Source organism: Thiobacillus denitrificans ATCC 25259, assembly GCF_000012745.1.
Taxonomy (GTDB): Bacteria; Pseudomonadota; Gammaproteobacteria; order Burkholderiales; family Thiobacillaceae; genus Thiobacillus; species Thiobacillus denitrificans_B.
The window spans coordinates 2,645,073-2,757,193 of sequence record NC_007404.1; the positions used below are offsets into that span (position 1 = coordinate 2,645,073).

A 112,121-nucleotide genomic window follows, 5' to 3' on the forward strand; every position below is an offset into this window, starting at 1 on the left:
CGCTCGCAGCGGGGATCAACAACATGGCCGAGGCCTTGCAGCGGAACCGCAGCGAACTCGAGAAGCGGGTGCGCGAGGCGACCGCGAGCCTGACGGCGAAAAAGATCATGGCGGAGCGCGCGAATCACGCGAAGTCGCGCTTCTTCGCCGCGGCGAGCCACGATCTGCGCCAGCCGCTGCACGCGCTGTCGCTGTTCGTCGCCGCGCTGAAGGCGCGCAATGAACAGGCCGAGACGCAGACGCTCATCGACAACATCGAGGCATCGACGGCGGCGATGGAGTTGCTGTTCAACGCGCTGCTCGACATTTCCCGGCTCGACGCCGGCGCCATCGAGGCGCACCCGGTGCACTTCCCGCTCTGCAAGATGCTCGTCGATCTGGAACAACAGTTCGGCGCCGTCGCCGCGGAAAAACAGCTGCGGCTGCGCTTCCGCCCCTGCGACGCCACGGTGTACAGCGATCCGCTGCTGGTCGAGCGCATCCTCGCCAACCTGATCGCGAACGCGATCCGCTACACCGACGACGGCGGTGTGCTGGTCGGCTGTCGGCGCCGCGGCCGGACCCTGCGCATCAGCGTGGTCGACACCGGCCGCGGCATTCCGCCCGACCAGCAGGAGAGCGTCTTCCAGGAATTCGTCCAGTTGCACAATCCGGCGCGCGACCGCAGCAAAGGCCTTGGGCTCGGGCTCGCCATCGTCTCCCGCCTCGGCCGCCTGCTGGGGCATCGCGTCGATCTTCGCTCCGTGCCCGCGCACGGCTCGGTATTCAGCATCGACGTCCCGCTCGGCGACGCCGCGCTCGTCCGCGCGCATCCGCCGGCGACCGCCCCGGCGCAAACGCCGGCGGATGCGCTGGTCGTGCTCGTCGACGACGAGAGTGCGATCCTGCGCGGCATGGCGGAGTTGTTCGACAACTGGGGCATCGACCTGGTCACCGCCCACAGCGCCGACGAGGCGGAACAGTGGCTGGCGACGGTCGAACGCGTGCCCGACGTTATCGTCTCCGACTACCGCCTGCCGGACGACGACGGGATCGCTGTCATCGCCCGCCTGCGGCAGAAATTCGCGCGCGAGATCCCGGCCATCGTGGTCACCGGAGACACCGCGCCGGACACGATCCTGCGCATCAACAGCGCCGGCTTTCCGCTCCTTCACAAGCCGCTGCGCCCGGCCAAACTGCGCGCACTGCTCACGCATCTGATCCGGCAGTCACGCGCCGCCGCCGTGGGATAATCCGCGCGCCCTAGCCCCTAGCCCCTAGCCCCTAGCCCCTAGCCCCCAAGATCATGCACATCCACATCCTCGGCATCTGCGGCACCTTCATGGGTGGAATCGCCGCGATCGCGCGCAACGCCGGCCACACCGTCACCGGCTGCGACGCCAACGTCTATCCGCCGATGTCCGACCAGCTGCGCGCGCTCGGCATCGAACTGACCGAAGGCTGGGACGCCGGACAGGTCCGACTCGAGCCCGACGCCTTCGTCGTCGGCAACGTCGTCACGCGCGGCAATCCCTTGATGGAAGCCATACTCGAGCGCGGCCTGCCCTACACCTCTGGCCCGCAGTGGCTCGCCGACAACGTGCTGCGCGACAAGTGGGTGCTCGCCGTCGCCGGCACCCACGGCAAGACGACCACCTCGGCGATGCTGGCCTGGATCCTCGAGGACGCGCGCCTCCATCCGGGCTTCCTCGTCGGCGGCATCCCGCAGAATTTCGGCCTGTCGGCGCGGCTCACCGACAGCCCCTTCTTCGTCATCGAGGCCGACGAATACGACACCGCCTTCTTCGACAAACGCTCCAAGTTCGTCCACTACCGCCCGCGCACGGCGATCCTCAACAACCTCGAGTTCGATCACGCCGACATCTTCCCCGACATCCAGGCGATCGAAACCCAGTTTCACCACCTCGTGCGCACGATTCCCGGCAACGGCCTCATCGTCGCCAACGGCCGCGAAGCCGCGCTCGATCGCGTGCTCGAGCGCGGCCTGTGGACGCCGGTCGAACGCTTCGGCAGCATCGGCGGCTGGACCGCAGGCGAGGCCGATGCGAGCGGCAGCTTCGACGTCCACTTCAACAGCGCGCTGCAAGGCCGCGTCCGCTGGGAGCTGATCGGCGAGCACAACCGCATGAACGCGCTCGCGGCCATCGCCGCCGCGCGTCACGCCGGCGTGCCGGCGGCCGCCGCCATCGATGCACTCAGCCGCTTCGAGAACGTCAAGCGGCGCATGGAAATCCGCGGTGCCGTACACGGGATCACGGTCTACGACGACTTCGCCCACCATCCCACCGCGATCACCACTACGGTCCAGGGCCTGCGCGCCAAGGTCGGCAACGCGCGCATCCTCGCCGTGCTCGAACCGCGCTCCAACACCATGAAGCTTGGCGTCATGAAGGACGCGCTCCCCGCCAGCCTCGCCGGTGCGGACGAGGTGTACTGCTACGGCGCCAACCTCGGCTGGGATGCCGCCGAGGCGCTCGCGCCGCTCGGCGAGAAGGCCCGCGTCTTCGACAACCTCGACAAGCTCGTCGCGCAACTCGTCGCTGACGGACGGCCCGGCGACCATGTGCTGATGATGAGTAACGGGGGCTTCGGCGGCATTCACGCGAAGCTCCTGGATGCGCTGCATCATCACTATCACGAGGAGATCGTGCTGACGCCGATGCATCGGTATGGGGGGTATGCGTGAGGGAAGGCTGTCACCGCTAGGCGCGTCGGGGCGGAGCAACCGCCAGGGATTAGGGGCGAAGCAGGGCCGAGTAGTTAGCGCTTTCGCAGGACTGTTGACCGTTGGCCGGGGGTAGCCCGGCAGCTAGTCACTTTCTTTTGTCTCGCCAAAAGAAAGTAACCAAAGAAAATGCGACCCCGCCAGTCCCGAATTCCCGAAAACCGAGGCTGCAGGGTGGGCGGCAAAGAACTCGCCCCGCTTTGATTTGTATTTCGAAAGTGGGCGGGGCTCAAACACCTTTGCCGCTGATCCACCCGGCAGCCTCGATTTTCGGCGGGTCTGGAGGGGGCAAAGGTCGAAACCTGGCCGGCGACGAACGGGTCGTTTGTGCGTGGGCGAGGAGCCAAGCGCACGACGGCGAGCCAGCCGCAAAACTGGTTTTGACTTTTCTCCCCTTACAGCCCCGCCGAAGAGCAAGTGCGTCGGGCGGATCAGCGGCGAAGGTGTCTGAGCCCCGCTCACAAAAATCAAATTAATAACAGCAAAGCGGGGCGAGTTCTTTGCCGCCCGCCCGGCGCGCTTGAGCTTCGGGGTTTCGGGGATGTCGGGGTCGCCTTCTTTTGGTTACTTTTCTTGGCGATACAAGAAAAGTAACTTGCCGCCGGGCAACCCCGGCCAACGGTCAGCAGTCCTGCCAACACGCCCTCTACAACCCACAGTCCCTTCGACACCCCTCAGCGCGAACGCTGCGAAAGTCAGTGCGCCCCGCCAATCTGGCTGTTTCGTCGCGATACGCCCCCCCCATGACGGCGCACCCCCGATTTCTGTAATCCCCTCCCCCCCGGTAAAATCCGCGAATGATCGCCTATCTCCACGGCTTCAATTCCTCCCCGGCATCCGGCAAAGCCCGCCTGCTCGGCGAGCACATGGCGAGCCTCGGGCGCGAGGCGGACTATTACTGCCCCGCCCTGCCCAACAGCCCGCGCGAAGCCGTCGCCTTCGTCGAGGCGGACCTCGCGCAACGGCATCCGCAGTCCATCACGCTTGTCGGCAGCTCGCTCGGCGGCTTCTACGCGACGTATCTCGCCGAGCGCCACGGCTGGAAGGCGGTGCTGGTCAACCCTGCCGTGCATGCCCACCTGCTGTTGCGCGACGCGCTCGGGCCGCAGGAGAACTGGCATACCGGCGAGACCTGGGAACTCACCGAGGCGCACCTGGCCGAACTCGCGGCACTCGACGTCCCGGCGATTTCGCGCCCGGAGCGCTATCTGCTGCTGGCGCAAACCGGTGACGAGGTACTCGACTACCGGGAGGCCGTCGCCTACTACGCCGGCGCCCGCCAGATCGTCGAGACGGGCGGCGATCACGGCTTCGTCGGATTCGAGCGCCACTTCCAAACGATTCTGGATTTCTGATGCACGTCATTTTCGAAGAAGACGGCCATTTCAAGGCCGGCTCCATCCTGTCCGAAACCGAGGCGACCGCGCAGGTCGAGTCGGCTTCGGGCAAGCGCAGCAAGGTCAAGGCCGCGGCGATCCTGCTGCGTTTTACCGCGCCGGCGCCGGAGGACGTGATGAGCGCCGCGGAAAAGCTCGGCGAGGAACTCGACGCCGACTTCCTGTGGGAAGCGGCCGGGAGCGAGGAGTTCGGCTTCGAGCAACTGGCCGGGGAGTACTACGGACACGCGCCCAGCCCGGCGGAATCGGTCGCGCTATTGCAGAAGCTGCACGCCTCGCCGATCTATTTCCACAAGAAGGGCAAGGGTCGCTACCGTCCGGCGCCACCGGAGACGCTCGCCGCGGCCAAGGCCGGCCTCGAGAAGAAGCGTATCGCGGCCGAACGCCAAGCCTATCTCGCCCATGAACTCGCGGCCTTCCGCCTGCCACCCGAATACGCGTCGCTGATTCCGCGCATCCTGATCGCGCCGGACAAGAACACGCTCGAATACAAGGCGCTCGAGGACGCCGCCGCCGCGACCGGACTGTCGCCGCTAAGGCTCGTCGAGCGGTGCGGCGCGATCCCTTCGACGCTCGATTTCCATTTGATGAGCTTCCTGCTCGAATATTTTCCGCGTGGCACGGGCTTTGCGCCCGTGACGGAGCCGCTCGACCCGCCCGAGTTGCCGTCGAGCCCCGTGCGAGCATTCTCGATGGACGACGAGGCGACGACCGAGATCGACGACGCCTTGAGCGTCGCGTGGCACGACGACGGCAGCGTGCGCGTGGGCATCCACATCGCGGCGCCAGCGCTCGGCATCGCCCCCGGTTCCGAACTCGACCGCGTCGCGCGCGAGCGTTTGTCGACCGTGTATTTTCCGGGCGACAAGATCACGATGCTGCCCGAGACCCTGATCCATCACTACACGCTCGGCGAAGCGCACGACTGCCCGGCGCTGTCGCTATACGTCGACGTCGCCGCCGACCTGCGCGTGCTCGGCACCGAAACGCGACTCGAGATGGTGCACATCGCCGACAACCTGCGCCACGAAACGCTGGAAATCGAATTCAACGCGGAGACCCTGCGCAACCCGGCGGTCGCGGACTACCCCTATCGCCGCGAACTCGAATGGCTGCACGACTTCGCCGCCGTTCTCGAAGCCGGCCGCGGCAAGACCGACACGGTCGAGCGCGTCGACTACAGTTTCAAGCTCGACGGCGACCGCATCAGCATCGCGCCGCGCAAACGCGGCAGCCCGATCGACAAGGTCGTTTCCGAACTCATGATCTTTGCCAACGCGCACTGGGGTGGCTGGCTCGCGGAAAAACGCGTTCCCGGCATCTATCGCGCACAGGCCAACGGCAAGACGCGGATGACGACCGCGCCCGACCCGCACGTCGGCCTCGGCGTCGACCAGTACGCGTGGTCGACGTCGCCGTTGCGGCGCTATGTCGATCTCGTCAATCAGCGCCAACTCATCAGCCTTGTCCGCGACGAGGACCCGGTTTACCCGCCGCGCAGCGAGGCGCTGTTTTCAGTGGTGCGCGAATTCGAGCTCGCCTACGACGCCTACAACGATTTCCAGCGCCGCCTCGAGCGCTACTGGATGTTGCGCTGGCTGATCCAGGAAAACGTCGACGAAATCGTCGCCAGCGTGATCCGCGAGGATCTCGTGCGCTTCGACGCCCTGCCGATGGTGACCCGCGCGCCCTCGGTCGCGGGGCTCGCGCCCGGAACCCGCGTCCGCCTGGCGATCTCCAACATCGACCTGCTCGACATCAGCTTCCACGCCGAATATCTCGAGACCGTGCCTGACAGCACGGCCGCCGTTCCGTAGAATCGACGAACCCACTTTCGCGCACCATGGCGTCCATTCAACCCGTCTCTCTTGCCGAACCGTCCAAACAGGGAACGCGCATGGCGCTGGCCCTGCTCGCGTCGGCCGCAGTGCACGGCATGGCGCTTTCGACGCAATTCGTGCAGATCAATCCGAAGCTGTTCGAGGACCCGAACCTTCCGATGGAAGTCGTGCTGGTCAACGCGCGCAGCACCGATGCCCCGCTCAAGCCTGACGCGCTGGCACAGGTGAATCTCGCGGGGGGCGGCAATACGGACGAAGATCGCCGCCTGAAGAGTCCCCTGCCCGCCAGCCCAAAAACACAGCGCGGCGGCGAAGAGGCGGCGCTGCAGGCCCGGGTCAGAGAACTCGAGCAGCAGGCAAGAAATCTACTGACGCAACTGCAGCCCGACGCCGCGCCGCAAGATGCGCAGACCCAGCCTGCGCCACCGGCGCCGACGGTCGATGCGAGCCAGCTCAACCTGCAGGCGCGCGAGATGGCGCAGCTGCAGGCGCGCATTTCGCAGCAATGGGATGAATACCAGAAGCGCCCGAAGCGCGCCTTCGTCGGCGCGAACGTCAAGGAATACGCGTTCGCGCGCTACGTCGAGGACTGGGTCGCGAAGGTCGAGCGCGTCGGCAACCTGAACTATCCCGAAGCGGCTCGCCGCCAAGGGATCTACGGCAGCCTCAAGCTGACGGTATCGATCTATGCCAACGGCAAGATCGAAAAAATCGAGGTCGACCGCTCGTCGGGCTCGAAGGTCCTCGATGCAGCGGCAGTCAGGATCGTCGAACTCGCCGCGCCCTATGCGCCGTTCCCGGCGGACATGCAGAAGAAAGCCGACATCCTGTCGATCACCCGCACCTGGACCTTCACCCGCTCGGACCAGCTCGTCGGCACCGAGTAAGCGCCCTCAAGCTTTCCCCGCCTGCCGGCCGCGGATTCACGCGCTTTATCACGTGATAAAATCTTTGATTGTTCGAATATTTTTCTCTACTTCTGGAGTTCCGTCATGCACACCGGCACCACCCTTACCCAGTTCATCATTGAAGAGCAACGTCGCACCGCGGGTGCGACCGGCGACTTCACCTCGCTGCTTAACGACGTCGTCACCGCGTGCAAGGCGATTTCGAACGCCGTCAACAAGGGCGCGCTGCTGGGCGTGATGGGCGCACTCGAATCCGAGAACGTGCAGGGCGAGACGCAGAAGAAACTCGACGTGATCACCAACGACATCATGATCCGCTCGAACGAGTGGGCCGGCCACCTGGCCGGCATGGCGTCCGAGGAAATGGACGACGTCTACGCCATCCCCGGCCAGTACCCGCTCGGCAAGTATCTGCTGGTGTTCGACCCGCTCGACGGATCAAGCAACGTCGACGTCAACATCTCGGTCGGCACGATCTTCTCGATCCTCAAGGCTCCGGTCGCCGGCCGCGCCGCGAAGGCTGAGGACTTCCTGCAGGCCGGCACCAAGCAGGTCTGCGCCGGCTACGCGATCTACGGTTCGTCGACCATGCTGGTCCTGACCTTCGGCCACGGCACCAACGGCTTCACGCTCGACCGCGACGTCGGCGAGTTCGTGCTGACCCATCCCGCCATGAAAATCCCGACCGAAACCAAGGAATTCGCGATCAACGCGTCGAACATGCGTTTCTGGGAAAAGCCCGTGCAGCGCTACGTCGACGAATGCCTCGCCGGCAAGACCGGTCCGCGCGGCAAGGACTTCAACATGCGCTGGGTCGCGTCGATGGTCGCCGAAGTGCACCGCATCCTGACCCGCGGCGGCATCTTCATGTACCCCAAGGACACCAAGGACCCGTCCAAGGCCGGCAAGCTGCGCCTGATGTACGAAGCGAATCCGATGGCGTTCATCGTCGAGCAGGCCGGCGGCGCGGCGACGACCGGCTACCAGCGCATCCTCGACATCGCCCCGGAAGGCCTGCACCAGCGCGTGCCGGTGATCCTCGGCTCGAAGACCGAAGTCGACACGGTGACGGGCTACCACCACGAAAAGGCGGCGTAAGGCGGCCGCCGAAGCCGAGCAAAAGCCGGGCTGTGCGCCCGGCTTTTTTTTGCGTCAGGCCGCTACCACGCCGGCGCGCATCAGGCGCGTGCAGGCATCGGGATCGAGCGGGCGGCTGAGCAGATAGCCCTGACCCTCGTCGCACTGGTTGGCCCGCAGATAGTCGAGCTGGGCCTCGGTTTCGACACCCTCGGCGACGACGGTGAGGCCCAGGCTGCGCGCCAGGGCAATGATCGTGCGCACGATCGCGGTGTCGTTCTCGTCCGCCGGAATGTCCTGGATGAACGAGCGGTCGATCTTCAGACAGTGGATCGGGAAGGTCTTGAGGTAGCTGAGCGACGAGTAGCCGGTTCCGAAATCGTCGATCGCGATGCGTATGCCGAGCTGCTCGAGTCTGGCGAGAACCTCGGCCGCCGACGCCAGATTGTCCATGAGCAAGGATTCGGTGAGTTCGAGTTCGAGATCGCCCGGGGCGAGGCCGGCGTCCTCGAGCGCGGCCGCGATCTGCTCGGCGAGGTCCTTCTGCCGGAACTGTCGCGTCGACAGGTTCACGGCGATATTGCCGGCCTCGAGCCCGAGGTCTTTCCACGCGCGCAACTGCAGGCAGGCGTTGCGTAGCACCCATTGGCCGATCGGCACGATGAGGCCGGTCTGCTCGGCAATCGGAATGAACTCCTGCGGGCCGACCATGCCGAGCTTCGGCGACTGCCAGCGCAGCAGCGCCTCCCAGCCGGTGAGCCGCCCGCTGCCGATTTCCCGCTTGGGCTGATAGGCGAGCGACAGCTCGTTGCGGTCGAGCGCGTTCTTGAGGTGGGCCTCGATCGCGACGCGGCGTTCGACCACCTCGGCGAGATCGCGGCTGAAGACGACGAGGCCGTTGCGGCCACCGACCTTGGCGCGATGGAGCGCGAGGTCGGCATAGCGCATGAGCACGCTCCCCGATTCGCCGTCGGCCGGATAGGTGACGATGCCGACGCTCGCGCTGATCGCGAGGCGATCGGTGCCGATGTCGAACTCCTGCTCCATGGCACGCAGCAGGCCCTCGCCTGCTCCCCTGGCATGCTCGACTTCGGCGTTGTCGAGCAGGATCACGAATTCGTCGCCGCTGAACCGGGCAAGGAAGCCGGCGTCGCCGAGGCGCTCACGGATGCGCGCGGCGGCAGCGACCAGCAGCATATCGCCCTGCTCATGGCCGAGCGTGTCGTTGACGTTCTGCAGATGGTCGAGGTCGAGCAGTAACACCGCGCAGGAAGTCCCGTCGCGGCGCGCGCGCTCGAGCGAGAGATTGAGCTGTTCGTTGAACGCCGTGCGGTTGGGCAGCCCGGTCAGGTCGTCGTGGGTGAGCATGTTGCGCATGCGGCGGAACGGCCGGCTCACCGCCTCGGCGTAGATCGCGCGGTACAGAAAATAGTAGGCGAACACCTTGTAGCAATGGCCGATGAAATTCGCGGTGCTGCTGACCTCGACGTAGAGCGTGAAGAACAGTTCGCTCGCCGCCAGCAGCAGCAGGGCCAGAATCAGGCTATCGGCGTCGCAACCCCTGAGCCGTCCGCGACGCAGGTGGGCGAGCGCCGCGGCGGACAGGTAAAGGCCGATCGCCAGCCACTGCGTGCCGACCTTCAGGCGCGTGAGCCCGACGCCCTCCACGTACATCGCCGGCACGATGTCGGGAGTGTAGAGAACGAGCAGCGCCAGCGCAGCCAGGGGCAATATGACCGCGACCCATGCGTAGCGGCGGACGCCCGAGCGTGCGGCTTGCGTCTCCGGCAGCAGCACATAGGCGAGCAGTCCGATGCCGCCCACGATGCGCGCCGCCAGCGCGAAAACGAGGGATTTATGCTGAGTGTTGGGGCTCAGCATGTCCGACATCCCGGGGGAGGATAGGAAATGCAGGACGTCGAACATCGCGACCGCGAGGAACGCGCAGCCGAGTGCCATGGCGCGGGTCGACCGCTCGGCCTGCTGCACCCCGTGCCCGGTGAAGAAGATGAGCGCGGCAACCACGACCGCGAAGACCTCCATCAGGGAATGAACGGCGAGAAAGTCGGCCGGCGAGACCGCCAATTGATTCACCCGGCTTGCCTGCCACAGCAATAGCAGCAGGCTCAGCGCCAATAATCCGACGCCGGCGCGGCGGTGTAAGTCTTTACCTGGCAATTGCATCAAGCGGAGCGTCCTCTCTTGTCGGCGGGAGGGTTGCAAACAAACCATAGGGCGTTGCGCGGATCCGCGCGTTGGCAGCCGATCGTCGCTGGACGAGACAAACCCGCGCGACCGGACTGCACCAGAGTGACCTTACGGCAAGACCTGCGGAGCACTTGAATCCGCCCGCCCCGGCCGGCGCCTGCAGGGGGTCGCTATAGTGAACGAAGCGGGACGAAAGGAGTGTTTGCTCGATTGAGGCGGATTACAATGGGGGCGCATCATGGAAAACGTCAACCTTACCAATCACTTCCTGATCGCCATGCCGGGCATGGTCGATCCCAATTTCAACGGGACGCTGACCTACATCTGCGATCACAGCGACCAGGGAGCGCTCGGCGTGGTGGTCAACCGCCCGATTGACCTCGACCTGTCGACGCTGTTCGAGCAGATCGGGCTCTCGCTGCCCGAAGGCCTGCACGGCGAGATCGTGTACTTCGGCGGCCCGGTCCAGACCGAACGCGGCTTCGTCCTGCACACCCCCCCGCTCACCTTCAGCTCCACGCTCACGGTCAACGACGCCGTCAGCCTGACGACGTCGAAGGATGTGCTCGAAGCGGTGAGCCAAGGCGCGGGGCCGGAGAAATTCATCGTCTCGCTCGGCTATGCGGGCTGGTCGGCGGGGCAACTGGAAGATGAACTCAAACAGAACGCCTGGTTGTCGGTCGCGGCCGACCCGCAGGTGATTTTCGACCTGGCCCCCGAAGAACGCCTGCCCGCGGCGATGAAGCTCCTCGGCATCGACTTCGCGAGCCTCTCGGACGAAGCCGGACACGCTTGAGCGATGCACAGACCCACGGCACGGTGCTGGCCTTCGACCTCGGTTTGAAGCGCACCGGCGTCGCCTCGGGCGAACTCGCGATCGGGATCGCGCACCCGCTGACCGTCATTCAGGCGGAGTCGACCGACGCGCGCATGGCGGCGATCGAGAAGCTCGCCGCCGAATGGCAGCCGGCCCTCTTCGTGCTGGGCCTGCCGACGCGCGCCGACGGCAGCGAAAACGAAATGACGCGGGTCGCCCGCAACTTCGCGCGCAGATTAGAATCTCGCTTCGAGCGACCGGTTTTTCTGATCGACGAGCGTCTCACGAGTGCGACCGCCGAATCGGAACTCCACGCCCGGGGCATCCACGGCAAGAAAAACAAGGCGCTGACCGACGCGGTCGCCGCACAACTCATCCTGCAGGGTTTTTTTGATGCACGCCTCACTGCCTGACGCCAACACGCTGATCGCGCGGCTCGCCGAAAGCATCGCCCCGACGTTCGCGCCCGAGACCGTGATCGTCGGCATCCACAGCGGCGGCGTCTGGGTCGCCGAGCGGCTCCACGCGCTGCTGAAGTGCGCGTCGCCCGTCGGCGCGCTCGACATTTCGTTTTACCGCGACGACTTTTCGCGCATCGGCCTGCATCCGCAGGTGAAACCGTCGAACCTGCCGTTCGACCTCGAGAACCGCGTCATCCTGCTCGTCGACGACGTCCTGCACACCGGGCGCACCGTACGTGCGGCGATGAACGAGCTGTTCGATTACGGCCGCCCCGCGTCGATTCGGCTCGCCGTGCTCGTCGATCGCGGCGGACGCGAGCTGCCGATCCGCCCGGATTTCGCCGCGCTCACACTCGAGGTCCCGCCTCACCAGAACATCAATCTCTCACGCCTCGACGACGGCCACCTCACGCTCAGCCTCGCATGAATCCACAACTGACGCCGGACGGCAGGCTGCGCCACCTGCTGACGCTCGACGGCCTGCCGCGCGCGACCCTGACGCACATCCTCGACACCGCCGAATCCTTCATGGACGTCGGCGAGCGCGAGGTGAAGAAAGTGCCGCTGTTGCGCGGCAAGTCGATTTTCAACCTGTTCTTCGAGCCGTCGACGCGCACGCGCACGACTTTCGAGATCGCAGCGAAGCGTCTGTCGGCCGACGTCGTGAACCTGAATATCGCGACCTCGAGCCAGACCAAGGGCGAGGCGATCCTCGACACCGTCGACAACCTCTCGGCGATGCACGCCGACATGTTCATCGTGCGCCATTCGCAATCCGGCGCCGCGCATTTCATCGCGCGCCACGTCGCCCCGCACATCTCGGTCGTCAACGCGGGCGACGGCCGCCACGCCCACCCGACGCAGGGCCTCCTGGACATGTTCACGATCCGGCGTTTCAAGGGCGAATTCCATAACCTGACCGTCGCCATCGTCGGCGACGTGCTGCATTCGCGCGTCGCACGCTCGCAGATCCACGCACTGACCACACTCGGCGTGCCGGAGGTGCGCGTGATCGGGCCCAAGACCCTGCTCCCTACCGGCGTCGAGCAGCTCGGCGTCAAGGTGTTCCACGACATGGCAGCCGGGCTCGCCGGCTGCGACGTCGTGATCATGCTGCGCCTGCAGAACGAACGCATGAAGGGCGCGCGGCTGCCGTCGGCGCAGGAATACTTCAAATTCTTCGGGCTGACCCCGGAAAAACTCGCGCTCGCCAAGCCGGACGCGATCGTCATGCACCCCGGCCCGATGAACCGCGGCGTCGAAATCGCGTCCGAGGTCGCAGACGGCCCGCAGTCGGTGATCCTGCCGCAGGTAACCTACGGCATCGCGGTACGCATGGCGGTCATGGCGCTGCTCGCCGGGGGAGCCTCGACTTGAAGCGGGCACTGCCCGCGCCGAACCGCGCGCTGCCGACATCACGCAGCCGCCTTTGACCCAAACGCCCATGAAGATACATATCAAGAACGGCCGCGTCATCGACCCGGCGAGCGGTCGCGACGAAATCGCCGATCTGTTCATCGCCGCGGGCAGGATCGTCACGAGCGACGCCCCGACCTTCCATGCCAACCGGACGATCGATGCGAGCGGACTCGTCGTCTGCCCAGGTCTCGTCGACCTCTCGGTGCGCCTGCGCGAACCGGGCTTCGAGTACAAGGCGACGCTCGAATCGGAAATGCTTGCGGCCGCGGCCGGCGGCGTCACCTCGCTCGCCTGTCCGCCCGACACCGACCCACCGCTCGACGAACCGGGCCTCGTCGAAATGCTCAAATTCCGCGCGAAGAACCTGCCCGGTCCGCGGGTCTATCCGGTCGGCGCGCTGACGCAGAAGCTCGAAGGCAAGATGCTCACCGAAATGGCCGAGCTGACCGAGGCCGGATGCCGCGCCTTCACCCAGGCCGACGCGCCCCTGACCGACACGCTGGTGCTACTGCGCGCAATGGAATACGCGGCGACCTTCGGCTTCCGGTTGTGGTTGCGGGCGCAGGACGTCACGCTCGCACGCGGCGGTATCGCCCACGATGGCGCCATCGCCTCGCGCCTCGGCCTGCCGGGGATTCCGGCGCTCGCAGAGACCGTCGCCCTCGCGACCATCCTGCAGCTGATGCGCGAGACCGGCGCCCGCGTCCACCTCGCGCGCCTGTCGACCCGCGAGGGAATCGCGATGGTGCAGGCCGCGAAGGCGCAAGGTCTCGCGGTGACCTGCGACGTCGCCACGACCCACGTGCACCTGTCCGAGAACGACCTGGTCGGCTTCGACTCGCACCTGCATCTCGTGCCGCCGCTCAGGAGCTTGCGCGACCGCGACGCGATTCGCGAGGCACTGCGCGACGGCGCGGTCGACGCGCTGTGCTCCGACCACACCCCGGTCGACGAGGACGAAAAGCAGGTGCCGTTCGGCGAATCATCGCCCGGCGCCTCGGGCGTCGAGCTGCTCTTGCCGCTGACCTTGAAATGGGCGCGCGAGATGAACGTGCCGCTGCCGCGCGCACTCGCGCTGATCACGTGTGAGCCCGCGCGGATTCTCGACATCCCGGCGGGTGAACTCGCCGCGGGTGCCAACGCCGACGTCTGCATTTTCGACGCGCAGGCGGAATGGGTCGTGACCTCGAAAAGTCTTGCGAGCCAGGGCGACAACACGCCCTTCCTCAACCACCCGATGCAAGGGCGCGTGCGCTATACCCTGATCGACGGACATATCGATTTTGAGTCGGCGCGCTGAGGTCTTCGCCGGCACCGCGCCCGCCCTCCCGCGCCGCCTGCCGTTCGCGCAACTGCTGATCCCGCTTATCGCCGGCGTGGCGGCAGTCGCGGGTTTTGCGCCCTTCGGCCTGTGGCCGCTGCCGATCCTCAGCCTCGCCGTGCTCTTCGTCATGCTCGAACGCGCGCCCTCGCTGCGCGCGGGCTTGGCGCTGGGCTTCGCATGGGGACTCGGTTTTTTCCTCACCGGCGTGAGCTGGGTCTACGTCAGCCTCTCCGTCTACGGCGGTATGCCGGCATGGCTCGCGGGTCTGGCAACGTTCCTGTTCTGCGGGTTTCTCGCGCTCTTTCCGGCGGCGGTCGGTGGTTTGCACGCGCGCCTTCGGGGGCATCAACGCACGCCGCTTGCACCCGTCGTGCGCCTCCTGGTCCTGCTCCCGATGCTGTGGGGCGCGAGCGAATGGGTGCGCGGCTGGATTTTCACCGGCTTCCCTTGGCTGGTCGTCGGCTATTCCCAAGTTCCCGCGAGTCCGCTCGCCGGCTACGCGCCGCTCACCGGCGTGTACGGCGTGTCATTCGTGCTGGCGTCGCTTGCCGCACTGCTGACCTGGCTGCTCACGCCGGGGCGAAGGCTGGCGGCGCGCGCATGGGCGCTGGGGGCGATCGCGGTGGCGCTGTTTGGCGGGCAGCTTTTACGCGGCGTCGCGTGGACGACGCCGGACGGCGGGCCGACTTCGGTCGCGCTGCTGCAAGGCAACGTCCCCCAGGCGATGAAATGGCAGCCCGAGCGCACGCTTCCCACGCTCGAAACCTATCTGCGGATGGCGGCGGCCTCCCCGGCACGTCTGATCGTGCTGCCCGAGACCGCGCTGCCGCTGTTCGAATCCGATCTGCCCGAGCGCTACCGCGAGCGGCTCGCCGAGCTCGGCAGGGCCAATGGCGGCGACGTGCTCGCCGGCCTGCCGACCGGCTCCTACGAGCACGGCTACTACAACAGCGTGATCAGCCTCGGCAGCGCGCCCGGGCAGCGCTACCACAAGATTCACCTGGTGCCGTTCGGCGAATACATTCCGCTCAGGGCACTGTGGGGCTGGGTCGTCGAGGTGCTGCACATTCCGCTGTCGGATTTCTCGCGCGGCGGGGTCGAGCAGCGCCCGCTCGCGATCGGCGGCCAGCGCGTCGCGGCAGACATCTGCTATGAGGACGCTTTCGGCGAGGAAATCATCCGCCAGCTGCCGGAAGCGAGCGTGCTCGTGAACGTGAGCAACCTCGCCTGGTTCGGCGACTCGTTCGCGCCGTGGCAGCACGTGCAGATGTCGCAGATGCGGGCGCTCGAGAGCGGACGCATGATGCTGCGCGCGACCAATACCGGGGTCACGGCGATCATCGATGCACGCGGAAACCTGCTCGCCAGCCTGCCCCTGTTCACGGCCGGCAGCCTGACCGGCGAAATCCAGGGCTATGCGGGGAGCACACCGTATGTGCGCTGGGGCAACGCGCCGGTGCTCGCGCTATGGGGCGTGATCGGGGTCGGGCTCCTCGCCCTTCGATTCAGGCGCTCGCCCTGACGCGGGTCGCGTTGCGGCCGCCGCGCTTGGCTTCGAGCAAGGCCGCGTCGGCGCGCGCGAGCGCCTCATTCTCGCCCCCGTCATCACGGCTGTATTCGGAAAGTCCCCCGCTCCATGAGAGTTTCTGCGTCACGCCCGGTATCAGTTCGACGCTTTCGGGCATGTTCGCGCGCAGGCGCTCGGCCAGCTCGCGGGCGCGGTCGAGCGGCGTGTAGGGAAAGATCACGCAGAACTCGTCGCCGCCGAGGCGCGCGATGAAGTCGCTGTTGCGCAGGCAGGACTTCAGCGCGTTGCCGAACTTGATGATGAGCTGGTCGCCGGCCTCGTGACCGAAGGTGTCGTTGACCTGCTTGAAATTGTCGATGTCGAGGATCAGAAGGCTGTGCGTCCAGCCGTCCTTCAGCGTCGCGAACAGCTCCTTCTGCTTCTCGTCGAAGCTGCGCCGGTTGTTGACCTGCGACAAATGGTCGAGCCGGGCCTGCGACGACACCTCCTTCTGCCGTCCCAGCATCACCCTGCCGAGCTTCAGCATGGTCTCGAGCGGCATCTGGAATTCGCCGAGGCTCGCCTGGTAATCGCCGCGCAGGCGTTGCTGTCGAAGGTCGTTGGTGAACTTGACGAGGATCCGCAGGTTGTCGACGACGCGATTGCGGATCGCGAGCGTCGTCGCGACGACCAGCACGGCAACGGCGAGGCTCGCGACGAGCCAGCCGAGCACGTAGGGCATGACGTTCTCGACGATCGGCGTCTGCGGACGCCACACCGCGATCAGCCAGGGCGTACCGGCGAGCGCGATCAGCGTCGGCCGGGCGTTGAGCTTGATCGCCTGGTTGCCCCGGCGCATCAATACCGCCGTCGCGCCGCCGCCCTGGTTCTGCTGCAGTTCCGCGTAGGCCGCGGCGTCTGGCAGCGGCAGCGTATCGAACAAGGCCTGCAGTTGGGGAACGCTCTGCTCGACGATCACAAAGCCCAGGCGCTTGTCGTTCGCGTCCCTGACCTCGTGCGAAAGCGAGAGATTGAACGTCGCTGTGGCCATCGCGCCCTTGCCCGCGGTGGCGAGCAAACGCCGGGTTTCGCCGGGCAGGAAGCCCGGCAGCAGCTGACGCTGACCGTCGGTGACGAACAGCACGGTGGCGTTCGGGTTCAGGGCATGGAGGTTGGCGGCTTGCGTCTGGCAGACCTCGGCCGCAAGCGCGGTGAAGCAGGCGAGCGTCTGCGGATGCGCGGCGATGCTGGCCGCGCTGCGCTGCATGGCGTCGGCGAGAAACTCGATCTGCGCCGCCATGACCGGCTTGCCGAGCTCCTCGGACGTCGAATGCTCGGGTTCGCGCAGCTGATAAAGCGCGAACGTCGCCGCGCCCGTCAGCAGCACCAAGGCTGCGGCAAGCATGAGGCCGAACCGCAATATGGACGTCTGAAGCATCTGGGCGCGCGCGCTCGCTCTTATGGTTATCGTCTCCGCAATGGCAGGCCCTCCGCTTTCGTCCCGCGGAAGCCCTGCCGACTCGCCCCTCCCTGCAGCAAGGTTCGTGCCCCGATTCGATCCCCTCGATCGGGCAGCCTTGGATGCTGCTACTGGCGGCCGGTACTGCCGAATCCCCCTTCGCCCCGCGCGGTCGTTTCGAAGGCCTCGACGATATTGAAGCGAGCCTGCACCACGGGGACGATGACGAGCTGCGCCAGGCGCTCGAGCGGCACCAGTTCAAAGGACTGCTCGCTGCGGTTCCACGCCGAAACCATGAGTTGGCCCTGATAGTCCGAATCGATGAGCCCGACCAGGTTGCCGAGCACGATCCCGTGCTTGTGGCCGAGTCCCGAGCGCGGCAGGATCAGCGCCGCGTAGCCGGGGTCGGCGAGATGGATCGCCATGCCCGTCGGAACGAGCCGGGTTTCCCCCGGGGCGAGCGTGATCGGCGCGTCGATGCACGCGCGCAGGTCGAGGCCGGCGGCGCCCGGGGTCGCGTAATGCGGAAGCTGGTCGCGCAGGCGGGCGTCGAGAATCTTCACATCCATCTTCATTTTTGTCGGGATTTCGTCAGTTGAGGTGACTTGCGATATGGCGGATGAGCGCGCGCGCCTGCTCGAGTTTGTCGGCGCGGGGAAGCCGGTGCGCGCCGTCGTCGTCGAAAAGCACGAGTTCTGCCGCGTCCGCCCCGAGCGTGTCGGGCGCGAGGTTGCCGACCAGCAGCGGCAGCTTTTTCTGCCGGCGCTTGGCCTCGGCGTGCTCGGCGAGGCGTTCGGTCTCGGCGGCGAAACCGACACAAAACGGCGCATCCGGACGGGCAGCGACTTCGGCCAGGATGTCGGGGTTGGCGACGAGCGTGAGCGTGAGGCCGCCCCCGGATTTCTTGATCTTCTGCGGCGCCGCGGCCTCGACCCGGTAGTCGGCGACGGCCGCGACGGCGATGAAGACGTTGGCGGGAAGTTCGCGCAGCACGGCCTCGCGCATCTCGGTGGCACTTTGCACGTCGACGCGGCGTACGCCGGCCGGCGTCGTCAGGCAGGTCGGTCCCGAGACCAGACAGACCTCGGCGCCGGCCTCGTGTGCCGCGCGCGCGAGCGCGTAACCCATCTTGCCCGAACTGCGGTTGGTCAGTCCGCGTACCGGGTCGATCGCCTCGTAGGTCGGCCCGCCCGTGATGAGCACGCGGCGACCGGCGAGAACTCCGGTAGTGAAGAGCGGCGACAGGCCGGCGACGATGTCCACCGGTTCGAGCATGCGCCCCGGTCCGGTTTCGCCGCAGGCCTGCTCGCCGGCCTCGGGGCCGAGCAGGCAGACGCCGTCCGCGCGCAGTTGGTCGAGGTTGCGCCGGGTCGGCGCGGCAGCCCACATTTCGCGGTTCATCGCGGGCGCGACGGCAAGGCGGCAGGCGCGCGCGAGACACAGCGTCGACAGCAGGTCGTCGGCCCGACCGTGCGCGAGCTTGGCGAGGAAATCGGCAGAAGCCGGCGCGACCAGCACGAGATCGGCGTCGCGCGAGAGGTGAATGTGGGCCATGCCATCGCCCGCCGCGTCCCACATGGCGGTCAGCACCGGCTTGCCGGAGAGGGCCTGGAAGGTCAGCGGGGTGACGAAGCGCTGGGCGGCGTCGGTCATCACCACCTTTACGTCGGCACCCGCCTTGACGAGCAGCCGGCACAATTCCGCAGCCTTGTAGGCGGCGATCCCGCCCGTCACCCCGAGAACGATTTTTTTGTCTGCTAGCGACACGGCTCGATTCCCAGCGCGCTTTCCATGAAAATGCTCGCATTCTACGGGAGGGGGCAAGGGGATGGCGATTCGCGACTGGCCGGAGGACGCGCGTCCGCGCGAGAAGCTCCTGAAACAGGGCGCGGCGGCGCTGACCGATGCGGAACTGGTCGCGGTATTCCTGCGCACCGGGGTCGCCGGCAAGAGCGCGGTCGATCTCGGACGGGATCTGATCGAGCGTTTCGGAGGTCTCGGCGCGCTGTGCCGCGCCGACCGGGTCGCGGCCTGCCGGGCGCCCGGCGTCGGTGAGGCGAAATACGCCCTGCTCCAGGCCGTGATGGAAATGGCCCGCCGCACGCTGGCCGAGGACATGCAGGCCGGCGACGCCCTGTCATCCCCCGCGGCCGTGCGCGACTACCTGCGGCTGATCCTGCGCGACAAGGAATACGAGGTCTTCTGCTGCGTGTTTCTCAACGCGCAAAATCGCGTGATCGCGGTCGAGGAACTGTTTCGCGGCACGCTCACGCAGACCAGCGTCTATCCGCGGGAAATCGTCAAACGCGCGCTCGCGCACAACGCCGCGGCGATGATTCTCGCGCACAACCACCCGAGCGGGGTCAACGAGCCGAGTCAGGCCGACCGCTCGCTGACCCGTCGGCTCGCCGAGGCCCTGGCGCTCGTCGACATCCGCGTGCTCGACCATTTCATCATCGCCGGCGCCTCGGCGCTCTCGTTCGCCGAGGCCGGTCATCTCTGAGCCGGGCGGCTTGCCCGCGCGTTGGGAACTGTGGTATAAATCGCGGTTCTCGGGTTGACCCTCTGCGTTAACCCCACCGGTTAACCCTCAATTTCTGGAGCAGCAACATGGCTCGCGTATGTGTCGTCACGGGCAAGAAGCCCATGGTCGGGAACAACGTTTCCCACGCCAACAACAAAACCAAGCGTCGTTTCCTGCCCAACCTGCAATACCGCCGGTTCTGGGTCGAGAGCGAGAACCGCTGGGTTCGTCTGCGTCTGTCCAATGCCGCCTTGCGCACCATCGACAAGAACGGCATCGAGTCCGTCCTGGCCGATCTGCGCGCCCGCGGCGAAGCTGTCTAAGGAGAACCGGCAATGGCTAAAGGCGGACGCGAAAAGATCAAGCTGGAGTCCACTGCGGGCACCGGCCACTTCTACACCACGACCAAGAACAAGAAGACCATGCCCGAGAAGATGGAGATCAGCAAATTCGATCCCAAGGCTCGCAAGCATGTGATGTACAAGGAAACGAAGCTGAAATAAGACTGCGCCAGAAGCCGCGCAGTCCGGCTTCGTCAGAATAAAACCCGCCGCTGGCGGGTTTTATTTTTGCATTGTCCCGCGTAGCGCCGCGGCGAAGCCGCCCTCACGCGGCGGACGGCTCCCCTTCCAAGCGGCCCGGACCCGGGAGCACACTGCCCGCCTCGCGTCGGAGGCGGTCCGCGATGCACGCCGCGCCCCGGTTTCAGAACTTCCCGCTGTAGACCACGTCGAGGCTCCGCCCGGGTGCCGGAATCTCCTGCCCGGATACGCCTTCGGTCAGGTGTTCGTGGTAAGCCTTGTCGGCGAGGTTGCGCATCGCCACGCGCACGCTGTGCTTGCCGCGCCGCCAGGTCGCGCCGACGTCGACGGTGGCGAAGCCGGCGGTCGGGTCCTCGCTGCCGCGGGCGAATACGGTGGCCACGCGGTCCTGCCGGCGCACCAGCCGCAGCGTGGTATCGAGCGTCCACTCGGGCGCGACTCGCCCTTCCCAGCCCAGGTCGAGCTCGTCGGCCGGCATCTGGAACAAGGGCTCGTCCAGATCCTCGTTGGTTCCCCGCACCATCGAGAGACCGGCGCTGAGCCAGTGGCCGTCGACGAGCTGCCAGCGGCCCTCGGCTTCGAGGCCCTCGAGCGTGACCTGGCCTAGGTTCACCGTGCGCTTGCACGCCGTGGCGTTCGCGGGACCGCAGATCGCGACGGCCTCCGCCGTGCCCGAGATGTCGAGGCCGGTGATGTAATCATCGATGCGGGTACGGTAGACCGCCATGCGGTAGTCGAAGCGCGTCGTGGCACCCTTCAGGCCGAGTTCGATCTGGGTGGCGGTTTCAGGTTCGATCTGCGGATTGCCGACGTAGAAGAAGCCGTCCCCGCGCGGCGAGGACTCGAAGCGCTCACGCATCTCGCCGGCGCGTGCCCCGCGTGACAGGTTCGCGTAGGGCCTCAGGAGCGGCGCGACCTCGTAGATCGCCGCGAGCGACCCCGACCACATGCCGTCCCGGCGCGCGAGGTTCTGCGTGACCGGCGGACTGCCGACCGAATCGGCCTCGCCTTCGACCGTATCGTGGCGCAGACCCCCGAGCACGCCGAGCTTGCCGAAACGCATGTCGTCCTGCACATAGAGGCCGAGCGCCTCGATGCGGCCGTTCGTGAACGGGTCGCTGCGTCCGAGCGGATTGGCCGGATTGGTCGCCGGGGCCGGCAGCAGCCGCTCGGGTGAAGCGCTCGTGCGCCAGGCGTTGGCGCCGAAGGACACCAGATGCAGCGGATGCGCGAGCCAGTCGGCGCGCGCGTCGATACCGTCGGTGACGAAGGCGACCCGCGTCTCGGCGATGTCGCGGGCGAGAGGGCCGTCGGCGTACGAAAAGATCTCGCGCTTGACCTCCTGCCGGTAGGCCCGCAGGTCGACGTTCACCGGCGTCTCGCCAGATCCCTTGCGGCGATAGCCGACTTCGGCGAGCACGCGTTCCTGCCTCGGCGAATGCACGGTCGTGCTCTGTACCAGCGGGTGCGGATGCGGCTTGGTGGAACCGGGGTACCAGACGTCTTCGTCGGTGTGCTGCTGCAGCGAGACGCGCAATTCGTTCGCGGCGTCGACCCGGAAGCGGTACTGGCCGATGAAGCTGTCCGAATCGTAGCCGGTGCGCGCCACGCGACCGTCCGGCGCGTCGTAGTCGCCGATGCGCGAGAGCGAAGCGCCGAGCATCAGCGCCTGGTCCGCGCCCGCCTCATTCATGACCCCCGTCGCGCGCAGGCCACGGCTCGCGCTGTTCCAGGCGAGGGCGGTGTCGAAGCCGACGCCGGGCGCGAAATGCGCGTCGGGCAGGCGCACGTTGATCGCGCCGCCGAGCGCGCCGCTGCCGTAAAGCACGGAAGCCGGTCCTCTCACCGCCTCGACCGACTCGGCCAGCGGCAGGCTCATGAACGAGGCAATCGCACCGGCCGGCTGGGCCGCGTTGACGCGGATGCCGTCGACGAGCAGCACGACGCTCTCCTTTTTCAACCCGCGGATGACCGGATTCTGGCCCTGCGCACTGTCGCCGGATACCGCGAGTCCAGGTTCGCCGCGCAGCGCGTCGCCCACGTTGCCGGCGGCGCGCTGCTGCAGATCGTCGCGCGACAACGCGAAAGTTGCGGCCGGGGTTTCCATGTCGTCGGCGGCGTACCCCTTGGCCGTCACGCTAAGCGCCGGCAGCGTATCGGCGGCAAGCACGGGAGTGGGTGAGGCGGCCATGCCGAGGCAGGCCAGTGCGACCGGATGCAGTTTCATGAGGATCTCCAGATAGCGGATGGCTAGCTGGCTGCGCGCTGGCTTGCCCGGGTTCGATAAAAAGTGGGCGCTCTAGCGGATGACGAACATCCACTTGGCCAGGATCACGATCGCGATCATGTGAACGAACACGGAAAGGTGTGTGTACTTGAAGCGGGCCGAGGTCATGTTCCCGCAGACCGCGTGCTTCATCGCCAGCACGAAATGCAGCAGCACGCTCGTGGCGAGCAGGATCTTCAGCGTCAGCAGCGTCCCGAACGACGAGGCGAAGGGAGCCGCAAGGGCGGCGCCGTAGATGTGGCTCGCCATCGCGATGCCGGTAAGGAAAAGCAGGCCGACGAACCAGGGCATGACGCGACGCCCGCGTTTGTGGATGCCTTCCTCGACGAGCGCCATGTACTGCGCCGGGAGATGGCTGCGAATACTCTCGAGGATGAGCACTTCAAAGGCGACGATGCCGATGAAGATGGCCGCGGAGAAGAGATGGATCGTGACGAGAGTGCCGTGCAGCATGGAAGTTCCTTGGGTGCGATTAAGAACAATTCGCATTCATGATAAGATCGCGGCCACCCAAGCCCCAATGACAATTGTCAATTCGCCATGGCGTCGCCCGCGTCCCCTCTTTCGCTCCTGCACGATGCGCCGCTCTTCGCAGGCGTCGACGCCGGCCATCTCGCCACGCTGGCCCAGGCTGCGCGTTCGCGGGACGCGCGGGCCGGCCAGCTGCTCTTCGCCGAAGGCGACGAGGCCCGCGCGTTCTACCTCGTCGCGCAAGGCGAGGTCCACCTCTACCGGTTCTCGCCGCAGGGGGAGGAAAAGGTGTTCCAGATGCTCGGGGACGGCGACCTGCTGGCCGAAGCCGCAATGTTTCTCAGCCCCGCGGTCTATCCGATGACGGCGCGCGCCGTACGCGACAGCACGCTGTTCGCCGTGCCGCGGCAGGCATTGTTGTCGTTGTGCGCGGCCTCGCCGCCCTTGATGCTGACGCTCCTGTCCGCCCTGGCGAGACGCCTATACCAGGCGATGAACCGCATCGACCATCTCACCCTCAACAACGCCGGCCAGCGGCTCGTCGCCTATTTGCTTGATTTGCGGCGGCAACAGCATGGCAACTGGATCAGCATTCCGGTGAATTTCGCCGTCCTGGCGGCCCAACTCGGCATGACGCCCGAAACTCTGTCGCGTCTACTGCAGAAATTTCGCCAGGACGGACTCCTGAGCGGCAAGGGGCGCACGCTGGTCCTGCTCGACGCCGACATGTTGTGTGAAAAGGTGGCGCTGCCCCGACAAGCCATGCGGCCACCCTCCCACATCGGAGGCAATCCTTCGATGACCGGGTGCTGCAATCTCGCAGGCAAGCGGTGAAGCGTAGCGAGGGTTGGCCGCGCGCGGCTGGCACGGACGCCCATTCGCCAGCGAACACGGGATAGCGGCCAAGCATCGTCCGTGTTCGGCGCGCCGGCCGGCGCAGAAATGTTGTTTTTAGACGGCCCCGCCGGTCGATGCGCTGACCTCGGAGCTCAGGATCACGGGCGGCGTGAGGGCTGCGCGCAGCGGCGCGGCGGCGAGGATGCGCACCCCATACGGTTCAAGCGTAACAGCGCAGGCGGACCGAAAAATCCCGCAAGGACTGGATGCCGCTCTCCTCGGCGCGCTTGCACCAGGCCTGCAGCTGCTCGAGCAGTTGCTCGCGGCTCGCGGTCGAGCGGCCCCAGATCGCGGCCAGCTCCTGGCGCATGCGGTAGACGGTCTGCAGGCGCTCGCTCCGGCCGAGAAGCGTGTCGAGCGCGGCCCTGTCGTCCGCCGCGAGCTCGGCGGGCTCCTTGTGCAGCCAGCGGCGGAAGCTGTCGAAGTTCCAGTTTTGCGGCAGGTTCGCGCCGGCCCTGAGCTTGGCGATTTCGGCCGCGCTCTCGGCGCGTACGCTCTTCACGAAGCGGCTCATGACGTCGTAGCGATGGGTGATGATCGCCTGCAGGGTGTCGAGATCGCAGAGCGGCTTGGGCGCCTGCCATTTGACCGTCGGCGCGACCTTGCGCACCGTGGCGAGCCCCGCGTACGACATCAGCTTGATATAGAGCCAGCCGATGTCGAACTCGTACCATTTGTTCGACAGCCGCGCCGAGGTGCCGTAGGCGTGGTGATTGTTGTGCAATTCCTCGCCGCCGATCAGGATGCCCCACGGCAGGATGTTCGTGCTCGCGTCCTCGCAGGCGAAGTTGCGGTAGCCCCAGTAATGGCCGACGCCGTTGATGATGCCGGCGGCGGTGATCGGGATCCACGCCATCTGTACGGCCCAGATCGTCAGGCCGATCGGCCCGAACAAGGCGAGGTCGATCGCCATCATGAGGAAAATGCCCTTGGCCGAGTGGCGGCTGTAGACGTTGCGCTCGACCCAGTCGTCGGGCGTGCCGTGGCTGTATTTCTCGAGCGTCTCGGCGACTTTGGCCTCGGCCCGGTAAAGCTCCGAGCCTTCCCAGAACACTTTCTTCAGGCCGCGCGTCTGCGGGCTGTGCGGGTCCTCGGGGGTCTCGCACTTGGCGTGGTGCTTGCGATGGATCGAGACCCACTCGCGGGTGACCATGCCCGACGTCAGCCACAGCCAGAAGCGGAAGAAATGGCTGACCACGGGATGCAGGTCGACCGAACGGTGCGCCTGCGAACGGTGCAGATAGATGGTGACGGCGGCGATGGTGACGTGGGTCAGACCCAGGGTCACCAGCACGAGCCCCCACCAGGGAAGATCCAACAAACCTGACTGCATGCTTCGGGGTTCCTAAAAAAACAGATAATTATATCTGATATTGGACAATAAACTCACGAACGCCGGGGTTATTTGCTGCCCGCCTCGGGCCTTGCCCTCTCGAGGGCGACGCCGCCGGCGCGGAACCTGCGCCAGATCGCCCAATTCAGGGCGGAGCGCAGGTTGTCCGGACCTTCACTAGGATCGTGGACCCACACCGCCAGTTCCAGCACGATGCCATTATCGGCAAATTCCTTGAGAAATACGCGCGGGACGTAGCGCGCGTCGTCGACGAGCACGCGGTTTTGCTCGCGCGCGGCTTCGAGCAGCAGGGTTTCGGCCTTTTCCAGGTCGGTGCCGCAGGGCACCGGGATCGGCAGGGTGACCTGCAGCGCGGCCGGCTTGGAAAGCGGATGGGTCACCACCGTGTGCGTGATCAGCATCTCGTTCGGCACATTGCTCTCGGTGCCGTCGAGCGAGCGCAGCAGCGTATAGCGCGTATTGATCTCGCGCACTTCGCCGTGCTTGTTGTCGACGGTGACGAGGTCGCCGATGCGGACCGAACGGTCGAGCAGGATGATGAAGCCCGACACGTAGTTGCTCGCGACCTTCTGCAGCCCGAAGCCGATGCCGACGCCGAGCGCGCCGCCGAACACCGAGAGCACGGTCAGGTCGATGCCCACCGCGGGCAGTGCGACGAGCACGGCCAGCACCAGCAGCAGCGTACGCACGGCCTTGGCGAGCGCGATGCGCAAGGAGAGATTCATCTGCGCGACGCCCATCAGGCGGCTTTCGATCAGGCGCGCCAGCGAGAGCGCGACGACGAGCGCCACGCCGATCACGCCCGCCGCTTCGAGCAGCAGCCAGAGCGAGAAGCGGTGCGTGCCCGACTGGAACGACAAGGCCTCCATCGCCGCGTGGATGCGCGGCAGGATGCCGGTGATGTGGAGTGCGAACGCGCCCCATATCAGCCAGCTCGCCGAGCGCTCCCAGAATTCGCGCAGCCCCGGCGGCGGCACGATGTAGCGAAGCGCGTAGACGACCAGGCGCACGGCGACGAGCGCGAGCACGAGCGGCACCGCGAGGTCGAGCAGATGCGTGTCGGGCAGCCACAGCGCCGCGGTTTCCCGCCCCAGCAGCAGTGCGAGCAGCATGAGCAGCGCGGCACCGACCTGGCGGCCGGCCTCGGGCGCGGGCCACGCGCTGACGCGGGCGAAGTAGCGCCTGGACAGCCGTTTCGCGCCCCATACCGCGAGCGCGCACAGCGCCAGCACCCCGATCTGCCACAGCACGACCGGCCCCCAGCCGTCGCTGGCGATGCGCGTCAGCAGGCTGTCGACGGGGACGGGCTTGGCCAAGGTCAGAAATTCAGCGTGAACTGGGCGGACACGATGTCGACCGCGCTGTCGTATTCGCCGTCGAGCGTCGTCGTCGACGGCTGCAGACCCGGGTCGTTGACGAACAGGTGCGCGTAGCCGAAGTCGAGTGCGCTGCGCTTCGACACGCGGTACTGGCCGCCGAGCGCGACCCAGGTGCGCGCGCCGTCCGGGATGCGCGGGGTGCGATAGCGGTCCGACACCGGCGCTTCATCGTAGGCGATGCCGCCGCGCAGACTCCATTTTTCGTTCGCGTGCCAGGTTGCGCCGAGCGAATAGCGCAGGCTGTCGCTCCAGTTTTCGATCGTCGTGCTGTCGACTGTGCCGCGGATCGGCAGGTCGTCGAAATCGCTCCAGCCCGTCCAGCTCACGTCGGCCAACAGGTCCCACTGCGGGGAGAGCGTGTGGAAAAGACTCAGCGACGCGCTGTCCGGCAGCGTGACCTCCGCGGTCACCGGGCCATTGAGGGGGTTCACAACGGGGTCGGAAGTGCTCGACGTGCCCTCGAGCGTGTAGTCGACTTCGGAACGGTAGGACACGCCGATGCGCGTCGCAGGCGTCGCCTGCCAGAGCGCGCCGAGGTTGTAGCCCCAGCCGTAATCGTCGCCCTTGATCTTGAGCAACGGAGCCGGGAAAGGGGGTGGCCCAAGCGGCTGTCGGTGGGTCAGCGTCGCTTCGATCCACTGGATATTAAGCCCAGCGCCCACCGAAAACGTCTCGCTGAGCTTGTAGGCGACGGACGGATTCAGGTTGATCGTCTTGAGCTCCGACTCAATCGCCTGATAACGGCCGATCCACTCGGGTTCGTATTCGGTCTTGAGGCCGAAGGGGCTGTTGAGGCCGAGGCCCAGATGCAGGTCCGGCGTCAGGCGCATCGCGACATAGGCATTCGGGACGAAGGCCCAGTCCCCGGCGTCGCCGCCCTGCCCGCCCGTGACGCCGGCGCTGCTCGTCCCCGAGAACTCGGCGCGGGGCTTGATCAGATGCCCGGCGACGACGATCTGCCGGTCGGGCAGCCGGGTCATGCCGGCCGGGTTGAAATAGATCGTGCTGGCATCGCTCGCCGCGGCCGCCTGGCCCGCGTAGGCGTTGCCGAGCCCGCTCGCGTTCTGTTCGATCAGCGCGTAGCCGGCCGCGTGGGCCGCGCCGCCGGCCGCCGCAAGCGCAAGGCTTGCGGCGAGCCGCTTGAAGCAAAGTGACATGAAGTTCTCCTGGGTTTTTGTAGTCATCAACGTGCGAAATTCGCGTACATGGCCTCGACGGCTGCTCGATAGCGGTCGAGCACCTGCGCACGCCGGACCTTGAGGGTCGGCGTCAGCAGGCCGTCTTCGACGGTCCACGGTCGCAGGTCCGGGTGCAGCCGACGGATCTGCGCGTAGCCGGGGAAATGCCGCAGGTGGTGCGCGACGCGGTGCGTCAGGGCGCGCGTGACCTTGGGGTCGCGCAGGGTCGCGGGCTGGGCCGGATCGAGATGCAGGCTCGCCGCGAAGGCCTCCCAGTGCGCCTCGTTCAGCACGGTGAGCGCCGCGAGGTAGGGGCGCCCCTCGCCCACGACCATCACCTGTTCGAAAAGCGGATCGAGGAGGATCGCCGATTCCATATCGGTCGGCGGGACCTTCTCGCCGTTGTTCAGCACGATGATGTCCTTGATCCGGCCGATGATCGTGTAGTGACCGTCGGCGTCGACACGGGCCTGGTCGCCGCTGTGCAGCCAGCCGTCCGCATCGATCATCGCGCGTGTCGCGGCTTCGTCCTTCCAGTAGCCGCGCATGACGCAGCGGCTGCGCGTGAGCAGTTCGTCGTTGTCGCCGATGCGCACCTCGACCCCGGGTAGTGGCTGTCCGATCGTCGCGGGCGAATTCGAGTCGGGACGGTTCACGCACACGACCGGGCTCGTTTCGGTGAGGCCGTAGCCCTGGTAGACCGGCACGCCGAGACCGATGAACACGCGCGCGACCTCGGGCGAGAGCGCGGCGCCGCCGGAAATCGCCAGCCGCAGGCGTCCGCCGAGCTTTTGCGTGACGTTGCGCGCGACGAGCCGCTCGAGCAGCGGCCAGAGCAGCAGTTCGGGATGCCAGTACGCACGCCCCTGGCTGCGCTCGAAGCGCCGCCAGCCGACATGGACCGCCAGCCTGAACAGCGCTCGGGCGGGCGCGCCCTTTTTCTCTAGCCCATCCTGGATGCGGCCGTAGACCCGCTCGTAGATGCGCGGCACCGAGATCAGCACGGTCGGCCGGATGGCCTGCAGATCCTGCGCAAGCTGGGCGATCGAGCGCGCGTAGGCGACTTCGGCGCCGAGCAGCATGGCCAGGTAATAGCCGCCCGTGCGCTCGAGCGTGTGCGACAGCGGAAGGAAGGAGAGAAACACCTCGTGCGGCCCGAAGTCGGCGCAGTGCGAAGCGTAGTAGGCATTCCACAGCAGGTTGTCGTGCGTCAGCATGACCCCCTTCGGCCGCCCCGTGGTGCCCGAGGTGTAGACGATGCTCGCGAGGAGGTCGGGCGCGAGGCTGCGCTCGGGGACCGCGGTGGCGACGGCGTTTTCCAGCCACTCGGCCGCCACGACGAAGCGCGGACTCCAGTCGGCAAGCCGGCTCTCCGGGGCGACCAGGCAGACGATGCGTTGCAGGCCCGGCGACGAGGCCGCGATCTCGGCGAGCTTCTTGAGCTGGAAGCGGCCCTCGACGAGCAGCAGCTTGGCGTCGGCGTTATCGAGGATGTAGGCCGCGCTCTCGGCGCGGTCGTCGAGATAGAGCGGGACCGTGACGAGACCGAGCGCGAGCGCGGCCTGGTCGAAGATCACCCATTCGACGCAGTTCTTCAGCATCACGGCGACGCGGTCGCCTGGCGCGAGACCCTCGCGTGCGAGCGCCGCCTGCCAGCGCGCGGCCTCTGCCGCGACCTCGCTCCAGGTGAAGCTCACCCAGCTGTCGCGCGCCTCGTCGAACTGGCGGTAGGCGACCCGGGCCGGCGTCGCCGCGACCCGGGCGCGGAACAGGCCGCACAGCGTGCCGAGCTGGTCGGGATGAAAGGCCGTCATGTGGGTTCTGCGGGCAGACCGGGGAATCGGCGCATTGATAGCGGCAAAGCCTCGGCCGGTCAAGCGCCGGTCTTGGTGAGAACGGCCGCGAAGAACCCGTCGGTCCGGTGAATCGCCGGGGAGAGTTTGAGCATCGGGCCCGTGTCGAGCGGAATCTTGTGCTGGGCGAGGATTTCATTGACCGGCTGCAGCGCGAACCCGCCTTCGGCGACGAGACCTTCGACGATCGCCTCGTTCTCCTCGGGCAGGATGCTGCACGTCGCATAGACCAGACGTCCGCCGACTTTGAGCAGTCTCGCCGCGGCGCGCACGATCGACGCCTGCTTCGCCGCGAGTTCGGCCACGCTCTCGGCCGACTGGCGGAATTTGAGGTCGGGGTTGCGGCGCAGCGTGCCGAGCCCCGAACACGGCGCATCGACGAGCACGCGGTCGAGCTTGCCGGCGAGACGCTTGACCCGCACGTCGTTCTCCGAAGCGATAAGCTCCGGCATGACGTTCGACAGCCCCGAACGCGCGAGCCGCGGCTTCAGCTTGGCGAGCCGCTTTTCCGCGACGTCGAAGGCATAAAGCCGCCCGGTCGAGGCCATGGTCGCGCCGACCGCGAGCGTCTTGCCGCCGGCGCCTGCGCAGAAATCGCACACCATCTCGCCGCGCCGCGCCTCGAGCAGCAGCGCCAGCAACTGGCTGCCCTCGTCCTGCACCTCGAGGCTGCCGTCGAGAAACAAGGGATGACGATTGATCGCCGGGTGGTCCTTGAAGCGCAGGCCCCACGGCGAAAAGGGCGTGATCTCGACCGCCATGCCCTCGGCCTGCAGCCGCGCGAGCACGACGTCGCGGTCAGTCTTCTGGGTATTCACGCGCACGTCGAGCGGCGCGGGCTGCTGCAGCGCCCGGCCGAGTGCGAGGATGTCGGCGTCGCTCATCGACGGCCGCAGCTTGTCGACCACCCAGTCGGGCAGCTCCGCGGTGACGGCAAGCGGCAAGCCCTCGGGGCGCGCACTGCGGATGTGGTCGACCAGCTCGGGTTTGGCGAACTTCTCCAGCGCCGCCCCGCTCATTCCCTGGATCTTGATCAGCCAGGCGATGATCAGCGTGCGCGGATTCGCCGCGGGCACGACGTGGGACAGGTAGCGGTAGCGCCGCAGCACGCCGAACACGGCTTCGGCGACGAACCCGCGGTCACGCGCGCCGAGCTTCCTGTTCTCGCGGAAGAAGGCCGACAGCACGGCATCGGCGGGGCGTTTGAAGTCCAACACCAGGTCGAGTGCCTGGGTGGCGAGTTGCAGGAGCGGCGGGGTCAATTCCATCGAAGGCGGGACAGGCGGGGTTGAAGGTCGGGGCGGGTCGCCCGCGGGTCTAGTCGTCGTCGCCGAGTTCGGGGTCCCAGCCTTTCTTGCGCGCGCGCTCGGTCGCCGCCGCGTAAAGCGCAGTGTGGCGTTCGCGCAATTCGGGCGGCAGCCGACTCGGCAGATTGCCGTACTTGTCCCATTCGGCTTCGATCTTGTCGGCGAGCACCTGCATCTGTCCGAGCTGCCACCCGGCGCAGTCCTCGGTTTCGGGAAGAAAACCGAACAGCCAGGCGTCGAGGACGATGCGTCCCAGGGTCGTGACGCCGTGCTTGTCCTGGTGGTAGCCGGGATAGGTCATGGTCTTGTTCATGGCTGGAAATCTTTACCTTTGGACGTTTCGTCGTAGGGGAAACGCGTGTGTCCGTAGCGGATCACGAGCACGGCACACGCCAGAAGCAGCATCGACGCGGTCACGCCGAGCATGCGCCAGACGTCGAGACTTTTCATGTCGAGAACCAGGTAGCGCGCGAGCGCGACGATGGCGATGTAAATCGGGAAACGCACCGGCAGCTGGCCGGAACGGAAATACTGGCCGACCATCGCAAGAATTTCCAGATACAGGAACAGCAGCAGCAGATCGGCCAGCGTCACCGTCCCGGCGTCGATCATGACCCCGACTTCGAACACGCCGGCGACCAGGGTCGCCAGCGTGATGACGGCGAGGCCGATCGTCTCGAACACACCGAGCGCGCCGAGCGCAACCCGCGCGAACCGGTCTTTGGCAGGGTTCATAGCCACCTCGACGACAGAGGCGCAAGGATACCATCGCCCGCCCTTGCCCGCCGCACCTCAGACGCTCGATTCGACACGGACCAGCCACTCGCGCCAGATCGCAACCGAGATCGCGAGCAGCGCCGGACCGAGGAACAGACCGATCAGGCCGAAGGCCTGCAGACCGCCGAGCACGCCGAGAAAAACCAGCAGAAACGGAATCCGCGTCGGCCCACTGATGACGAGCGGGCGGATCAGGTTGTCGACCCAACTCACGACCAGTGCGCCCCACAGAAACAGTCCGAGCGCGGCCTGGCTCTCGCCCTGGGCGAGCAGCGACAGCGAGAGCCCGATCCACACGACCGGCCCGACAAACGGAATCAGCGCGACGAGTGCGGTGATCACGCCCCACAGCACGGGCGCCGCTACGCCGGCGACCCAGTAGCCGAGCGCGGCGAGCGCCCCCTGCGCGAGCGCGGTCAGGACGATGCCGAAGACGACAGCGCGCACCGTCACCCCGACGGCGTGGATGTAGCCGCGCGCCGCGCCGCCGAGCCAGCGGGTCGCGACGCGGCGGACCTGCGAGAGCAGGCTGGCGCCGTGGCGAAACAGGAAGAACAGCGCGAATACGGCCAGTGCGAACTTGGCGACGTTGCGCCCGACGCCGCCGGCGACCGCCTTCAGGCGCTGCGCATCGGTGAGTCCGAGCGCGTCGATCTGGGCACGGACCCAGGCCGGATCGGCCTGGATGCGCGCGTATTGCGCGGCGAGCCAGTCGCCGCCGGGCCAGCTTCGCACGCCGGGGGGCAGCGGCGGCAGTCCCTCGGTTGCCACCAGCCGCAGCTGGGCCGAAGCCGCCGAGACGTCGCCGGCCAGCATCGACGTCACCCAGATCATGGGCAACAGGAGCATGGTCACCACCGCAATCGTCATCAGCAGCGCGCACAGCGTGTCGCGTCCCGCCAGCCGGCGCGACAGGCGCTGATACAGCGGCCAGGTCGCGTAGGCCAGGATGCCGGCCCAGGCGAGCGCCGCGAGAAACGGCGACAACACCCAGAAGGTGAGTCCGAAGATGAAGACGAGGAAGGCGAACGCGACGGCCCGGCGCGCCAGCGGTGAATCGATATCGGTCGGCATGATCCCTCTCGGCCGCCCTGCGACGAGGCGGCCGCCTCGCTAGCGGCGCGTGCCGGAGCCGTCGGCCTTGCGCGTCACCCACAGGCTGGCGAACATGAAAGTCGCAATGATAAGGCCGACGATGCCGAGCGAGAGGCCGATCGGGATCTTGTAGAAATCGGCGATCAGCATTTTCGTCCCGACGAACACGAGCACCAGCGCGAGACCGTACTTGAGCAGATGGAAGCGCTCGGCGACGCCGGCGAGCATGAAGTACATCGCGCGCAGGCCGAGGATGGCGAAGATGTTGGAGGTGAAGACGATGAAGGGGTCGGTGGTGATCGCGAAAATCGCCGGAATCGAATCGACCGCGAAAACGAGGTCGGACAACTCGATCATGACGAGCACGAGGAACAGCGGCGTGAACGTGCGCACGCCGTTTTCCATGACCCAGAACTTCTCGCCGCGAAAATCCGCGGTGACCCGCACGTGGCGCTTGACCCAGTTCAACAGCGGATTCTTGGCGAGATCCTGTTCGACCTCGGCGAACATCAGCATCTTGACGCCGGTGACGACGAGGAAGGCGCCGAACAGATAGAGCACCCAGTGGAACTCCTGGACCAGCCAGGCGCCGGCGAGGATCATGACCGCGCGCATCGCGATCGCGCCGAGTACGCCGTAGATCAGCACGCGGCGCTGCAATTCCGCGGGAACGGCGAAGAAGCCGAATATCAGCAGAAAGACGAAGATGTTGTCGACCGCGAGCAATTTCTCGATCAGGTAGCCGGTCAGGAACTCGAGCGCCTTGGTGTCGGCGACCGCTTCGCCGTAGGCGTCGCGCAGGAACCACCAGAGCCCGAGATTGAACAGCATCGCAAGCGAGAACCAAACGAAGGACCACGCCGCAGCCTCCTTGAACCCCACCTTGTGCGCCTTGTTGCCGCCGACCAGGAAGAGGTCGACGGCAAGCATCACCAGCACGAAGCCGATGAACGCGGCCCACATCCAGGGCTCGCCGATATGCAGGGCTGTATCCATGTCCAGGTCCGGGCGCGCCGACGCTTACTGTACGGCGCGCAGTGCCGCAATGCGCTCCTCCAGCGGCGGGTGCGTCATGAACAGGCGCTTCAGACCGGCAGCACCGCCGCCGGCGATACCGAAGGCCGCCATCTTGTCGGGCAAGGGATGCGGATGCAGACTCCTCAGGCGCTCGAGCGCGGCGATCATCGCGCCCTTGCCGGCGAGCGAGGCACCGCCGCGGTCGGCGCGGAATTCACGCTGACGCGAGAACCACATGACGATGATCGACGCGAGGATGCCGAGCACGAGTTCGGCCACGATCATCGTGACGAAAAACGCCGGCCCGTGCCCCTCCTCGTTCTTGAACACGACGCGATCGACGGTATGGCCGATGATGCGCGACAGAAACATCACGAAGGTATTGACGACGCCCTGAATGAGCGCGAGCGTGACCATGTCGCCATTGGCGACGTGCGCGACTTCGTGGCCGATCACGGCCTCGGCCTCGGCGCGCGTCATCGTGCTGAGCAGACCCGCCGACACCGCGACGAGCGCGTTGTTCTTGTTCATGCCGGTGGCGAAGGCGTTGACTTCTGGCGACGGGAAGATGCCGACTTCGGGCATGCCGATGCCGGCGTCGTCGGCGTATTTCCTCACCGTCTCGACGAGCCAGAACTCGGTCGAGTTCGCCGGTGTCTCGATGACCTGGACGCCCATCGATTTCTTCGCCATCCACTTCGAGATCGCGAGCGAAATCAGCGAACCGCCGAAGCCCATGACCGCGGCGAAAATCAGCAGCGACGTGAGGTTGAGGCCGTTGGCCGTGAGGTAGGGCTCGACGCCGAGCAGACGCATGGTGAGCGAGAGCACCAGCACGATCGCAAGGTTGGTTGCGAGGAACAGCACGATGCGTTTCATGTTTTTCTCCTTTGAAGCCTGGGTGCGGGCCGGCCGCCGGGGCCATCTCCGCTTGCGTGACAGGATATAGAGGGCGACGACACAATAAAATTCGATTTTTATACGCTTATTATTCGGTTGTCTCGAACTGAAAAAGCCAACCCATGCTCAACTACAAGCATCTCCATTACTTCAGGACCGTGGCCAAGGCCGGGGCGATCAACCGCGCGGCCGAAAAGCTGCACCTGACGCCGCAGACGCTGTCCGGCCAGCTCAGCGCCTTCGAGCAACGCCTCGGCGTCGCGCTGTTCCGCCGCAGCGGGCGGCGACTCGAGTTGACCGACGCGGGCCACACTGCCCTGACCTACGCCGACGAGATCTTCCAGGTCGGCGCCGAACTCGAAGATGCCCTGCAGAACCGCGCGGCGGCGCCGGTGCGCCCCTTCCGTGTCGGAATCGCCGACGTCGTCCCGAAAGCGATCGCCTATCAACTGCTCGCGCCCGCGCTGACGCTCGCCGAGCCGGTACGCCTCGTATGCAAGGAGGACCGGCTCGAGGCGCTCGCCGCGGCGCTGTCGATCCACCGCCTCGACATGGTGCTCGCGGACCGCCCGCTGCCGTCGACGATGGACGTCAAGGGCTACAGCCACCCGCTCGGCGAGTGCGGCATCGCGTTTCTCGCCGCCCCCGCGGTCGCCGCAAGCGCGGGCAGCGACTTCCCCGCCAACCTGCACGGCGCACCGCTTCTCGTCCCGGGCGAAGACAGCGCCTTGCACGGGCCCTTGCTGCGCTGGCTCGAACGGCGCGGCCTGCAACCCGTCGTTGTCGGCGAGTTCGACGACAGCGCCCTCATGAGCGCATTCGGTCAGGCCGGCGCCGGCGTGTTCCCGGTGCCGCTCAGCACCGCCGGGGAGGTGATGCGCCAGTACGCCGTGGTCGACCTGGGGCGGACGCTGGAGATTCGCGAGCGCTTCTTCGCGATTTCGGTCGAGCGCCGACTGAGCCACCCGGCCGTCGTCGCCGTCAGCGAAGCGGCACACCAGCGCTTTCAGCATGCCAACGACGATTAGGACGGCGCCGCCAGTGCGCCGAGCTCGGCCGGCGTGACGATCGCGAACCACGGCGCGCAGCCCCGCCGTAGCCGCAGCACGGCGCGGTCCTTGCTGACGAGGGCCGCCGCGCGCGCGGCCGCGGCGAGCGCGAGAAACTTCTGGTCGTCGGGGTCGCGACAGCGCGGCAAGGCCGTGGTGCAGACGGCATCGGTCATTTCCGCGAGCGCCCGGTAATCGGCGGCGAGTGCCGCCTGGCGTGCAGGGTCCAGCGCGAATTCGGGATAGCACAACACGCGCAGCCACTCGTCGAAGGTCGCGTCCGAGACCACGCAACGCAAGTGCCCGGCCTTGAGGGCCTCGCGCAGGCCGCGTACGGCAGGGTCGTCGAAAAGCAGCAGGTCGAGGACGACGTTGGTGTCGAGCACCAGGCTAGGCGAGTTCGATATGCTCACTCAGGAACTCGCGCACCCAGGGCTCGGTCTTGGCGCTCGAAAAGCGTCCGACGATCTCGCCACGCACGAACAAGAGGACGGTCGGAAAACCGCGCAGGCCGTAGCGGCCGGCAAGCTTCATGTTGTCGCCGTCATCGACCTCGATCTTGGCCAGCTGCAGCTTGCCGGCCTGCTGCGCGATCACGCGTTCGAGCACGGGCGTCAGCGCGCGGCACGGCGGGCACCAGTCGGCCCAGAAATCGACCAGGATAGGCTGGTGCTGCGAAGCGTCGATCACGTCGCGGTCGAAGCGCGCGAGATCGGTGTCGAAAATCGGTGGCCGGGCGGAGCCCGCGTCGAGGTCGGTCATGGCGGTGCGGAGTCGGAAGAATGCGCTATTTTGCCTCAACCGGCGAGATCCCCACCCGTGAGGATGCCGATGCGAAAAATGCTTAACCCGGCGAAAAAGGGCTGCTAGGGTTATGCCATGGAAGAACGTTTCTATCGCGAAACCGAAATCGCCCGGCTGCCGGGCTATCTCCCTGCCGCGACCTACAACCTCGCGCATACCCTGCTCGCCCGCGCGGGCACCTGCCTGTTCGTGCCGATCCGCAACCTGCAGTACATGGCCGTACTCGACGCCGAGGAGTTCATTTTCGTGGACAGCCAGAACCGCGCCTGGGTCGAGCTTGCGTGGCAGGGGTTTCGCCCGCAGGCGCGGACCGCGCTCGACGAACGCGTGCCGTTCGAGGTCGTGCACTACCAGCCGCAGGCGCGCGAAACCATGAAGCGCCTGCCCGCCGAATTCCAGCAGGCGCTGCACCTGCTGGCCGAGCGCCAGAAACCCGGCGCGCCGGCGAGCCTGCTCGATATTCGCGACCGCCGCGAGGCCTCGAAGCGCTGAGCGCTTCGCGCTAGATCCGTGCGGTCGCTCGCGCCGGCGCGATCAGCGTCCCGAGCAGGTCGAGGATACGCCGCCCCCGCCGCGACTTTTTCCGCCCGAGCACGAGGAGGTCGTACGCACCGTCGGGGCAGAACGCCGGCTCGGTCGTGACCACGAGCCCGGCCTCGCGGGCTGCGAGGTGATCGGTGAAGCGCTGTCGACGCGGGCCATGCACGGCGTGACACCTTGCTTCGCCCGCGCCGCACTGCGCCGCGAGAAACTGCAGGCGCCGCAGCGCCGCCTGCTCGAGTGCGCTTGCCGTCGCCGCCGGGCTGCCCCCCGCGTAGCCGCCGTCGAGAACGGCGTCGGGTGCGATGAGATGGAGGAAATCGAGTTCGGCGCCGTTGAGATTGGCGAACGCCGCCGCCTTGCGCGCGACGAGGGCGTCATCCGCGTCGAAACCGATCAGGGCGAGTACACGCCGATACGGGCGGGCTTCAGGCATGCGACACCGGCATGACGAGGTCGGGCGTGACGGCCTGCTCGGCAGGTCGTCCCTGGCATTCACGGAAGATGCGCGCGCGGCAGATGCTGCAGACAGCGGGATCGAGCCGTTTGTAGAGCGCGGCGATCGCCTCGGTCTTCGAGTCGAACAGATTGGCCCCGCCGATCGTCTTGAGCGCGCCGTTCTCGGCCAGCTGTTCCTGCACCGTGTCCTTGACGCGGATGAAATAGAGCCCGCCGCCCTGGCTGCGACGCCGTTCCGCTTCCTCGGCGAGGTAGTGTGCGCCGGCCAGATCGATGAAGTTGATGCCCTGCGCGACGATCGCGACGTGCTTCTGGTCGGGCGCGGTCTGGTCCTGGGCTGCGAGCGTTTCGCGAATGTGCGAGGTGGCGCCGAAGAACAGCGAACCGTCGATCCGCACGAAGCGCAGCTGCGGACACTGCGGCGCGTTCTCGGCGTCGGTGAAGTGACGCTTCTTGTGGTGAGGGTTCGGCGCACGTACGCGCAACTGCGGCTTGGACGTGCGCGAGAGATAGATCGCGAGCGACAGCAGCACGCCGATGATGATCGCCTCCTCGAGCGTCAGGAACAGCGTCGCGGCGAAGGTCGCCGCCATGATCGCGGTTTCCTGGCGGCTGGTCTTGAAGGTGTGGGCGATTTCGTCGAAATCGATCAGTCCCCAGGCGACCAGGAAGAGGATGCCGGCCATGGCCGCATTGGGCAGGTACTGCGCCCAGGGCGCGACGAAGAGCACGAGAATAAGCAGGAAGACGCCGGCGAGAATTGCCGCGAGCGGCGTCTTCGCCCCGGCGGCGAAATTGACGCCGCTGCGGTTGAAGGAGCCAGTCGCGACGTAGCCGGAGAAAAAGGCCCCGGCCAGATTCGACATCCCCTGGCCGACGAATTCCTGGTTGCCGTCGACGTGCTGACCCGAACGGGCGGCCAGCGCCCGCGCGATCGACACGGCCTCCGTCAGCGCCAGCAGGGTGACGGCGATCACGCCCGAGGCGACCGCACGCACGCTTTCGGCGTCGAAAGCCGGCGCCGACAGCGGCGGCAGGCTCGCCGGCAGCGCGCCGACGGTCGGCAGTTCGACCCCGAGCACGCGCGCGATGGCGTTGCCGAACACGGCGCCGCCGAGCATCGCGACGATCATGTAGGGAAGCCTGGGCAACCAGCGCTTGACGGCGATGCCGAGCAGTAGCGTGACGAGGCCGGTCGCCGCGATCGCCACCTGAATTTCGTCCACGTGGGTGAACGCGTGGGACCAGGTATCGGAAAACGAGGCGCCGCGGGGAATCGCCTGACCGGTGAAATGTTTAACCTGGTTGGTCGCGATCAGGATCGCCGCCCCGGCGGTGAAACCGGTCACCACCGAATGCGAGATGAAGTTCACGAGCGTGCCGAGCTTGGCCAGCCCCATCACGATCTGGATCACCCCGACCATGAAGGTCAGCGTCAGCGCGAGACTCACGTACTGGGCGGTGCCGGGCTCGGCGTGTGGCGAGAGCACCGAGAACAGCACGATCGAGGCGGCCGTCGTCGGACCCGAGACCAGATGCCAGCTCGAGCCGAAGAGCGCGGCGATGATCGCGGGGATCATGCCGGCGTAGAGACCATACTCCGGCGGCATGCCGGCGATCGTCGCGAAGGCGACCCCCTGCGGCAACGCGACGAGCGCGCCGGTCAGGCCGGCCATCAGGTCGGCCCGCGTCGTCTCGCGGTTGACGCGCGGCCACCAGAGACGGAAGGACGTGAACGGCTTGAGCCAGGACGGGAAGCTACGAGCAGCGGGAAGAGACATCGCGGGCCACGAAAATTCTGAGAACCCGCGACTTATAGCGCGCGCCGCGTAATTCCCGCGTCAAGCGAACGTCATGAAAGCGTCAAGGCGCGCGAAATCGCAGCACGGCGCGGGTCCCCTGCCCTTCCTCGCTGTCGAGCGCGATCGACCAGCCGTAGCGGTCGCAGATCTTCTTCACGAGCGAAAGGCCGATGCCCGCGCCCTCGCTGTGCGTACCCTTGTACAGGCGCTGGAACACCTTGTCGAGCGCGGCGCGCGGGATGCCGAGTCCGCTGTCGGTGACGGTCAGCGTCGTCGCGTCGAGGCGGATATGGACGCTGCCGCGCTCGGTGTAGGTGAAGGCGTTGCGCAGCAGGTTGGCGACGACGATCGATACCAGGTTGGAATCGGCGACGACCTGTGGGCGGTCGGCCAGTTCGAGCGTGAGTTCGACCGGGCGCGCGCCGAGCAGATGCTGGTGCTTGTCGACCGCGGCCTCGACCAGCGCGGCGAGATCGAGCGGCGCGCGCCGCTCGTCGTCGCGCTCGCGCGCCATCGCCAGCAGCGCGGTCGACAGGTCAGCCATGTCGGCGGCGCCACGCTCGATGCGTTCGAGGCGCTGACGCTCCTTTTCCGGGCGCGACGCGTCGGCGAGCAGGACTTCTGCCGCGCCGCGGATGACCGCGATCGGCGTCCGCAGTTCGTGCGAGACGTCGGCGGTGAAGGCGCGCTCGCGATCGATGAAGTCGGCGAGGCGGTCGAGTGCCTGGTCGAAGGCGTGGGCGAGTTCACCGACTTCGTCGTGCGGGAAATCGGCGCTCAGGGGTACCGGATGGGCATCGGGGCGCACTTCGCGGATGCGCCGGGCAAGCTCCTTGACCGGTTCGATCACGCGCTCGGCGAGCCATAGCGCCAGGCCGCCCGAGAGCAGCGTCATCAACACGACGAAGAGCGCGAGATAGAGGATGAGGTCGGCCTGCTTCTGACGAAACAGCGTCTCGTTGTAGAGCAGGAAGTAGCGCCCGGCCCCGCGGTCGGTGATCGCGACGCGGTAGAACACCTCGCCGAGGCGGATCTCGTAGCGTCCCGGCGGCCACCCGGCGATGGCGCGCGGCGGCGCCGGCTGGCCGGGCCGCGCCGGCAGGACGTAGCCGCGCAGCGTGGCGGTGAGCGGCGGCGGCGAGTTCGGATTGCGGTTGCGGCGCGACAGGTAGTCCTCGATCTCGGCGTTCATCGTCTCGTCGATGAGGCGCTCGCCGGCGTCGCGCACCGCGACATAAAGCCCGACCGCGGCGACCAGGCTGATGACGCCGCCGATCGTCGCGAACGCGGTCGCGACGCGGAAACGCAGGCTGCGGCTAAAGCGCATCGGCGGGTGCGATGCGGTAACCGATGCCGCGCAGATTGTGGACCAGGGGTCGCTCGCCGGCACCGTCGACCGCGGCGCGCAGCGTGTGCATGTGCGAACGCAAGGCGTCCGAGTCGGGCGGCGCATCGCCCCAGACGGCGCGCTCGAGTTCTTCTCGCCTCATGACCTTGGGCGAGGCCCGCATGAGGATTTCCAGCAGCTTGAGCGGGATCGGCGAGAGGTTGAGCGTCCGCGTGCCGCGCCGCGCCTTGAACAGGGCCGGGTCGAATTCCAGATCCTCGACCTGCAGCACCCCGGCGCTAACGTCCCGCTTGGCCCGCCGCACCAGCGCCTTCAGGCGCGCTTCGAGTTCGCGCAACGCGAACGGCTTCAGCACGTAGTCGTCGGCCCCGCACTCGAGCCCGACGACGCGGTCGTCGAGTGCGTCGCGCGCGGTCAGCATGAGGATGGGCGTGTTGCGCTTGGCCTCGTCGCGGAATTTCTTGCACACCGTCAGGCCGTCGATCCCGGGCAGCACGATGTCGAGAACGATCGCGTCGTAGTTCTTCGTGACCGCGAGGTGCAGTCCGGTCAAGCCGTCGCCGGCCGCGTCGGCGACATGGCCCTTCGCTTCGAGAAAGTCGCAGACGTTGGCCGCAAGGTCGGGGTTGTCTTCGATGACCAGGATATGCAGGGGGGTGCCGGTGTCCATTCTCGCGTCCGCGCCACGTCAGGAAAGAGTCAGTTTAGATCGCCTAATGTTAATATTCCGTCAAATTTCGAGCCCGGCCGCCCGGGTTATCGGCCTTTTCAGCCGTTTTTTCTTCATCGATTCTTCACCGGGAGTTGCAGCATGGCAGTCAGTCAGGCCACTTTGGGTAAGGCGCTGGTGTGGGGCGCCATCACCGCCGCCTTGTACTTATTCCTGTTTCAGTATTCGGAAGTGTTCGAACGCCTGGCTCACACCACGCTCGACGCATGCACAGTCCCCGAGGGGGGCGGCACGACCTACTACAACAAGGCAACGGCGGACGCCTGTGCGGCGCGCAACGGTACCTTCATCGAGGGCACCTGGTGGTACGTGTTCGCGCCGATTGCGCTCGCGTTCGCCCTGTCCTACACCCACGGTCTTTTCACCGGCCTGTTCTGGGACGTTGTCGGCCTGAAGGCAAAAAAATAAGCACCTACCCTGGAAACACGTCATGGAACTGATCAACTTCATAGAAATCACCCCGCTGACCGCAATCCTGCTGATCCTGGTCGGCTTCGTCGGCGGCATGGTGTCGGGCTTCATCGGCTCGGGCGGCGCCTTCGTGCTCACCCCGGCGATGATGACGCTCGGCGCACCCGGCATCGTCGCCGTCGCATCGAACATCTGTCACAAGTTTCCGAAAGCGCTCGTCGGCGCGGTCAAGCGCAACAAGTACGGCCAGGTCGACATCAAACTCGGCCTAATCCTGGGTCTCTTCGCCGAAGCCGGCGTGCTGTTCGGCAAAGGCGTGATGACCGACATCAAGAACACCTTCGGCGCCGTCGGCACCGACCTCTATGTGTCGGGGATGTTCGTCGTCACGCTGGCGATCGTCGGCGGCTTCGTGTTCAAGGACTACCGCAAACTCAAGGCCCTCGACGACGCGGGGCAAGGCGAGGAAGCGGCGCCGCTCACCCGTCTGGCGCGCTGGGTGCAGTCGGTGCGGATTCCCGGCACGATGATCTATTCCCGCGGCGCGCAAGCCGAGATTTCGATCCTGTTCCTGATTCCGATCGGTTTCGCGACTGGCTTCCTCGCCTCGGCGATCGCGGTCGGCGGCTTCATCGGCGTGCCCGCGATGATCTACATCCTCGGCGTTCCGGCGATCATGGCCTCGGCGACCGAACTCGTGATCGCCTTCATCATGGGCCTCGGTGGCACGATCTTCTACGGCCTCGAAGGCGTCGTCGACATCCGCCTTGCAATGCTGATCCTGCTCGGCTCGCTGTTCGGTGTCCAGCTAGGCGCGATCGGCACCACCTATGTGAAGGACTACCAGGTCAAGTTCACGATGGCGGTCATCATGCTGACCGTGCTGTTCTCGCGCTTCTTCTACATCCCCGGTTACCTCAGCGACCTCGGCATGATCGAACCGCTGCCCGCAGCGATAACCAAGGCACTCAAGATCGCGGGCGACGGCATCCTCGCCGTGGCGCTGCTCGTCGGCGCCTATACGGTTCTGTCCGCGCTGTTTAAGGGCATGAAGGCGCACAAGGCGCAGCAGGCCGTGCTGGCCCGCGCCGAAGCTGCTGACTGAGCAAGGGGAGAACCATCGTGACCAATACCAATACGCTGACCCAAACCGGCACCCTGCGCCGCATCGTCGTCGCCACCGACGGAACCGAAGCGTCGGCGGGCGCCGTGCGCACCGGCGTCGCCCTGGCGCGCGCCCGGGGCGCCCGCCTGGTCGGTCTGTCGATCGCGCTCGACAACCCGGAATACAGCACGCTCGTGCCAAATCTGCAGGAAGCGGCCGAACGCAACGCGCGCGAAGCGCTCAAGTCCTTCGTCGACGAGGCCGGTCCCGGCGCCGAAGCGGTCACGCGCGATGCGACCGACCCGGCGCAAGGCATCGCCGCCGCCGCCGACGAACTGAACGCCGATCTGATCGTCATGGGGCGTCAACACAAGAGCGCGCTCGGCCGCCTGCTGGTCGGGCACACGACGGCCGGCGTGATCGGCGCAGGCGCGACGCCGGTGCTCGTCGTGCCGCGCGCCGCGCGGCTGTGGGAGAAACGCGTGCTGCTCGCGACCGACGGCTCGTCGTACAGCCAGGCTGCCGCCGAGGCAGCGGGACACCTCGCCGCCCAGACCGGCCTTCCGGTCAGCGTCGTCTCAGTCGTCACGACCAGCCATAACGACGCCCGCCGCACGGAGGCCGAGCGCGCCGTCGCCGCTGCGCTCGAGCATCTGCGCGGCCTCGGCCTCACGGCCGAAGGCGAGGTTGCCGAGGGCCGCCCCGACGAGGCGATCGTGCGCGCCGCCGAATCCGCAGGCGCCGACCTCATCGTGCTCGGCAGTCGCGGCCGCACGGGCCTGACCAAAGTGCTGATGGGAAGCGTCGCCGAGCGCGTGATCGGGCACGCGGCCTGTCCGGTTCTCGTCGTCAAACCCTGAGTCGGATTCGCGAAAAGAAGGGCCGTGCGGGATAATCCCGGACGGCCCTTTCGCATTTCTGGAGATCCCATGATCCGCAAGAATCCTTCCGGACACCTGCCGGTCGTTCACGAGACCGCCTTCGTCGACCCGACCGCGATCCTCTGCGGCAAGATCGTCGTCGAGGAAAACGTCTTCATCGGCCCTTATGCCGTCATCCGCGCCGACGAGGTCGACGCCGACGGCGACATGGAAGCGATCGTGATTGGCGCCCACTCCAACATCCAGGACGGCGTCGTCATCCACTGCAAGGCCGGCGGCGGGGTGACAATCGGGCGCAATTCGTCGATCGCGCATCGCTCGATCGTGCATGGCCCGTGCACCGTCGCCGACAACGTCTTCGTCGGCTTCAACTCGGTGCTGTTCAACTGCAGCGTCGGCGAGGGCTCGGTCATCCGCCACAATTCGGTCGTCGAGGGCTGCACCGTGCCGCCGGGCTTCTACATCCCGTCGACGGCGAACATCCACTCCGACAAGGACCTCGCGAGTATCGAGCGCGTGTCGCCGCAGGCCGCGGATTTTTCGGAAAGCGTCGCGCAGGCCAATCACGAGCTCGTCAAGGGCTACAAGCGCATCAGAAACGAATTCTGAGGCGCTGAATGATCGCCGTACTGGAATCCTGGCGGGCCGGGCTGTTCCACCGGCGCCATTTCACCCGCAATCTCGGCGCCGGCCTCGTGGTCGGCGTCGTCGCGCTGCCGCTCGCGATGGCGTTCGCAATCGCGAGCGGCGCGCGCCCCGAACAGGGCATCTACACCGGCATCGTGGCGGGCCTGCTGGCGGCGCTCTTCGGCAGCTCGCACGTCTCGATCAGCGGGCCGACCGGCGCCTTCATCGTAATCCTCGCCGGCATCACCGCGGAGTACGGCTTCGAGGGACTGCAACTCGCCACGCTCATGGCGGGCCTGATCCTGCTGGCCATGGGACTCGTGAAACTCGGCGGCATCATCCGCTTCATCCCGACGCCGGTTATTACCGGTTTCACGGCCGGCATCGCGGTCATCATCTGGGTCGGGCAATGGAAGGATTTCTTCGGCCTGCAGCCCGCGGCGAGCGGCGCACATTTCCATGAAAAGCTCGGCGCGCTGCTCGCGGCGCTGCCGGAGCTGCATCTGCCGACGACGCTGCTAGCGGTCGGCGCGCTCGCCATCGTCGTTCTGCTGCCGCGCTTCCTGCGGCGCATCCCGAGCCCGCTCGTCGCGATGCTCGCGGTCACCGCCGCGCAGGCCTACTGGCAGTTCGACGGCGTCGCGACCATCGGCAGCGCGTTCGGCGGGATCCCGTCCGGGCTGCCCGCGATTCATCTGCCCCAGGCAAGTTTCGCGCGCGTGCTCGAACTGATCGGGCCGGCGTTCACGATCGCGATGCTCGGGGCGATCGAGTCGCTGCTCTGCGCGGTCGTCGCCGACGGCATGACCGGCTCGCGCCACAATCCGAACCAGGAACTCGTCGGCCAGGGCATCGCCAACATCGCGGCGCCGATCTTCGGCGGTTTCGCCGCCACCGGGGCGATCGCGCGCACGGCGACGAACATCCGCAACGGCGGCGACAGCCCGCTCGCGGGCATCGTCCATGCGCTATTCCTGCTCGCCGTGATCGTCTCGCTCGCGCCGCTCGCGGCGCACATTCCGCTCGCCGCACTCGCCGCCATCCTCTTCGTCGTCGCCTGGAACATGAGCGAGGCGCGCCACTTCAGCGACCTCCTGCGTCACGCACCGATCAACGACAAGGCGCTACTGCTCATCACCTTCCTGCTGACGGTGTTCGCCGACCTCGTGATCGCGGTCAACGTCGGCGTATTGCTCGCCGCGCTGCTGTTCATGAAGCGCATGAGCGAAACCGTGCGCATCGAGGGCGAGACGCCGGACAGCCTGGCCGCACTGTGCCCGGTCGCGGTGCCTTCCGGGGTGCAGATCTACACGATCGACGGGCCGCTTTTCTTCGGCGCCGCGGCGACCTTCGAGCGCACGCTCGCGGGGCTGCACGACCAGGCCGAGGCCGTGATCTTCCGGCTCGGCCGTGTGCCGTTCGCCGACGCGACCGCGATGCACGCGCTCGACGACGTGGTGCGCCATTTCCGGCAGCGCCATATCGAGGTACGCGTGTGCGAAGCCAATCCGCGGGTCGCTCACAAGCTGCGCGAGTTCGGGTTGCTGGCGAGGATCGGTCAGCAGGACGCGTCGATCAGCGTGCTCGACGCACTCGCCGAGTTGGCACCGCAGCCCGGCACGCAGGTACAGGCGGAGGCCAGCTAGGCAGCAGCGCAGCCCGCCATCTGCCGGGTCGGCGGTTTTACTGGCTCGCCTTGGGCTTCCGGCCCGGGCTCGCCTGCGGGATGAAACCCGACACGCGACACAGCATGCCCTCGAGTTTCTCGCCCTTGACGAAGCGGGTCGAGTGACAAACGATGACGTCGCCGCGTTTTGCCATTTCCGATAGATGGAGACGCACGTCCTCGAGCGGGATCCGGGTCGCCGCAGCGATCTCGGTGTCGAGTTGCTCGCCGCGTGTTTTCAGGTAAGCGTGAATTTGCTGCATGGCTGCGACTCCTTGGTTTACCGCAATGAAAGCCCGGCTGCGCGAAACGCGACCTTGGCGCGCCGCCCCAGGTTCTTCAAAACATCCGAGCAAGGCGCATGGCTCGGATCGCTGACCTTCGACCGTACCGCGCGGCGCTCGCGCAAGCCAGGGCCACGGCGTTACGGCGCCGTGGGCCGCGCTCCGGATTTCGTAGGGAACGAGACGATTTCGCGATCACGTGGCCCCGATGCCTCGAAGATGCTGCGGGCGCAGAAGGTGCGGCTTGCCGGGCAAGCCCGCCATCATACATGGTATCGGGGTGCAAATCCAGTTATCATCCGGTGCTAATCACATGCACATAGCGCCCATGGAAAACCGCACCGCCCGACTGACGCTCCTGATCGATCCGCGCAAGAAGCAACTCTTCGAGGAAATCTGTACGCAGCAGGATCTGACCTCATCGCAAGTCGTGCGTCGCCTGATCCATCATTACATCCTCGACCATGCCGGAAGCCGCGAACTGCCGGAATGGCTCGCCTCGCAGGGGGCCAAGCCGGGATCTGCGCAGCCGTGAGGTCGGCGGGACCTGTGCGATGAGCGCGAAGCAACCGTTTTTTCGCTGGGAGGGCGACACGCTCGTCGTCAACATCCTCGGCAAGCCGAGCGCCAAGGTCGACGCCATCGGCAAACCCAAGGGGCATCAGCTCAAGGTCAGCGTGACGGCGGCGCCCCGCGCGGGCCGGGCGACCGATCACATGGTGCGCTTCCTTGCTGACGAGTTCGGCGTCGCGACGAGCGCGATCGAAGTCGTCTTCGGACGGATGAACGTCAACAAGCAGCTTCGCATCAAGGCGCCGACGCGGCTGCCCGCGGTCTTCAAGGCCCCGTCGGAGCCGCAGCCCGACCTGTTCTGACCCGCTGCCGACCCGCTGGAGCGGTCGGACGCAGGTCCGGCGACACGCCGTCAGCGCGTGAGCCCGGCGTACAGCATCGGCAGCTTCTCCGGCAGGCGTTGCACGTGGTCGACGACCATGTAGTTCTTCTGCCCGAAGATGCGGCTCACGTAGTTGTCGGCGCGCGGGTCGAGGCTCATGCAATAGGTCGTCACGCCGTTGCGTGCGACCTCCTCGACGGCCTTCTTCGTGTCGTAGCGCAGGTATTGCGGGTCGCGCACGTCGATGTCGGCGGGCTCGCCGTCGGTGATGACGATCAGCAGCTTCTTCGCCGAGCGCTGCAATTTCAAATGGTGGCCGGCGTGGCGAATCGCCGCCCCCATGCGGGTCGAGAGCTGGCCAGTCATGCCGGCGAGCTTCGCCTTCGGCACCTCGTTCCAGTGCTGGTCGAAGTCCTTGAAGCGGTAGTACTCGACGTCGTGGCGGCCGTCCGAACAGAAGCCGTGGATCGCGAACGGGTCGCCGACCTTGTTGATTGCGTCCGCCAACAGCACGCAGGCCTGGCGCGTCAGATCGAGGACCGAGTATTCCTGGTCCTGCACGGTCTCGTTGGTCGATTCGGAAAGATCGAGCAGCACCAGGATCGAGAAGTCGCGCGTCTTCCTGACCGAACGCATCATGATGCGCGGGTCGGGTTGGTTGCCGAGCCGGATGTCGGTGAAGCTCTGGATCGCGGCGTTGATGTCGATCTCGTCGCCGTCCTCGAGCTTGCGGATGCGCTGCACGCCCTGCGGCTGCATCGCATCGAGCAGGAACTTCATGCGATGGATTTCGCGCTTGTACTGCGCGGTGATCGCGTCGATGACCTCGAGCTCGCCGAGCTTCGCGCGTTTTTCGAGCACGGTCGCCCAGGCAGGCCGTTCGAGCTGGATCTGATAATCCCACTCCGAATAATGGAAGGGTTCGGACACCGGCGCCTTGCCTTCCATTTCGTTGTACGACTTGCCGTTGCTCTCGTCGCCGATGTTTTCGTAGGGGAAGAGCTCGGTCGACAGGACCCAGATTTCCTCGGCGTCGTCGCCGGCGGTTTCGACGTCGATCTCGTTGATCATCTCCATCACGCTGACGTTCTTGCGAACCTGCTTGACCGACTCGTAACCGGCGGTCGCGGCCTTGGCGAAATCGAATTCCTCGAATTCCCAGAAATAGCGGTTGTCGTCGCGATACGGTGCGGAGAGCACGTCCGTGCGCGGATTGAACGGGATCTTTTTGTCGGCGATGCTGTGCGCGAGTTGCACGCCGATCTCCCACGAGGTCTGGTTGTTGCCGAGCCGGTCTGTAGCCGCGGCGAACAGCGTGCGGCCTTCGGCGATCCAGGGATCGTCATCGACGTAGGTTTCGTCGAGCAGCGCGCGCGCCAGGCGGTCGAGATAGTCGCCGACGGTCGCGTTCATCTCCGGCGTCGCGACGTGGAGCTTCGCCCACAGCTGCTTGAGGCCGGGGAAGCGGCGGATCGACAGGGTCTCGACCCGCGCGTCCTCGATCACCGAGATCACGGCCATCTGCAGGGGATTGAGCGCTTCGGCCGAAATCGGCACGCGGGTCTCGACGACGTGGGCGGCGCAATGCGCCGCGGTCGCGCGGTAGAGTTCGAGGCCGGGCACGGGCTCCATGCCTTCGGGCGCGAAGTCGTCGTAGGCGTCGGGCAGGTGCAGCAGGTAATCCTCGATGTAGGGCTTGTAGCCCTCGCGCGACTCGAAGTCGCCCGAGGTCGGACGCATGAAGAAGTCGCGCGCCCACAACGCCCGGAGATACATGTTGATGCGGCGCTGCACGTCGACGAGCAGGGTGCCTTTGCGCTCCTTCTGCAGCATCGCCATCGATTCCTTGGTCTCGAGGCTGAAATACTTGATCTGCTCTTCGTAATTCGTGCGGTGCGCATGCGCGCCCCACAGCGCCCAGCGCCGGAGGCCGCCGAGTGTCAGGTGCTGGAACAGCACCTCGAGCTTGTCGAGCATGGGGCGCACGCCACGCGGCGCCTGCGCGATCAGGGTATTGATGAACTGCAGGTAGTTGAGGAAGAGCTGGCCGTCGCCGAGGCGGTTCGCCGCGGTCGCCGCCGTGCCGAGCAAAAGCTCGATCACCGTACCCGAGGTCTTCGACGCGAGCATCAGCGACGCGGTCGCGAGTTCGCTGACGACGTCCTCGCCGACCTCCTTGGCCACGCGCGGCGTCTCCTCGATCCAGGTTTCCACGAGCGAGTCGCCGCGACCGAGACCGCGGATCGCTGAGATCCCTTTCAGGTAGTTGTCGAGGCCGCGCGGCGAGAACACCTTGGTCGCTTCGTGCCAATTGGCGTCGAGCGCAGCCCGGCTGTGCTCGGACAGGTCTTCCAGCAGGTCGGCGTAGTCTTCGAGTTTGATGCTCATATCAGGGCTCAGGGGTCAGGATTCAGGGGCCAGGGCAGTGTGGTGCGGCCTGGGGCCGCGCCAGAATTCGGGATCGCGGGCCTTGCCCGCACCTTCCCTGATCCCTGAATCCCGAACCCTGGCTCCTTGAAACATCAGAAGAACGTCGTCACCGCCGCGTCGAGCGCGTCACGCATGTCGGGGTCGTCCGTGATCGGGCGGACCAGTGCGACACGGCACGCGGCGAGCGGCGCAACACCCTTGGCGATGAGGCTGCCGGCGTAGACCAGCATGCGCGTCGACAGACCTTCGTCGAGGCCATGGCCCTTGAGGTTGCGGCTGCGCTCGGCGATCGACACGAGCTTGCCCGCGGTGTCCGCATCGACGCCCGATTCGTGCGCGACGATCTCGGTTTCGATCGCGTGCTCGGGATAGGTGAAGTCGAGTCCGCCGAAACGCTGCTTGGTCGACTGCTTGAGGTCCTTCATCAGCGACTGGTAGCCCGGGTTGTAGGAAATCACAATCTGGAAATCCGGGTGGGCGTTGACGAGCTCGCCCTTCTTTTCCAGCGGCAGCACGCGGCGGTTGTCGGTCAGCGGGTGGATCACGACGGTCGTGTCCTGGCGCGCCTCGACGACTTCGTCGAGGTAACAGATCGCACCGTGGCGCGCGGCGATCGCGAGCGGGCCATCCTGCCATTCGGTGCCTTGCGCCGACAGCAGGAAGCGGCCGACGAGGTCGGACGCGGTCATGTCCTCGTTGCACGCGACCGTGATCAGCGGCTTGTTGAGCTTGTACGCCATGTATTCGACGAAGCGCGTCTTGCCGCAGCCGGTGGGCCCCTTCAGCATCATCGGCATGCGCACCGAATAGGCGGCTTCGTACAGCTCGACCTCGTCGCCGACGGCACGGTAGTAGGGTTCCTTGGTGATGCGGTACTGGTCAACGATGTTGCTCATGCTGTGGATTCCTTAATTTATTCATCCGCGAAGAACGCGAAGCGTCGCGAGGGCCGGCGGCCGGTATACCGAGGCGCTACGGCGCGAACCTGCCCCGATCTGCGCGTCCTTCGCGGACAAACAAAAACCTGAAACGAAAAGCCCCCGCGCCTTGCGGCGACGGGGGCTACACGGTCTCCCGTCGCGGCTTAAACAGTCTTGCCGCGGTAGATCACCATGGCCGCGCCCTGCGACTGGGCGAAGTTGTCGTAGCCGACCAGGCGAACGTGGTTGTTCGGGTTGGCCTTGTGACAGGCTTCGGCTTCGCCGAGGATGCGGTCGATGTCGGTCTCGCCGAACATCGGCAGCTTCCACATGTACCAGTACGAGTCCATCAGGTGCTCGGGCTCGGTGTGCTCGATGGCCGGGTTCCAGCCCTTGGAGACCAGGTACTCGACCTGCTTGCGGATGTCCGCCGCGTTCATCGCGGGCAGGTAGGAGAAGGTCTCGAATTTGCGGCTGGCGGGGTCGCTCAGACGGCTTTTGTAATCCATCACTTCAGACATTTCATTTCCTTTCGATAGTTAGGGGTCAGGGGTCGGGATTCAGGATTCAGGGCTGGTGCGGCTGCGCCGCGCTCTTTCCCTGAATCCTGATCCCTCAATCCTGAATCCTGCTTACTTGTGAGCGACGTCCAGCTTGTCGACGGTGTCGAACTCGAACTTGATCTCTTTCCACGTTTCCATGGCGATCTTCAGTTCGGGGCTGTTCTTCGCGGCTTCGGTGAGGACGGTCTTGCCTTCCTTCTCGATGGCGACGCCCTTGTTCCGCGCTTCGACGCAAGCTTCCAGCGCGACGCGGTTGGCCGCGGCGCCAGCCGCGTTGCCCCAGGGGTGACCCAGCGTGCCGCCGCCGAACTGCAGCACGGAGTCGTCACCGAAGATCGTGACCAGCGCGGGCATGTGCCACACGTGGATACCGCCGGAGGCGACCGGGAACACGCCAGGCATCGAGCCCCAGTCCTGGTCGAAGAAAATGCCGCGCGAGCGGTCTTCCTTGACGAAGCTGTCGCGCATCATGTCGATCCAGCCCAGCGTCGCTTCGCGGTCGCCTTCGAGCTTGCCAACGACGGTGCCGGAGTGCAGGTGGTCACCGCCCGACAGACGCAGGATCTTGGTCAGCACGCGGAAGTGGATACCGTGGTGCGGGTTGCGGTCGAGCACGGCGTGCATGGCGCGGTGGATGTGCAGCAGCATGCCGTTGTCGCGACACCAGTTGGCCAGGCCCGTGTTGGCACAGAAGCCGCCGGTGATGTAGTCGTGCATGATGATCGGTGCGCCGATTTCCTTGGCGTACTCGGCACGCTTGTACATCTCTTCGGGTGTCGGGGCGGTCACGTTCAGGTAGTGGCCCTTGCGCTCGCCGGTCTCACGCTCGGACTTCTGGATCGCTTCCATGACGAAGTCGAAACGCTGACGCCACCGCATGAAGGGCTGGCTGTTGACGTTCTCGTCGTCCTTGGTGAAGTCGAGACCGCCGCGCAGGCACTCGTACACGGCGCGGCCGTAGTTCTTGGCCGACAGACCGAGCTTGGGCTTGATGGTGCAACCGAGCAGCGGACGACCGTACTTGTTCATCACGTCGCGCTCGACCTGGATGCCGTGGGGCGGGCCGCCACAGGTCTTGACGTAGGCGATCGGGAAGCGGACGTCTTCCAGACGCAGGGCACGCACGGCCTTGAAGCCGAACACGTTGCCGACCAGCGAGGTGAACACGTTGACGACCGAACCTTCTTCGAACAGGTCGATCGGGTAGGCGATGAAGGCGTAGAAGCAGGTGTCGTCGCCCGGAACGTCTTCGATGGCGTAGGCGCGGCCCTTGTAGTAGTCGAGGTCGGTCAGCAGGTCGGTCCACACGGTGGTCCAGGTGCCGGTCGACGACTCGGCGGCCACGGCGGCGGCTGCTTCTTCACGGTCAACGCCCGCCTGCGGGGTGATCTTGAAGCACGCCAGGATGTCGGTATCCAGCGGCGTGTATTCGGGCATCCAGTAAGTCTGCCGGTATTCCTTCACACCGGCGCTATAGGTTTTGACAGCCATAATTTTCTCCTGCGATAGCGGATTCGGGTTTTCCGTGCAACGCCCCAGCGGCCTGACACGATGTCCGAATGATGCAGGAGAGGAATCATCAATAACAGTCGATTTTTTCTATTTAATCGATAGACTATTATTTATAGTTGACATCAAACAAACATTCTAATCCCATGCATAGCCATACCACATTCCGCCAGTTGGAAATTTTCGAGGCCATCGCGCGCCTCGGCAGTTTCACCCGTGCCTCCGAGGAGCTCTACCTCACGCAGCCCACGGTCTCGATGCAGATGAAGAAGCTCAGCGAGAACGTCGGCGCGCCGCTGATCGAGCACATAGGCAAGCGCATCCACCTCACCGCCGACGGCCAGCAGCTCGCGCAGGCGACGCGCGAGATCTTCGCCATCCTCGACCGCTTCACGATGTCGGTCGCCGAGCGTCGCGGCCTCAAGCAGGGCAAGCTGAGCCTCATGGCGATCACGACCGCTTCGTACTTCGCGCCGCGCCTGCTCGGTGAATTCGCCAAGCTCTACCCCGGCATCGACGTCTCGCTGCGCGTGACCAACAAGGAGCAGGTGCTCGCGAGCATCGCCGACAACCTCGACGACCTGTATTTTCTGGGCCAGCCGCCCGAAGACATCGACGTCATCGCGACGCCGATCATGGACAACCCGATCGTCGTGCTCGCCGCCCCCGACCATCCGCTCGCGCACACGCGCAAGATCCCGCTCGAGCAGTTGGCCAAGGAATCCTGGCTCATGCGCGAGAAAGGCTCGGGCACGCGCAACGCGATCGAGCGGCGCTTTGCCGAAAGCGGCATCGCCGTCCATCCACGCCTCGAACTCGGCAGCAACGAGGCGATCAAGCAGGCGATTCTCGCCGGGCTCGGCATCTCGGCGCTGTCGCGCCATGCGCTCGCGCTCAATCAGCCCGACCAGTTCGCGGTGCTCGACGTCGACGGCTTTCCGATCCTGCGCCACTGGTACGCGGTGTACCCGGCCGGGCGGCAGCTTTCGGTCGCCGCGCGCGCATTTCTCGACTATCTGCTCGGCGACGGGAAAGACGAGAAAAGCCTCGGCGACAAGAGGCGCTCAGCGCAGCGCGGGCGCGCGTAGCCCGCTCGACCCGGGCGTGGTCGCCGCCCGCTGCTAGTGCACGGGCACGGCCGCCGGCGCACGCCCGGCACGGCGCGCACGCTGCGGGGCCGGATCCGCGTCGGCCTGCGCGCGGGCCGGCAACTGCGCGAACAGTTCGAGCACGTGGCGCGTCCAGTGACCGATGTCGTAGCGATCCATCAAGGCATCCATGCGCTGCATCCGCGCGCGCTGCTCGGCGGCGGGCATGTCGAGCGCGCGGTCGATTGCGGCGTCCATCTGCACGAGGCTGTAGGGATTGACGAGGACCGCGTCCTGCAACTCGACCGCGGCCCCGGCGAATTCCGAGAGCACGAGAACGCCGCTCTCGTTGACGTGGGCGGCGATGAATTCCTTGGCGACGAGGTTCAGGCCGTCGCGCAGCGGCGTGATCCAGCAGATGTCGGCCGCACGGTAGTAGCACAGCGTCTCGGCGAACGGCATGGGCGTCGTCGAGAGCAGGATCGGCTGCCAGGCCAGCGTGCCGATGCGCCCGTTGATGCGGCCTGCGAGCTGCTCGATCGACTGCTGGGCGCGCTTGTAGACGCGCATGCCGTCGGCTGCCGCGACCGCCGTCACGAGCAGCTTGATTCGCCCATGCAGCTCGGGGCGCCGCTGCAGCAGGCGTTCGTAGGCGAGCAGCATTTCGCGCGTGCCCTTGGCGTAATCGACGCGCCCGATCGAAACGATGATCTTCTCCTGCGGGATGTCGTGCCGGATCTGCGCGACCTGCGCGAGCCGCTCGGGCTGCTGCACCGTTTCGCGGATCAGCGAGGCGTGGGTGCCGATCGGGAACGCGTCGATCTGGACGCGGCGCTTGCCGCTGTGTAGCACCACCGGTGTCACCGGTTCGGAAAGCGCGGTGCCCGTCGCTCGCAGGTCGGGCGGGACGTCGCGTTCGACGAGCGCGTCGACCGGGCGCAGCGACTGCACCACCGAGACGAAATTGCGCGCGTAGCGCGGAACGTGGAACCCGACGAGATCGCAGTCGAGCAGGCTGTCGACGATCTCGTCGCGCCAGGGCAGGATGTTGAAGACGTCGGCCGCCGGAAACGGCGTGTGATGGAAAAACGCGATGCGCACATCCGGACGCAGCGCCCGCACGAATTTCGGCACCAGCCACAGGTTGTAATCGTGCACCCAGACCACCGCGCCGGGCGCCGCCTCCTCGCAGGCTGCCTCGGCGAACAGGCGGTTGACCTCGCGGAACGCGGCCCAGTCGCAGTTTTCGGTCGAATACAGCGAGGGAAAACTGTTGAGGATGGGCCAGAGCGCCTCTTTCGACGTGACGTGGTAGAACTGGCTGATCTGCTCGGCGCTGAGCGGCAGCCTCACCACCTCATAGCTGCCGTAGCTGTCCTCGACGGTGATTCGGCGCTCGAAGCGTACGGGCTTGCCGGCCGGCGATTTCTTCCACGCGATCCAGCTCGCGCGCTCGGTCTGCCCGATGAAGCCTTTCAGCGCCGGGACGATGCCGTTCGGACTGGCGTTCTCCCGGAAAACCGTCTTGCCGCCTTCGACGTGTTCCTCATAGGGTTGCCTGTGATAGACGATGACCAGGGATGCAGCCATGGGAGTCCTCCGTTCGGTGAAAGCGTTGCAGGGCATCGAGCACGCCGGCCGCGCCCGGATGAGGGCTGCGGTAGACGTTGGTGTGCTGAGCGATGGCCGCGTCGAGCGCGGCCTCGCGGTTGCCGACGGCGACACCGGCAAGCCCGGTGTGGAACATCGACAAGTCGTTCAGGGTGTCACCGGCGACGAGCGTGCGCTCAGCGGGCAGGCCGAGCGCCGCCAGCGTGCGCAGCAGCGTCGGGCCTTTCTGCACGCCGCGCGGCAGCACGTCGAAGTAGAGGTTGTCGGAGATCAGCGCGTCGAAACCGAGCGCCTGGATCTCCGCCCGTGCGGCGAGCGCGTGCGCCGGATCCTTGAAGTAATACGAACAACGGCGGCCGCCCACGACCGGCTGCGCGCTGAGCCCCGGATGCCGCTGCATCACTTGTTGGATACGCGCCGCTGCGTCGGCCGGCCAGCCCGCGTCGAGCCAGCGCTCGAGATGCGGCAGCGGCGCGTAGCCGGGCCCACAGGCGACGCTGGTGCCAACGTCGCCGACCAGATGGTCCGGTTGAACAGGGAGTTCCTGCGCGAGGCCGCGCATGAAGTCGAGGCCGCGCCCGCTGACGAAGATGAGTGTGATTTCGCTGCGATGACGCGCGATCCATTCGTAGAGGGACGCGCGCTCGGCACGGCTGCCGCCGAGGAAGGTACCGTCGAGGTCGGTCGCGAGGATGGTCCGGCGCGGTGCGGCCGGACAGGGGGTGGCGGAAACGCCAGGGTCGGAAATGAAACCTTCGGTCGTATCGGTCATGCGTCTCCTTGTCGGGGCGGCGATGCACTGCACGCTCGTTGTCAGAGTTGCCGATGACTGCGCACGCCGGGCGCGCGCGGCCGGCTGCAAAAAGCCGGCGACATCGTCGAAAGCCGTGGCAGGCACGCGGATGCCTCATGCGGGCATCGGGCCTGACGCGGCGGACGGAAAAACACGGGTGGGAAAAAACCAGCGGCGCGTTGTTGTGTACTGCCAGGTGCGCCTGCCCGCGAAGCGAAAAAAAATCGGTGCAGGCGCATCGAAAACCGCGTCCTGCGCGCCCAAGTCTAAAACAGATCGACGCAGACGCCAAACCGCGCAGCGTCGTCCGGCCTTCTCCGGCGGCCCTTCCAAGCACGCACACCAGCCTCCGGCGTCTTGTCCGCGTGCGTTTATGCGCTAGGCTGAAATCGGCACGGCAAAGGGGAAAACACGATGAAACGGAACATGGGAACGACCGACCGGATCATTCGCCTGATCGTGGTCGCGATCATCGCAATCCTGTATTTCACGGGTGAGATCAGCGGGACGGCAGCGATCATTCTCGGCGTCATCGCGGTGGCTTTCCTCGTGACGAGCCTGATCGGCTGGTGCCCGAGCTACCTGCCCTTCGGCATTTCGACCAGCAAGTCGGACCACGACGCGCTACGCTAGGCGAGCGGAGATGCGAGGCCGACTTGCAGTCCTCCCGCGGCGCGCCACGCCGTTTGCGCACGCTTGAACGACTTCGTCGCGCGATATTTCCTTTTTCTCGCCGAGGCCGCGACGCTCGTGCTCGCGGTGACCGGCGCGATCGCCGCGCTGATCGCAGTAGCGCGGCGCAGAAGCGAAGACTGCGGCCGCCTCCGCGTCAGCGACGTCGGACGCCGGTTCGCGGCGGCCGGCGACGAAATCCGCAGCGCACGACTCGACAAGCGCACCTACCGGCGCCCGCGCCGGACAGGCCGGCACCGCAGGACGCGGCCGGAAACGACGAAGGCGACGCCGTGCAGCTACCTCCTCGACTTCAAGGGCGACATCCGTGCGAGCGCGGTTGCCGCACTGCGCGAGGAGGTCAGCGCCGTTCTTGAAGTCGCCCAGCCCGGCGACGCGGTACTCGTCCGGCTCGAAAGCGGCGGCGGCCTCGTCAACCGTTACGGTCTCGGCGCCGCCCAGTTGCTGAGGATCCGCGACGCACAGCTGCCGCTTACCGTAATGGTCGACAGCGTCGCCGCAAGCGGCGGTTATCTGATGGCCGCCGTCGCCGACACGATCGTCGCCTCGCCTTTTGCGCTCGTCGGCTCGATTGGCGTCGTCGCGCAGACGCCCAATTTCCATCGCTGGCTGCGGGCGCGCGACATCGACTGGGAGCAGTTCACCGCGGGGCAATACAAACGGACCGTGACGCTGTTCGGCGAGAACACCGAAACGGGCCGCGCCAAGCTGCGCGAGGAACTCGACGACATCCACGCGCTGTTCCGTGCGTTCGTGCAAGCGCGCCGCCCGCAGCTCGACGTCGACAAGGTCGCCACCGGCGAGACCTGGCTCGGCAGCCGGGCGCTCGAACTCGGGCTCGTCGACGAAATCGCGACCAGCGACGAGCTCATTCGCGCGGCCTGCCGCCGCGGCAAGGTGCTGCACCTGAGCTTCCAGCGCAAAGCGCGGCTGACCGAGCGCGTCGGGCGCGCGGCCCAGACCATGTGGGACGGAATCTGGCAGCCACCCCAGCCGCTACGCTGAGCGGCAGCAGCCTGCTGCTTGTCTGCATTTGCGGCAACGGTGAAGATGGGCGAAACGCCCAGAGACTCGCCATGAAACGCATTCCTGCACACGGCTCGACGCCCTTTCGCGCATTCGCTTGGCTGTTGCTGCTCGTCGCGTCGATCGCGCTCGTCAGCTACGGGCTGCGGCGCGAGATCGTCGACGTCGTGGTGTGGATGGGGGCCACGATACGCGAAGCGCCGGCCTGGGGCGCTGCCCTGTTCTTTGTCGCGTCGGCGCTGTCGGTATTGCTGCTCTTCATCTCGAGCGTGCTGCTCGTTCCCTCGGCGATCCTCGCCTGGGGAAAATGGCCGACGTTTCTGATACTCGCGGGCGGCTGGATCTGCGGATGGCTCGCGACCTACGCCATCGGTCGATTTTTTCGCGATCGCGCGTTCATCGAACGCAAACTCGACACCGAAGGGATCGGGCGCTCGCTCCTGCTCTCCGGAAAGCTGCCGTTTTCGCTGACGCTGATCGTCATCAGCTCGCTGCCCGCCGAAATCGTCGGCTACGCCCTCGGCGCGCTACGCTACCCGTTCCGCGCCTTCCTGCTGGCCTTGGCGCTCGTCGAAATCCCGTTCGCGTTTCTGATCGTGTTCATCGGCGAGTCGTTCTTTTTCGACAACGCGGGCCTGTTGGCCGGCCTCCTGCTGCTGCTTCTCGGCGTCCTGACTTGGGAAGTCAGGAGCGCGCGCCGCCTGCGGCAAGCGTCGAGAGACGAGACCACCGGCCTTCGCCCGGGCGGATAAGCGGCACACAGGGGAAACACGGCAGACGGCTGCGCCCACCGTTGCGACAGAGGTGAGGGCAGCGCGGGTCGCGCAGCGCCTGCCTGCCGATGGCGCGAAGCCTCCGCAAACTCGCGCCCGGGTTTTACGCCGGGTCGGGAATGAAGCGCAGCGCCAGGCCGTTGTTGCAATAGCGCAGACCGGTCGGTTTCGGCCCGTCCTTTAACACGTGGCCGTGGTGGCCGCCGCAGCGCGCGCAATGGTATTCGGTGCGGGGCACGAACAGCTTGCGGTCGATCTCGGTTTCGACATGGCCCGGCAACACGTCGTAGAAGCTCGGCCAGCCGGTGCCGCTGTCGAACTTGAAACGCGACGGGAAGAGCGGAAGCGCGCACGCCGCGCAGACGAAGAGCCCGCTGCGCTTTTCGCGGTCGAGCGGGCTGCTGAACGGCGCTTCCGTGCCTTCCTCGCGCAGGATGTGGTACGCCGCCGGGGTGAGCCGCTTTTTCCACTCGGCGTCGCTGAGCACCAGTTTCTCGACCCGCGGCGCCGCCGCGGCACGACTGCTCCATGCCAGCACGGCGCCGCCGGCCAGGATCAGGAAATTCCGCCTTTCCATGTTCATCTCCGCTCAGTCGTCCTCGTAAAGCGTCGGGAAGCGCCGCTTGAGCTCGGCGATCTTGGGCAGGTCGTGAATGACGATGTACGGCTGCGTCGGATGCCGGACGAGGTAGTCCTGATGATAGGCCTCGGCGTCGTAGAACGCGCGAAGCGGCACGAGCTCGGTCGCGAGCGGCCGCGAAAACGCGTCCGCCTTCTGCAACTGCGACACGTAGTGTTCGGCCACCCGGCGCTGCTCGGGCGTGGCGTAGAAGATCGCCGAACGGTACTGCCGCCCGATATCCGGGCCTTGCCGGTCGCGCTGGCTCGGGTCGTGCGCGACCGAGAAAAACACCTTCAGGAGCTGGCCGTAGCTGATGCGCGCCGGATCGTATTCGACCCGCACCGCCTCGGCGTGGCCGGTGTCACCGGAAGACACGCGCTCGTAACGCGCCGTGCCGGCTTCGCCGCCGGAATAGCCCGATACCACGCGTTTGACGCCCTTGACGTGCTCGAACACGCCTTCGACGCCCCAGAAACAACCGCCGGCGAGGACAGCCGTCGCCGTACCGCCGGTTTTCGCGAGCGGAATATCGACCGCGGGATCGGGCAAGGACGTGGCCCCCGCCGCGCCCGGCGCTGCCACCAGCGCGAACGCCGCCGCGGCGGCGACACGCCGGACAAGAACTGCGGCAATCGGACGTTTCATCGCACCTCTCCTGTATCGCGCGGCAGCCGCTACGCGCTGCGACGTGCCGCACACTGCATCACGGCCGCCGCGCTTCGCATCGCCGCGACGGCATCCTGTTTCGACATCGGCTCGCGCGTCTTGGTTTCTTCGCACCGCCACGCATGGCGCCCGGCGCGCCGTGGCCACGCTACGCGGGCGTCGCCTCGAGCAGCCGCCTCAGCGTTTGAAGATCGGCCTGCACCCAACGCGGCATCCTGCCTGAAGGCCGCGTCGCTCGTCCCCGCGCGCTGGATCAGCGTGAAAAGGACCTCGCTGCCCTCGCCGCTCGCGATGACGCGCATCGAATTGGTGATGCGTTCGCCCGAGGGCAGCGTCAAGGTGTGGTCGAGCACGCCCGGGCCGTTGTCGGGAACGAACGCGACGACGACGCGGCCGAGCGGCGTGCGCGCGACCCAGGTCGCGTCGACGCGCTCGATCGACTCGAAGAACGAAGGCACCCAGCGCGGCAGGTTTTCCGGATTGGAGGCGAAGGCATGGACGCGCTCGGGCGGCGCTGCGATGTGGACGGCAATGGTCTCGACGTTCATGCGGTTTTCCTTGCAAAGGCTGGGTATTTTCCTGCGCCTCCGAACCATCGGCCTTTTTCGGCGCGCGGCGAGCGGGACACCTCGCGCGGACTCACGGTGGGCGCGCCGCATCGGCCGCGGGCGCCCCGCTCGCCTCGACCCGATTGCGCCCCTTTTTCTTGGCGCGGTAGAGCGCCGCGTCTGCGGCGATCAGCAGTTGATCGAATTCGCCTTCGTGGGCCTGCACCGCCGCCACGCCGAGGCTGATCGTCACGCGGTCGCCGATCGGGGAGGTCGGATGCGGCAGCGCGAGCGCCTCGACGGCCTGCCGCAGGCGCTCGGCGATTTCGCGCGCAGCAGCCAGATCGCTCTCGGGCAGCAGAACGATGAATTCCTCGCCGCCGTAGCGGACGAGGATGTCGGCAGGCCTGTGCAGCGCGCCGCGCAACGTCTGCGACACGGTGCGCAGGCAGGCGTCGCCCTGCGCATGGCCGTAGTGGTCGTTGTAATCCTTGAAATGGTCGATGTCGACCATGACCGCGGCGATCGGCAGGCGCTGGCGCGCCTCGCGCATCCACTCGCGCCCGACGAAGCGCTCGAGAAAGCGGCGGTTGGCGACGCCGGTCAAAGGGTCGAGCAGCGTCAGTTCCTCGAGCGCCTCCTGCGCGCGCTTGAGGTCGTCGATGTCGCGCTCGACGACCAGCACGGACTCGACCTTGCCGGCGGGGCCGAACTCGGGCACCAGCCGTGTCTGGAAGATGCGCTCGCCGTTCAGCGAGGGGTTGCGTTGCTCGACGATCCTTTCCTCACCGCTTTCGAACACGGCGCGGAGCGTGGCCTCGCGCAAGCGCGCCTCTTCCGGCGACAGTTCGCGCTCGCCCGGGGTCTTGCCGATGAACCAGTCGCGCGGCCGGCCGGTGAGCCGCTCGATCGCCGGATTGACGTAACGCAGGCGCAGCGACGCGTCGACCCGCGCGATGATGTCGGGCGAGCGCTCGACCAGGGCGGCGAATTCCTGCTCGCGGCGGTGGAGCGCCTCGGCCGAGCGGATGCGTTCGGTGATGTCGATGAGCGCGATCAGCGTCCCCTGGTAGCGGCCGCCCTCGTCGACGATCGGCGTCGCGGCGACGCGGGTCCAGATCGGTTCGCCGCTCTTGCAGCGGAATTCGAAGTCGTACTCGGCACGCGTCCCGGCCGCGCTGCGCAGGAGATTCCCGCGCATCGCCTCGACCTGCTCCGGGTCCATGAAGCTGAACACCGAACGCCCGAGCATTTCCGTCGCCGGGTAGCCGAGCAGTTCGGCAAGTCGCGCGTTGACGAAGGTCGTGTCGGCTTCGGTGTCGAGCAGCCACACGCCTTCGTAGAGGTTCTCGACCAGCGCTCGATACTTGCGCTCGCTCGCCTGCAGGGCCTCCTCGGCGCGCTTGCGTTCGGTGAGGTCGCGCGTGATCGCGAGCACGGTCTCGACGGCGCCGCTCGCATCGAATTCCGGCACGATGCGCGCCTCGAGGTAGCGCTCGCCCTTCGGCGTCGGCACGACGGCTTCCGCGGCCAGCGGCTGCGCGGTCTCGAACACCATGGCGAGCGGGCGGTCGAGCGCGGCCGCGAGCGCTTCGGGAAGGCCGAGGTCGTGGTGGGTCTTGCCGATCAGCGTCTCGCGCGGGCGGTCCAGAATCGCCTCGATCGCCGGGTTGACGTAGATCCGCCGCAGCTCGCGGTCGAAGCGGGAGATGATGTCGCTCGAATTCTCGGCGAGGCTGCGAAACGCTTGTTCGCGCTGGCGCGTTTCCTCCAGGCGCCGCCGTTCGGTGATTTCTTCCACGACGACGTTGATGCCGTACACCCGGCCGTCGGCCGACTTGAGCGGCCAGTACTGGCTGTTCCAGTGGCGCCAGACGCCCGGTTCCGTCTCGCCCCTGCCCTCGAGGTCGAGCACCGGTTCGCCGGTTTCGAGTACGCGGCGCAGCAGCGGTTCGACCCGAGCCGCGGTGTCCGGCAGCGTCTCGCGTATCGTCTTGCCGAGATGCTCCTCGACCGGCAGACGATCGAACTCGGCCAGGTGTTCATTGATGTGGACGTAGCGCAATTGCGTGTCGAGCACGCACAGGCCGACCGGCGCGGTGCGGTAGATCAATTCGAGCTCGGCCGCCTGCCGCCGATAGCGCGCCTCACTCTGGCGCAATGCGTCGGCCCCGGCCTCGCGCTCGGTCACGTCGACCTGCGACAAAACGAGGGCGTCGACCTCGCCGTCCGCGTCGAGGACGGGCACCAGCGTCCAGTCCCAGTAGCTCACACCGCGCTCGGGCTGATCTGGAAAGATGAGCGCACGCGTGAAGGTCGTGGATGCGGGCTTGTTCTGGACGACGTCGTCGAAAACGAGGCGCGCATCCGAGGGGAACATCTCGAAGTGGTTGCGGCCGGCGAAGGCCTCGACGGGCTTGCCGCAACAGCGCGCGTAGGCGTCGTTGACGCGCAGGAAGTCGTAGTGACGGTCGAGCACGGCGAGCGGATTGGCGGCGTGGGTGAACACCGCTTCGGCAAGCGCGAGCCCCTGCGCACGCCCGCGACTCTCGGCCAGTTCTTGCCGACACAGGCTCAGCGCGCATTCCAGGGCGCGGACGGCGTCCACGGGCGGGGCAGTCATCGCATCCGTTGGAAAATTAAAGAATTTTTAAAGCGTAGACCACGCGGCGACTCGGCGCTTGAACAAGACATCGCCCCACCCCGCGCGCGGGAATTCGGGCGCTCCGGCTGCCATGCCTGCTCGCACGGCGTGAAGCGGCCTCAGGGCGATCGACCTCACGATTTGCGGGGCGACCGAGGCAAGGCCACGATGCGCGCGAGCTGGAAGCGCGTGTGCTTGCCGGCTTTTTCCGATTTCTCGGTCAAGGCCTTCTGCACCAATGCCGCAAAGGCGACGAGGTCTTGCCGGGGGTACGCGTCCTGCACGCCGGCGTCCTGAAAGAACTCGGCGACCCAGCGGGCGTCGAGCTGGTCGCTCGCCGTCTCCTGCAGGTATTCTCGCGCGGCGGTTTCGACGTACTCGCTCAGTTTCATCGCGGCTTCCTTTTCTCGACGAAGCGGCCGGCCCCCTTGGGGAGGGTCCGTCCCCACCCTGATAGTGACCCGCCGGCCGGCTTGCCGTTCCACCCTTCGAACAGCGTATCCGGCCTGCGAGCTGGCGGCAGACGCATCGCGCGCTGTCTTATCATTCCGTCAGGGCCGCTCCAGCTGTCGGGCCAGCGTGGCCGGTGCGCGAGACGCACGTCGCGGCACGGTGCCGGTCGTTCCCGGCCGGTTTTTCAGTCCGATCAATTCCGGAGTTCAAAAATCAGCGACACGAACCCGCCTCTGCCCGCCGCGCCAAAGCCGCGGACGCTTTCGGCCGGTGTCGTCGCCGTGCGCCGCGAGGCCGGCGGCTGGCGTCTGCTCGTGCTGCGTGCCTACCGCAACTGGGACTTCCCGAAGGGTGTCGTCGAAGCGGGCGAGCCGCCGCACGACGCGGCGATACGGGAGACCGCCGAGGAAACGGGGATCGACGATCTCGTCTTCGCCTGGGGCGACGACTTTCGCGAGACCGCACCGTACGGCCAGGGCAAGATCGCCCGCTACTACCTCGCCGAAACGCAGCAGACGCAGATCACGCTTCCGGTTTCCCCCGAGCTCGGTCGGCCCGAGCACGACGAGTGGCGCTGGGTCGATTTCGACACGGCGCAGGATCTACTGCCGCCGCGGCTGGCGCCGATCCTGACATGGGCACGCGAGCGGCTCGCAGCCGAGGACGGCATCGCGCGCTGAGAGCGGACCGGCTGCTCCCGAGAGCCGGGCCTGTTTCGGTCCGGGCCCCCGGTCGACGCTGTCGATCGCTATTTGGTCAACGCCATGAAAAGCTCGGGCAGCCGCTCGGGCAGCCGCTCGACGCGGTCGATGACGGTGTACTGGCGCCCGAAGATCTCGGCGACATAGTCGTCGGCGCCGGCTTTCAGTTGCGCGTCGAGGCTGATGCAGTAGGCGAATATGCCCTGCCGGTCGAGTTCCTTGACCGCCTGGCGCGCGTCCTCGACGAGCAGGCGCTCGTCCGCCGCGTCGACGTCGGACGGACGGCCGTCGGTCAGGATCAGCATCAGCTTTTTGTCCGCCGGCCGTGCCGAAAGGTAATGCGCGGCGTGGCGCATCGCCGCGCCCATGCGCGTCGAGTAGCCCGCTTCCATCGCGGCGAGGCGCGCCTTGACGTCGTCGTTCCAGCGTTCGCTGTAGCCCTTGATGTGGAAATAGCGCACGTCGTGCCGCGTGTTCGAGTGAAAGCCGGCGATCGCGAACGGGTCGCCGAGCTTTTCGATCGACCAGGCAAGCAGCGAGACGGCCTCTTGCGACAGTTCGAGGATGGTCTGCCCGGCGCCCGCAGCTTTTTCGTTGAGCGATTCCGACAGGTCGAGCAACAGCATCACGGCGATATCGCGGCCGTCGCTGCGATGGCTCATGTTGATGCGCGGATCGGGCGTCGCGCCGCCCTTGAAGTCGATCAGCGAGCGGATCGCGACGTCGAGATCGAGTTCGCTGCCCTCCTCCTGGTAGCGCACGCGCACCTTGTCCTGCGGCTTCAGGAGATCGAGCATCTTCTTCAGCCGCTTAGCGAGCGCCGCGTGTTTGGCGAGCAAGCGGTCGATGTCGCCCGCGTTGCCGGAGCGGTGCAGGCCCTCGTAGACGCTCACCCAATCGGGGCGGTAGGTCTGGCTCGTGTAGTCCCACTCGGGGTAGTGGCGTGGGGGCAGGCCCTGGATTTCCTCGCCGGGCTCGATTTTGCGCTTCGCGTCGAACGCCTCTTCCTCGTCGCCTTCTTCGATGAATTTCCACAGTTGGCGGTTGTCGTCACGGTAGTCGACGACGGTGTCGTCGAAGTGCACCTTGGCGAACTGGTCACTCGGCCGGCGCGTTTTGGCGACATACGAGAGCGCGAGATCGGCCATCTCGCTCGTGCTCGACGTGCCGTCGGCCAGGCGCGCGTGAAAACGCGCGACGAAGTCGTTGAGCACCGGGGCCGCATAGCCATGGTCGGGGTCGATGAACGCGCGCGACAGCATCGCCAGCCGGTGGCGCAGGCACGACGTCGTCTCGCCGTCGCACGCGGCTTCGACCGGCTTCGGATGCAGCGCGCGGAAGATCCGCGCCAGGCCCGGATACTCGCGCATCAACAGCGTCTCGACGCGGCAGTCCTCGAAGAACTCGACCGCCATGCGCTGGAACGGGCTCCAGTTGTCGGCGATCTGCGCCTCAGACCAGCGGCGGTGACCGACCATGTGCGCGAGCGTTGCGCGGTAGCGGTCGAGGCCCGAGACGAGAACGTCTTCTCCGCCAGCCCCTCCCCGCCCTGCCGGACACGGGAGGACGAGGTCGTCGTAGACGTCGGGCAGGCGCATGCCGAGCTTGTCGTAATACGGAACCGGTTTTCTGATCTCGTCGAATGCGGTCGAATAGGGGACGAGGTGGTCGTGGTCCTGCCACAGCCCGCGCAGGTACAAATCGAGCTTGCGTTCGACGTCAACCAGGAGCGTGCCATGCCGCTCGCGCTGCAGCACGGCCCGCGCATCGGCCGACTGCAGGCTGAAGTAGTCCTGCTGGCGCTCGGGATGCGTGCCGTAGTTGCGGATGCCGTACTCGACCCAGTTCCTGAGGCCCGCGAGCGTGAGCTGGTTCAGCAGATTCGGCGCCTGCGCGAAGAACTCGGGCAACCCCGGGCTCGGGAACGTCGTGTGGTGACCGTGGATCGAGCCCGTCGTGCGCGTCATGAAGTCGAGCGTGACGTCGACGTAATGCTGCAACTGCTCGGCCGACTGCAAACGTCGCGCGACCGGCGCGAGCGTCTGCAGGAACGGTGCAATAGCCTTGCCGTTTGGTGACTTCTGCATGCGCTGAATCAGTGCCATGACCATCGGCAGCGCGGCTTCGCCGACCGCTTGCGCGGTCGACGGCCATTCCTCGAGGAAGGCCAGCATCGGTTCGACGCCGCGGCCGAGCTTGCCGATCACGCGGCCCGCCTCGAGGTAGGCGGCCACGCCTTCGGCCGAGAGCACCGTGAGCGCTTCGGCCATGCAGTCGTCGAACACCTCCTCGACCTGCGCGAAGCGCGTATCGAGCGCTTTCCAGTACGCGGCCATCAGCGGGTGCTGGTAGGCGGTGTCGGTGCTCACGGGCGTCTACTCAAGCAAACGTCGCGTCGATCGCATGATCGAGCGTCTCGCGGATGTCGGCGTCGTCGGTGATCGGGCGCACGAGCGCCATGCGGCAGGCGTCACCCGCGTCGACGCCGTCCTTCATCAGGGTCGCGGCGTAGACGAGCAGACGCGTCGAGATGCCCTCGTCGAGACCGTGGCCCTTGAGGTTGCGCGCCACGCCGCCGATCTTCACGAGCCTGCCGGCGGTCGTCTCGTCGAGCCCGGTCTCCCTGGCGAGAATCGTCGTCTCGAGCGCTGCGTCCGGGTAGTCGAAGTCGAACGCGGCGAAGCGCTGCTTGGTCGACTGCTTGAGGTCCTTCATCAGCGACTGGTAGCCCGGGTTGTACGAGATCACGAGCTGGAAGTCGGGGTGCGCCTCGATCAGCTCGCCCTTCTTGTCGAGCGGCAGCGTGCGGCGGTGGTCGGTCAGTGGGTGGATGACGACGGTCGTGTCCTGGCGCGCCTCGACGACCTCATCCAGATAGCAGATCGCGCCGATGCGGGCAGCGGTCGTGAGCGGCCCGTCGAGCCACCGCGTGCCGTTCGCTTCCAGCAGATAACGGCCGACGAGATCGCTCGCCGTCATGTCCTCGTTGCACGCGACCGTGATCAGCGGCTTGTTCAGTTTCCACGCCATGTATTCGACGAAGCGCGACTTGCCGCAGCCGGTCGGGCCCTTGACCATGACCGGCAGGCGATTGCGGTACGCGGCCTCGTAAAGCTGCACTTCGCGGCCTTGCGCCTGGTAATAGGGTTCCTGGTGAACCTTGTACTGTTCCTTGTTCGTCGTCATGACGCGCTCCTGTTAGATCCGCATGCCGATGCCGCGGGGCATGGGAATGTGGACGATCCGTGATGCGATCCGGGTTTCGGCCGGATGAAAAACGCCCCCGGCGAGCCGGGGGCGTGTGCTGGGGGCGGTGGGATGCGAGCAAGCCCGCTCCGGGGTGGCGCGCATGAACGGCCATCGCAAGGCAACGCGATAGTGAATGCGCGCCAATGCTGCTCCTGCACTGTGCCGTTTCCTTGGCACAGCGTTCCGGGGCAGCCCTCCCGCCTTGCGGCGGCAGGCACTGCTCCGCCCTCCGCCGGGCTTACTTGTGCACGCCCAGCTTTTCGCGCCAGCCCGGGAAGAGCTTGTCGGCGTCCTTGGGGAACGACTCGAACGCACGCGCGAATTCCTTGTGCTCCTTGGCGAACTCGATCGGATCGGCGCCTTGCTTCCAGCACTCGTACGACTGGCGCAGCGAGATCGCGCCGGCCGCCGGGGAATCGATGTGGCCGTAGGAGCCACCGCCGGCGGTGTTGATGACGTTGCCGTGACCGAGGTTCTCGAAGAAGCCGGGCAGACGCAGCGCGTTCATGCCGCCGGAGATGATCGGCGTCGTCGGCTTCATGCCGTACCACTTCTGGAAGTACACCGGGCCCTGGCACTCGTCGCGCTCGATCATGTAGGCGATGATCTTGTCGTCGCCTTCGCCTTCCATCTTGCCGTAGCCCATGGTGCCGACGTGGATGCCCGAAGCCCCCTGCAGGCGGCTCATCTTGGCGAGCACGAAAGCGGTGTAGCCACGCTTGGCCGAAGGCGAGGTCACGGCACCGTGGCCGGCACGGTGGTAGTGCAGGTACTGGCCGGGGTACTGCCGACGGGCCGTGGTCACCATGCCGGGGCCGCCGACGTAGCCGTCGACCAGGAACGCCAGCTTGTCGGCGTCGGGGCCGAAGACTTCGAGCGCGTAGTCGGCGCGGGCGCACATCTCGTAGTGGTCGTCAGCGGTGATGTTCATCGAGAACAGCTTGGCCTGACCGGTATCGTCCTGCGCGCGCTTCATCGCGTCGTACACGAGCGGCAGCACCTTCTTCAGCGGGCAGAAGACCTGGTTGCCCTGGGGTTCGTCGTTCTTGATGAAGTCGCCACCGAGCCAGAACTGGTAGGCGGCCTTGGCGAACGGCTCGGGACGCAGACCGAGCTTGGGCTTGATGATGGTGCCGGCGATGTAGCCGCCGTTGACCACCGGGCGGCCGAGGATGCGCCACAGGTTGGAGATGTCGGTCGCGGGGCCGTCGAACATCTGGATGCAGCGCTCGGGCACGTAGAAGTCGATCATCTTGGCGTGTTCGATGTCACCCATGCCCTGGTTGTTGCCGATCGCGAGCGTCAGGAACGAGACCAGCATGAAGCGGCCGTCGGTGACGTTACGGTCGAACAGCTCGAGCGGATAGGCGATCCGCATGTCTTCGCTGGCTTCGTCGATGTAGTAGACGAGCGCGTCGACGCCCTTGGTGAAGTCGTCGGTCGTCGAGACTTCGACGTTGGTACCGGTCGACGACTCGGCGGCGAAGTGCGCGGCGGCCTCGAGGTAGCCGTAGCCGGACTTCGGTTTCATCTTGTAGGCGACCAGGATGTGGCGGCCACCCTTGATCAGGTCCTCTTCCTTGAGCGAGAGGTCTGCGTAACGTGCGGATTGATCCATGACTGACTCCTGCGTGAACGGTTATCGTGTTCAGGGCTGGGGCTCCCCAAGACGGGGCGACTATACGCAGACGCTTATATAATGAATATTCAATTGTTCTGATAAAACCCATATCAATGGGCTTATATATCGAATGAGGCGGCTGACCTTACGCCAGTTCCGGATTTTCGAAGCGGTCGCGCGCCATCTGTCGTTCTCGCGCGCCGCGGAAGAGCTGCATCTCTCGCAGCCCGCGGTGTCGATGCAGGTGCGCGGCATCGAGGTGATTCTCGGCATGCCGCTCACCGAGCAGATCGGGAGAAAGATTTTCCTGACCGACGCGGGCCGCGAGGTACTGCACGCGAGCCAGGCGATCACGGCGCGTCTCGACGACCTGCAGCACAACCTCGTCCAGCTGCGCGGCCTCGAACAGGGGCGGCTCACTCTGGCCGTCACGTCGACCGTGAACGCGGTCGCGACCGGCATCCTCGCCCGCTTCCGCGCGCGCTATCCGGACATCGCGATTCACCTCGGCGTGTCGAATCGCGCCGAGGTGCTCGACATGCTGGTCGGCAATCAGGTCGACCTCGCGATCATGGGGCAGGTGCCCGACCACCTCGGCCTCGACGCGACGCGCTTCATGGACAATCCGCTGGTCGTGATCGCCCCACCCGACCATCCGCTGGCATCGCGGCGCAAGGTGCCGATCGAAACGCTCGCCGACGAACCCTTCCTCGTGCGCGAAGCCGGCTCGGGCACGCGCGGCGCGATGGAACGCTTCTTCGCCGCGCGCGGCCTCGAACTGAAGAGCAGCATGGAAATGAGCAGCAACGAGGCGATCCGTCAGGCGGTTCAGGCCGGACTCGGGCTTGGCATCCTTTCGCTGCAGACGCTGGAACTCGAACTTGCGCTCAAGCGCCTCGCGGTGTTGAAGGCCGAAGGCTTCCCGATCATGCGCCACTGGTACGTAGTGCACCGCGCCGACAAGCGGCTGTCGCCGGTGGCGCAGGCGTTCAAGAAATTCGTGCTGGGGGGACAAGGCGGACGTCGCCGGCCAGCCTAGTACGGCACTCCAACAATGTCCGTACGCGCCTGCGTGCGCATCGGCACGCCTAGGGCGCGACCCGAACCGCAGTCATCGCGCCGTCAGCACGAGAACGAACGACCAGACAATCGGCGATGCGGGACGCGTCGAAGACAGCGAAACGTAAAGTTGCCGTACGCGCGCTCAGGCGGGTACCGCTGGCCCGATTCGCCCGCTGCCGTAGCAGGCGTCGAGCGTCTTGAGGGCGACTTCCTTGGTCTTGAAGATGTGGTCGCCCGGAATCACGGACGACAGCCCGCTTCTCTCGAACGCCGCCAGCACCTGCCGCTTGAGGCTGCTGAAATAGAGATTCACGTTGCGCGCGCGCAGCTGCTCGACGAGCGCACGCAGCTTCTCCTCGCCCGAGACGTCGAGGTCATTGATGCCGCTGCCGATGACGAGCACGGCCTTCGCGTGCGGGAAGCGCTCGAGCGCCTGCAGCACCACATCTTCGAAGTAGGCGACGTTGACGAAGTTGAGCGAGCCGTCGAAGCGCAGCGCGACGTAATGCTCACTGACGGCGGGCAGGTTGTGGGTGTCGATCCCGCCGAGCACGCCGTCGGGATGGCGGCCGAGGATTTCGGCGCGCGGCCGCATGTTGCGGAACAGGTAGAGCGCGACGGTCAGGCCTACGCCGAGCAGGATGCCGTTGGCGAGCGCCGGCGCCATCGCGACCGTGGCGACGAAGGTGGCGATGCCGATCACCGCGTCGGGGCGGTTGACCTTCCAAGCGTGGAAGAGCGGCGCGACGCGTACGAGACCGAACACCGCGAGCATGATGACCGCCGCGAGCACGGCCTGCGGCAGGTGATAGAGCAGCGGCGTCAGGAACAGCATGACGGCGAGGACGCCGAGCGCGCTGACGATCGCGAACAGCCCCGTTCGCGCGCCCTCGCGCGCGGCGACCGCGGAACGCGAGAACGAGCCGCTGACGACGTAGGCGTGGAAGAAACTGCCGACGATGTTGGCGAGACCTTGTCCCACCAGTTCGCGGTTGGTGTCGATGCGCTGGCCGGTCTTGGCGCTGATCGCCTTGGAGATCGACGTCGCCTCCATGAAGCCGAGCAGGGCCATGACCAGCGCGGCCGGCAACAGAGGCAGCACCAGCGCCCAGTCGACGTGCGGCACCTGGAAGCCGGGCACGCCCGCGGGGATCGCGCCGACCACCTCGCCGCCACCCGTGAACGTGACCTCGCCGCCGGCGATGCCGCCGAAGCGCCAGTGCCCCGTGCCGAGCGGCTCGCTTTTCGGCATCTCGCCGGCCACCGCGAAACGCGGCGCGCCGTCGGCACCGCTCTGCTGGGTGAAGTCGACACGGTGCAGCTGGATGCGCAGCGTCATCATGCGATCGCCGAGCGCGTAGGCAGCGGCCTGGCTGCGTGCGATGTCGCCCTTGAGGTCGAGCAGCGTGTCGAGCGGCGCACCGTCATCCTCGGCACGCGCAAGTTCGGACTGCAGGCGCGCCGCCGTCTCGTTGTGGCGCTGCAGCTCGGCGGTCGCCTGGTCGAGTTGCATCACCTGCGCGCGCACGCCGGGGTCCTCGATCGCGTCGACGCCGGCCTTCGCCGTGCGCTCGAAGTCGATCGCATAGCTCGCGAGCGTTGTGACGACGATCGCGATCAGCACGCCGGGCAGGCGCGGCAGGCGCTTCTGCAGCACGAGGATGAGCGCGAACGCCCCGAGGCCGAACCCCAGCGTCGGCCAGTGGGTACTGCCGAGCTGCTGCAGCACGACCCAGAGATCGCCGAGGAACCAGTCGCTGCGAGGCATCGGCACGTTGACGAGCTTGTTGAGCTGGGACAGGCCGATGATCAGCGCGGCGGCGTTGGTGAAGCCGATGATGACCGGATGCGACAGAAAGTTCACGACCACGCCGAGCCGGAAGAGGCCCAGCGCCAGACGCAGGATGCCGACCATCAGCGCGAGCATCAGCGACAGCGCGATGAAGGTCTCGCTGCCGGTCGCGGCGTAGGGGATCAGCGCGGCGGCCGACATCAGGGACAGCATCGCGGTCGGGCCCGTGTGCAGCTGGCGCAGCGATCCCCACAGCGAGGCGACGATCACCGGCAGGAAGCCGGCGTAAAGGCCGTACACTACCGGTAAACCCGCGAGCTGGGCATAGGCCATGCTCTGCGGCACCAGGATCAGCGACACCGTGATGCCGGCGAGCAGGTCCGCGCGCAGGCTCTCCCGCGTCATCGGGAACCACGCGAGGAAAGGCAGAAAACGTAGTAGCGGATTCGGACGCGTCGTCATGATCTCTCCGTCAGGCTTCAAGCGAGAGCTGGGCGCTCATCCATGGCCGGGCCGCCTGGCCCGGCACGTTCCGATCCGCGGCGGACGTCCAGCCGCGGGGTCGTGAGTCAACTGCGGGATGCACGCCTGCGGGCGGGTGTCGTGTCCGCGCGGCCGCTGGGGATGACCCGGCGCCCGACACCCGCCTGCGACGTACTCGTCAATCCGGCCAGACACGCTCCGGATGCAGGGCCTGCGCCGGCGTGGGGCGCGGTGCAGCCACGGGCTGCGGCGCGGCCACGGGTTGCGACGTCGTCACGGCTTGCGACGACGTCACGGGCGCGTGCGCCGGTATCTCGCCGCGCGCGGCCGTCGTGTCGTCGACGTCCGGCTTCTGCTGGGTCTTCATCTTGCGCACGCCTGCGGCGAGCTTTCCCGATGCCTTGTTCATGAGCGCAGTACCTCCTTGATGATTGCTTCCACATCGGCCGCCGCGGCTGCACCGCGGTGGCCCAGTGCATACACGCTGCCGCCTTCGAGCGCCGCGCTGCGGAAGGCGGCGCGACGCGTCAGTCCGTTCGCGAGCGCAGGCAGGCCGAATTCCGCGAGCGCCTGCTGCATCGCCCCCGACAGCGCATTGCGCCGGTCGAGCTGATTGACGACCAGATACGCGCGCAGCCGCGTGTTGCGTCGCTGCGTGTCGCGCACCGCGTCGGCCATGTCGACGCTCGCCCACAGATCCAGCGGCGACGGCTGGACCGGGATCAGCACCACGTCGACCGCGTGCATGACGGCGTCGAGCGCGCCCGACTGCAGATGCGGCGGGCAGTCGACCAGCACGTAGCGGTGCGTGCGCGCCGCCTCGCCGATCACGGCTTCGACCGCTGCCGCACCGACCGTGCGTACCTGCGGCAGGTCGTCGGGCTGGCCGGCGAGCCGCGCCCACTGTCCGGCCGAACCCTGCGGGTCGGCGTCGACGAGCGCGGTCGCCGCGCGCCGATGGAACCCTGCGGCGAGATTCACCGCGAGCGTCGTCTTGCCGGTGCCGCCCTTCTGGTTCGCCAGCGCGATGCGCAAGGCGGGCATCGTCAGGGCGTGCCTGCGACCAGGCTGTCGATCTGCTGGGCCAGGGCGACCAGGTCGGGGCCGACCTTCTTGCCGTCGGCGTCGAGCGTGACGCTGACGTAGGTCTTGCCGAAGCTCAGGTTCGGGTAGTGCTGCGCGGCTTCGGCGAGCTCGGCGACGCCGTCGAGGAAGCGCCGCGTTTCGCTGTAGGTCTCGAACTCGAAACGCCGGCTCAGCATCGGCGGCAGGTCCTGTCGCTGCCAGTGCGGGATCGGGTTGTTGTCGTCAGGCATAACGTTTCTCCTTGCGCACCAGATCGGCTTCCATGCGGTCGAGTTCCTGCAGATGTTCCAGTTCGTCGTTGAGGATCTTCCGGAACAGCGCGTGATGGACGTCGTCGCGCACCCGCGCGCTATACGCCGCCGCTTCCTCATACAAGCGCACCGCCTCGACCTCGAGCACACGATCGATCGCGAGCATCTCCTCGAGGCTGCGCCCGAGCCGCACCGGCGGCAACTGCATCGCGTTCGGCGCCGTGCCGAGCTTCAGCAGGGCGTCGGTCAGGCTCGCGACGTGACCGAGCTCCTCGATGACGTCCTGGTGGAAATGGCTGCAGTAATCGGCCAGTTTCCACAGGTCGCACAGCCGCGACTGGGCCATGTACTGCTGCACCGCAGCGAGCTCGTGCGCCAATGCCCGATTGAGATACCCCAGTAGTCGTGGATCCATCGCCTGTCCTCGCTCTCGCCCGTCAGGAGTTGACGCAGGCCACCTCGCCGTCGCGCCCGCCGCCGCCTGCATCAGCCTCGGTCGGCAGGATGCCTTCGACTTCGTTGTGCACGCGGGCGATGATGTGGGCGGCGACGAGGCCGTCGCCCACGCGCTCGCAGGCATCCGCACCGGCACGCACCGCTGCGTTGACCGCGCCGGTCTCGCCGCGCACGAGCACGGTGACGTAGCCGCCGCCGACGAACTGGCGGCCGATCAGGCGCACTTCGGCCGCCTTGGTCATGGCGTCCGCCGCCTCGATGGCGGGCACCAGACCGCGGGTTTCGATCATGCCGAGAGCGATGCCGGTGGCGGTACCTGTCACGCTCGACCGCTGCGCTTCAACTACCATGTCCATGGCCGTGCCCTCGTCAGGCCGCGGCGGCTTCGGCCGTCGGCAGGATGTTTTCGACCTCGCTGTGCACGCGAGCGATGATGTGGGCGGCGACCAGGCCGTCACCCACACGCTCGCACGCATCCGCACCGGCGCGCACCGCCGCGTTGACCGCGCCAGTCTCGCCGCGCACGAGCACGGTGACGTAGCCGCCGCCGACGAACTGGCGGCCGATCAGGCGCACTTCAGCCGCCTTGGTCATCGCGTCCGCCGCTTCGATCGCGGGAACCAGCCCGCGGGTTTCGATCATGCCGAGGGCAATGCCCGTCATTCCAGTAGCCATTTTGCTATCTCCTATTACAAGTTGCGTTCACCCGGTCAGGCCGCGGCTGCGGTCGGCAGGATGTTTTCGACTTCGTTGTGCACGCGGGCGATGATGTGGGCGGCGACCAGGCCGTCACCCACGCGCTCGCAAGCGTCCGCACCGGCACGCACCGCAGCGTTGACCGCACCGGTCTCGCCGCGCACGAGCACGGTGACGTAACCGCCGCCGACGAACTGGCGACCGATCAGGCGCACTTCAGCCGCTTTGGTCATGGCGTCGGCGGCTTCGATCGCCGGCACCAGACCACGCGTTTCAATCATTCCAAGGGCGATGCCCGTCATTGCGTTTGCCATGATGTTTCTCCTTTACACGTTAATGAAACTGCCTTCGTTGCCTCGTGGTGCCCATCCACCACATCCCACTGATCGATGATCCCGAGGATCGTCAAATCGGTAAGAATCCTGTAATCGCCGGCGCCGTAGCGAGCGGCCGAGCCGCCGGCGGTGAATACCCATTTGCCTTCCGGCACGCCGACCGGGTCGACAGCCACGGCGAGCACGCCTTTCTGGTCGGCCAGTACGCGCAGCGACGCGCTGTACAGGCCGGGGATGCGCCGGGTGCAGACCAGATCCGACATCACGCGCATGATTTCCATCAGTGCTGCTCCTGCCAGTGATCGATGATGCCGATGATCGTCAGATCGCTCGGAAAGTCCTTCGCGCCGGCCGCCTCGCGCGCCGCCGAACTGCCGACGCAGATGACCCAGTCGCCCGGAATGCAGCCGACCGCGTCGACCGCGACGCTGCGCGTGCCGCCAGCCTTCTCGCGCACGACCAGCAGCGGACGGTGGCCCATTTCGCGCACGCGGTTGGTCGAGACCAGGGTTTTTTCCACTTGCATGATCTTCATTGCTTCACCTCAATGACCCTGCGAGTTGCCATCGCAATCCGTCACCGCTTCGTGCGCGCTGCCCGGGCCCTTGCCCTGCACGGTCATGCCGCAATAGAGCAGGCCTTCCTTGGCCAGATGCGGGTAGCGCGTCTCGATCGCGGCCTTGACCCGGCGGCAGCGCGCGACCGCGCGCTCGCGCGAACCGGGCACCTGTGCGTCGTAGCGATAATGGATCGCGATCGGAATCGGCAGCCCGCGCGCCACGTTGAGACCGCTGAAAATCTTGACGCCGACGTCCATGTCCGCCGCGCCCTCCTCGATCGTGTGCAGGTGACCGAAGTAGGCGAGGTTGCGCAGGAAGACCTCGTCGAAGCCGTCGCCGATGTTGATGAAACGTTCGGCGTGGCCGATGTCGGCATAGCGGCCGTTGTGCTGCGCGCAGACGTAGTCGATCTGCGACAGGTTGTTCGTCAGCAGCCGTTCGATCAGCCGGCGCATGCCCGACTCGGGTGCGCTGCGGCCGTGTTCGCGCGCGGCTTCGTCGATCGCGGTGTCGAGCCGCCAGCGCGCCTCCGAGGCGGCCATGCCCGCGGTCTGGCGATAAACGGCGAGATTGTCGACCGCGCAGTCGGTGCGCATCGCGCCGTCGGCGTCGGGCACGTGAACCCGGATCGCGTCGGTGTCGGTGTCGACGCCGATCAGCAGCGTCGCGACCGAAGCCCCGCAGCAGAAGCCGTTCTCGATCGCGGTGCGGAATGCGGCCAGGCGATCGAGCGCAGCCTGGGCCGCGCGCGTGTCGTCACTGCCGTGCGCGGCGCAGCCCTCGTGTTCGGGATCCGAGCTGCTGAAGTGGTAGACCGCGATCTTGAGGTAGCGGGTACCGGCGTCAGACGTCGTCGGCACGCCCTCGCGGAAGCGGCGCAGTTCGGTCTCGGTCCAGTGCTTGACGTTGAGCTCGACGTCGAACAGCGCGCCGGCATACGACTTGCGGCGGTGCACGGCCTGGTGCGGCAGGCGCAGCACGAACTGAAGCAGACCCTTGAGACGGCCGTCGGCGCAGGAACTGATGTCGACCTCGTGAAACCCGCATTCGATGAAGAAGCGTTCGACGGCCTGCGCTTCGGCGTGCCCGTCCCAGCGCGCCGTGAAGTCGCGCGCCAGCCAGTGGTAGGTCTGCAGCACGCTGTGACCGTAGAGCGCGCGCATGTCGAGCGTGGTGATCCAGGCGTCGGCGAGCACCGCTTCAGGCAGCGTGAAACCGAGGCGCTCGCCCGCGATCTGCTGGGCGCGCTGCTCGAAACCGGCTTCATGCTGCAGCCCGGCGATCTCCTTGAGCGTCGGCACGATCGCATCGAAACGTTCGCGCACCGTGCGCTCGTATTCGGCGAGCTCGGCATTGCGCACGGCGTCGATGAGCGGGTGGGCCTGCGGTGCGCACGCGCTGCTCACGCATTCGCCACCGCGCGCCTCCATCCCGGGCGGGCAGAAGCTCGCGCGCTGCGGCCAGCTCGGCAGCGATTGCGCAGCCGGCGCGGTGCGCATCGCCATGCCGACTGGAGCCGGCCGGCGCGCACCCATCGCTTCGAGACGTTGACGCGTATTCATGCCTGATTACCCTGGTCCGCCCTGCTCAGCCGCGCGCGCCACCGGAGACGGTGATCGTCGCCCCGGCGCTCGCGTTGCCGGCGCTACCGGTGATGCGGCTGGCCGGAGGCGCCGGCGTCTCGACATCGCGGAACGCGCGCGCACCCACGCCGTTGCCGCGCGCATCGCCGCGCTGCGTCGGATTGCGGCGCGTCGCCGGGCCTTCGGTACCGGTCACGCGGCCACCGCGATCCCAAGCGTCGCCGGTGATGCGGCGCTCGCGCCCTTCGCCGGTGATGCGATCGGGCGCCGCTTCGGCGACGGGCTCCGGTGCGGCGGGCACAGGCGCTGCCGGGACCGGCGCGGGGCCGGCTTCGTCGCGGTAGCGGAATTCGGGCGTGCCGGAGACGAGGCCGGTCGCACGGGTCAGCGGACCGGTGACGCGGCCGCCGACACCGTAGGCGCTACCGGTGACACGCCGCGCTTCGCTCGAGGCCGCGGCGCGCGCCGGCGACATGACGGAGAAGTCGCCGGTGCGGTTGCCGCCCTGGCCCGCGTCCATCGCGTTGCCGGTGATCGACGCCGGCGCCTGCGTGCCTTCGGGGCCGCGGCTGCGGTAGGCCCGCGCCATCGGCGCACCGCCGCAGACAGCCGCCGCCTGACCTTCGCCGAGGTAGGGCGTGCCGCTGACGGGCTGACAGGTGCCGCGCTCGTTGCCGGTCATCTTCGCGTCCGGCCCCGGCTGGATGCCGGTCAGATCGGCGTTGCGGCTGAGGCGGGCGCGGTTGATCGCTTCCGCCGCGGTGCGCGCCGCGCAGAACTCGGCGTACTGCTCGGCGCCGATGTAGGAGGTCCCGGTTACCGGCTTGCACGTGCCGTGCTCGTCGCCGGTCACGCGCGCCGCCCGGCCGACCTGCGTGCCGGACACGTCCTGGCCCGCGAAGGTGCGCGAGACGCCGACCTTGGCCGGTGACTGGTAGGGTTCGGTGCGGCAGAAGGAAACGAATTCTTCGGTATTGACGTAGTCGGAACCCGTCACACGCGCGCAGGCGCCCGGCTCATCGCCGGAAAGTTTCGACGAGCGTCCCGGTAGGGTTCCGCTCACCGTTGCGCCAGCCCCCGTGCGACGGGTTTCCACCTTTTTTGGGCCGCGGCCCTCAGTGGTGCTGCGTGCCGAGCCGTCGGCGTAGGCGCTGCCCGTGATCGAGCGCGCCGCGCCGGCTTCGCCGCCGGTCACATTCACGTTGCGCGCGAGGTCGCTGCCGGACACGGCATTGCGCGCTGCGGTCATGCCCATCACCGCTTTTTCGGGGCGCGGCTCGGGCGTGGTGCCGCAGAACTCGCCGGCCTGCTCGGCGGCGAGGTATTCGGTGCCGGTCACGCGCTTGCAGGTGCCGGTCTCGTCGCCGGTCACGCGGGTGCTGCGGCCGACTTCGGTTCCGGTCACGCGACGGCCGCGGCTCGTGCTGGTCTGGCCGACTTTGGCCGGCGCCGGCTCGGGCAGCGTGCCGCAGAATTCGCCGAACTGCTCGGCGCCGACGTATTCGGTGCCGGTGACGGTGCGGCAGGTGCCCGACTCGTTGCCGGTCACGCGCGTGGTGCGCTCGACCTGGTTTCCGGTCACCGTGCTGCCGGCGAGCGTCGTGCCGGTCTGGACCTTCGGCGGCTCGGGCTTGACGCGGCCGCAGGGACGGCACGGCGGTGCATCGCCGCGGCCTTTCTGCGACTGCTCGATGCGACGCTTGCGCACGGCCGAGATCGGGGCCGGCGCCACGGGAGCGGCGGCGGGGCGCGCTTCCTCGACGCGGGCGGCAAAGGTTTCGCCGTGCTGGCAGCCGCAGCTCGCGGCGGGCGCTGCCGAGGCAGCGGGGGTCGACGCCGGCGGGGTGGCTCGCGCAGCGAGGCGGGCTTCGGTGGCGCTCCGGGGCTTGGCAGCCTGGCCGCTCTGGAGCGCGCTCTTCCCATGGATGGAGAGCGCGCGCCGGCGGGCGAGGGCCGCTTCGCGGCCGCTGAGCCGTTCACCGGTCGCAGTTGCAGTCGCTTCACTCATAATCTCGTTTCCTTATGCATCAGCGGTTGATCATTAGGTGCTGGCGTCGGGCTTGAATGGCCTATCGCCCTTGTTGTCACTATAAAGAGCTCGTTACATAATAAAAAATGAATAATATTTATTATTGCCATTCACTATCGTGAATGGATCGACATCAAGGAAAGGGCTTCCATGAACGTGACATTTCGCCAGCTGCGCCTGCTCGAAGCGGTGGCGCGGCACTCCAGCTTCACCCGCGCCTCCGAGGAGCTGCACCTGACGCAGCCGGCGGTCTCCACCCAGATCAAGCAGCTCGAGGAGGAGATCGGCATGCCGCTGTTCGAGCAGATGGGCAAGAAGATCTTCCTCACCGAGGCCGGCAAGGAGGTCTACGCCTTCAGCCGCAATTTGGCGCAGCAGTTCCGCGACATCGAATCCGTGCTCGACGACATGAAAGGCGTCAAGCGCGGCACGCTGTCGCTCACCGTCACGAGCACCGGCAAGTATTTCGCGCCCTACCTGCTCGCGGCCTTCCTCAAGCGCTATCCCGGCACCCAGGTTCATCTCGAGGTCACCAACCGCGAGGAGGTCGTCCAGCAGCTGCACGACAACACCCCCGACATGGCGATCATGGGCACGCCGCCGGAGCACATCGAACTGCATTCGCAGGCCTTCATGCAGAACCCGCTCGTCATCATCGCGCCGCCGGACCATCCGCTGGTCGGCGTGTCGCGCGTGCCGCTCAGCCGGCTGGTCGAGGAAAACTTCATCCTGCGCGAGCGCGGCTCCGGCACGCGCAACGCGGTCGAGCGCTTCTTCGAGCAGCGCGGCATCAAGCTCAACACATCGATGGAAATGAGCCGCAACGAGGCGATCAAGCACGCGGTGATGGCCGGTCTGGGCCTCGGCATCGTGTCGCTGCACACGCTCGAATTCGAGCTCGCGCTGAGCCGCATCGCGCTGCTCAGCGTCGAGAGCTTCCCGATCATGAAGGAGTGGTACCTCGTCCATCGCAACGGCAAGCGCATGTCGCCGATCGCGCAGGCCTTCCACCAGTTCGTGCTCAACGAGGCCGACCGCATCATGAAGCTGCCGCAGCCGAAGCCGGTGACACGCTCGCGCCGGCGCGTGACGCGCTCGTAACGGGTTTCCAACGGCGGCGCAGGAACCTCTGAAAAACGTCGCGAGCACGCCCGGAGGCTGACGGGAGCGCAACTGTACGCCGAGTACACGGAGCATCACAGGCAGTCAGGCGGGCGCAGTCGTTTTGCAAGGGTTCCTCAGCTCTTGAACTTCACCAGGCGGCTGACCTGGATGTCCGAGATGAACATCACGCCGGTGTGGGTGCCAAAGAACGGCGAGAAGCCCTCGAGGATCGGCTCGACGAGTTCGGCCGGCACGGCGACGATGATCATGATCAGCACCGCGTCCTCGTTGAACATGAGGTGGCCTTCGTGGAAGCCATGGCGGCCCTTGCCGGAGAGATTGCCGACGATGGTGTAGCCGGTCACCCCGGCGCGATCGAGCAGGTCGGTGGCGAATTCCTGGTGTGCGCCCTCGAGGATGATCTCGATCTTCTTGAGCGGGCTGAGGTTGAGGCTGGTCACAGCACGGTCTCCTTTTCTTCGACGGCTTCGCTGACGGCATCGTGCGGATACTGCCGCCAGCCGCCGTCCTCGAATACGTAGGCAAAACGGGTTTCGGGGTCCACCACGGCCATGCGCAGCCAGCCGTTGTGCATGAGATTCTTGACCTTCACGACGCCCTCGACCGCGGCCCGGGCGTGCGCGAAAGGCGCCTCGATCACGGTCAACAGGCGTAGCGGCTCGTGATACGGCGCGCTGTCCTTGAGCACGGTCTGCGCCGGCAGTCCGGTGCGCAGGTCGGAGAGGTTTCCGGTCATCACGCCGAAGCGGCCGGCGATGTTGTGATAGACCTTGCTGCCGCTGCCGTAGTGCGCGTTGTCGACGGCCGAGAAATAGTGCTCCATGTTGATCCACTGGCCGACCACGAGCGGGCCCGCGAGGATGTTCTCGAGCAGGCGTCCCCTGGGATCGCAGCGGTAGTCGTAGGAATGCAGGAACACACGGCCCTCAAGGTCGAGCCCCCCGGTCGCGTCGCGGCGGCCGATGACGAAGGCGGCGTTGCGAGCCAGACCCCATTCCGGGCGCACCTGCGACCAGTCCAGGGCGTTGCGGCGCGCCAGGCGATAGGCGCCCGCCGAGTCGCCGTTTTCATCGGCGTCGCCCGGGGTGTCCTGCAGCGTGCGCATGCGCTCGGCCGCGCACAGATGCGAGGCCGCCTGCAGGCCGTTGATCAGGCGCTCGGTATAGACGAGATGGCTCGGCGGCAGCAGATCGAGGTCGTAAAGGCGCAGCTCATCGGTCGTCGTGTTGTGGAAGGCCGGGACGAACCAGGTGTCGTCGGCAATGACGATGCCCTGCTCGCGCAGGCGCGCACGCACGGCCGTCTTGTTGGCGATCTGCGCCAGCACGCGGGCGTTGGTGATGCCGTGATTGCCGCCGCAGGCGCCGCAGTCGAGCGCGGATTCGTAGGGATTGTTCTCCGAGGTGCTGCCGTGCCCGGTGAGCAGGACGAAGCGCGAGAAGCCCGAGACGAGGCCGATCGAGCGCAGTGCCTGGCCGACGAAATGCACCTGCTCGTCGAGCGTGAAGCCGATGCGTCCGAGGCGCTCGAGCTGGAGCCGGGCGTAGCCCCGGTCGATGCGGTAGACCTGCCGCAGCCGTTCGACGAAGCCGGTTTCGGCGTCGCAGTCGAGCTCGAAGCGCTGCGCGAAGCCGGCGGCCTGGGCCTGGTTGCCGAGCGCAGTTTCGCGCAGTTCGCGGATCATCTCGTCGGTCAGCAACTCGCGCGGGATGCCGAGTTCGCGGCGCACCGCCTTCACGATCAGCGCGCGCTGCAGCGATCGGATGATCGACTCGGCCTGCTCGCGCGACAGCTTGTCGAGGAGCAGGCGGGTGTCAGGCTTGTCCGGGTGCAGCCGCTCGCGCCAGCGGCTGTAGGCGAGCGGCGCGAGGCTCTTGCCGAACATGTCGAGGCCGAACAGCAGGCCGATCGCTTCGACCGTGATGAAGGGCGACAGCACCGAGGCCTTCAGCTCGTGGAACACCTGCTCGAGCGTCGAGACGAAGGCCTCGTCGTCGGCGTTGCGCGTGATCGCGAGTTCGAGCACGACGTTCTTCGGCGTCGCGACGACCGGGCAGAGATGCGTCTCACTGCCCTTCTCGAGGCCGATGAAACTCACCGGCACGCCGAAGAAGCCGGCGATGCCGAAGGTCTGATAACTGCCGAGCTTTTCGAGATGGCGGCGAATGCGCTCCGAGCGCACGTCGATGCAGAACATCACCTGCGCGAACGGCCGCTTCTCGGGCGGCGCCGGCGGGGCGAGGTCGAGGCAGGGCAGCAAGCGGCCCATGTAGTGCGCTTCGCGGGCAGCGAGCCACATGCGCCCCTCTTCGTCCTCGAAGCGGGCGAGCAGCGCGGTCAGGCGCGCGAGGTCGTCCGGCGCGAGCCGCTGCAAGGCGGCGCCCATCCCGGCGCGCTCGGCGAGCCGAGTCAGGGACTGGGCGTGACGGCGCGCCTCGATTTCGCGCTTGCGCTCGAGATAGCGCGGCAGTAGCCGCGCGGTGCGCGCCGGCCTGCGCGCAGCGATCGCGTCCTCGACCGCGTGCGCCATCTCTGGCAGCACCCGCCCGCCATGGAATTCGCGGCACAGATAGGCTTCGGCCGGATTCGATTCGACGCGGCGCGCGAGTTCGGCGAGGTTGGCCGGCGTGCCCGCGCGCGCCGCGTGCTCGCGCAGCAACGCGAGACCGAGCACGAGCCGGATCGCGAGGTAGTCGACGAGGTCGGCCGGGTAGCGGCGCGTCCAGTGGTAGTGCTTGGCGCCCGAACGCCAGCGGATGAACCCGGCCCAGCCATGCAGCCGCGTCAGCTCGCAGGTGAAGTGGTTCATCCAGTCGTCCTCGGGCACGCCGAGTTCGCCCATGACGTGGCTGATGATGCCTTCGGGCGTGTCGTCGACGGCGAGGATGCGCTTGATGTGCAGGCCGCGGATGAAGAGGCGCAGATTGCGCCGCGCGACCGCGCTCCAGGCCCTGAACAGACCCTGCTCGCGGCCGGGCATCTGCCAGACCGACTGGCCCTCGTCGAAGAAATCGAGGCAACTCTTGATCACCAGTTCGTCGAGCGTCGCGCCGATCTCGGTGCCGAACAGCAGATCGAGCATGGCGTAGAGCGGCCGCCCGGGCGGCATGTCGCTGCCGACCTGGGCCGCCAGCGCCCCGCTCGGGATCTCGCGCGCCGGCAGCGCGGCGCCCCTGAGCACGGCGTGGACGTCGGCCGCGTCGGCGAGCGTGGGCGGCGCACCGAGCGGCGTTTCGACGTCGGTCAGGAGCGTCAGGAGCAGGCGCTCCAGGTCGAGGCCGGCGACCTCGGGCTGGTCCGCGCAAAAGCGCGCGACCTGCGCCGCGAGCACCGTGGCGTCGACCCGGCCGGCGGCGAGGTAGGCCTGCTGGCGCGCGCGCGGCAGGAAGCCGTGGGCACGGAACAGCCGCTCGCCCATCGCGACGGCCTGCTCGAACGGCAGATGCTCGAGGCCGTAGAGCGGATTGTGGTGGATGAAGGTGCGCATCGGCCAGAAATACGGGATCGGTTCGCCCGCAACATGGACCAGAGCACGAATCTTGAGGCGCCGCCCGAGTGCCAGCGTCATCGCCAGCCTCCTGTCAGCACCAGACCGGCCACCGCGAGGCCGCCCAGCGCACCGGCGTAGACCAGCGTCGACACGCGACCGATATCGGCGGGCGAGGCGCTCTGCGCCGGGCCGAAGAGGAAGCCCTGCAGCAACCGCGTCGCGGCCCAACCCCAGACCAGCCAGATCACGAGCACGCCCGCCGCACCCGCCCCGTCCAGACCGTGCAGCACCTGCAGGAGCGCGAAGAAGCCCGGAAACGGCGGCGTCGCCACCGCCGCCAGCACGCTCAGCGCGAGCACGCCCGAGAGTCGCGGTAGACCGCCGAGGAGGCCGCCCTGCAGCCCGGCGTAGGCGGCACCGAAACGACGGTTCAAGGGCCGCGCGAGCACCGCCATCAGCGCGGTGGGCAGGCTGAAACCGAGGACGAAGGCGTGCAGCGCGGTCGCGTCGCCGCCCGCGAGCACCCACGCCAGCGCGAGCGCCGACGTGGCGAGGAAACCCGCCCAGCGGCCCATGTCGCGCACGGTCAGCAGGCGCAAGGCATAGAAGGCCGAGGTCGCCAGCGCCCACGGCAACAGGTAGGACGGGAGCTCCTGCGGCGCGCGCTGCAGCAGCGCGACGCCGAGCTGGGGCCAGACCAGCAGCAGCGCGCCGCGTGCGAGCGGATCGTGCAGGCGCGCGAGCGCGGCGTTCAGCACGATGCTCGCCGGGAAGAGCGGCAGGAACAGCGCAATGATCGCGAGCGTCGTCATGTCACACCCACCTGAACCAGACGTTGAGACGCCTCGACAAGGCCAGCACGGCCTGCGTGAGCCAGGCGTAGACGTCGGCGACGTAGAACTCGCGCGACAGCAGCGAATACAGCGCGAGGCGCAGCGGCGAGGCGGGGCCGCTGCGCGCACCGCCGTTGGCCGTCGCGTAATAGGTGGCGAGCCATCCACCGACGACCGCGGCGGTGAGGATTGCGGCGAGGACCTCGAAGGTGCCGAGCGGGATGCTCGCGGCGGCGTAGAGGCGATCGCTGAAGCCGCGGTCGGGGTAGAGGAAGACGTCGAAGGCGTGGCCGATCCAGGTGTAGCCGGCGACGACGATGACGAGCGACAGGATGATCATCGCCATCATTCGCCAAGGGCTGCCCGCGCGCAGGCGGTAGGTCACGAACAGCAGCTGCGCCCCGGTGACCCAGCCGAAGAACAGCAGGATGATCGCGCCCTGGCGTCCGACGAAGTCGTCGTCGACGAGCCAATGCGAGAGGCCGAGGATGGCGAAGGGCACGACGACGGTCAGCGCGGCCGCAGCGACCCAGGGCAGCCGGTACGCGACCGGCTTGCGTTCGACGACGAAGGTGTAGACGTCGTCGTGCGGCACGCCGTCGTCCTTGCGCGCGTTGCCGATCACGCTGCCGGCGCCGAGGAAGAGCGTGCCCTTGAACAGGCCGTGCGCGATGAGATGGTAGATCGCGAGCGAAAACGCGCCGACGCCGGCCTCGACGAACATGAAGCCCATCTGCCCCATGGTCGAATAGCCGAGCGACTTCTTGATGTCGTTCTGCATCAGCATCAAGACCGAGCCGAGGATGGCGGTGACGAGGCCGACCGCGAACACCAGGTGCAGCACCTCGCCCGCGTGCACGAACACCGGCGCGAAGCGGTTGAGGATGAAGCCGCCGGCGTTGACGATGCCGGCGTGCATCAGCGCCGACACCGGCGTCGGCCCTTCCATCGTGTAGGGCAGCCAGGTGTGCAGCGGAAACTGCGCCGAGCGCGCGAACGCGGCGAGTGCGACGAGCAGCGCGACGACGGTCTCGAGCGGCATCCCCAGCACGACGTGCGCGCCGGGGGCGGCGGTGATGCTGTCGAAGAGCTCCGGCAGCGAGGTCGTGCCGTAGGCCCGGTAGAGCAGAACCGCGGCGAGGATCAGCGGCAAATCGCCGAGCCGATAGGTGAAAAACGACCAGAAGGCATAACGCTGGGCCGCCGGCCGCACCGTGTCGTGAGCGAGCAGGAAGTAGAGCAAGACGCCGATCAGGTGCCAGGCGACGAGCAAGGTCACGAGGTCGCCCGCCGCGACCATCAGCAGGATCGCCGCCGTCATCAGGTCGAGCAGGACGTAGAAGCGCGCGTAGCCGGGCTCCTCGGCCATGTAGCGCACGGCGTAGACGTGCACGACGAAACTGATGCCGGCGACCATCAGCGTCATCAGGCTGGCGAGCGGATCGAGGTAAAGACTGCCCCAGGCGCGCTCCAGCGCGTACCAGCGCGGTTCCCCTTCGAGCAGATAGGCACCGAGCGAGACCGCGGCAAGCAGAAAGGTCAGCGCCGCGAAGCCGACGCTCACCCGCGCTGTCGCACGGCGTGCCCGGTGAGCGAAAAGCGCGATGGTCAGGGCCGAGAGCAAGGGCAGAACCGGGAGCAATATGCTCAGCTTGTCCACTGCGTGATCCCTCCCCGTTCAAGAATCGCCTGGCGGCCGCAAGTGAACGAGCGCCAAAACCATAATGAAAATGTGGCAATTGCTTCGCCCACGCTGCGCCTGGCTTATCGACTCTGCGGGCGCAAACGTCGACAGTCCGCACGGACGCGGCCTTTGCTGCAATCCTAGTGGCGCGTACCCATAGACAACAGTCGTAATTTTTTATAGGAACGATAAACGAGAACGTATGAGAGACACTGGGAGGCCGCGCTGGTCCCATGCAGGCGAGCCGCGCGTTGCGCCGCCGCGTCCGCTGCGTCTAGAATCACGGCGTCGGGGTACCGGTTCCCGGCATCCGGGTTCCGCCCGCAAGACGTGTCACGTCCAAGCCTGGTTTTATCCACTCTCGGCTGGAGAACGACTCTTGGACACTGCGCGAACGCTTCCTTTTCCCCCGCCCGCCCCCGTGAAGCTCGGAAGCGCGCTCCGCTACTGGCTCAAGCTCGGCTTCGTCAGCTTCGGCGGCCCGGCCGGGCAGATCGCGATGATGCATCACGAGCTCGTCGAGAAACGGCGCTGGATTTCCGAGCACCGCTACCTGCATGCGCTCAACTACTGCATGTTGCTGCCGGGACCCGAGGCCACGCAGCTCGCGATCTATGTCAGCTGGCTCCTGCACGGCACCCTCGGCGGTGTCCTCGCGGGCGTGCTGTTCGTGCTGCCGGGCTTCCTGCTGCTCGCGCTCCTCGCCGCGCTCTATCTCGCCTGGGGCGAGGTGACGCTGGTGCAGGGGCTTTTTTACGGCATCCGGCCGGCCGTCGTCGCGGTCGTGCTGTTCGCGGCCTGGCGCATCGGCAGCCGCGCGCTCAAGAACGAAGTGCTCTGGGGCATGGCCGCGCTCGCGTTCATTGGCATCTTCGTCTTCGACATCGGCTTTCCCTGGATCGTCCTCGCCGCGGCACTGCTCGGTGCGCTCGGCGGCAAGTTCGCGCCGCATAAGTTCAGGACGGGCGGCGGGCATGGCGCCGGCCACAAGGCATACGGCGCGGCGCTGATCGACGACGATACGCCACCGCCCGCGCACGCGCGATTCGCCTGGCGCCGCCTGCTCGCGACCAGCGGCGTCTTCGTGCTGATCTGGCTCGGCGCGATGCTGGCCCTGCGTGGTCTGCCCGAGCTGCAGCACATGGGCGACTTCTTTACCGGCGCGGCCTTCCTCACGATCGGCGGCGCCTACGCCGTGCTGCCCTATGTCTACGAAGGCGCGGTCGAACAGTTCGGCTGGCTGAGCGGGGTGCAGATGATGGACGGCCTCGCGCTCGGCGAGACGACGCCGGGGCCGCTCATCATGGTCGTCACCTGGGTCGGCTATCTGGGCGGCGTGAGCAAGGAGATTCTTGCCGACCCGGTCGCCGCCGGGTTTGCCGGCGCGGCCGTCGCAACTTTTTTCACCTTCCTGCCGTCCTTCTTTTTCATCCTCGCCGGCGCCCCGCTGGTCGAGGCGACGCGCGGCGAGCTCAGGTTCACGGCGCCGCTCACCGGAATCACCGCCGCGGTCGTCGGCGTCATCGTCAATCTGGCGGTATTCTTTGCATGGCACAGCTTCTGGCCGCAGGGAAGCGCGGACGCGCCGTTCAGGGGTGATTTCGAGTGGTTTTCGGTCATCGTCGCGGTCGTCGCCTTTGTCGCGCTGTGGAAATACCGCGCCGACATCGTCAAGGTCATCGGCGCCTGCGCCCTCGTCGGGCTGGCGTATTCGTCATATATGTGAGGACAGCATGGAACCCAAGATCATTCAGCCGCCGAAACGCTGTGGCTGTGCAAACCCCAGTGAGAAATGCGAGGAACTCGCGCGCACAATCCGGCCCGGGAAAGTCGACCCCGACGCGGTGCTGGTATTCGACGTGCGGCGCGAGGCCGACTACGCGGCGTCGAACGAGACCATTCCGGGCGCGCTATGGAAGAACCCCGACAAGATCGACGCCTGGATCGGGGCCGTGCCGCGCACGCTCGACGTCGTGATCTATTGCGTGCGCGGCGGTGCGGTATCCAACGCCGTCGTCGACCGGCTTCACGCGGCCGGCGTCAAGGCGCGCTACATCGAAGGCGGCCTCGAGGCCTACAAGGCCGCGGGCGGCAAGGTCGCGCGCAAGTAAGGCCCGGCAAAAAGTAGTTGACCAGTTTACTAGGTTATTCTATTGTTCGCGCTCGCTATTTTTGGAGAGAGAGCGGAATCATGGAACGTGAAATCAACGGCAAGATGGTCGAAACCGACCCGGAAGGCTATCTGGTCAATCTCGAAGACTGGTCGGAGGAGCTGGCCATCGAACTGGCCAAGGAAGACAAGCTGGAGCTCGGCGAGAACCACTGGAAGGTCATCCACTACATGCGCGACCAGTTCGCGCAGAACGGCACCGCGCCCAACCTGCGTTTCCTGCAGAAGGGCCTGAAGGAAGAATTCGGCAACGAATGGGGCGACAAGAAATTCCTTTTCGACCTCTTCCCCTTCGGCCCGGCGAAGCAGGCCGGACGCTACGCCGGAACGCCGAAGCCGACCGGCTGCGTGTGAGCAAGGCAGCGAGCACCGTCTGAAAAAGCCCCGCTGCGCGGGGCTTTTTCATTGCGGCCGCGCTCCCGCGTCGTCCGGCGCGCCGGCAAGCGCGTCGACGGGCGACTCGAAGGCGATGAACAGCACGCAGGCGTCCCGGCCCTTGCAGGTTGCCGCGTGCGGGGCCCGCGCGGGTCCGTAGGCATAGGTGCCGGGCTTGAGCACGACGGGTTCATGGCCGTCGTAACGGACATGGAGTTCGCCGGCGACCAGCACCATGCGCTCGGCCGAGGTGTGCCAGTGACGCGGAATCTCACTGTTGCCCGGGACCTTGAAGAAAACGTCGGCGTTGGCCTGCGCGGGGTCGCCGTGGAGAACCGCGATCGCGCAGCCCTTGGGCATGAAATCGGGACACCCGCCCCACTTCAGCCGCGTGTCGGTCGACGGCCGCGCAAGCGGAGCCTCCGCCGCAAGCACGTCCGCCGCACCGCTGGTCAGCAGCCCGACCAACACGATCAGCGCCGACAGTCGGCGCACAGCCCTCGTCCCACCCATGTCTCTGCTCCTCGGTTGTGCCGGCGCGGGGATTCGCGGGCCAATGCCAGCTTAGACGAGCGCCGGCACGTTTCAATGACGGCTGCAGCGTCGACCCGGGTGTCCGCGGCCTTACGCGCTGCGAAACATGAAATACACCGCGCCGACGAGACACAGTGCGGCCCACAGGAAATCCCACTTCAGTTCGACCTTCATGTAGAGCACGGCAAACGGGACGAAGACCGAAAGCGCGATGACTTCCTGCATGATCTTCAGTTGCGGCAGGCTCATCACGGTGAACCCGATCCGGTTGGCGGGAACCTGCAGCAGGTACTCGAAAGCCGCGATGCCCCAACTGGCGAAGGCGGCGACGATCCACGGCTGGTTGTTCATGTCCTTCAGGTGCGCGTACCACGCGAAAGTCATGAACACGTTGGACAGCGTGAGCAGGATCAGGGTCTGCAGGGAAGCGGGCATGGTCGTCTCCGATGGCGCGCGCCATTGTAGGGGCGGCGCGCAGTAAAATGCCGCCTTTCGCATCGCAAGGACCGGCATGATGAGCGCGCCTGAGGTAGGGGTGGTGATGGGATCTTCCAGCGACTGGGAGGTGATGAAGCATGCGGCGATTCTGCTCAAGCAGCTCGGCATCCACTTCGAAACCAAGGTGGTGTCGGCGCACCGTACCCCCGACCTGCTCTACGAATACGCGGCGAGCGCCGAGGCGCGCGGCATCAAGGCGATCATCGCGGGCGCGGGCGGCGCGGCGCACCTGCCGGGCATGATCGCGGCGAAGACGATCGTTCCGGTGCTCGGCGTGCCGGTGCCGTCGAAATATCTCAAGGGCGTCGATTCGCTGCTCTCGATCGTGCAGATGCCGCGCGGCATCCCGGTCGCGACCTTCGCGATCGGCGAGGCCGGCGCCGCCAACGCCGCGCTCTTCGCGGCGGCGCTGATCGCGCGCGCCGACCCCGGCCTCGCGGCGCAGCTCAACGAATTCCGCCGCGGCCAGTCCGATTCGGTGCTCGCGATGGAGCTGCCCGATGTCGAATGAGGCGCAGCCGACGATGACTGCCCTGCCGATCCTGCCGGGTGCGACGCTCGGCATCCTGGGAGGCGGTCAACTCGGCCGCATGTTCACGATCGCCGCACGCACCATGGGCTACAAGGTCATGGTGCTCGATCCTGACTTCGCGAGTCCGGCCGGGCAGATGGCCGACGTCCACCTGCAGGCCGACTACACCGACCACGGCGCCCTGCGCCAGCTCGGCGCGGCCTGCGCCGCGGTGACGACCGAATTCGAGAACGTACCGGCACAAAGCCTGATAGAACTCGCGAACCATTGCCGGGTCTCGCCCGGTGCCGCCGCAGTCGCGATCGCGCAGGACCGCAGCCACGAGAAATCCTGGCTCGCGCAGAACGGTTTCGCGACGGCGCCCTTCGCGCTGGTGTACAGCGAAGGCGACCTCGATGCGGCGCTCGCCGAGGTCGGCACCCCCGCGCTGCTCAAGGTCGCGCGCTTCGGCTACGACGGCAAGGGACAGGCGCGCGTCACCGACCGCGACGGCGCGCGCGCGGCTTTCGCCGAATTCGGTGCCCAGCCCTGCGTGCTCGAAGGCTTCGTCAAGCTCGAAGGCGAGCTATCGGTCGTCCTCGCGCGCGACGACGCGGGGCATTGCGCGACCTTCCCCGTCGCCGAAAACCGCCACGAGCAGGGCATCCTCGACGTCTCGATCGTCCCCGCCCGTGTCGCCGATTCGCTCGCCGATGCCGCGCGCACGATGGCGCAAGACATCGCAGGAAAACTCGCCTACGTCGGCGTCATGGCGGTCGAGTTCTTCGTCGTCGACGGTCGCCTGCTCGTCAACGAGATCGCCCCGCGCCCGCACAACTCGGGGCATTACACGCTCGACGCCTGCGTCACCGACCAGTTCGAGCAGCAGGTGCGCGCGCTATGCGGCCTGCCGCTCGGCGACACGCGCCTGCTCTCGCCGGTCGCGATGGTCAACATACTCGGCGACCGCTGGCACGACGGCGGGCCGCACTGGTCGGCGCTGCTCGCGCATCCGGCGATCAAGCTGCATCTGTACGGCAAGGAGACCGCGCGCCCCGGCCGCAAGATGGGGCACTTCAACGTGCTCGACACGGACGTCGAGGCAGCGCTGAAACTCGCCGAAGCGATGCGCGATGCGCTCTAGCCGGGTGTTGCGGCAGGCGGGCGGAGTCGCCTTCGCACTACTCCTGGCTGGCGCCGCCGACGCGGGCGGCGATTCGGCAACGCTGCGCGTCGGTCCCCACGTCTTCGAGGTCGAGGTCGCGGCGACGCCGCGCGCGCGCCAGCGCGGGCTCATGGGCCGCACCCACCTCGCCGCCGACCGCGGCATGCTGTTCGTCTTCGAACAGCCGGGCCGGCATTGTTTCTGGATGCGCGACACGCCACTGCCGCTGTCGATCGCGTTCATCGACGCGGCCGGGCGCATCGCGAACCTGGCCGACATGGCGCCGCGCAGCGAGACGCCGCATTGCCCCAAGCGCGAGGTGCGCTACGCGCTCGAAGTCCGCCAGGGCGAATTCCGACGTCGCGGCATCCAGCCGCAAATGCGAGTCGACGGCCTGCCACGCTGACGCCGTTCAGGGCGCGATGGCCTGAATCTGCAGTTCGATCATGTTGCCCGCCTCGTCCTGCCTGAGCAGACGCACGGGCAGATAGTGGCGGTCGATCGCGAGCCACGCCTCGAAACGCCCGTCGGCCTCGCCGACCCGTTCGAGGTGCAGCGTGCGCAGCGGGCCGAGCGCCGTGTCGAGCACGACCTCACCGCGCGATGCATAGCGGTATTCGCGCAGCTTCTTGCCGTTGAACACGGTGTAGCTCAATGGGCCGCCGCTTGCCGGGACGTCGAGCGCGAGCTGGAAAAACAGGCTCAGCGCGTCCTGCGGCGACGTGCTGTAGCTGAAGTGGCGCGGGGCGCCGCGCACCGGCAGCAGGGTCAGCTGCTGCGCATCGAAGCGCGCGCTGCTGCGCCTGTCACCGCGCTGATCCCAGAATTCCTCGGGCTGCAGGCCTTGCGCGGTCAGCCGCCCCCGGCTCATCTGCACGAACCGGCCACGGTAGAAGATGCCGGCCAAGCCGCTCGCCTCGGCGACGCTCGACAGGGTGTAGCGCTCGCCTTCGTTGACCCACAGCAGGCTCTGCTTCCCCGAGGCGATCCCGTAGCGCACGTCGAAACGCAGTTCGAGCCGCGACGGCAGGACACGCGCGGCCAGGGCCGGGGCCGTCTGGGCTTCCGGGGGCGGCGGTGCGGAAGTCTCGTCGGGCACGGCCACGTCCGGCAGCGTCGCGTGCCGGGCGGTCTCGTCGAGCGCGGGCGCGGCGGAAGGCGGCACCGCGAAGGCCTCGTCGTTGACGCTCTCGGCAGCCGCGATCTCCTCAGCCGCGGGCGCGGCGCGCTCGACAGGCGGACGGCTGACCTCGGGCGCTGGCACCGGCGGCGCGGGAACGACCGATGCAGACACGACGCGGGCGGCGGGCGCCGCAGGCGGCGCCACACTGCGCAGTTCGACTTCGAGCGCAGGCAGCGGCGGCGGAGCTTGCCACGGCGAATGCGTCACGCCGACCGTGCCCACCAGACTCGCGTGCAGCAGCAGCGAGCCGGCCAGCGCGAGCCCGGCGCGCACGCGCGAGCGGATCATCCTAGCCCTTGACGTTCGCGCTCACGAGCCGCTGCTCGAGCGTGACACCGTCTTCCGTCACGCGGATCTGGATCGGCAGATTGGCGCGCCCGGGCGCGACCCAGACCGTGATCGCCTTCTCGTCGGGCTTTCGCGTGATGCGCTGGTATTGCTGGGTCGCCAGGGCGCCGAGGGGGGTTTCGAGCGTCTCGCCGGGCTTGCGCAGATAGCGGTACTCGTTGAGGTCGCGCCCGCTCACGACCTGCAGCCGGTAGTCGGCCGCCATGCGCGGGGCGAACATGAATTGATAGAGCTGCGACAACTGGTCCTGCGCGCCGCTGCGCAGGCCGTCGACCTGCCGCGATTCCCCCTTGTAGCGGTAGGCGATGCGGTGCTGCTTCCAGTCGAGACGCGCGGTCGCGAGCTTGTGCGGCGCGTCGCTGCGCGCGTGTTCGAACTTCTCGGGGCGCAAACCCTGGCGCGTCACCGTCCCCGTGCTTTCGAGCCGGATCGTGCCGGGCCACAGGATCTGCAGCGCGCCGCGGGCGCGGGTCTCGCTCGTCAGCGTGTAGCGGTCGCCACTGCGGGTGAAGGTGTCGGTGACCTCGCCGAGCTTCTGGCCATTCCGATAAAGATCGTAGACGAGGCTCATCTGCTGCGGCGGCGCGGCGTGGACGGCGGCGGTGAGGAGGCTCGCGACAAACAGAAACGCTTTGATCATGGTCAACTCCGGCAATGGCAGGGATGCGTACGCTGCCGGGCGCAGATCACGCCTTCTGGTCTGCGCTCGCCAACACGGACTGTGACGCCGGATCGCCGCGCAAGTTTACGCGCCCGTCCTCGATCGCGAGCCGTCCCTCGGCGAACCAGCGGACGGCCTCGGGGTAGATGCGATGCTCCTGCTGCAATACGCGCGCGCCGAGGATCTCCGGTGTGTCGTCGGCGCGCACCGGCACCGCGGCCTGGATCACGATCGGCCCGTGGTCGAGATCGGCCGTGACGAAATGCACCGTGCAGCCGTGCACCTTGACGCCTTCGGCGAGCGCGCGCTCGTGCGTTTTCAGGCCCGGGAACATCGGCAGCAGCGAGGGATGGATGTTGAGCAGCCGGCCTTCGAAGCGGGCGATGAAGGCCGGGCTCAGGATGCGCATGTAGCCCGCGAGCACGACGAGGGCGGGGCGGTGGCGCTCGATTTCCTCGGCCAGCAGGCGATCGAAGCTTTCGCGGTCGGCATGCGCACGGTGGTCGAGCGCGCAGACCGCAATGCCGCGGTCACGCGCGTAGGCGAGCCCCGCGGCGTCGGGGCGGTTGCTGATGACGGCCGCGATCGTGATCGGCAGTCCGGCCTCGGCGATCGCGCGGAAGTTGCTGCCGCGCCCCGACAACAGGACGACGACGCGGCAACTCACGAATACAGGACCTGCTCCGCCCCGGCGGGCCGCGCCACGATCTCGCCGATCTGCCACACGGTTTCGCCGCTCGCCTGCAGGTGCGCGACCGCGGACTGCGCGTCGGCGGCTGCAACGACGACACACATGCCGATGCCGCAGTTGAAGGTGCGCAGCATTTCGCCGGGCTCGACGTTGCCGGCCTGCTGCAGCCAGTCGAAGAGCGGCGGGCGCGTCCAGCTGCTCGCGTCGATGCGCGCAGCGACGCCGTCGGGAAGGCAGCGCGGCAGGTTGCCGGTGATGCCGCCGCCGGTGATGTGCGCCATGCCCTTGACCGCGAGCGCCTGCATCAGGCTCAGGAGCGGTTTCACGTAAATGCGCGTCGGGGCCATCACGGCGTCGGCGAACGGTCGGCCGTGGAAATCGGAATCGAGGGCGATGCCGCTCAGTTCGATCAGCTTGCGGACCAGCGAATAGCCGTTGGAGTGGGCGCCGGACGAGGCAAGGCCGAGCACCACGTCGCCGGCTGCGACCGCCTGGCCGCCGATGACCTTGGACTTCTCGACGACGCCGACGGCGAAGCCGGCGAGGTCGTATTCACCGTCGGCGTACATGCCGGGCATCTCGGCCGTCTCGCCGCCGATCAGCGCGCAGCCGGCCTGCTCGCAGCCGGTGGCGATGCCGCTGATGACCGCTTCCGCGGTATCGAGCGCGAGTTTGCCGGTGGCGAAATAGTCGAGGAAGAACAAGGGCTCGGCGCCCTGCACGAGAATGTCGTTGACGCTCATCGCGACGAGATCGATGCCGATCGTGTCGTGGCGGTTCAGTTCGAACGCGAGCTTGAGCTTGGTGCCGACGCCGTCCGTGCCGGAGACCAGCACGGGCTCCTGGTATTTCCTCGAAATCTCGACCAGGGCGCCGAATCCGCCGATGCCGGCGAGCACTTCCGGACGCATCGTGCGTTTGGCGAGCGGCTTGATGCGCTCGACCAGCGCGTCGCCCGCGTCGATGTCGACGCCGGCATCTTTGTAGGAAATGGATGACAACGTGGGCTCCAGCTGCAAAAAAGTGCGTTATTTTACCGCCTATGAATACGATCCGCCCGCTCAACATTCCCTGGCTGGCCCTCGGCGCAACGCTGCTCGTCGCCGGCCTGCTGATCTATCTGCTCGGGCCGATTCTGACGCCTTTCCTCGCGGGCGCCCTGCTCGCCTACATCTTCGACCCGCTCGTCGACCGGCTCGAGGCACGCCGCATCCCGCGCGCCGCCGGCACGGCCATCGTCATCGTGCTCGCGGGACTCATCCTGTTCGGCCTCCTGCTCGTCGCGCTGCCGCTCTTCCAGGGGCAGTTCGCCGAATTGAGCCAGCGCGTCCCCGCAGGGCTGGACCTGCTGCAGACGCGCTTCCTGCCCTGGGTCGAGCGGACTTTCGGGATCGCGGTCAGCCCCCATCTCGACGGACTCAAGGCCTGGCTCACCGAGAAGGCGACGCAGCAGGGGGCGAACTGGCTGCCGCGGCTGCAGACCGGCGCGCTCGCGATCATCGGCGCGCTGGTCAACCTGCTGCTCATTCCCGTCGTCATGTTTTATCTGCTGAAGGACTGGGACGTCATCGTCGGACGCGTCGCCGCGCTCGCGCCGCGTCCCTGGCTGCCGGCGGCGCGGCGCATCGGCAGCGCGATGAACGCGGTGGTCGGAGAATTCCTGCGCGGCCAGCTCGCGGTCATGATCACGCTCTCGGTCTATTACAGCGTGGCGCTGTGGGCGGTCGGGCTCGATTACGCGCTGCCGATCGGCGTTCTGACCGGCGTGCTGTCCTTCGTGCCCTTCCTCGGCTTCGGCCTCGGCATGGTCCTCGCGCTGCTGGTCGCGCTGCTGCAGTACCCGGACTGGGTCGGCGTCGCCTGGGTCGCCGGGGTCTATCTCGCCGGGCAGGCGCTCGAAAGCTACGTCGTCACCCCGCGCCTGGTCGGCGAGCGCGTCGGCCTGCATCCGGTCGCGGTGATCTTTGCGCTCGCAGCCTTCGGCCAGTTGTTCGGCTTCGTCGGCGTCCTGCTCGCGGTGCCGCTCGCCGCGACCCTGCTCGTCGGATTGCGCGAATTGCGCGCCGTCTACCAGGCCAGTAGCTTCTACCGCGGCGGCTATAATCCCGGCTTTTCCGGTTCCGCCATGCCCGCCATGTCCGCCCCCCTCTCCGGCCAGCCCCTGTTCGAATCGCATATCGCCTCGCTGCCGCTCATCCACCGCGGCAAGGTGCGCGACATCTACGCGGTGGGCGACGACAAGCTGCTGATCGTCACGACCGACCGCCTGTCGGCGTTCGACGTCGTCATGCCGACGCCGATCCCGGGCAAGGGTGAGGTGCTGACGCGGGTCTCGGCGTTCTGGTTCGACAAGCTGCGGGCCGTCGTTCCGAACCAGACGCTCGCGATTGCGCCGGAAGCCGTGGTCGCGGAAGACGAAAAAGACCAGGTCGCGGGGCGCGCGATCGTGGTGCAAAAGCTCAAGGCGCTGCCGATCGAGGCGATCGTGCGCGGCTACCTCGTGGGTTCAGGATGGAAGGAATACCAGCGGAGCCAGTCGGTCTGCGGCATCGCGCTGCCCGCCGGCCTCATGCAGGCCGACCGCCTGCCCGAGCCGATCTTCACGCCGTCGACCAAGGCGGCGCTCGGCGCGCACGACGAAAACATCGCGTTCGAACAGATGGCCGAGCGCATCGGCGCCGAGCTCGCCGCCCAGGTGCGCGACGTCAGCCTTGCGCTCTACCAGGCGGCCGCCGAGTACGCGCGCACGCGCGGCATCATCATCGCCGACACCAAATTCGAATTCGGCCTCGACGCGGCAGGCCAGCTGATGTGGATCGACGAGGCACTGACCCCGGATTCGTCGCGCTTCTGGCCCGCCGACCAGTACCGTCCGGGCAGCAATCCCCCGAGCTTCGACAAACAGTTCGTGCGCGACTGGCTCGAAGCGAGCGGATGGAACAAGCAAGCCCCGGGGCCGGCGCTGCCGGCCGACATCGTCGCGCGGACGAGCGAGAAATACCGCGAGGCGATGGTCCGCCTGCTCGGCGACGCTATTTGAGCGTCGCGTCGAGGAATTCGGCGACCGCCGCGACCATCGCCGCTTCGTGGCCGCTGAAGAAATGGTCGCTGCGCGGCACGACGACCTGCCGCGACGCCTTGTTCGCGAGGCTCTGCTTGCGTTTGGCGGCGTTTCCGAGCACCGGCGGCAGGTCGTTCTCGCCGTAGAGGTCGAGGATCGGCAGCCGCACGGCCGCGTAGTCGTCGTCGGGAATCCCGAGGCTCGCCCAGGCCTTGACCGCCGGGTCCGGTTTGCCGGCGAAATACACCTGGCTCATGCGCGACCCCATGCTGTGCGACACGATCGCGATCTCACCGTAGCCCTTCGCCTTGAGGAAGGCGACCGCCTCGGCGATGCGCTCGGCCGCTTCGGGAAAGGTCGGCGGGTAGGCCTCGGCCTTGGCATCGGCCGCGAGAACCGGCATCTGGATCGACAGCGATGCGAAGCCGCGATCGGCCAGGTCGGTGCGCAGCGTGCCGATCAGGCCCCAGTCCGGATGAATGCCGAGGCCGTGGACGACGACGACGGCTTTGCCGCTGTCGCTCGGCGTGAACAGGGCGAGAAACTTGCGATGGCCGCGCGGCGTCTGCAGATAGACCGGATCGCCGACGACCAGACCGGGGAGGATTTCGTCGGCCCATTTCTTCTCGCGGGCGTAGTCGGCGACCTCAGACCCGGCAACCGCCTGGGCGGTGACGAGTGCGGCCCAGAGCAGAACGGCCGCGCGTAGCAGGTTTTTCTTCATGTCGGTCCCTCGTAGCGTTAAAGTTCACAATCAGGTTTTCCGCTAATTTACCGCAACCGTGGTCCTTACAATCGTCTCAAGTTCGAGGTGGCAAACGTGATCGCCAAACCCCTGCGTATCGTGCCTTCTGCGGCCCCCGCCTCGCCGGAGCGGCACGGTCGCCCGCGCGGCGGGGCGCGTGTGATGATCGTCGACGACCGCGGGACCGCGCGCAGCCTGCTCGAAGGCCTGGCACGCACGCTCGAGCCCGGCGTCATCGTTCAGAGCTACGCGGACCCCTTCGAGGCGCTCGCGCAGATGCAGCTCGCGACGCCCGACCTCATCATCACCGACTACCGCATGCCCGGCATGGACGGCATCGAGTTCACGCGCAGGATCCGCGCCGAGCGCCGCCTGACCGACGTGCCGGTCGTCATCGTCACGGTCGTCGAAGACCGCCAGATCCGCTACCAGGCGCTCGAAAACGGCGCGACCGACTTTCTCACCCGGCCGATCGACCCGCAGGAATGCCGCGCCCGCTGCCTCAACCTGCTCGCCCTGCGGCGCAGCCAGAAGGCGATCGCCGATCGCGCGATGTGGCTCGAGGAACAGGTCATGCAGGCGACGCGCGAGGTGCGGACGCGCGAACGCGAGACGCTGATGAAACTCGCGAAGGCCGGCGAATACCGCGACCAGGAAACCGGCAACCACATCGTCAGGATGGCGAAATACGCCCGACTCATCGCCGAGGAACTCAAGCTCAGCGCGATGGAATGCGACGAGATCGAAGCCGCGGCGCCGATGCACGACATCGGCAAGATCGGCATCCCTGACGTGATCCTGCTCAAGCCCGGCCGGCACACGCCCGACGAGCAGCAGATCATGCGCCGCCACCCGCAGCTCGGTCACGAAATCCTCGCCGGCAGCCCCTCGCGCTACCTGCAGATGGGCGCGATCATCGCCCTCGGCCACCACGAGAAATTCGACGGCACCGGCTATCCGCAAGGTCTCGCCGGCGAAGACATCCCGCTCCCGGCCCGCATCGTCGCGGTCGCCGACGTCTTCGACGCACTCACCTCGGATCGCCCCTACAAGCGCGCCTGGTCGTTCCAGGACGCCTTGCAGTTCATCCGCTCGGAAAGCGGTCGCCACTTCGACCCGGCCTGCGTGCGCGCCTTCGAGCGGCGCATCGATGCAGTCGCGGCGATCGCGCGCGAACTCAGCGATCCGCAGTCCTAAGCGGCCCATGAAGACCGCGCTTCATCAGCTATTGCCTGCATTTCTGCGGCGTCTTCTCAAACGAATAAAAGACCGGCCGGATTCAGAGTTCCAGCAGACGCTAATCCGCATTGTCATTGGGCTCGGGTTCCTGCTGTATTTCTCCCGGGATCTCGCGACGCTCGATGAGTCGACCCGCGAAATAGCCCAGCTTATTAGCGCGTTTTTCACCGCAATTGCAGTGGTGATCACAGCGCTTTCATTGACCAGCCTCAAAGTGTCTCCCCCGCGTCGGATTGTCGCGATGGCGCTGGATTACGCTACCTGTTCGTTTCTACTGACCTATACCGGGGAGGCGGGCAGCCCGCTGCTCGTCGTGTACCTGTGGGTAACGCTAGGCAACGGCTTCAGATATGGCGTTTTCTACCTGTATATCGCAGCTGCCATGGCGATCACGGGCTTCCTGCTCGTGCTTACCTACTCGTCCTATTGGAACAGCCACATGTCCATCGGGCTGGCATTTTTGCTGTCCATGATCGCGGTTCCCCTTTATTCTGCATCGCTGCTGAAGCAGCTTCACTCCGCTGTTGAGCGGGAACGCAAGGCCAGCCTGGCGAAATCGAGCTTCCTCGCCAATATGAGCCACGAGCTTCGGACCCCGTTGAACGGCGTCATAGGCGTCGCCGACCTGCTTGCCGAGACGAAGCTCAACAAGGAGCAAAAGGAGTTCGCGCAGATCATCCGCACCTCTGCCGACACCCTGCTCGAACTGATCGATAACGTGCTCGACATCTCGCGCATCGAGGCCGGTCGCATCCTCACAAGCAGCGAGGATTTCGACCTACACCGCGTCATCAACGGCACGGTCGCGATGATGGAAACGCAGGCCAACGCCAAGGGTCTCGTGCTCGCCGCGCACATCGCGCCGCAGACCCCGTTCCAGCTGCAAGGCGACGCGCCCCATCTGCGTCAGGTACTGATCAATCTGATCGGCAATGCCGTCAAATTCACCGAGCACGGACGGGTCGACGTCTACGTCCGCCCGGTCGGACAGGGCAACCCCCAACGATTGCGACTCGAAGTCGTCGATACCGGCATCGGCATACCGCCCGACGCCCAGATCCGCATCTTCGACAGCTTCACCCAGGCCGACGCGTCGATCACCCGCCGCTTCGGCGGTACCGGCCTGGGTACGACGATCGCCAAGCAACTCGTCGAAGCGATGGGGGGCGAAATCGGCCTGCACAGCCGCGAAGGCGAAGGCACGACTTTCTGGTTCGAACTGCCCTTCGCGCTGCGCAGCAGCGGGCAACCCGCCGAAGAACGGTTCGATGCACCAATGCGCGTCGCGCTCCTCGCGAGCGGCGACCTTGCCGATCGCATGCAAGCGGCGATCCGCGCTTGGGATGTCGAAGCAGTTACGCTCCGCAGCGCCGCGCAATTAGGCTCCCAACTGTCGGCATCTCCCGCGAGCGAGGCATCGTTCGGGGCGATCGTCGTGGAGCGAAGCCTGCTTCCCGCGGACCCGGTCGCCTTCCTGAGCCAGTTGCGCGAAGGCCCCGTTCGCTCGTCGCTGCCCGTGATCCTGATCGAATCAGACGCACGCATCCCACCTTCCGAGGACGCACTGCTGCTACGTGCAGGCTACGCCTCGGTGCTGCGATCGCCGGTCAACACAGGTCTTCTTTTCAACGCGATCCACGCCGTCACAAGCCGGGAACTGCCGCCCAATGTCATCTCGCTCGCCAACCGCTTCCAGGCGCAGACCGCACAGGCGACCGGACTCAACATCCTGGTCGCCGAAGACAATCCGGTCAATCAGCGCGTGCTGCGCGGCCTGCTCGAGCACGCGGGACACAAAACCACGCTTGCCCACGACGGCGAAGAAGCGCTCGATCTGCTCGATTCGGATGGCGCGAGCTTCGATCTCGCGATCATCGACATGCACATGCCCGAGCTGTCCGGCCCCGAGGTGGTGCAGCGCTGGCGCTTCCTGGAAAAAGGTCATCTCCCGATCATCATGCTCACGGCCGACGCGCGCAGCGAGGCCGAGACCGCCTGCAAGGAAGCCGGGGCTGACGCCTTTCTGACCAAGCCGGTCAACAGCCGCGAGTTGATTGACGCGATCACACGGCTCGGGGTGCCATCGCCCTCGCCCGTCACTGCGCCGGCGGCGAAAGCTGTGCGCACCGGTGAACTCGACGAGACGGTGCTCGACGATCTCGCCGAGCTCGGCGGCGCCGAATTCGTGCGTGAACTCCTCGCGAGTTTCGAGGACGACAGCGCGCGCGCCCTGCGTGACGCAGAGTTCGCGCTCGTGGCCCATGAGTACGGCCAGTGGCATCATCACCTGCACATGCTGAAAGGCGGCGCCAGCGACGTCGGCGCGAATCTGCTCGCCGAGCGCTGCGCCGAAGCCGAACGCGTCAAACCTTTCGAGCTCGCCACCCCGCTCGCGCGCACCCGACTCGACGCGGTGCGGACCGCGCTCGAGGAAGCGCGAACTGCCTTGTCGCGCTACCAGGAGCGCCGCCTACGCGCTGAGCACAGCTGAACCCGCTCCGCTCAAGCTCTCGGCTTTACCGGTCTGCCGCGCAACCAAGCGCTCCATCATGCGCAGATCTTTCGCCTCGAGCCGCAAGGCCGCGTCAACCCAGATTTCGGCGATCCGCATCAGTTCGTCATGCGCAATCGGCTGAGATACCTCGCGTGCCGCGCGCAAGGCGAGCGCGCCATTTCGTTGGCGCGCCTCCTTGCGAATGAATTCATAGACGGCCTGCTCGCCGCTTCCCGGCTCGGTAAGAACGTCGACCGCTCCCAAGTCGAACATCTCCTCCGCGGAATAAAGCTTTCCGCTCAGGATCACCTTCTCCGCTTGGCCGTACCCGATCTTCCTACCAAGCAGGCTCATCGCGCCCATGCCGGGGAACAGATTGAAAAGGATTTCCGGAAATCCCATCTTGGACCCCCGCTCTGCGATCAAGACGTTTGCCGAGAGTGCGCATTCGAAGCCCCCGCCGAGCGCGTCACCCTGGACCAACGCGATCGTCTTCAGGTTCGGACGGTTAAGATGCGAGGCGTTCAGAAACAGAGGGCGAATGCAGGCCTGCGCATATTTATACAAACTCTCGCGGTCCCGCGCCTCGATCAGCTGGCGAAACAGATTAAGGTCACCGCCCAAGTTGTAAACCCCCTGATGGGCGGACGCGACCACGACATAATTCACGTCCGGACAATCGGGATCATCGACCCGCTTCGCGATCTCGCCAAACCAGTCGACGATCTCACGCAGCAAAACGCCTGTGAAGCATGGGCGCGGTTCGGAGTTCATGTAACCCCAAGCAACCTGGCTATGCTCGTCGTAATAAGTGGTAAGTTGGTTGTAATTGGTCTGCTGGGGTTGCAGCGTAGAACGGACAGCTTGCAGGTGTGCCATGAGGTATCTCCACGTCTCTCGTTGATCGGCCATGCGTCGGGTTTTCGGCATGTGGCGAGAGACTAGCGCGGGGCCTGAAAGCGCTCAAGCGACAATTCGGGTGGCGCGGTCAACCCCAAGATATGGGGCGCTAGGTAGGACTGACCCCTAGATCATGCGACGCGCGACCTACGCCTAGAACGTCCATACCATGCGCAGCGCTAGCGCAAACAGCAGCAACGCGAACACGCGCTTCAGCGTCCGGACGGGCATGCGGTGGGCCGTCCGTGCGCCGAGCGGCGCGGTCACTACGCTGCCGAGGACGATGCCGGCGAGCGCGGGCAGATAGACGAATCCCGCGCTCGCGGGCGGACGGCCCGTCACCCCGAGGCCGCCGAGGGCGTAGCCGGCCGTGCCGGCCAGCGCAATCGGAAAGCCGATCGCCGCCGAGGTTGCGATCGCGCGGTGCAACGCGACGTTGTGCCACAGCATGAACGGCACCGACAAGGTGCCGCCGCCGATGCCGACCCAACTCGACACAGCGCCGATCACGGCGCCGGCGAGCGTCATGCCGGGGCGCGCCGGCAGCGCGCGGTGGGGCGCAGGCTTGAAGTCGAGCCACATCTGGAACGCCGCGTAGAACAGAAAGGCGACGAAAAACAGCTTCAGCAACAGGGCGGACACCTCTGCCGCGAGCAGCGCGCCGGCAAGCGTGCCGGCGAGGATGCCCGGCGTGATCCGGCGCACGAGTAGCCAGTCGACCGCGCCGCGCCTATGGTGCGCACGCACGCTCGAAAGCGAGGTGAACAGAATCGACGCCAGCGACGTCGCGAGCGCGACCTGTGGCTCGATCCCGGGTGCGAGGCCTTGCCCCTGCAGCAGCAGGATCAGCACCGGCACGATGATGAGGCCGCCGCCGACCCCGAGCAGGCCGGCGACGAAACCGACGACCAGACCCAGCGCCCCGTAGGCGGCGAAGAGCGTCGGCGCTAGCTCGGGCATCGGGCAAATTTACGTGATGTCCTGAAGGACACCGGGCACGCCCATAATCGCGCAGGATTTTGGTCGACAGAGAAGTTTTGTGAGGGCGCGTCGTAGTGATTCATACGACCCACCGAGCAAAATCTTTCATAGCGGGCAAGAGACCACCGAGCGCGCGCAGCAATTGCGAGTTGCCCGAGCTCACATCAGAGATGCTTGACGATGAACCGGTATTCCGCGGGGTCGACCGGCGTGATCGACAGGCGGTTGCCTTTCTGCAGAATGCGCATGCCGGCCAGCTCCGGGTAGCCGCGGATTTCGGATAGCGGCATGAGCCGGGTCTTCTTCACGAGCTTGACGTCGACGTTGAACCAGCGCGGCGTCTCGGCCGTGGCCTTGGCGTCGAAGTACTTGTTCTCGGGATCGAACTGTGTGGCGTCCGGATAGGCCGGGGTGCTCACCTCGGCAAGCCCGGCAATCCCCGGCTCGGCGCACGACGAGTGGTAGAACAGGACCTTGTCGCCCGGCTGCATCTGGTCGCGCATGAAGTTGCGCGCCTGGTAGTTGCGCACGCCGTACCAGGCGACGCTCTGCTCGGGCATCGCGGCGAGGTCGTCGATGCTGACGTCGCTCGGCTCCGATTTCATCAGCCAGTAACGCATACGTATCCTTTGTTTTTCCTAGCCCTTCCTGGAAGCCCAGTAATTACTGGCAACCCAAGCGGGCGTTGTGCTTGTTTGTTCCTGGTAGCGCCTATAGAATCCCACCCAAATCCCCACCCACATTCCCACCCTAGGAGCAGCCATGGGAAGACTTGCCGCCGTGACATGCGACACCGTGAAGCCCGACCCGAAGCGTGACCGCTTGCTCGGCGATGGTGACGGTCTGTTTTTGCGGATTCGACCGCACGGTACGAAAACATGGGTAATTGAGTATGAGTTTCAGGGCCGTCGCACCAAATACACCATCGGTAGTTACTCGCGCAACGGCGCTCCAGGCGAGAGTATTCCAGACTGGCTGGGGCACGGCCAGCAGTCCCTTACCCAGGCCCGGTCAATAGCCGGAAGTTGGAAAGCGGCGCGCAGAGGTGGCCACGACCCGGCGGCAGAGTGGGAAGCGCTGCAGGCCAAAGAAAAGCAAGCCGCGGCCGAACTGCAGGCGGCCCAGAAAGCCGAGCAACAGCAACCTACGGTCACGAACGCCATAGATTCCTTCATGCAGAAGATTATGGCCGGCAAAAAGAGCGCACCGGCGATCCGCTATCGCCTTGACCGGCTGGCTGCCCTGCTCGGCGACAAGAAAATTCGGGATGTGACCCGGCAGGACGTGATCGCTGCCCTCGACACTATCGCCGAGGGGCTGCGGGAGGGGCAGACGGCCAAACAACTGGCAGGTGAGGTGTTGACCCAAGCCAAACGCGTCTGGCGTTTCGCAAGAGCGCGGGAATGGGTGTTGGTTTCCTGTGTGGAAGAACTAACCCGGCGGGACTTCGACGCCAAACCCCGTAAGCGCGATGTGACACTGCGGTTCGACGAACTGGTCGTGGTCTGGCGAACGCTCGATGATCCCAGGAAATGCAAGGCCGACCCGGTGACGGTTGCGGCAATGAAATTGCTGATTTTGACCGGACAGCGGGAGAGCGAAGTTTGCGAGGCCCCCTGGAAGGAGTTCGACCTAGCCCAAGGGCTGTGGCGCATCCCCCCGGACCGCACCAAGGCGGGTCGCGCCCATCTCGTTCACCTCGCCCCCCAGGCGGTCAAGATCCTTGAAGATGTAAAGAAGATCACAGGAAAGGAACGCTTTGTTTTCGCTTCCCCCTTGAGGGACAAACAACCGGTCTATGGGCGATCCGTCAACAACGCCCTGAAGTCCCTATTTAGGAGAGGTATGTTGTCGAACGTAACTCCCTGCACCATCCATGATTTCCGCAGGACGCTGGTAACCCGCCTCCCCGATCTCGGATTCGAACATTTTTTGGGTCACAAGATTGCCAACCATATGTTGTCAGGCGTGTCCGCCCACTACAACCACAACGCCTATGAAACAGATCGGGAGGCGGCACTGAAGGCATGGGCCGCACGCCTCGAAGTGCTGGCAACGGAAAACAACGTAACCCAATTGCATCAAGCAGCATGATCGTTTTCGCCGCGCCTAGCCCGACAGGGCGAATACTGGGAACCCTTGCCCGACTGGCGCGGCAACCAACTCAAGGGGCGTGTAAGGGACGCCATGTTTTTTTTAGATCAATTCGAGACGTTCGATCCGGTGTCGGGCGAGGTGCCATCCCACCCCTTTACGTATATGCCCGCTATCGCTTCGCGTGCGCGGGCAATCCTAAGATGCGGGGCAGATGAATGGTGCAGGGCAAAGCTCGCCTCGATTGCCAAACGAATTAATCGGGAACTTGACCGGTATTTCAGCGACATCAAGATCTATGAAATTGAGCGCCTTCGCGAGCAGGCGGGGCTGTTGGAATCTATCGGGGGCGACCCCGACTGGCCACCGAACGAAGAATATCTAGACATTCAGACCTGGGAAAACACAAGCGAGGTTGACGCGCTCAAATCCGTCGTTGAGAACCGCGATTCGCACCTCTTCTTCTCCAAAGACCCACTACCAAAGTCAGAAGAGTACCCGGAGGGTAAAGACTATGAGCTGTTCGCGGTCCTTGCGCTGTGGATGCTGGCCGATGGCCTACGTTTCCTAAACACAACGGCCGTAGGCTTAGCAATTGCAGGTGAATTCGCTCTAAAAGCGATGGACGCGGTTTGTTATGCCGAACACTTGCGTGAAGCTGAGTGGCTCGCTTCCTATGTTGAGAAACAGGGCAACATCAAACTGACTGAAGCGCTGATAGAGCAGAAGAACGACGCGCAAAAACAAAAATCCGCCCTCGCTAAACGGCTAAACGTTGCACGTCATCAAAAGACAACCGAAGCAAAGGCAATGGCAATCGAAGAGTTCATGAAGGATCGCGACAGATTCCCCAGTGCCGAGAAAGCCGGTATTTATCTGGCCGACTGGCTTAGAGACCAGGGCCGCCCGTTCGAGCCAAGAACGGTTACCAGTTGGATTCGCGCTCACGCGACAGCAACGGGTTTCCGGTTTCGATAGCGGCCTCCGACGGAGACCGTACGGCCTCTACCGCGCAGTGTTCGGCATCCACCGGATAGGCCTTATTCAGCAAGCGCCATTCCATTTCAATGCGACCATGCATTCCCGGATGGGCCGGGAAGCGCCTAACAGGAGCTTTAAGCATGGCTGCACAACTCAAAACCGCCCTCACCATCCTGCGCCGTCGTCAGGTCGAGAAACGTGTCGGGCTGACGCGATCCCCTCTCTACGCCCGAATCCAGGCTGGCACCTTTCCGAAACCCATTCGCCTCGGCAACGGCCGTGCGGTCGGCTGGATCGAGGCAGAAATTGACGCATGGCTTGACGAACAGATCGAAAAAAGCCGCAAGGCATAAGGGGGATGATGATGCACCTTCCCGAAAAGCAAGATCGCTTCGTGCCGGCCGCAGTCCCTGCGAAATGGGCAACGCTGGAGCGCCATGATGGCCAAGAAGACTAGCAAATCATTTGAATTACCAAGCGGGCATTACGTGGCCCTTCCTCACGCGCTGCTGGACAGCGCAGCTTTCATGGGGGCATCTCACAGGACGCGCTCCCTGATCGTGGAACTCATGCGCCAGCACAACGGGGTAAATAACGGCCACCTTCACCTCGCGCTCGGTTGGCTCAAGGCACGTGGGTGGGCGTCTGCCGACGGGGTCCAGAAATCAAAGCAAGAAGCGCTCGAGCGCGGCCTGATCATCAAGACGCGCGAAGGCGGCCTGAATATCGGCCCGGACCGGTACGCGCTGACTTGGCTGCCAATCACAAACTTCGTCGGACTTCAGTTGTCGCGGCAGGACTATCATCCCGGCCGCTATCTCTTCATGGGCAAGCCGCCAGCCACCAGAGGCGAAAAACCGCCAGTACCTATTCGTCAGGCTGCCAAGCGCATCGTAAAACGCAGTGACTATTCCGTCGTGCGGAGCGACCCAGCACCGGCTGCCGGAATGGTGAAAGCCGTACCTATTCCGCCTGACGGAGCGAAAACCACCATTTTTTATGCTTCGGCCATTCCGCCCAACGGAAACAATGAATTGTTACCAATCCCCCGAGGGAGCTCTCGACGTGTAGTTGGTGCGCGAGGACGTAGTGGGAAGCGCAAACAGGCGCTCGCCCCCCAGAACGCGTCGGGCAATTTCCCTAATGATTTCGGCAAAATCCGGGAGAAACAATAAATGGGCGGTTTTGGGAGCGGGCGACGTTGCCAAGACGGCAAGGCGATTACACGCGACCGCCATGCGCTAGACGTGCGCCATCTCCAACGGAAAAATCTGCTGCGCCCAGGGCTCTTCTTCAGCCTGGACTGGAAACGCAACCGCCAGACGCTGGCCTCTAGCGTCGTTCGGGTAGAAGCTGACCAACTGGTAATGAGCTATCGACACCAGAACGTCGCCGGCGAATGGCAGGACAGAGAATGTCCCGTGCGGCTGGACTGGACGGCCTGCAACTATGGTGGCCAAAGGACATGGATGATCTGCCCTGCCAGCGGGTGCGGGAGGCGCGTGGGCGTGCTGTATCTGGGAAATACAGGTAATTTCGCCTGCCGGCACTGCTGCGAGTTGGTTTATGACACCCAGCGCGAAACGGATGGGCAGCGAGCAATGCGGCGTGTGAACAACATCCGAAAAGTACTGGGCTGGAGGCTTGCCCTTCTAAATGGCGGTGGTGAAAAACCCAGGGGAATGCAGTGGCGAACGTTCCGGAAGCTAAAATCTCAGCACGACGCACACCTCAGGTTGGCGCTAAACAAAATGGGCGAACGGCTTGGCATGGCGAGCCGGAAACTTGTCGGCCTGCAAAAGCGGTTGGATAAAGGGTAAAAACCAGCCAGGATCTCAGCTTCTCGCCCAAATAGCGCACATTTGGAACCGGTACCTCTTGTATCCCGGCTGGTATGATCATGCGGTTATAGGGAAGAAAAATGCGAACTGTTGTCCGCATGCGAGGAGCCCGGATTACAGCCATGAGTAAGAGCCACGAACTATCCAACTTCATCTGGAGCATCGCCGATCTGCTCCGCGGCCCTTACCGCCCACCACAATACGAACGTGTCATGCTGCCCTTGGTCGTACTGCGACGCTTCGATTGCGTCCTCGAAAGCACCAAGGATGCTGTGTTGGCCAAATATGCCCAGTACCAGGGCAAGCTGGAAGGCGACGCGCTAGACGGCGTGCTCAACAAAATTTCCGGACAGCGCTTTCACAATCATTCCCCGCTCAGTTTCGAGAAACTGAAGGGCGATCCGGATAACGCTCACCTGCATCTAGTCTCGTACATCAACGGCTTCTCCGAGAATGTCCGCAAGATTTTTGAGCGCTTCGAGTTCGGCAATGAAATCGAACGCATGCGCGAGCACAACATCCTGTTTCTCGTCATCAAGAAGTTCTGCGAGGTCGATCTTCACCCCGGCGCCGTCGACAACATCGAGATGGGCCTTCTCTTCGAAGACTTGATCCGGCGCTTCAACGAACAGGCGAATGAGACCGCAGGTGATCACTTCACGCCACGCGAGGTAATACGCCTGATGGTGAGTCTTCTGTTCATGCACGATGATGACTTACTCAGCAAGCCGGGCACTGTTCGCAAGATGCTTGACCCGACCTGCGGCACGGGCGGAATGCTTTCTGAAACCAGAAAATACTTGCGGGAACACCAATCCGGCGCTCGGCTGTTTGTATATGGCCAGGACTTTAACCCACGCTCATATGCGGTAGCAGCGTCAGATCTGTTGTTGCGGACGAATCTCGCGGACGCCGAAACCTCGACAATCAAGTTCGGCGACACCCTGATTGACGACCAATTCCCTGGCGAGCGGTTTGATTACTTCCTCGCCAATCCCCCATTTGGAGTTGACTGGAAGCGGCAGCAGAAGGATGTCGTGCGAGAGCATGAAAAGCAGGGTTTCGCTGGCCGTTTCGGAGCCGGTACGCCGCGCGTCAACGACGGTGCGCTCCTGTTCCTGCAACACATGGTCAGCAAGTTTGAACCGGTTGATCCCGCCAATAATCTAGATGGTTCCAGGCTGGCCATCGTTTTCAACGGTTCGCCGCTCTTCACCGGCGGCGCCGGCTCCGGTGAAAGCGAGATTCGCAAATGGATCATCGAGAACGACTGGCTCGAGGCCATCGTCGCCATGCCCGAACAGATGTTCTACAACACCGGCATTGGCACTTATGTCTGGGTGGTTACCAACCGCAAGGAAGCTCGTCGCCGGGGAAGAATTCAACTGATTGATGGCCGCGACCGTTGGCAGTCGCTGCGCCGCAGTCTGGGCGACAAGCGTCGAGAGTTCTCCGATGCCCACATCACGGATATCGTCCGCGAATATGGCGATATGCGCGACAACGCCACCAGCAAGGTGTTCGACAACGCCGATTTCGGCTACAACCGCCTGACCATCGAGCGTCCCTTGCGCCTCGCATTCCAGATTACGCTCGAACGCAAGGAACGCTTCCTCGATGCTTGCCCGGAGCTGTTGAATGACCTTCAGGCCATCGACAAAGCCATCGGCCGCGAAGCCAGTCTCGACTGGAATGCCATCTGGAAACAGGCGCAGCTCACCTTGAAGGAGCGCGACAGCAAATGGCGGGCGCCGCAGATCAAGGCATTCCGCGAGGCTTTCACGGAGATCAATCCGAAGGCCGAACCCGTCATTGCCAAGAAAGCCGGCGGCAAAGTCGAGTATGAACCCGATCCCAAACTGCGCGATTTCGAGAACGTGCCGCTCACGGAAGACGTGGAAGCCTATTTCGAGCACGGGGTACGCCCGCACGTGGCGGATGCCTGGATCGATCACGCCAAGACGAAGGTCGGGTACGAGATCAACTTCAATCGCCACTTCTACCGATTCACCCTGCCGCGTCCGCTGGCCGAGATCGATGCCGACCTGAAGCGCGCCGAAGAAGAAATCGTGAGGCTGCTGCGCGAAGTGACAGCGGAGTCGCGGGCATGACAGCTGTCGAGCTGCTCGAAAGCCTCAATCTACTCGACGAGCACGAGCGCATCGAGGCCAAGCGGGCCTCCGAGGCAGGCAAGTCGGTGCTGGAAACCGTCTGCGCCTTCGCCAACGAGCCGGGACTGGGTGGCGGCTGGATCGCGCTAGGAATCGTGCGCGAAGAGATGGCGCTTTTCCCGGCCTATGAGGTCGAGGGGATCACCCACCCCGACAAACTCTCGGCGGACATCGCCAACCAATGTCGCGATATGTTCAACATCCCGTTACGAGTGGATATCGCGACCGAAAACGTACACGGCAAGAACGTCGTCGTGGTCTTTGTCCCCGAGGCACAGCCGCAGGACAAGCCGATCTTCTTCAAGGCGCAGGGACTGCCGCGTGGCGCATTCCGGCGCATCGGTAGCACCGATCAGCGCTGCACCGACGACGACATGGCCGTGTTCTACCAGGGGCGTCAGCAGGAAAGCTTCGACGCCGGCATCGTTGCCGATGCCACGCAGGATGATCTTTCGCCCGAGGCCATTGCCGATTACCGAAAATCTCGTGGCGATGCCAACCCGGATGCCGAAGAGTTGCGCTGGTCCGACGAGGAACTACTGCAGGCGCTCGGCAGCATGCGCCGCGACCAAAAGGGCGAATGGAAACCGACCGTTGCCGGCCTGATCCTGTTCGGCAAGCCCTCGGCCCTCCGCCGCTGCTTCCCCATGACCCGCGTCGATTACATCCGCGTGCCGGGCCGTGAATGGGTACCCGACCCCGACCGGCGTTTCGATACCGTCGAGTTGCGCGACCCGCTGTTCCGCCTGATCCGCCGTGCCCAGGCCGCCGTGCTTGA

At 66.2% G+C, this 112,121-nt stretch carries 111 protein-coding genes and 1 pseudogene (2 of these 112 cut by a window edge); 49 read left to right on the forward strand and 63 right to left on the reverse strand.

The features are described from left to right. The 6 genes from TBD_RS12905 to TBD_RS12930 all read left to right on the forward strand — a co-directional run. Positions 1-1,232: the 3' portion of an ATP-binding response regulator gene (locus tag TBD_RS12905; protein WP_011313083.1), read on the forward strand. The gene continues 673 nt to the left of window position 1, outside the view; only the last 1,232 of its 1,905 coding nucleotides appear in the window; the start codon falls outside the window, past its left edge; its stop codon occupies positions 1,230-1,232. A 53-nt stretch (positions 1,233-1,285) separates the two neighbouring features. Continuing rightward, a complete protein-coding gene (gene mpl, locus TBD_RS12910; protein ID WP_011313084.1) occupies positions 1,286-2,686 on the forward strand; it encodes a UDP-N-acetylmuramate:L-alanyl-gamma-D-glutamyl-meso-diaminopimelate ligase in 1,401 nt (466 codons plus the stop codon). Positions 2,687-3,522: 836 nt separating this feature from the next. Next, positions 3,523-4,080, forward strand: coding sequence for a YqiA/YcfP family alpha/beta fold hydrolase (locus TBD_RS12915; RefSeq protein WP_011313086.1), 558 nt, complete (start codon positions 3,523-3,525; stop codon positions 4,078-4,080). Beyond that, positions 4,080-5,939, forward strand: a complete 1,860-nt coding sequence (locus tag TBD_RS12920; RefSeq protein ID WP_011313087.1) for a ribonuclease catalytic domain-containing protein — start codon at positions 4,080-4,082, stop codon at positions 5,937-5,939. Before TBD_RS12915 ends, TBD_RS12920 begins: the two co-directional genes overlap by 1 nt. Before the next feature lie 80 nt (positions 5,940-6,019). Then, the gene (locus TBD_RS12925; RefSeq protein ID WP_041432778.1) at positions 6,020-6,850 is read left to right on the forward strand and encodes an energy transducer TonB; all 831 of its coding nucleotides are present in this window, start codon (positions 6,020-6,022) and stop codon (positions 6,848-6,850) included. A gap of 105 nt (positions 6,851-6,955) precedes the next feature. Next, entirely contained in the window at positions 6,956-7,969 is a 1,014-nt protein-coding gene (locus TBD_RS12930) for a class 1 fructose-bisphosphatase (protein WP_011313089.1), read from the forward strand. Between the two features lie 54 nt (positions 7,970-8,023). Here TBD_RS12930 and TBD_RS12935 read toward each other — a convergent pair whose 3' ends face one another. Beyond that, entirely contained in the window at positions 8,024-10,084 is a 2,061-nt protein-coding gene (locus TBD_RS12935) for a putative bifunctional diguanylate cyclase/phosphodiesterase (RefSeq protein ID WP_238376458.1), read from the reverse strand. Positions 10,085-10,394: 310 nt separating this feature from the next. Between TBD_RS12935 and TBD_RS12940 the strand changes: the two genes are divergently transcribed. From TBD_RS12940 to lnt, 6 genes are all read left to right on the forward strand, one after another. Then, positions 10,395-10,952, forward strand: a complete 558-nt coding sequence (locus TBD_RS12940) for a YqgE/AlgH family protein (protein ID WP_011313091.1) — start codon at positions 10,395-10,397, stop codon at positions 10,950-10,952. Further along, positions 10,949-11,386, forward strand: a complete 438-nt coding sequence (ruvX, locus tag TBD_RS12945) for a Holliday junction resolvase RuvX (protein ID WP_011313092.1) — start codon at positions 10,949-10,951, stop codon at positions 11,384-11,386. Before TBD_RS12940 ends, ruvX begins: the two co-directional genes overlap by 4 nt. After that, the gene (gene pyrR / locus TBD_RS12950; RefSeq protein WP_011313093.1) at positions 11,367-11,861 is read left to right on the forward strand and encodes a bifunctional pyr operon transcriptional regulator/uracil phosphoribosyltransferase PyrR; all 495 of its coding nucleotides are present in this window, start codon (positions 11,367-11,369) and stop codon (positions 11,859-11,861) included. The genes ruvX and pyrR overlap by 20 nt, the downstream gene beginning before the upstream one ends. Beyond that, complete coding sequence (locus TBD_RS12955; RefSeq protein WP_011313094.1) at positions 11,858-12,811, forward strand: aspartate carbamoyltransferase catalytic subunit; 954 nt, start codon at positions 11,858-11,860, stop codon at positions 12,809-12,811. Before pyrR ends, TBD_RS12955 begins: the two co-directional genes overlap by 4 nt. Before the next feature lie 67 nt (positions 12,812-12,878). Continuing rightward, the gene (locus tag TBD_RS12960) at positions 12,879-14,153 is read left to right on the forward strand and encodes a dihydroorotase (RefSeq protein WP_011313095.1); all 1,275 of its coding nucleotides are present in this window, start codon (positions 12,879-12,881) and stop codon (positions 14,151-14,153) included. A gap of 37 nt (positions 14,154-14,190) precedes the next feature. Then, the gene (gene lnt, locus TBD_RS12965; protein ID WP_041433269.1) at positions 14,191-15,699 is read left to right on the forward strand and encodes an apolipoprotein N-acyltransferase; all 1,509 of its coding nucleotides are present in this window, start codon (positions 14,191-14,193) and stop codon (positions 15,697-15,699) included. Here the strand turns inward: lnt and TBD_RS12970 are convergent. From TBD_RS12970 to coaBC, 3 genes are all read right to left on the reverse strand, one after another. Continuing rightward, on the reverse strand, positions 15,683-17,089 hold the full coding sequence (locus TBD_RS12970; RefSeq protein WP_238376459.1) for a GGDEF domain-containing protein: 1,407 nt from the start codon (positions 17,087-17,089) through the stop codon (positions 15,683-15,685). The genes lnt and TBD_RS12970 overlap by 17 nt on opposite strands. A 182-nt stretch (positions 17,090-17,271) precedes the next feature. Continuing rightward, the gene (gene dut, locus TBD_RS12975) at positions 17,272-17,712 is read right to left on the reverse strand and encodes a dUTP diphosphatase (protein ID WP_011313098.1); all 441 of its coding nucleotides are present in this window, start codon (positions 17,710-17,712) and stop codon (positions 17,272-17,274) included. Between the two features lie 22 nt (positions 17,713-17,734). Continuing rightward, positions 17,735-18,910, reverse strand: a complete 1,176-nt coding sequence (coaBC, locus tag TBD_RS12980) for a bifunctional phosphopantothenoylcysteine decarboxylase/phosphopantothenate--cysteine ligase CoaBC (protein WP_011313099.1) — start codon at positions 18,908-18,910, stop codon at positions 17,735-17,737. A gap of 61 nt (positions 18,911-18,971) precedes the next feature. On the opposite strand from coaBC, the gene radC reads away from it, so the two are divergent. From radC to rpmG, 3 genes are all read left to right on the forward strand, one after another. Next, complete coding sequence (gene radC, locus TBD_RS12985; RefSeq protein ID WP_011313100.1) at positions 18,972-19,646, forward strand: RadC family protein; 675 nt, start codon at positions 18,972-18,974, stop codon at positions 19,644-19,646. Positions 19,647-19,753: 107 nt separating this feature from the next. After that, entirely contained in the window at positions 19,754-19,990 is a 237-nt protein-coding gene (rpmB, locus tag TBD_RS12990; protein WP_011313101.1) for a 50S ribosomal protein L28, read from the forward strand. A gap of 12 nt (positions 19,991-20,002) precedes the next feature. Then, entirely contained in the window at positions 20,003-20,170 is a 168-nt protein-coding gene (rpmG, locus tag TBD_RS12995) for a 50S ribosomal protein L33 (protein ID WP_011313102.1), read from the forward strand. A 202-nt stretch (positions 20,171-20,372) separates the two neighbouring features. Here the strand turns inward: rpmG and TBD_RS13000 are convergent, their stop codons facing one another. Next, entirely contained in the window at positions 20,373-22,436 is a 2,064-nt protein-coding gene (locus TBD_RS13000) for a TonB-dependent receptor (protein ID WP_011313103.1), read from the reverse strand. A gap of 72 nt (positions 22,437-22,508) precedes the next feature. Next, entirely contained in the window at positions 22,509-22,949 is a 441-nt protein-coding gene (locus tag TBD_RS13005) for a CopD family copper resistance protein (protein WP_011313104.1), read from the reverse strand. Between the two features lie 87 nt (positions 22,950-23,036). On the opposite strand from TBD_RS13005, the gene TBD_RS13010 reads away from it, so the two are divergent. Beyond that, on the forward strand, positions 23,037-23,801 hold the full coding sequence (locus tag TBD_RS13010; protein ID WP_011313105.1) for a Crp/Fnr family transcriptional regulator: 765 nt from the start codon (positions 23,037-23,039) through the stop codon (positions 23,799-23,801). 223 nt (positions 23,802-24,024) lie between these two features. Here TBD_RS13010 and TBD_RS13015 read toward each other — a convergent pair whose 3' ends face one another. The 10 genes from TBD_RS13015 to htpX all read right to left on the reverse strand — a co-directional run bounded on the left by TBD_RS13015 (position 24,025) and on the right by htpX (position 34,703). Beyond that, a complete protein-coding gene (locus TBD_RS13015; RefSeq protein ID WP_011313106.1) occupies positions 24,025-25,197 on the reverse strand; it encodes a DesA family fatty acid desaturase in 1,173 nt (390 codons plus the stop codon). Positions 25,198-25,265: 68 nt separating this feature from the next. Next, positions 25,266-26,534, reverse strand: coding sequence for a mechanosensitive ion channel family protein (locus tag TBD_RS13020; protein WP_011313107.1), 1,269 nt, complete (start codon positions 26,532-26,534; stop codon positions 25,266-25,268). A 2-nt stretch (positions 26,535-26,536) separates the two neighbouring features. Continuing rightward, the gene (locus TBD_RS13025; RefSeq protein WP_011313108.1) at positions 26,537-27,754 is read right to left on the reverse strand and encodes an OmpP1/FadL family transporter; all 1,218 of its coding nucleotides are present in this window, start codon (positions 27,752-27,754) and stop codon (positions 26,537-26,539) included. A gap of 26 nt (positions 27,755-27,780) precedes the next feature. Then, on the reverse strand, positions 27,781-29,589 hold the full coding sequence (locus tag TBD_RS13030; RefSeq protein ID WP_011313109.1) for an AMP-dependent synthetase/ligase: 1,809 nt from the start codon (positions 29,587-29,589) through the stop codon (positions 27,781-27,783). 59 nt (positions 29,590-29,648) lie between these two features. Further along, positions 29,649-30,896, reverse strand: coding sequence for an RsmB/NOP family class I SAM-dependent RNA methyltransferase (locus tag TBD_RS13035; protein ID WP_011313110.1), 1,248 nt, complete (start codon positions 30,894-30,896; stop codon positions 29,649-29,651). A gap of 49 nt (positions 30,897-30,945) precedes the next feature. Continuing rightward, the gene (locus TBD_RS13040; RefSeq protein ID WP_011313111.1) at positions 30,946-31,248 is read right to left on the reverse strand and encodes a hypothetical protein; all 303 of its coding nucleotides are present in this window, start codon (positions 31,246-31,248) and stop codon (positions 30,946-30,948) included. Continuing rightward, complete coding sequence (locus TBD_RS13045) at positions 31,245-31,670, reverse strand: phosphate-starvation-inducible protein PsiE (RefSeq protein WP_011313112.1); 426 nt, start codon at positions 31,668-31,670, stop codon at positions 31,245-31,247. Before TBD_RS13045 ends, TBD_RS13040 begins: the two co-directional genes overlap by 4 nt. A 57-nt stretch (positions 31,671-31,727) precedes the next feature. Further along, complete coding sequence (locus tag TBD_RS13050; protein ID WP_011313113.1) at positions 31,728-32,786, reverse strand: AI-2E family transporter; 1,059 nt, start codon at positions 32,784-32,786, stop codon at positions 31,728-31,730. A 39-nt stretch (positions 32,787-32,825) separates the two neighbouring features. Continuing rightward, positions 32,826-33,803, reverse strand: a complete 978-nt coding sequence (locus TBD_RS13055) for a TerC family protein (protein WP_011313114.1) — start codon at positions 33,801-33,803, stop codon at positions 32,826-32,828. Between the two features lie 24 nt (positions 33,804-33,827). Next, the gene (gene htpX / locus TBD_RS13060) at positions 33,828-34,703 is read right to left on the reverse strand and encodes a protease HtpX (RefSeq protein WP_011313115.1); all 876 of its coding nucleotides are present in this window, start codon (positions 34,701-34,703) and stop codon (positions 33,828-33,830) included. Between the two features lie 143 nt (positions 34,704-34,846). Between htpX and nhaR the strand changes: the two genes are divergently transcribed. Further along, positions 34,847-35,752: a transcriptional activator NhaR gene (nhaR, locus tag TBD_RS13065; RefSeq protein ID WP_011313116.1), complete on the forward strand. Its 906-nt coding sequence runs from the start codon at positions 34,847-34,849 to the stop codon at positions 35,750-35,752. Here the strand turns inward: nhaR and TBD_RS13070 are convergent. Next, entirely contained in the window at positions 35,749-36,186 is a 438-nt protein-coding gene (locus tag TBD_RS13070; protein ID WP_011313117.1) for a putative toxin-antitoxin system toxin component, PIN family, read from the reverse strand. The genes nhaR and TBD_RS13070 overlap by 4 nt on opposite strands. Beyond that, complete coding sequence (locus TBD_RS13075; RefSeq protein WP_049750259.1) at positions 36,164-36,535, reverse strand: thioredoxin family protein; 372 nt, start codon at positions 36,533-36,535, stop codon at positions 36,164-36,166. The genes TBD_RS13070 and TBD_RS13075 overlap by 23 nt, the downstream gene beginning before the upstream one ends. Before the next feature lie 117 nt (positions 36,536-36,652). On the opposite strand from TBD_RS13075, the gene TBD_RS13080 reads away from it, so the two are divergent. Next, positions 36,653-37,069 (forward strand): hypothetical protein, encoded by a 417-nt coding sequence (locus TBD_RS13080; protein ID WP_011313119.1) that lies wholly within the window; start codon positions 36,653-36,655, stop codon positions 37,067-37,069. 10 nt (positions 37,070-37,079) lie between these two features. Here TBD_RS13080 and TBD_RS13085 read toward each other — a convergent pair whose 3' ends face one another. The 4 genes from TBD_RS13085 to TBD_RS13100 all read right to left on the reverse strand — a co-directional run bounded on the left by TBD_RS13085 (position 37,080) and on the right by TBD_RS13100 (position 41,396). Then, the gene (locus TBD_RS13085; RefSeq protein ID WP_011313120.1) at positions 37,080-37,553 is read right to left on the reverse strand and encodes a universal stress protein; all 474 of its coding nucleotides are present in this window, start codon (positions 37,551-37,553) and stop codon (positions 37,080-37,082) included. Beyond that, on the reverse strand, positions 37,546-39,357 hold the full coding sequence (locus TBD_RS13090) for a SulP family inorganic anion transporter (RefSeq protein WP_011313121.1): 1,812 nt from the start codon (positions 39,355-39,357) through the stop codon (positions 37,546-37,548). The genes TBD_RS13085 and TBD_RS13090 overlap by 8 nt, the downstream gene beginning before the upstream one ends. Positions 39,358-39,439: 82 nt before the next feature. After that, complete coding sequence (locus TBD_RS13095; protein ID WP_011313122.1) at positions 39,440-40,705, reverse strand: sensor histidine kinase; 1,266 nt, start codon at positions 40,703-40,705, stop codon at positions 39,440-39,442. Continuing rightward, positions 40,695-41,396 carry a response regulator transcription factor gene (locus TBD_RS13100; RefSeq protein WP_011313123.1) on the reverse strand — a complete coding sequence of 234 codons (702 nt, stop codon included), beginning with the start codon at positions 41,394-41,396 and terminating at the stop codon, positions 40,695-40,697. The genes TBD_RS13095 and TBD_RS13100 overlap by 11 nt, the downstream gene beginning before the upstream one ends. A gap of 141 nt (positions 41,397-41,537) precedes the next feature. Here TBD_RS13100 and TBD_RS13105 point away from each other — a divergent pair, with 141 nt between their 5' ends. The 5 genes from TBD_RS13105 (at position 41,538) to TBD_RS13125 (ending at position 46,126) form a co-directional block, all read left to right on the forward strand. Further along, complete coding sequence (locus TBD_RS13105; RefSeq protein ID WP_011313124.1) at positions 41,538-41,864, forward strand: hypothetical protein; 327 nt, start codon at positions 41,538-41,540, stop codon at positions 41,862-41,864. A gap of 22 nt (positions 41,865-41,886) precedes the next feature. Next, entirely contained in the window at positions 41,887-42,972 is a 1,086-nt protein-coding gene (locus TBD_RS13110) for a sulfite exporter TauE/SafE family protein (RefSeq protein ID WP_011313125.1), read from the forward strand. Positions 42,973-42,989: 17 nt separating this feature from the next. Further along, positions 42,990-43,832, forward strand: a complete 843-nt coding sequence (locus TBD_RS13115) for a universal stress protein (protein WP_011313126.1) — start codon at positions 42,990-42,992, stop codon at positions 43,830-43,832. Between the two features lie 69 nt (positions 43,833-43,901). Beyond that, a complete protein-coding gene (locus TBD_RS13120) occupies positions 43,902-44,462 on the forward strand; it encodes a carbonate dehydratase (protein WP_011313127.1) in 561 nt (186 codons plus the stop codon). A gap of 8 nt (positions 44,463-44,470) precedes the next feature. Beyond that, a complete protein-coding gene (locus TBD_RS13125) occupies positions 44,471-46,126 on the forward strand; it encodes a SulP family inorganic anion transporter (protein WP_011313128.1) in 1,656 nt (551 codons plus the stop codon). A 37-nt stretch (positions 46,127-46,163) separates the two neighbouring features. On the opposite strand, the gene TBD_RS13130 is transcribed toward TBD_RS13125, so the two are convergent. Continuing rightward, positions 46,164-46,409 carry a hypothetical protein gene (locus TBD_RS13130; RefSeq protein WP_011313129.1) on the reverse strand — a complete coding sequence of 82 codons (246 nt, stop codon included), beginning with the start codon at positions 46,407-46,409 and terminating at the stop codon, positions 46,164-46,166. A gap of 334 nt (positions 46,410-46,743) precedes the next feature. On the opposite strand from TBD_RS13130, the gene TBD_RS13135 reads away from it, so the two are divergent. Both TBD_RS13135 and TBD_RS13140 read left to right on the forward strand, forming a co-directional pair. Further along, complete coding sequence (locus TBD_RS13135) at positions 46,744-46,965, forward strand: CopG family transcriptional regulator (RefSeq protein WP_011313131.1); 222 nt, start codon at positions 46,744-46,746, stop codon at positions 46,963-46,965. A gap of 19 nt (positions 46,966-46,984) precedes the next feature. Then, positions 46,985-47,305, forward strand: coding sequence for a DUF167 domain-containing protein (locus tag TBD_RS13140; RefSeq protein WP_011313132.1), 321 nt, complete (start codon positions 46,985-46,987; stop codon positions 47,303-47,305). Between the two features lie 50 nt (positions 47,306-47,355). Here the strand turns inward: TBD_RS13140 and TBD_RS13145 are convergent, their stop codons facing one another. The 4 genes from TBD_RS13145 to TBD_RS13160 all read right to left on the reverse strand — a co-directional run bounded on the left by TBD_RS13145 (position 47,356) and on the right by TBD_RS13160 (position 52,729). After that, positions 47,356-49,713, reverse strand: a complete 2,358-nt coding sequence (locus tag TBD_RS13145; RefSeq protein WP_011313133.1) for a nitric oxide reductase activation protein NorD — start codon at positions 49,711-49,713, stop codon at positions 47,356-47,358. 134 nt (positions 49,714-49,847) lie between these two features. After that, positions 49,848-50,651 (reverse strand): CbbQ/NirQ/NorQ/GpvN family protein, encoded by an 804-nt coding sequence (locus tag TBD_RS13150; RefSeq protein WP_011313134.1) that lies wholly within the window; start codon positions 50,649-50,651, stop codon positions 49,848-49,850. A gap of 188 nt (positions 50,652-50,839) precedes the next feature. Then, positions 50,840-51,196, reverse strand: a complete 357-nt coding sequence (locus tag TBD_RS13155; protein ID WP_011313135.1) for a ribulose bisphosphate carboxylase small subunit — start codon at positions 51,194-51,196, stop codon at positions 50,840-50,842. Positions 51,197-51,307: 111 nt separating this feature from the next. After that, positions 51,308-52,729, reverse strand: a complete 1,422-nt coding sequence (locus TBD_RS13160) for a form I ribulose bisphosphate carboxylase large subunit (RefSeq protein ID WP_011313136.1) — start codon at positions 52,727-52,729, stop codon at positions 51,308-51,310. 164 nt (positions 52,730-52,893) lie between these two features. Between TBD_RS13160 and TBD_RS13165 the strand changes: the two genes are divergently transcribed. Further along, a complete protein-coding gene (locus TBD_RS13165; RefSeq protein WP_011313137.1) occupies positions 52,894-53,835 on the forward strand; it encodes a LysR family transcriptional regulator in 942 nt (313 codons plus the stop codon). A 33-nt stretch (positions 53,836-53,868) separates the two neighbouring features. Here the strand turns inward: TBD_RS13165 and ggpS are convergent, their stop codons facing one another. Both ggpS and TBD_RS13175 read right to left on the reverse strand, forming a co-directional pair. Then, positions 53,869-55,425, reverse strand: a complete 1,557-nt coding sequence (ggpS, locus tag TBD_RS13170) for a glucosylglycerol-phosphate synthase (RefSeq protein WP_011313138.1) — start codon at positions 55,423-55,425, stop codon at positions 53,869-53,871. After that, the gene (locus tag TBD_RS13175) at positions 55,382-56,218 is read right to left on the reverse strand and encodes an HAD family hydrolase (RefSeq protein ID WP_011313139.1); all 837 of its coding nucleotides are present in this window, start codon (positions 56,216-56,218) and stop codon (positions 55,382-55,384) included. The genes ggpS and TBD_RS13175 overlap by 44 nt, the downstream gene beginning before the upstream one ends. 435 nt (positions 56,219-56,653) lie before the next feature. Here TBD_RS13175 and TBD_RS13180 point away from each other — a divergent pair, with 435 nt between their 5' ends. The 3 genes from TBD_RS13180 (at position 56,654) to TBD_RS14370 (ending at position 58,710) form a co-directional block, all read left to right on the forward strand. Continuing rightward, entirely contained in the window at positions 56,654-56,872 is a 219-nt protein-coding gene (locus TBD_RS13180; protein ID WP_011313140.1) for a YgaP family membrane protein, read from the forward strand. Between the two features lie 63 nt (positions 56,873-56,935). Further along, positions 56,936-57,937 (forward strand): protease SohB, encoded by a 1,002-nt coding sequence (gene sohB / locus TBD_RS13185; protein ID WP_011313141.1) that lies wholly within the window; start codon positions 56,936-56,938, stop codon positions 57,935-57,937. Between the two features lie 71 nt (positions 57,938-58,008). After that, positions 58,009-58,710 carry a VTT domain-containing protein gene (locus tag TBD_RS14370; protein ID WP_011313142.1) on the forward strand — a complete coding sequence of 234 codons (702 nt, stop codon included), beginning with the start codon at positions 58,009-58,011 and terminating at the stop codon, positions 58,708-58,710. A gap of 124 nt (positions 58,711-58,834) precedes the next feature. Here TBD_RS14370 and msrB read toward each other — a convergent pair whose 3' ends face one another. From msrB to TBD_RS13215, 5 genes are all read right to left on the reverse strand, one after another. Next, on the reverse strand, positions 58,835-59,308 hold the full coding sequence (gene msrB / locus TBD_RS13195) for a peptide-methionine (R)-S-oxide reductase MsrB (RefSeq protein WP_011313143.1): 474 nt from the start codon (positions 59,306-59,308) through the stop codon (positions 58,835-58,837). Positions 59,309-59,320: 12 nt separating this feature from the next. Next, positions 59,321-59,998, reverse strand: a complete 678-nt coding sequence (msrA, locus tag TBD_RS13200) for a peptide-methionine (S)-S-oxide reductase MsrA (RefSeq protein ID WP_011313144.1) — start codon at positions 59,996-59,998, stop codon at positions 59,321-59,323. A gap of 29 nt (positions 59,999-60,027) precedes the next feature. Then, complete coding sequence (locus TBD_RS13205) at positions 60,028-60,567, reverse strand: SRPBCC family protein (RefSeq protein ID WP_202943207.1); 540 nt, start codon at positions 60,565-60,567, stop codon at positions 60,028-60,030. A gap of 91 nt (positions 60,568-60,658) precedes the next feature. Beyond that, a complete protein-coding gene (locus TBD_RS13210; RefSeq protein ID WP_011313146.1) occupies positions 60,659-63,190 on the reverse strand; it encodes a sensor domain-containing diguanylate cyclase in 2,532 nt (843 codons plus the stop codon). Between the two features lie 155 nt (positions 63,191-63,345). Next, positions 63,346-63,603, reverse strand: a complete 258-nt coding sequence (locus TBD_RS13215) for a hypothetical protein (protein ID WP_041432786.1) — start codon at positions 63,601-63,603, stop codon at positions 63,346-63,348. A gap of 81 nt (positions 63,604-63,684) precedes the next feature. Here TBD_RS13215 and TBD_RS15255 point away from each other — a divergent pair, with 81 nt between their 5' ends. Next, positions 63,685-64,344, forward strand: coding sequence for a bis(5'-nucleosyl)-tetraphosphatase (locus TBD_RS15255; protein WP_274378360.1), 660 nt, complete (start codon positions 63,685-63,687; stop codon positions 64,342-64,344). A 68-nt stretch (positions 64,345-64,412) separates the two neighbouring features. Here the strand turns inward: TBD_RS15255 and TBD_RS13225 are convergent, their stop codons facing one another. The 3 genes from TBD_RS13225 to TBD_RS13235 form a co-directional block, all read right to left on the reverse strand. Beyond that, positions 64,413-66,701, reverse strand: coding sequence for a VWA domain-containing protein (locus TBD_RS13225; protein WP_049750300.1), 2,289 nt, complete (start codon positions 66,699-66,701; stop codon positions 64,413-64,415). A 43-nt stretch (positions 66,702-66,744) separates the two neighbouring features. Then, on the reverse strand, positions 66,745-67,551 hold the full coding sequence (locus TBD_RS13230) for a CbbQ/NirQ/NorQ/GpvN family protein (RefSeq protein ID WP_011313149.1): 807 nt from the start codon (positions 67,549-67,551) through the stop codon (positions 66,745-66,747). Between the two features lie 301 nt (positions 67,552-67,852). Beyond that, entirely contained in the window at positions 67,853-69,232 is a 1,380-nt protein-coding gene (locus tag TBD_RS13235; protein WP_011313150.1) for a ribulose-bisphosphate carboxylase, read from the reverse strand. Between the two features lie 133 nt (positions 69,233-69,365). Here TBD_RS13235 and TBD_RS13240 point away from each other — a divergent pair, with 133 nt between their 5' ends. Next, complete coding sequence (locus TBD_RS13240; protein WP_011313151.1) at positions 69,366-70,274, forward strand: LysR family transcriptional regulator; 909 nt, start codon at positions 69,366-69,368, stop codon at positions 70,272-70,274. Between the two features lie 165 nt (positions 70,275-70,439). Here the strand turns inward: TBD_RS13240 and TBD_RS13245 are convergent, their stop codons facing one another. The 12 genes from TBD_RS13245 to TBD_RS13300 all read right to left on the reverse strand — a co-directional run bounded on the left by TBD_RS13245 (position 70,440) and on the right by TBD_RS13300 (position 79,547). Next, positions 70,440-72,551 (reverse strand): SulP family inorganic anion transporter, encoded by a 2,112-nt coding sequence (locus tag TBD_RS13245; RefSeq protein WP_011313152.1) that lies wholly within the window; start codon positions 72,549-72,551, stop codon positions 70,440-70,442. A 199-nt stretch (positions 72,552-72,750) separates the two neighbouring features. Next, positions 72,751-72,981: a hypothetical protein gene (locus TBD_RS13250; RefSeq protein ID WP_041432788.1), complete on the reverse strand. Its 231-nt coding sequence runs from the start codon at positions 72,979-72,981 to the stop codon at positions 72,751-72,753. Then, a complete protein-coding gene (gene parA / locus TBD_RS13255) occupies positions 72,978-73,616 on the reverse strand; it encodes a ParA family partition ATPase (protein WP_011313153.1) in 639 nt (212 codons plus the stop codon). Before parA ends, TBD_RS13250 begins: the two co-directional genes overlap by 4 nt. Before the next feature lie 2 nt (positions 73,617-73,618). Beyond that, complete coding sequence (locus TBD_RS13260; protein WP_011313154.1) at positions 73,619-73,888, reverse strand: 4a-hydroxytetrahydrobiopterin dehydratase; 270 nt, start codon at positions 73,886-73,888, stop codon at positions 73,619-73,621. Beyond that, positions 73,881-74,324 carry a ferritin-like domain-containing protein gene (locus TBD_RS13265; RefSeq protein ID WP_011313155.1) on the reverse strand — a complete coding sequence of 148 codons (444 nt, stop codon included), beginning with the start codon at positions 74,322-74,324 and terminating at the stop codon, positions 73,881-73,883. Before TBD_RS13265 ends, TBD_RS13260 begins: the two co-directional genes overlap by 8 nt. Positions 74,325-74,346: 22 nt before the next feature. Continuing rightward, entirely contained in the window at positions 74,347-74,721 is a 375-nt protein-coding gene (locus TBD_RS13270) for a BMC domain-containing protein (protein ID WP_011313156.1), read from the reverse strand. 13 nt (positions 74,722-74,734) lie between these two features. Beyond that, positions 74,735-75,040 carry a BMC domain-containing protein gene (locus TBD_RS13275; RefSeq protein WP_011313157.1) on the reverse strand — a complete coding sequence of 102 codons (306 nt, stop codon included), beginning with the start codon at positions 75,038-75,040 and terminating at the stop codon, positions 74,735-74,737. Positions 75,041-75,075: 35 nt separating this feature from the next. Continuing rightward, positions 75,076-75,375 (reverse strand): BMC domain-containing protein, encoded by a 300-nt coding sequence (locus TBD_RS13280; protein ID WP_011313158.1) that lies wholly within the window; start codon positions 75,373-75,375, stop codon positions 75,076-75,078. Further along, positions 75,360-75,677, reverse strand: coding sequence for a carboxysome peptide B (locus tag TBD_RS13285; protein ID WP_011313159.1), 318 nt, complete (start codon positions 75,675-75,677; stop codon positions 75,360-75,362). Before TBD_RS13285 ends, TBD_RS13280 begins: the two co-directional genes overlap by 16 nt. Beyond that, a complete protein-coding gene (locus TBD_RS13290) occupies positions 75,677-75,931 on the reverse strand; it encodes a carboxysome peptide A (protein ID WP_011313160.1) in 255 nt (84 codons plus the stop codon). The genes TBD_RS13285 and TBD_RS13290 overlap by 1 nt, the downstream gene beginning before the upstream one ends. A gap of 9 nt (positions 75,932-75,940) precedes the next feature. Continuing rightward, on the reverse strand, positions 75,941-77,518 hold the full coding sequence (locus tag TBD_RS13295; protein ID WP_011313161.1) for a carboxysome shell carbonic anhydrase: 1,578 nt from the start codon (positions 77,516-77,518) through the stop codon (positions 75,941-75,943). Between the two features lie 25 nt (positions 77,519-77,543). Next, positions 77,544-79,547, reverse strand: a complete 2,004-nt coding sequence (locus TBD_RS13300) for a CsoS2 family carboxysome shell protein (RefSeq protein ID WP_011313162.1) — start codon at positions 79,545-79,547, stop codon at positions 77,544-77,546. A gap of 171 nt (positions 79,548-79,718) precedes the next feature. On the opposite strand from TBD_RS13300, the gene TBD_RS13305 reads away from it, so the two are divergent. Further along, a complete protein-coding gene (locus TBD_RS13305) occupies positions 79,719-80,669 on the forward strand; it encodes a LysR family transcriptional regulator (protein ID WP_011313163.1) in 951 nt (316 codons plus the stop codon). A 137-nt stretch (positions 80,670-80,806) separates the two neighbouring features. On the opposite strand, the gene TBD_RS13310 is transcribed toward TBD_RS13305, so the two are convergent. The 4 genes from TBD_RS13310 to TBD_RS13325 are packed head-to-tail and all read right to left on the reverse strand — an operon-like array spanning position 80,807 to position 86,676. Further along, positions 80,807-81,133: a P-II family nitrogen regulator gene (locus TBD_RS13310; RefSeq protein ID WP_011313164.1), complete on the reverse strand. Its 327-nt coding sequence runs from the start codon at positions 81,131-81,133 to the stop codon at positions 80,807-80,809. Further along, positions 81,130-84,261, reverse strand: a complete 3,132-nt coding sequence (locus TBD_RS13315; RefSeq protein ID WP_011313165.1) for a DUF2309 domain-containing protein — start codon at positions 84,259-84,261, stop codon at positions 81,130-81,132. The genes TBD_RS13310 and TBD_RS13315 overlap by 4 nt, the downstream gene beginning before the upstream one ends. Continuing rightward, positions 84,258-84,995, reverse strand: coding sequence for a hypothetical protein (locus TBD_RS13320; RefSeq protein WP_011313166.1), 738 nt, complete (start codon positions 84,993-84,995; stop codon positions 84,258-84,260). Before TBD_RS13320 ends, TBD_RS13315 begins: the two co-directional genes overlap by 4 nt. A 1-nt stretch (position 84,996) precedes the next feature. Beyond that, positions 84,997-86,676 (reverse strand): NADH-quinone oxidoreductase subunit 5 family protein, encoded by a 1,680-nt coding sequence (locus TBD_RS13325; protein WP_011313167.1) that lies wholly within the window; start codon positions 86,674-86,676, stop codon positions 84,997-84,999. 226 nt (positions 86,677-86,902) lie between these two features. On the opposite strand from TBD_RS13325, the gene chrA reads away from it, so the two are divergent. The 3 genes from chrA (at position 86,903) to TBD_RS13340 (ending at position 89,224) form a co-directional block, all read left to right on the forward strand. Beyond that, positions 86,903-88,426, forward strand: a complete 1,524-nt coding sequence (gene chrA, locus TBD_RS13330; RefSeq protein WP_011313168.1) for a chromate efflux transporter — start codon at positions 86,903-86,905, stop codon at positions 88,424-88,426. 7 nt (positions 88,427-88,433) lie between these two features. Continuing rightward, positions 88,434-88,811, forward strand: a complete 378-nt coding sequence (locus TBD_RS13335; RefSeq protein ID WP_011313169.1) for a rhodanese-like domain-containing protein — start codon at positions 88,434-88,436, stop codon at positions 88,809-88,811. Positions 88,812-88,891: 80 nt separating this feature from the next. After that, positions 88,892-89,224 (forward strand): TusE/DsrC/DsvC family sulfur relay protein, encoded by a 333-nt coding sequence (locus TBD_RS13340; protein WP_011313170.1) that lies wholly within the window; start codon positions 88,892-88,894, stop codon positions 89,222-89,224. Between the two features lie 48 nt (positions 89,225-89,272). On the opposite strand, the gene TBD_RS13345 is transcribed toward TBD_RS13340, so the two are convergent. Beyond that, positions 89,273-89,758 (reverse strand): cupin domain-containing protein, encoded by a 486-nt coding sequence (locus TBD_RS13345; protein ID WP_011313171.1) that lies wholly within the window; start codon positions 89,756-89,758, stop codon positions 89,273-89,275. Between the two features lie 111 nt (positions 89,759-89,869). Beyond that, positions 89,870-90,214, reverse strand: a complete 345-nt coding sequence (locus TBD_RS13350; protein ID WP_011313172.1) for a DMT family protein — start codon at positions 90,212-90,214, stop codon at positions 89,870-89,872. 76 nt (positions 90,215-90,290) lie between these two features. Between TBD_RS13350 and purE the strand changes: the two genes are divergently transcribed. The 3 genes from purE to TBD_RS13365 are packed head-to-tail and all read left to right on the forward strand — an operon-like array spanning position 90,291 to position 92,359. Next, positions 90,291-90,788, forward strand: coding sequence for a 5-(carboxyamino)imidazole ribonucleotide mutase (gene purE, locus TBD_RS13355; RefSeq protein WP_011313173.1), 498 nt, complete (start codon positions 90,291-90,293; stop codon positions 90,786-90,788). After that, the gene (locus tag TBD_RS13360; RefSeq protein WP_011313174.1) at positions 90,778-91,932 is read left to right on the forward strand and encodes a 5-(carboxyamino)imidazole ribonucleotide synthase; all 1,155 of its coding nucleotides are present in this window, start codon (positions 90,778-90,780) and stop codon (positions 91,930-91,932) included. Before purE ends, TBD_RS13360 begins: the two co-directional genes overlap by 11 nt. Further along, complete coding sequence (locus tag TBD_RS13365; RefSeq protein ID WP_011313175.1) at positions 91,922-92,359, forward strand: DUF192 domain-containing protein; 438 nt, start codon at positions 91,922-91,924, stop codon at positions 92,357-92,359. The genes TBD_RS13360 and TBD_RS13365 overlap by 11 nt, the downstream gene beginning before the upstream one ends. 6 nt (positions 92,360-92,365) lie before the next feature. Here the strand turns inward: TBD_RS13365 and TBD_RS13370 are convergent, their stop codons facing one another. From TBD_RS13370 to purM, 4 genes are read right to left on the reverse strand one after another with little or no spacing between them, the layout of a single operon-like run. After that, positions 92,366-93,424: a DUF3108 domain-containing protein gene (locus TBD_RS13370; RefSeq protein ID WP_011313176.1), complete on the reverse strand. Its 1,059-nt coding sequence runs from the start codon at positions 93,422-93,424 to the stop codon at positions 92,366-92,368. A gap of 1 nt (position 93,425) precedes the next feature. Further along, positions 93,426-94,124, reverse strand: a complete 699-nt coding sequence (locus tag TBD_RS13375; protein ID WP_011313177.1) for a DUF3108 domain-containing protein — start codon at positions 94,122-94,124, stop codon at positions 93,426-93,428. 46 nt (positions 94,125-94,170) lie between these two features. Then, complete coding sequence (gene purN, locus TBD_RS13380) at positions 94,171-94,812, reverse strand: phosphoribosylglycinamide formyltransferase (protein WP_011313178.1); 642 nt, start codon at positions 94,810-94,812, stop codon at positions 94,171-94,173. Beyond that, on the reverse strand, positions 94,809-95,837 hold the full coding sequence (gene purM / locus TBD_RS13385) for a phosphoribosylformylglycinamidine cyclo-ligase (protein ID WP_187147198.1): 1,029 nt from the start codon (positions 95,835-95,837) through the stop codon (positions 94,809-94,811). Before purM ends, purN begins: the two co-directional genes overlap by 4 nt. 41 nt (positions 95,838-95,878) lie before the next feature. Between purM and TBD_RS15190 the strand changes: the two are divergent. Together TBD_RS15190 and TBD_RS15195 are read left to right on the forward strand one after the other, a co-directional pair. Further along, positions 95,879-96,871, forward strand: a pseudogene (locus TBD_RS15190) (AI-2E family transporter); the annotation flags it as partial. 99 nt (positions 96,872-96,970) lie between these two features. Beyond that, positions 96,971-97,876 (forward strand): phosphoribosylaminoimidazolesuccinocarboxamide synthase, encoded by a 906-nt coding sequence (locus TBD_RS15195; RefSeq protein WP_041433295.1) that lies wholly within the window; start codon positions 96,971-96,973, stop codon positions 97,874-97,876. Here the strand turns inward: TBD_RS15195 and TBD_RS13395 are convergent. After that, positions 97,869-98,621, reverse strand: coding sequence for a DUF3530 family protein (locus tag TBD_RS13395; RefSeq protein WP_011313181.1), 753 nt, complete (start codon positions 98,619-98,621; stop codon positions 97,869-97,871). The genes TBD_RS15195 and TBD_RS13395 overlap by 8 nt on opposite strands. Before the next feature lie 183 nt (positions 98,622-98,804). Between TBD_RS13395 and TBD_RS13400 the strand changes: the two genes are divergently transcribed. Both TBD_RS13400 and TBD_RS13405 read left to right on the forward strand, forming a co-directional pair. Then, positions 98,805-99,839 carry an HD domain-containing phosphohydrolase gene (locus tag TBD_RS13400; protein WP_011313182.1) on the forward strand — a complete coding sequence of 345 codons (1,035 nt, stop codon included), beginning with the start codon at positions 98,805-98,807 and terminating at the stop codon, positions 99,837-99,839. A 283-nt stretch (positions 99,840-100,122) separates the two neighbouring features. Continuing rightward, a complete protein-coding gene (locus TBD_RS13405) occupies positions 100,123-102,372 on the forward strand; it encodes an ATP-binding protein (protein ID WP_238376460.1) in 2,250 nt (749 codons plus the stop codon). On the opposite strand, the gene TBD_RS13410 is transcribed toward TBD_RS13405, so the two are convergent. The 3 genes from TBD_RS13410 to TBD_RS13420 all read right to left on the reverse strand — a co-directional run bounded on the left by TBD_RS13410 (position 102,352) and on the right by TBD_RS13420 (position 104,876). Further along, a complete protein-coding gene (locus TBD_RS13410) occupies positions 102,352-103,254 on the reverse strand; it encodes a crotonase/enoyl-CoA hydratase family protein (protein WP_011313184.1) in 903 nt (300 codons plus the stop codon). The two genes, TBD_RS13405 and TBD_RS13410, sit on opposite strands and share 21 nt — an antisense overlap. A 174-nt stretch (positions 103,255-103,428) precedes the next feature. Next, the gene (locus TBD_RS13415; RefSeq protein WP_011313185.1) at positions 103,429-104,235 is read right to left on the reverse strand and encodes a sulfite exporter TauE/SafE family protein; all 807 of its coding nucleotides are present in this window, start codon (positions 104,233-104,235) and stop codon (positions 103,429-103,431) included. A 185-nt stretch (positions 104,236-104,420) separates the two neighbouring features. Next, a complete protein-coding gene (locus TBD_RS13420) occupies positions 104,421-104,876 on the reverse strand; it encodes an EVE domain-containing protein (RefSeq protein WP_011313186.1) in 456 nt (151 codons plus the stop codon). A gap of 142 nt (positions 104,877-105,018) precedes the next feature. On the opposite strand from TBD_RS13420, the gene TBD_RS13425 reads away from it, so the two are divergent. The 7 genes from TBD_RS13425 to TBD_RS13445 all read left to right on the forward strand — a co-directional run. Then, on the forward strand, positions 105,019-106,350 hold the full coding sequence (locus TBD_RS13425; protein ID WP_011313187.1) for a tyrosine-type recombinase/integrase: 1,332 nt from the start codon (positions 105,019-105,021) through the stop codon (positions 106,348-106,350). A 45-nt stretch (positions 106,351-106,395) separates the two neighbouring features. Further along, on the forward strand, positions 106,396-107,328 hold the full coding sequence (locus tag TBD_RS13430) for a hypothetical protein (protein WP_148203061.1): 933 nt from the start codon (positions 106,396-106,398) through the stop codon (positions 107,326-107,328). A gap of 143 nt (positions 107,329-107,471) precedes the next feature. Further along, the gene (locus TBD_RS13435) at positions 107,472-107,684 is read left to right on the forward strand and encodes a helix-turn-helix transcriptional regulator (RefSeq protein WP_011313189.1); all 213 of its coding nucleotides are present in this window, start codon (positions 107,472-107,474) and stop codon (positions 107,682-107,684) included. 84 nt (positions 107,685-107,768) lie between these two features. Next, on the forward strand, positions 107,769-108,506 hold the full coding sequence (locus tag TBD_RS14905; protein WP_011313190.1) for a hypothetical protein: 738 nt from the start codon (positions 107,769-107,771) through the stop codon (positions 108,504-108,506). Positions 108,507-108,578: 72 nt separating this feature from the next. Beyond that, on the forward strand, positions 108,579-109,151 hold the full coding sequence (locus TBD_RS14655; RefSeq protein WP_011313191.1) for a hypothetical protein: 573 nt from the start codon (positions 108,579-108,581) through the stop codon (positions 109,149-109,151). 143 nt (positions 109,152-109,294) lie between these two features. Then, on the forward strand, positions 109,295-111,283 hold the full coding sequence (locus TBD_RS13440) for a type I restriction-modification system subunit M (protein WP_148203062.1): 1,989 nt from the start codon (positions 109,295-109,297) through the stop codon (positions 111,281-111,283). Next, a protein-coding gene (locus tag TBD_RS13445; protein WP_011313193.1) for an ATP-binding protein crosses the window boundary here: on the forward strand, positions 111,280-112,121 show its 5' portion. Its footprint extends 1,063 nt past the window's final position; only the first 842 of its 1,905 coding nucleotides appear in the window; the start codon lies at positions 111,280-111,282; its stop codon lies off the right edge, out of view. The genes TBD_RS13440 and TBD_RS13445 overlap by 4 nt, the downstream gene beginning before the upstream one ends.

Bases quoted from the DNA above. Each gene is read 5' to 3' on its own strand.
- TBD_RS12955 (WP_011313094.1), top strand. From the start codon at position 11,858: ATGAATCCACAACTGACGCCGGACGGCAGGCTGCGCCACCTGCTGACG.
- TBD_RS13405 (WP_238376460.1), top strand. From the start codon at position 100,123: ATGGCGCTGGATTACGCTACCTGTTCGTTTCTACTGACCTATACCGGG.
- TBD_RS12970 (WP_238376459.1), bottom strand. From the start codon at position 17,089: ATGCTTGCCGCAGCCTTGGTGCTGCTGACGGGCGCGGCGACGTTCGCG.
- rpmG (WP_011313102.1), top strand. From the start codon at position 20,003: ATGGCTAAAGGCGGACGCGAAAAGATCAAGCTGGAGTCCACTGCGGGC.
- TBD_RS13350 (WP_011313172.1), bottom strand. From the start codon at position 90,214: ATGCCCGCTTCCCTGCAGACCCTGATCCTGCTCACGCTGTCCAACGTG.
- dut (WP_011313098.1), bottom strand. From the start codon at position 17,712: ATGGATGTGAAGATTCTCGACGCCCGCCTGCGCGACCAGCTTCCGCAT.
- rpmB (WP_011313101.1), top strand. From the start codon at position 19,754: ATGGCTCGCGTATGTGTCGTCACGGGCAAGAAGCCCATGGTCGGGAAC.
- TBD_RS12940 (WP_011313091.1), top strand. From the start codon at position 10,395: ATGGAAAACGTCAACCTTACCAATCACTTCCTGATCGCCATGCCGGGC.
- ggpS (WP_011313138.1), bottom strand. From the start codon at position 55,425: ATGGCTGCATCCCTGGTCATCGTCTATCACAGGCAACCCTATGAGGAA.
- TBD_RS13250 (WP_041432788.1), bottom strand. From the start codon at position 72,981: ATGAACAAGGCATCGGGAAAGCTCGCCGCAGGCGTGCGCAAGATGAAG.
- TBD_RS13130 (WP_011313129.1), bottom strand. From the start codon at position 46,409: ATGCAGCAAATTCACGCTTACCTGAAAACACGCGGCGAGCAACTCGAC.
- TBD_RS13225 (WP_049750300.1), bottom strand. From the start codon at position 66,701: ATGGCCGCGTACTGGAAAGCGCTCGATACGCGCTTCGCGCAGGTCGAG.
- TBD_RS13345 (WP_011313171.1), bottom strand. From the start codon at position 89,758: ATGGGTGGGACGAGGGCTGTGCGCCGACTGTCGGCGCTGATCGTGTTG.
- mpl (WP_011313084.1), top strand. From the start codon at position 1,286: ATGCACATCCACATCCTCGGCATCTGCGGCACCTTCATGGGTGGAATC.
- TBD_RS12915 (WP_011313086.1), top strand. From the start codon at position 3,523: ATGATCGCCTATCTCCACGGCTTCAATTCCTCCCCGGCATCCGGCAAA.
- htpX (WP_011313115.1), bottom strand. From the start codon at position 34,703: ATGAAACGCATCGTGCTGTTCCTCGCAACCAACCTTGCGATCGTGCTG.
- TBD_RS13300 (WP_011313162.1), bottom strand. From the start codon at position 79,547: ATGAGTGAAGCGACTGCAACTGCGACCGGTGAACGGCTCAGCGGCCGC.
- TBD_RS13045 (WP_011313112.1), bottom strand. From the start codon at position 31,670: ATGAACCCTGCCAAAGACCGGTTCGCGCGGGTTGCGCTCGGCGCGCTC.
- TBD_RS13210 (WP_011313146.1), bottom strand. From the start codon at position 63,190: ATGACTGCCCCGCCCGTGGACGCCGTCCGCGCCCTGGAATGCGCGCTG.
- TBD_RS13035 (WP_011313110.1), bottom strand. From the start codon at position 30,896: ATGGAATTGACCCCGCCGCTCCTGCAACTCGCCACCCAGGCACTCGAC.
- TBD_RS13410 (WP_011313184.1), bottom strand. From the start codon at position 103,254: ATGGCACACCTGCAAGCTGTCCGTTCTACGCTGCAACCCCAGCAGACC.
- TBD_RS13425 (WP_011313187.1), top strand. From the start codon at position 105,019: ATGGGAAGACTTGCCGCCGTGACATGCGACACCGTGAAGCCCGACCCG.
- TBD_RS14905 (WP_011313190.1), top strand. From the start codon at position 107,769: ATGATGGCCAAGAAGACTAGCAAATCATTTGAATTACCAAGCGGGCAT.
- TBD_RS13175 (WP_011313139.1), bottom strand. From the start codon at position 56,218: ATGACCGATACGACCGAAGGTTTCATTTCCGACCCTGGCGTTTCCGCC.
- TBD_RS13235 (WP_011313150.1), bottom strand. From the start codon at position 69,232: ATGGATCAATCCGCACGTTACGCAGACCTCTCGCTCAAGGAAGAGGAC.
- TBD_RS13400 (WP_011313182.1), top strand. From the start codon at position 98,805: ATGATCGTCGACGACCGCGGGACCGCGCGCAGCCTGCTCGAAGGCCTG.
- TBD_RS13370 (WP_011313176.1), bottom strand. From the start codon at position 93,424: ATGATCCGCTCGCGCGTGCGCGCCGGGCTCGCGCTGGCCGGCTCGCTG.
- TBD_RS13365 (WP_011313175.1), top strand. From the start codon at position 91,922: ATGCGCTCTAGCCGGGTGTTGCGGCAGGCGGGCGGAGTCGCCTTCGCA.
- TBD_RS13360 (WP_011313174.1), top strand. From the start codon at position 90,778: ATGTCGAATGAGGCGCAGCCGACGATGACTGCCCTGCCGATCCTGCCG.
- TBD_RS13010 (WP_011313105.1), top strand. From the start codon at position 23,037: ATGGCGTCGCCCGCGTCCCCTCTTTCGCTCCTGCACGATGCGCCGCTC.
- TBD_RS12960 (WP_011313095.1), top strand. From the start codon at position 12,879: ATGAAGATACATATCAAGAACGGCCGCGTCATCGACCCGGCGAGCGGT.
- TBD_RS13435 (WP_011313189.1), top strand. From the start codon at position 107,472: ATGGCTGCACAACTCAAAACCGCCCTCACCATCCTGCGCCGTCGTCAG.
- TBD_RS13240 (WP_011313151.1), top strand. From the start codon at position 69,366: ATGAGGCGGCTGACCTTACGCCAGTTCCGGATTTTCGAAGCGGTCGCG.
- TBD_RS12925 (WP_041432778.1), top strand. From the start codon at position 6,020: ATGGCGCTGGCCCTGCTCGCGTCGGCCGCAGTGCACGGCATGGCGCTT.
- TBD_RS13320 (WP_011313166.1), bottom strand. From the start codon at position 84,995: ATGACGACGCTCGCGATCATTGCGCTGTTCCTGCCGCTCTTCCCGGCG.
- chrA (WP_011313168.1), top strand. From the start codon at position 86,903: ATGAGAGACACTGGGAGGCCGCGCTGGTCCCATGCAGGCGAGCCGCGC.
- TBD_RS13285 (WP_011313159.1), bottom strand. From the start codon at position 75,677: ATGGAAATCATGCGCGTGATGTCGGATCTGGTCTGCACCCGGCGCATC.
- TBD_RS13085 (WP_011313120.1), bottom strand. From the start codon at position 37,553: ATGCCTGAAGCCCGCCCGTATCGGCGTGTACTCGCCCTGATCGGTTTC.
- TBD_RS13440 (WP_148203062.1), top strand. From the start codon at position 109,295: ATGAGTAAGAGCCACGAACTATCCAACTTCATCTGGAGCATCGCCGAT.
- TBD_RS13295 (WP_011313161.1), bottom strand. From the start codon at position 77,518: ATGAATACGCGTCAACGTCTCGAAGCGATGGGTGCGCGCCGGCCGGCT.
- TBD_RS13100 (WP_011313123.1), bottom strand. From the start codon at position 41,396: ATGGACACCGGCACCCCCCTGCATATCCTGGTCATCGAAGACAACCCC.
- TBD_RS13090 (WP_011313121.1), bottom strand. From the start codon at position 39,357: ATGTCTCTTCCCGCTGCTCGTAGCTTCCCGTCCTGGCTCAAGCCGTTC.
- TBD_RS13055 (WP_011313114.1), bottom strand. From the start codon at position 33,803: ATGGATACAGCCCTGCATATCGGCGAGCCCTGGATGTGGGCCGCGTTC.
- TBD_RS13230 (WP_011313149.1), bottom strand. From the start codon at position 67,551: ATGACGACGAACAAGGAACAGTACAAGGTTCACCAGGAACCCTATTAC.
- TBD_RS13205 (WP_202943207.1), bottom strand. From the start codon at position 60,567: ATGAACGTCGAGACCATTGCCGTCCACATCGCAGCGCCGCCCGAGCGC.
- radC (WP_011313100.1), top strand. From the start codon at position 18,972: ATGGCGATTCGCGACTGGCCGGAGGACGCGCGTCCGCGCGAGAAGCTC.
- TBD_RS13040 (WP_011313111.1), bottom strand. From the start codon at position 31,248: ATGAACAAGACCATGACCTATCCCGGCTACCACCAGGACAAGCACGGC.
- TBD_RS13305 (WP_011313163.1), top strand. From the start codon at position 79,719: ATGAACGTGACATTTCGCCAGCTGCGCCTGCTCGAAGCGGTGGCGCGG.
- TBD_RS15195 (WP_041433295.1), top strand. From the start codon at position 96,971: ATGTCCGCCCCCCTCTCCGGCCAGCCCCTGTTCGAATCGCATATCGCC.
- TBD_RS13025 (WP_011313108.1), bottom strand. From the start codon at position 27,754: ATGTCACTTTGCTTCAAGCGGCTCGCCGCAAGCCTTGCGCTTGCGGCG.
- TBD_RS13105 (WP_011313124.1), top strand. From the start codon at position 41,538: ATGGCAGTCAGTCAGGCCACTTTGGGTAAGGCGCTGGTGTGGGGCGCC.
- TBD_RS13080 (WP_011313119.1), top strand. From the start codon at position 36,653: ATGGAAGAACGTTTCTATCGCGAAACCGAAATCGCCCGGCTGCCGGGC.
- TBD_RS13280 (WP_011313158.1), bottom strand. From the start codon at position 75,375: ATGGCAAACGCAATGACGGGCATCGCCCTTGGAATGATTGAAACGCGT.
- TBD_RS13335 (WP_011313169.1), top strand. From the start codon at position 88,434: ATGGAACCCAAGATCATTCAGCCGCCGAAACGCTGTGGCTGTGCAAAC.
- pyrR (WP_011313093.1), top strand. From the start codon at position 11,367: ATGCACGCCTCACTGCCTGACGCCAACACGCTGATCGCGCGGCTCGCC.
- TBD_RS13395 (WP_011313181.1), bottom strand. From the start codon at position 98,621: ATGAAGAAAAACCTGCTACGCGCGGCCGTTCTGCTCTGGGCCGCACTC.
- TBD_RS13095 (WP_011313122.1), bottom strand. From the start codon at position 40,705: ATGCGCTTTAGCCGCAGCCTGCGTTTCCGCGTCGCGACCGCGTTCGCG.
- TBD_RS13000 (WP_011313103.1), bottom strand. From the start codon at position 22,436: ATGAAACTGCATCCGGTCGCACTGGCCTGCCTCGGCATGGCCGCCTCA.
- TBD_RS13275 (WP_011313157.1), bottom strand. From the start codon at position 75,040: ATGGCTACTGGAATGACGGGCATTGCCCTCGGCATGATCGAAACCCGC.
- TBD_RS13050 (WP_011313113.1), bottom strand. From the start codon at position 32,786: ATGCCGACCGATATCGATTCACCGCTGGCGCGCCGGGCCGTCGCGTTC.
- msrA (WP_011313144.1), bottom strand. From the start codon at position 59,998: ATGAAACGTCCGATTGCCGCAGTTCTTGTCCGGCGTGTCGCCGCCGCG.
- TBD_RS12920 (WP_011313087.1), top strand. From the start codon at position 4,080: ATGCACGTCATTTTCGAAGAAGACGGCCATTTCAAGGCCGGCTCCATC.
- TBD_RS13375 (WP_011313177.1), bottom strand. From the start codon at position 94,124: ATGATCAAAGCGTTTCTGTTTGTCGCGAGCCTCCTCACCGCCGCCGTC.
- TBD_RS13120 (WP_011313127.1), top strand. From the start codon at position 43,902: ATGATCCGCAAGAATCCTTCCGGACACCTGCCGGTCGTTCACGAGACC.
- TBD_RS13150 (WP_011313134.1), bottom strand. From the start codon at position 50,651: ATGAGCAACATCGTTGACCAGTACCGCATCACCAAGGAACCCTACTAC.
- TBD_RS13155 (WP_011313135.1), bottom strand. From the start codon at position 51,196: ATGTCTGAAGTGATGGATTACAAAAGCCGTCTGAGCGACCCCGCCAGC.
- TBD_RS13315 (WP_011313165.1), bottom strand. From the start codon at position 84,261: ATGACGCTGGCACTCGGGCGGCGCCTCAAGATTCGTGCTCTGGTCCAT.
- TBD_RS13165 (WP_011313137.1), top strand. From the start codon at position 52,894: ATGCATAGCCATACCACATTCCGCCAGTTGGAAATTTTCGAGGCCATC.
- TBD_RS13140 (WP_011313132.1), top strand. From the start codon at position 46,985: ATGAGCGCGAAGCAACCGTTTTTTCGCTGGGAGGGCGACACGCTCGTC.
- TBD_RS13340 (WP_011313170.1), top strand. From the start codon at position 88,892: ATGGAACGTGAAATCAACGGCAAGATGGTCGAAACCGACCCGGAAGGC.
- TBD_RS13260 (WP_011313154.1), bottom strand. From the start codon at position 73,888: ATGCCTGACGACAACAACCCGATCCCGCACTGGCAGCGACAGGACCTG.
- TBD_RS13015 (WP_011313106.1), bottom strand. From the start codon at position 25,197: ATGCAGTCAGGTTTGTTGGATCTTCCCTGGTGGGGGCTCGTGCTGGTG.
- msrB (WP_011313143.1), bottom strand. From the start codon at position 59,308: ATGGAAAGGCGGAATTTCCTGATCCTGGCCGGCGGCGCCGTGCTGGCA.
- TBD_RS14370 (WP_011313142.1), top strand. From the start codon at position 58,009: ATGAAACGCATTCCTGCACACGGCTCGACGCCCTTTCGCGCATTCGCT.
- TBD_RS13135 (WP_011313131.1), top strand. From the start codon at position 46,744: ATGCACATAGCGCCCATGGAAAACCGCACCGCCCGACTGACGCTCCTG.
- parA (WP_011313153.1), bottom strand. From the start codon at position 73,616: ATGCCCGCCTTGCGCATCGCGCTGGCGAACCAGAAGGGCGGCACCGGC.
- TBD_RS13245 (WP_011313152.1), bottom strand. From the start codon at position 72,551: ATGACGACGCGTCCGAATCCGCTACTACGTTTTCTGCCTTTCCTCGCG.
- TBD_RS13005 (WP_011313104.1), bottom strand. From the start codon at position 22,949: ATGCTGCACGGCACTCTCGTCACGATCCATCTCTTCTCCGCGGCCATC.
- TBD_RS13265 (WP_011313155.1), bottom strand. From the start codon at position 74,324: ATGGATCCACGACTACTGGGGTATCTCAATCGGGCATTGGCGCACGAG.
- purE (WP_011313173.1), top strand. From the start codon at position 90,291: ATGATGAGCGCGCCTGAGGTAGGGGTGGTGATGGGATCTTCCAGCGAC.
- TBD_RS13030 (WP_011313109.1), bottom strand. From the start codon at position 29,589: ATGACGGCCTTTCATCCCGACCAGCTCGGCACGCTGTGCGGCCTGTTC.
- TBD_RS13145 (WP_011313133.1), bottom strand. From the start codon at position 49,713: ATGAGCATCAAACTCGAAGACTACGCCGACCTGCTGGAAGACCTGTCC.
- nhaR (WP_011313116.1), top strand. From the start codon at position 34,847: ATGCTCAACTACAAGCATCTCCATTACTTCAGGACCGTGGCCAAGGCC.
- TBD_RS13270 (WP_011313156.1), bottom strand. From the start codon at position 74,721: ATGGACATGGTAGTTGAAGCGCAGCGGTCGAGCGTGACAGGTACCGCC.
- TBD_RS13215 (WP_041432786.1), bottom strand. From the start codon at position 63,603: ATGAAACTGAGCGAGTACGTCGAAACCGCCGCGCGAGAATACCTGCAG.
- TBD_RS13415 (WP_011313185.1), bottom strand. From the start codon at position 104,235: ATGCCCGAGCTAGCGCCGACGCTCTTCGCCGCCTACGGGGCGCTGGGT.
- TBD_RS12930 (WP_011313089.1), top strand. From the start codon at position 6,956: ATGCACACCGGCACCACCCTTACCCAGTTCATCATTGAAGAGCAACGT.
- TBD_RS13290 (WP_011313160.1), bottom strand. From the start codon at position 75,931: ATGAAGATCATGCAAGTGGAAAAAACCCTGGTCTCGACCAACCGCGTG.
- TBD_RS13125 (WP_011313128.1), top strand. From the start codon at position 44,471: ATGATCGCCGTACTGGAATCCTGGCGGGCCGGGCTGTTCCACCGGCGC.
- TBD_RS13420 (WP_011313186.1), bottom strand. From the start codon at position 104,876: ATGCGTTACTGGCTGATGAAATCGGAGCCGAGCGACGTCAGCATCGAC.
- TBD_RS13110 (WP_011313125.1), top strand. From the start codon at position 41,887: ATGGAACTGATCAACTTCATAGAAATCACCCCGCTGACCGCAATCCTG.
- TBD_RS13180 (WP_011313140.1), top strand. From the start codon at position 56,654: ATGAAACGGAACATGGGAACGACCGACCGGATCATTCGCCTGATCGTG.
- TBD_RS13160 (WP_011313136.1), bottom strand. From the start codon at position 52,729: ATGGCTGTCAAAACCTATAGCGCCGGTGTGAAGGAATACCGGCAGACT.
- TBD_RS13075 (WP_049750259.1), bottom strand. From the start codon at position 36,535: ATGACCGACCTCGACGCGGGCTCCGCCCGGCCACCGATTTTCGACACC.